The organism is Bacillus marasmi, assembly GCF_902168435.1.
Taxonomy (GTDB): Bacteria; Bacillota; Bacilli; order Bacillales; family Cytobacillaceae; genus Bacillus_BU; species Bacillus_BU marasmi.
The window spans coordinates 57,672-173,014 of sequence record NZ_LR656174.1 but is presented as its reverse complement, the minus strand read 5'-3'; the positions used below and the strand labels follow the sequence as shown (position 1 = coordinate 173,014).

Below are 115,343 nucleotides of genomic sequence, written 5' to 3'. Positions count from 1 at the left end.
TAGATGAATAAAGATAAAGAAATAAAGGTTCACGATGGTTGTACCCCTAAAGAATTGGGTTTTAAACATGATTAGAGTAATTGAAAACAATGAGATTATTTTTTTAAAAGAACTGCTTCAGTAGACCAAATATAAGCAGAAAAACAAAATAAATATTTTAATGAGTGATCTTGATAGGCTTAATGCCTTTCAAGATTTTTATTTGTGGATTTACCCATTACCCAACTTTTAGGATATGGCTCAGATGTTATATTGAAGCAGGGAAATAGAGTTATTAATTTTAAAAAAAATTATTTTTCACAAGGCTATATCAACAAAGATTATTCTTTTGTTATTAACCACGTGGATATCAAAGAAATTCTATTTATTGGTTTTATCGATGAGGAAGAAAAACAATTTGTGGAATTCCTCTCGAACTAAAAGTCGATACACTGATGAAGTGTGAAAAGGCAAATGGAGGAAAGTATTAATGAGCAAGAAAAGGCAAAGGAATAATGAACAGGATTTTAAAACTTTTAGATTTTTTGAGATTTTTTCGCGTTTTTTCGGGTGTGTAGTTACGGCATATTTCGGACATAAATCAATTCTAAAAATCTTTACTGCCTATGAAAAGAATCAAACTGTTGGATTAGTTATTTTTCTTGCTTTGTCGACCATATTCATTTATCTTGCAATAACTCTATTCAGACAGGGAATTCAGGCATTTAAAGCAAAAAAAATGGTGGATTTACCATAAAAATTTTACTGATCTCAGTTTAGTAGTTGCTGGGATAATGGAATTATATAGAACTAAAACAATATTCTATTCGTTGAAAAATCATAAATTGGGGGAAGTGTAATGGTCAAGAGTGGAATGTTTAAAGATTTTAATTTTAAATTGGTGGTTATTGAAGCTTTATTAGATAAAGAACCGCTATTTCTGGATGATTTAACAGACTTAAAAAATAAGAATACAAATAGTTTCGACTGGTATTCGGGAAGTGAACCAATAGTTGAAATAAAGGAATATTTGGAAGAGTTAACTATAGAAAAAAGTGATTTGGAAAAGATTGAGAACCTTTGTTTTGATGGTGGTAATGAAATTTATCATATCATAAAGCCAGATTGGGATGGTGAGGATAGTTTATTTGATGTAACATCTGTTGAGGGTTTTCAGAATTTAAAAAATCTAAAAACAGTGGATAATATTTCAATGTGCTTCCCTATAGTGCTAGAACCATTCAAACAAGCTGAAATTGAAATTAGGTAATAATAAAGTGTTTGAGATTGCAAATACGGGTAAAGATTGATTGATCCTTATTTTTAAAGAAAAGATAAAAATGGGGACCCAAGTGAAAATAAATTCATTGAGCCCCTTCATCTTAATTAATACACTTTCGTAGTCCAATCCTCACAATTCCAAATATCAGTGGCAATTTCACGATAGAAATCAGGTTCGTGGGATACCATCAAGATACTTCCGCGATAGGCTTTTAAGGCACGCTTCAATTCTTCTTTTGCGTCCACATCCAAGTGGTTGGTAGGTTCGTCTAAAATTAATATATTTGTTTCTGTGTTTAAAATTTTACACAATCGAACTTTGGCTTTTTCGCCACCAGAAAGGACTTCAATTTTACTTTCAATATGTTTCGTTGTTAATCCACATTTTGCAAGAGCTGCACGAACTTCAGCCTGATTCATACTAGGGAACTCGCTCCAAATCTCTTCAATGCAAGTGTTGTAGTTGGATTGCTTCACTTCCTGCTCGAAGTAACCGATATATTGATAGTCACCACGTTCCACTTTACCGGAAATAGGATTAATCAACCCAAGAATACTTTTTAAAAGAGTAGACTTACCAATACCGTTTGCACCGACGAATGCTATTTTTTGTCCGCGCTCCATTTTCAAATTTAGTGGGCGTGAAAGTGGTTCATTGTAACCAATAACAAGATCTTCAGTCTCAAAAATCCAACGACTAGATGAACGAGCTTCTTTGAAGTTAAACTCTGGTTTCGGCCGCTCTTTCCCTAATTCAATAACTTCCATTTTGTCGAGCTTCTTTTGACGAGACATCGCCATATTACGAGTCGCAACACTAGCTTTGTTACGAGCAACGAAATCTTTCAAATCAGCAATTTCTTGTTGTTGACGCTTGTAGGCAGACTCTAGCTGCTGCTTTTTCATTTCATATATTTTTAAGAAGTTATCATAATCACCAGCATAGCGATTCAACTCTTGGTTTTCCATGTGATAGATCAAGTTAACAACACTGTTCAAGAATGGAATATCATGCGAAATCAGGATAAATGCATTCTCATATTCCTGCAGGTAGCGCTTCAACCATTCGATATGTTGTTCATCCAAATAGTTCGTAGGCTCGTCTAGTAAAAGGATTTCTGGCTTTTCTAGCAAAAGCTTAGCTAGCAAAACTTTCGTACGTTGCCCACCGCTTAGGTCAGCAACATCTCGATCGAGACCAACTTCGTCTAATCCTAGACCACGAGCTACTTCCTCAACTTTTGAATTAATTTGATAGAAATCATTATGATCTAAAGTTTCTTGTAGCTCGCCAACTTCTGCAAGCAGTGCATCGATATCAGCGCCCTCATCACCCATTTTTGCATAAAGTTCGTTGATTTCTGACTCAGCATCAAATAGATATTGAAAAGCAGTACTTAAAGCCTCGCGCATAGTTGTACCTTTTTGAAGTACAGCGTGCTGATCTAAATAACCGACACGTACCTTTCTTGACCATTCAATTTTTCCCTCGTCGGGTTGGAGCTTCCCAGTAACAATATTCATGAAAGTAGACTTACCTTCACCGTTTGCCCCAACTAGGCCAACGTGTTCTCCTTTTAAAAGGCGAAAAGACACATTATTAAAAATCGCACGATCACCGAAACCGTGACTTAAATTTTGTACGTTTAATACACTCATTTTTTTAACCCCTTATCTAATGTCACATGATGATATCTTACTAGATTTAGACTAGATTTTCTACTTGAAGTTATTTCTTGTGAAAAATGTAAGAAATGGTTGAATTTTTACTAAAATTTATAATGTCACCAGTGAGACCCGCAATCGAGGTAAACATTTCCGATTAGATTGATAAAAAGTGCTCAAAAATGGTATAAGTGTAAAAGAAGTAGGAACCATTTTTCGTTTTTATTTTAGGGTAAGTGGTTGGCAATAAACCCGTATTGAGAGGATTTGAAATTGAAAATGAACGAAAATTTTTGGCGTGATTTACCACGACCATTCTTTATACTGGCACCAATGGAAGATGTGACGGATGTTGTATTTCGTCATGTGGTGAGTAGAGCTGCCAGACCTGATGTGTTTTTTACGGAATTTACAAATAGCGAAAGTTATTGTCATCCAGATGGGATTAAAAGTGTGCGTGGCCGTTTAGCATTTACTGAGGATGAGCAGCCCATTGTCGCTCATATCTGGGGGGACAAGCCAGAAAACTTTCAAAAAATGAGCGTTGGTATGGCAGAACTAGGATTCAAGGGTGTGGATATCAATATGGGTTGTCCTGTACCTAATGTTGCAGACCATGGGAAGGGAAGCGGATTGATTCGCCGTCCGGACGTTGCAAGCGAGTTAATACAGGCAGCAAAAGCAGGAGGTTTACCTGTCAGTGTGAAAACAAGACTCGGATACGCAGAAATAGACGAATGGCGCGATTGGCTTTCACACATTTTGAAACAAGACATCGCAAATTTATCCGTTCACCTCCGTACCAGGGAAGAAATGAGCAAAGTATCAGCTCACTGGGACCTTATCCCAGAGATTAAAAAACTTCGAGACGAAGTAGCACCTGATACACTTTTGACCATCAATGGGGATATTCCTGACCGCCAAACTGGCTTGAAGCTCGCCAGTCAGTATGGGGTTGATGGAATTATGATTGGACGTGGTATTTTCAATAATCCATTTGCCTTTGAAAAGGAGCCAAAAGATCATAGCAGTAAGGAATTACTCGATTTATTAAGATTGCATCTAGATCTTCATGATCATTACTCAAATTTAGAACTGCGTTCCTTTAAGGCTCTTCACCGCTTTTTTAAGATATATGTCAAAGGTTTTCGAGGAGCGAGTGAATTAAGAAACCACCTGATGAGCACTGAGTCAACCGATGAAGTGCGTGAATTGCTCGATAACTTTCCTTCAAAAATGTTTTAGTAGCATGGAGGACTGTGGATGTGGCCAATATCAAGCTATAAGTAAAGTAGGATAAGTCAAGGTTCCTAAAAAGTTGCAACTAGTATTAAAAAGATATACGTGGGTAGGGAGCCATCATAGTGGAAATAATGAAGGGGAGATGGATGAGAAAGAATTTTATTTTTAATATTATCTAGAAAGCCCGGTTGTAGTGGGACAAAATGATTCGAGGTGCATCATGCCGAATTTATTGTGGTTCATATGTTTGGCTGTGATTGGAATAGTAACCACTGCTTGTGCAATTTATATAAAAAGAGATGTGTACAAAGTTTCTACACTATTGGTGTTTTTCATGTTCACAGCAAGCTACACATGGATTGGTGAATTTGTTGTGCTTGGTCTCTTCGATGCATATGCATATAAAACTGGAATATTCGATAATATTTGGGCTCAGAACTTGCTAGGCCACTTAATTCTCAATACTACTCTTTATCCTGCAACTGCAGTTGTGATGGTGGCGTTTTCACTCCGTTACGGATGGATTTCGTTTGTGGCTGCAAGTTTTAGCCTTACAGAGTTTGTTTTTGTCAAACTGAATTTATACGAGCAGCATTGGTGGAAGTATTACATGACGCCCTTGGTCGTTTTTATCTTTTTGTCACTAACAAGAAAATGGTTTAACAAAATGGAACATGGATTAAGTGGAGCTACAAGGTCGATAACGTTCTTCTTTGTAGCACTGTTGATTATTCATACGCCAGCCCCCATCTTACTGCTAATGGGAAAGCAATTTTATCAACTAAATTGGCTTAGTGATTTAGTTGGTGATCGCTATTTAACAAGTATTATTATCATTTTCTTCTATCATTTGATTGAAGCTTTAATTTTGGTATTATTCATTTGTGTTTTGAAAAAGCGATTTTTATGGATATTCCCGGTCATTATTTCCATTTCGGTTCAGTACATTTTTTTGAAAATGGATATTTTAGTACTGAAAGATGGTTGGGAATTTGTTTACACCTTGTTTATGTATGAAGCATTTATTACATTGTTTATTTTGGTTGAAAAATTCACCTTAAAATAGGAAAACAAAACGTTATAATGAGTAATCATAATAAAAATAAATAACAATGGACGAAAAAGGAGAAGGTATGGCAAAATCGTTTTATCATTTTTTGATGAAGTTCAGGCATCCAAAACCAAAAGACCCCATTGGTCACTTTGCTAATGATGCTTATCAGGATCATAGTTTTCCGAAAACCTCATCAGATTATCATGAAATAAGCGTATATTTAGAGTTAAACGGACATTATTTGAAAAGTTTATCCACCTTTGATGAAGCGTGGGATTTATATGATGACACTGAGAGATAGGGACAACCTGTCTCTTTCTTTTTTTATTTTGTCCAATTTACTTTTCGCGGTGCCTTTTCAATTGCAAGTGCATATAATATCGTAAATATTTCACGGCTCATCATTGAGAGGATGGAGGAAATGAATAAACGGAAAAAACCGAAGTACAAAATCGGTGATATAGTCGTGATCACAATATATGGTACTACTGGTAAAGTCACAGATGTCAAATGGCTTGATGGAATGTATGTGTATGAGATTGATAATAGCGAAGGTCTATATTTTGAAAATAAGCTGGAATTGCTCTCCGAGTACGAAGGAGAATTGGTAGAAAAAGAACATATCGACATTGAATATCGCTTCTTTTTTGGTGACCTAGTTCAAGTGAAGGGCTATGGAGCAGAATTATTTAAAGTAGTTGGATTTCGAACAGAAATTTGGCGTTATAAGGAAAATGCATGGGAAGATGTTATCTATGAGCTTGCGCGAATTAAGGACGGGGAATGGTTAGAGGCAGGCGAAGAAGAGCTAATACTAGTGGCAGATGCAGAAACGGCAGATTTGTTTCTTCAGAAACTCGGGCTGCTGTTCTTAGCTAACAAACCACAAGCGCTCCTCAATCTTCCGGAACCAAAAAGCCCGATTCGAAATCGAGAGCGGGAAGAGTTGAATAGAAAAATGGATAAGAAGGAATATATTGATTTTTTATTAGATGTATATAATGATTATCGTCTCCTATACGATTTATTCCATGATGAGGAATACAAACAGGTAATGAAAGTTGTCTTGAAGAAGCTGTCATCAGCCGTCAATGGCGATGAAATTAATCACTCATGAATAAATACTCTTTCTAAATTTTTTCCCACCTTCTTTGATCCCCCGAACATTTAACAATTTCATGAAAAAGAAATAGACCGATCGATATTAAAGTTTTAAACATATATAAGTGGAACAACCCAATAAAAAGGTTATGAAATGCTAAGGCCGCTCATACATTCCTATAAAGGGGGCGATACTGTGAGAGAAATTGAAGTATTCATTGACACGGAAGAAATTGCAGAATTTTTCTTTCATGAGCTTTTGAAACGGGGATACGTTCCCGCAGAAGAAGAACTGGAGGAATTAGCGGATATTACCTTTGAGTACTTAGTTGAAAAGAGTATCATTGATGAGGAAGTATCAGAAGATTGACATAGATGACAAAATGACGAGTGACGTGAAACTCGTCATTTTTGCGTGCGAAAATAATCGTTAACTTAATACGGAAAATTGAAACTTTTTTAAAATGGTTATCGTATAATCAAGTTAGGAAGGCTAGAGGAGGAAGGAAAATGTTAAAAAAACTTTTGAAATCTATTTTAGGTAGTGCGTTGAATAAGAAACATCATCAACATTACAAACACTATAGCAGTAGTGACGCATGGAAAAAGGGCTATAAATATCAAAATCATTCTCATTATGGTCACCATCATTATAAGAAAAAACATAAGAGTTTTTCTAGTTTTGGTAGCTTTTTTAGCAGCTAATATGTTAAGAAAGCTGGACGGATAATATGTGGAAGGCATTTGTACTTACCATTTCAAATTTAATCGAAAAACCATTTTCAAACGGTATTGTTATTGATGAGCGATATAAGATTATTGCTCACCTAGGAAGTGGCAGCTACGGACATAGTTATCTTGTCTTTGATTCTATCCGACAAGAAAAAGTCGTTCTTAAAACGTTAAGATGGCACAAACGTTTGACCCAAAATGGGAGAAATGGATTTTTCAAAGAAATCTTGTTTTTAAAGGAAATTAACTCTCCGTTTTTCCCTAAATTATACGACAGCGGAACGGTTAAAAGCACGCCATATTTTATAATGGAGTTCATACAAGGAAAAAACTTTGAACAGCTTATTTTTGAAGAAGGAATAGTGTTTGACGAAAGAGAATCATTTGTTTTAGGAAATGAATTACTTGAAATTATTGCATTCTTACAAGAGATAAGTATTGTTCACCGTGACATACGTATTCCTAATATTATGTGGGATGGGAAACAAATTAAAGTAATCGATTTAGGACTTGCTGAAAAGGTAAACATAAATCAGACAGAAAAAAAAGAGAAATCAAGGCACCCACGTAAGCAAATTGATTATAAAAGTGATTACTACGGACTAGGGCACTTTTTATTATTTCTTTTGTATTCTGGTTATACACCACCCGAGAATGGCCAAGAAAAAAGTTGGGAAGAGGAATTAAGTTTATCTCCTGAAGCTAAAATGGTCATTAAGAAGCTACTTCAATCTGCACCGCCGTATGACACTATTGAACAAATACAACTTGACTTGAAAAAAATGATCGATTCATAATTGAAAGGATGGAAGAAAATGTCATTATTTAACAAAGTATTCGCCAGTATCGGAATTGGTTCCGCAACAGTTGATACAAAATTAGAGCGAGACACTCTCATTCCTGGTGAAGCAGTAAAAGGTATTGTTGATGTCCGCGGTGGCAGTGTAGAGCAGCAAATTGATGCCATTTATCTGTCAGTTTACACTACTTACTTAAAGGAATCAGATGAACGTAAGTACACAGTTAATGCAATGATTGATCAAGTTCGATTAAATGAACCATTTGTTATTAAACCGCAGGAAACAAAGCAAATACCTTTTTCATTTCAATTGCCACTTGATACACCAATTACGTTAGGTAGAACAAAAATATGGGTAGCGACAGGCTTAGATATTAAAAATGCAGTCGATCCAACGGATAAGGATTTTATTAAGGTAATCCCTAATCAATTAACAGATGCGGTATTGAAAGCAGTTAATGATTTAGGGTTCCGTCTCCGAGAAGTGGAATGCGAAGAAGCTCCATATCGGATTCGCAAGCGTCTTCCGTTTGTTCAGGAGTTTGAATTTGTTCCGATTACAGGTAACTATCGAGGAAAACTAGATGAGTTAGAAATTGTTTTCTTCCCGAGTTCAAGTACTATTACGGATATTTACATGCAAGTAGATCGCAAAGCACGCGGTTTAGGCGGATTCTTATCTGAAGCACTAGAAATGGACGAAAGTCATGTCCATTTTACGGTCAGTTCAGGAGACTTACCTACCTTGCGCGAAAAAATTAATTCAGTCATTCAAAAATTTGCATAGTGTTAAAGAGTGGGTAACCACTCTTTTTTTGTTGCATTTGAGCAGAAATTATTAGTGCTGTCGAAAACTCTTGGTGTAACCGACAAAATAACAAGATTTCCGATGAAGGATTCGACAAGCAAAATGCTTAATAAGTTATTAATCATTTGATTGAATTCCGAGATATTTCCATCCCGATGTCAGTTATTGGGAAATCTATTGTTTAGGGGGAGTCGAAATGATTATGGTATTAGTAGGGAAGCGCAAGAAAAAATTTGATGTAACCCTCTACCAAACTCCAGTATTCAGACAGAAAAAAGGGTATGAGGAAGTGTACCGACTATTTGTTGAAGAAGTAAACCATATGGAATGTTTAGATAGTATTTTTAAAATTTTTAATGTGCCTGATTTAATTCCGAATGATTATAATGGCAGATATGTTGGTACTGGTGATATAATCTCAATCGAAGAAGGACGAAATGGGCAATCTTTTTACCAATTGCAATCAGGTGGCTGGATGAAAATTAACCGTATACGCTTACGTTAAGAAGAGGAAGGTCGTGTACCCCCTCTTCTTTATGTTGGAATCTCTCGTACATAAACAAGATAAACACTGAATCGTAATTATGTTTTGTTTTTCCGATTCCCAGCGCTAAACTCTTTACTATGCGCCTCTTGCTCTGCAATGATGGCTTCAGGCGGAATGTGATTATTCTTTTTAGGTGAATTGATTCGACTTCGATGTTTTTTACCCACGAAAGTACCTCCTTAATTTCTTTCTAACGCTTTTTTAGTTTTTCCTCAAGATTTAATTATCATGAACAATTTGACGATTTTTCTATTGTAAATAGAATGTGTTATAGTTTGATTGTTACTAGGAAAAGAAATGGAGGAACTTTAATGAGTATTCATATTGCTGCAAAAGAAAATGAAATTGCTGAAACTGTTCTTTTACCTGGCGATCCGCTTCGGGCAAAATATATTGCGGAAACCTTTCTTGAAAATGCTAAATGCTATAATGAAGTTCGAAATATGTTTGGATACACAGGTACATATAAAGGTAAAAGGATTTCAGTTCAAGGTACTGGCATGGGGGTGCCATCCATATCCATTTACATTACAGAATTGATGCAAAGCTATAACGTACAAAATTTAATCCGAGTTGGTACATGTGGTGCTATTCAACAGGATGTTAAGGTCAGGGATGTTATCTTAGCTATGAGTGCATCCACTGATTCACAAATGAACCGTCTTACCTTCGGGGCAGTAGATTATGCTCCAACAGCAGATTTTGGACTTCTAAAAAATGCTTATGATGCAGGGGTTCAAAAAGGATTAAATCTAAAGGTAGGGAATGTTTTTACAGCTGACATATTTTACAATGAAAATGCAGAACATGAAAAATGGGCAAAGTACAAAATTTTGGCAATCGAAATGGAGACGGCAGCGCTTTATACACTTGCTGCGAAGTTTTCTCGTAAAGCACTTTCAGTTCTAACTGTAAGTGATCATATTTTAACAGGTGAAGAAACAACTGCTGAAGAACGGCAAACGACCTTCAACGAAATGATTGAAGTTGCACTTGAAGCAACCATTCACGAATGATAAATAATTACTTTTTACAAAGGTACTTGAACCTGTTCAGGTACCTTTGTTCTTTTTTGTAGTATTTTGCTGATTTTCCGTTACTAATGGTTGTTTCGTGGTAAAATATTTAATATTGTAATGAAAATTATCATTATAGGATTGGTGGACATATGAAAAGATTGCATTTTCAGATTGGTGTTTGTTTGATTCTATTAACTGGATGCAGTCAAATTGATACTTTCATTAAAAAGGTTCCGTTTATAAATCATTCAGATCAAAATGGATCAACCCAATCAAATAAAGAGGATCGTATATCTGGAGTTTCTAATTTTCAGCTAACCCTCGAAGATAATTACTTTAATCAGATTGAAAAGGTAGATGGAAAAAGCGTAATTCAAAATCCAATGAACATCCTAGTTTTGGTAAACAAACAGTTTGCATTACCAGCTCATTATGAACCAAAAGATTTAATCAGACCAAAAGTCCGTTTTTCTTTTGGTAATAAACATCTCGAGAAAAGTTATTTGCGTAAAGAGGCTGCGCATGAACTTGAAAACATGTTTTTGCAGGCAAAAAAATCAGGAATTGAGTTAATTGCGGTATCTGGTTATCGGTCATTTGATCGCCAAAAAGAAATATATTCTGCCGAGGTAAACAAGGTTGGGAAAGCTCTAGCAGTTCAGGTTGTGGCTGTTCCAGGTAATAGCGAGCATCAAACTGGATTATCGATGGATATTTCATGCGAAAGTATTAATAACTCTTTAACTGAGAAGTTTAATGAAACGAAAGAGGGCAAGTGGTTGACAGAAAATGCACATCGTTTCGGATATATTCTTCGCTACCCTAAAGGGAAAGATGAAATCACAGGCTACAAATTTGAGCCTTGGCATTATCGTTATGTTGGAAAAAAAGCAGCAACATTAATCTTTGATAACAATTTGACCCTAGAAGAGTATTTCCATGTCGTAAAAAAAATCTAAATTAACCGTGTGATTGAGGCAGCAGATATTATTGTGTACACAGGATTTCTTTGTCTTATACGTTTCAGAAATGGTATGGTTAGAAAGAGAATTAGCAATTAGATCATTATTGGAATGATGAAAGTGGTGAGAGGCTTGGAACAAAAAGAATTAGACCAACAAAAATTAGAACCAAATCAACATGAGCAACAACAAGAACAACAACAAAAAAGTGAACATCCTGCAGGTTTTATTCGAATGAAAAAATTCCATTTTGCAATGTTATTATTAATTCTTGTGTTTTTAACGGCGGGTATTACAACATTTGCTTTAGCCTTTGGTGATGAAAAAGTGGTATCGCCTGTTATGAACGAACGCCAGGAATTTGATAAGCTTTATTCCGTATTTGATACAATCAAAAGGGATTATTTTAAGGATGTTAAGGATTCGAAATTAATTAATGGTGCTATTGATGGAATGATGAATGCGCTAGATGACCCATATTCTGATTATATGGATATCGATGAAACCAATAAATTTCACAAAAGCATCTCGTCAACCTTTGAAGGGATTGGCGCTGAAATATCTGAACAAGACGGTCATATTGTCATCGTTACACCAATTAAGGGGTCTCCTGCTGAAAAAGCTGGATTAAAACCAAATGATAAAGTCATCACGGTTGATGGAAAAAGTCTACAAGGAATGAATACAACTGAAGCGGTATCACTTATACGTGGAGAAAAGGGAACAAAGGTGGAGTTAGCAATTCTACGTCCAGGTGTTGATGAACCTTTTAACGTATCGATTATTCGTGATACGATTCCGTTGCAAACGGTGTATGGTGAAATGGTGGAAGGTGAAGCAGGAATTGCAAAGGTTCATATTTCCTCATTCTCAACGAATACGACTGAGGAATTAACTCAAGTTTTACAGGACCTAAAGGGACAAGGTATGAAAGGTCTAATTCTTGACCTAAGACAAAACCCAGGTGGTTTGCTGGATCAGGCTATTAATATATCCAGCATGTTTGTTCCTAAAGGAAAACCAATTTTTAAAGTGGAAAATCGCAAAGGTGAAATTGAAGAATATAAATCAAACAATCAAGGGGATGCTTCTACAACGCCGCTTGTCGTCTTAATCGATAAAGGTAGTGCGAGTGCATCGGAAATTTTTGCGGCAGCTGTTAGTGAATCTGCGGGGGTACCATTAATTGGACAAACCTCATTTGGTAAAGGAACAGTCCAAAGAGCGCAGGATCTTCCAGATGGCTCTAATATTAAATTTACAACTGAAAAATGGTTAACACCTAAAGGGAATTGGATTCATAAAAAAGGGGTTAAGCCTAATTATGAGGTGGCTCTCCCGGAACATGCATCACTTCAATTTCTGGATCCTGAAAAGGAATGGAAGCTTTCTTCAGCCTCAAGCGATGTGAAAAACGCCCAAAAAATGTTGAAGGCAATCGGTTATGACCCAGGACGCGAGGACGGTTATTTTGATGAAAAAACTGAAGCTGCTATTCAAGCATTGCAGAAAGATGCTGGGCTAGAGACGAACGGTGTTCTTACCGGAGCAACTTCAATGACATTAATGACGCGATTAAGCGATACAATCAAAAATAATGACCCACAGGTTCAAAAAGCAATAGAAATCTTAAAAACTAAAATGTAATATCAGAAACCTCTCTACATGTGGAGAGGTTTTTTTGCTCTAAACGTAGCAAAGGCTTATGCGTTTCCTGTGCATGTTTTTTTTACCCAACGGAAAAACTTAAATATCGTCAAAATTTATGAAACAGAGTGGGGAAAAATGAACATAAAAAGATGGATCATTAGTGTTTGCATAACTGTGAGTTTAACGATTGTCCTAATGGGTTTTTTTTCCCCAGAGAAGAGTTACGCTGCTACCGGATACAGATTGCAAACCTGGGAAAAAGTAAATCAACTTCTTCCTAAGTATAGTAAGTTTACCGTAATTGACTTGGAAACAGGTCAAAAGTTTCGAGTTCAGCGGCGCGCGGGAAGTCGACATGCAGATGTACAGCCTTTAACGAGTGGTGATACAAAAATTATGAAGAAAATTTATCACGGAAAATGGAGTTGGAGAAGACGAGCAATTTTAGTTGTGGATGGTAAAAAGAAAATCCCTGCATCTATGCATGGGATGCCGCATGGTGCTGGAGCGCTCCAAAATAATTTTCCGGGGCATTTTTGTATACATTTTTACGGAAGTACGACACATCGAACTAATCATATGGATTTATCACATAAATTAATGATATTAAAAGCAGCTGGAAGATTAGAGGAGCATTTAGCTAAGCCAAATCCATACGAGGTTGTAAATGCATTTATCGCAGGCTTGAAGGAGCAAGATGAAACGCTTGTGTCACTTGTCGCGCTGCAAAAAATGAATTGGCTGGATTTGTTAGGCAAGATTGAGGCGGTTCGTATCAGCAACATGACCGTCCTTCCTTTAGAAGACCTAAGTTCCGAAATAAATTTATCGATTCCCATTCATGTCGAATTGTACATAAAAGATCAAGGCTTGAAGCAATTCCGAGGCAATATCGAAGTAGTACGCTTCTCGCAATTTGATGCATGGAAAGTAGATTGCACTGAATTTCTTAATAAAAATGGGCTTACGTCATCATAATAAATTGTAATGGCTTAGGTGGAGAACCTGAGCTATTTTTGTGAAAAAATTAAGAAGTTTAATATCTTTGCAATATCCTGTCTGTTTATGTCACAATACGTCTGAAGAGTAACGATGTTTTATTGGATAAAGGGGAGAATTAAAATGAAAAAACTTTTATTGCTGATTGCCATGATGTTATTTGCAGTGACCTTAACTGCCTGTGCGGGTGAAGATGAGCAACCAGAGGATGAGTTAAAGTGGGTTGAAGTAGATGTGGAAATTGAGCCTGAAAAGCCAATGCCAAATGAGCCTGTTACATTCAAAGCGGTTGTCACATATGGTGATGAAGTTGTAACAGATGCTCGCGATATGACTTTTGAAATTTGGCGTTCACAGGATGAAAAACATGAGGAATATGAAGTGGAAAAAGCGACTGATGGAGCATATCAACTTGAAAAGACATTTGACAGAGAAGGGACATATTATGTTATTGCACACGTTACCGCTGAGAGCATGCACAATATGCCAAGAAAAGAGTTTGTGATAGGCACTCCTAGTGAACCGGAAGACAAAAATTCTAAAAGTCAGTTTATGGAGAACAACTCAGATATGCCTGAAATGGAGAATGAAAACTAATTACAAAAAAGACGCCTAGAATAATTCTGTGACGTCTATTTCTGAATATTGCTGCTCTACACTTTTAGGTATCTTTATTTCAAGAATGCCATCCCGGTAGTTGGCTGTAGCACCTTTTTTCCTGACAATAGCAGGCAAGGCCAGTCTATGCTTATCATCCCGATTTGGAACATGCTCTACTGTGAGTAGATTGGCTGTATGATAAATTTTCATTGTATTTAACCAATCTTCACTGGAAATGGTGATACGAACAAATACATACTCATGTGTATCAAAAATGGAATATTTTAATTGCGAGGATGACGGATTTTGAAAATTACTATTTGGAAAGCCGTTCTTCAACAAATCGAATGGATTTGAAATTCCCTTCATTTGCTTTTCCAACATCTTTCCCATAAGGTCTTGGGTGAATTGTTGCATCTGTTCTGGATTCATCCCGTTCATCATATTCTTTGATTTTGAATTGAACGGAAAGATATTAAATGGGAACATAGTGTTTCTTCCTTTCACTGCAATTAATACCAAGTTACTGTAGTTCATAGTATGCATGTAAATGCCTAATGGTTATTTAAGTCGGGAACCATAATCAAGTAAAATCAATAGAAAGAGAAGGAGCATTCCAAATCATGGATGCTCCTTTTTGAGTACGATTGCTTGCTGATTTTGCACAAAATACAAACGTATTAATAAACAAATTGCTCCAGTAGCTAGTCCGATAATTAGACCAATCCAATAGCCAAATGGTCCTAAATTAGTGGATTGAACCAAGAAATATCCTAAGGGTAAACCAATTACCCAATAAGAAATAAGCGCCATCAAAAACGTAATATTAACATCCTTATAGCCTCTCAATGCTCCTTGTATTGGCGCTTGAATGGCATCAGAAAGTTGAAAGAAGAGTGCATACATAAGAAACTGAGAAGTCAATTTAATAACAGCAGTGTCTTCAGAATATAAAGCAGCGATATCGCTTCTAAAAAAGAATAAGATTAGTCCCGAGAAACATGCCATACCTATAGCAATTGATATGCCAAGCTGACTGTATTGTTTGGCATCATGAAACCTTCGTGCTCCTACTTCAAAACCTACGACAATCGTTAATGCCATTGAAATACTTAACGGGATCATGTAAAGCAATGAAGCAAAGTTAATGGCAGCTTGGTGAGAGGCAATTGTAGCAGTATCAAACTGGCTCATTAGCAGGGTAACTGCTGAAAAGATACTAGTTTCAAAAAACATTGCTAACCCCATTGGAACCCCAATTACAAGTATTTCCTTCCACAGTGATAAAGAAACAGGGTAAAGTTGATGAAAAATCCGAAAGGTTCTAAACGGTTTCTGTGTATGAATAATGGTGACGGTAATACCTGTAATAATCCAATAGGTGATTGAAGTTGCATAACCGGCACCAACTCCACCTAAAGCAGGTAATCCAAATTTCCCAAAAATAAAAAGGTAATTTAAAAAAATATTGATAGGCAATGAGATTATGGTAATAATCATTGAGACTCGTGTTTTTCCGAGTGCATCTATATAGGCTCGAAGGACATTAAACAAAAACAATGGAATCATTCCGTAGCTCAACGCTAGTAAATATTCTTTTGCCACTGTATGAACATTTGCTTCTAAATTCATTGCACCTAATAATGGTGTTAATGTAAAAGATCCAATTAGGATAACGGAAAATGCAAGAATAGCGGAAAGATAGCACCCTTGAATAACTGAAAATGCCACTTTATTTTGTTGTTTCGCGCCGACCAATTGGGCAATAATCGGTGTTACGGCAAGCATGATTCCGCTTAAACCGCTGAATACAGAAACCCATATGGAAGATCCAATTGCTACACCTGCTAAATCTACTGAACTATATTGTCCAGACATCGTTGTATCAAAAAAATTCATCATAAATAATCCAAGTTGAGTGACAAGTATAGGAAGTAGGATAATTAATAATTGTTTCAGTTTCTCATACGTATTACTAGTTCTTTGCATCGTAGTGCCTCATTTTCTGTATTATTAGTCCGTAGTTTTTAAATGAACTTTTTCAATTTAAGATATTATACCAGAAGAATTTGTGGAGAGGCTGTTTTTCTTGATATTAGTTGAATGATTATTGTTGGAGTTCCTGGATAAGAAAGAATGAAAGTCCAATATTTTGTTAATTATATGAATATAAAAATGAAATGGAAGGAGTATGTTTATTGACCTATCAATTAAAACGGATTAATCCGAATCAGACTCAAGTATTTTTCCATGATGGGCGGTTTGAAACTTTAACGAATGAAGAACTAGATGATTTTTTAGCTGAGATGGGGGAAGAGGAAATAGTATCAGCTGATTTAAGTCTTGAGGAATAGATAAACAAGAAACGCTCCGAAAAATTTTCAGAGCGTTTCTCAATTATGCCAATTGTGACGATTCTTGATGTTGTTCATTACTTCGTAACATGTGGAACATGTATTGATCTTTTGAAATTTCATAAAGATCATAAATTTCACCGTTCGCATTTATTTGATCATACAAGGATTTTCTAATTTCATTAGCTTTTAATATATATGGAAGTTTTTCGGCTGCCTTTAAAGAACGAATATTGGTTTTTCTTATCCGCATGAATATTCTTTCAATGTTCAACTCGTAAAAGAGTTCATCAAAGAAAGCGTCTTTTGCGGGTTTGTTGTACCCTTTACCGTGAAAAGGCTTGCCTAGCCATGTACCTAAAAAACCAGCATTGTCTTGGATGTCAAATAAATTAATCGTCCCAATTGGAGTGCCCCATTCATCAAGAATTGTACGTGAAATTAATTCACCGCGTTCTTCTGCTTCGATTGTCTGCTTCGTGATAAACACAAATTCATCATAGCATTCCGCTTTATGGCGCACAAAAGGGAAGACTTCTGGGTGCGTCATTAAGTCATACAAAGTATGACAATCGTGAAGATCCCGCTTCTTGAGCATGTTAACCCCTCCAAAATAAGGGCAGTTCGAAACTGAACCCATGCATAGAAATCGCGTCGGTTCCGTCCCACCCTCGAAATTTTTTGTGTTGATAAAAAATTTCGGGGTGGGAATCGAACCCACTAGGACCAGAAAACTGGTGGCGCACCATTTGCCTTCCCTAAAACTCTTACATATTAAATTTTTAAGAAATAAACTTACTCCTCATTTCGTATCATACAAGATTTTTTTATTAAATGGTATAGGTATTTTTATGAAATTTTATTAAAGAATATGTTAATTTGTCACAGTTTTTTCACACTTTTGTATAGACAATTTTTCCATTAATCATCGTCCAATTTGGCTTGGCGAGAAAGTGGAAAGGATGGTGATTCCACAGAACTAAATCGGCATCCTTGCCAACCTCTATGCTACCTAATCGATTCTCGATATTTAGATTTTTTGCTGCAAGGATTGTAATTCCCTCTAGCGCTTTTTGCTCGGATAAACCTTCTCGCACTGCAAGAGCTGCACATAAATTTAAATATTGAATCGGTGTATAGGGGTGATCGGTTGTTATAGAGACTTCAATTCCATGCTCGGTTAAGACCTGATAGGTTTTCCAGGTCTTGTTCACCAACTCAACCTTCGAACGCCTCGTTAAAGTAGGACCGACTGATACCTTTAGATTCAGAGAAGATAACTCGGAGGCAATTAGATGGCCTTCAGTGCAATGCTCGATTCTGAGATCTAGGTCAAATTCCTTAGCAAGACGTACAGCGGATAAAATGTCATCAGCACGGTGGGCATGAATACGCACAGGGATTTCCCTATTTAACGCCTGGATTAATGGATTCATTCTAAATGAATCATAGTTTTCCTCACGCCTTGCATTATAAAATGCTTCCCTTAGCATACCCATGATTCCCATCCTTGTTAATGAATCTTCATTTCCGTTGCTATGAATTCTTTTTGGATTTTCACCAAAGGCGATTTTCAGTCCAGCAGTTTCCTTTACCATCATTTTAGCAATATTACAACCACTCGTTTTAATCACAGAGGTTGTACCTCCGATGACGTTAGAGCTGCCAGGCATGACGTGCACTGTCGTTACCCCATATTTTACCGCATCGGAAAACGCATGATCGAACGGATAAACTCCGTCTAGTGCACGGATATGCGGAGTCAACGGTTCTATCGTCTCGTTGGCATCGTTGCCGGCCCAACCAGTTCCTTCGTCATATAAACCGAGATGAGTATGGACATCGATAAAGCCAGGCAATAAAAAACGGCTATCGCAATCAATAATTTTCGTATTTGAATCAGTGGGGAGATGAACTCCAATCGATTGGATTTTACCGTTCTCAACCATGATATCCCCGTTAAAAATGGGTGGGCTAGTAATCGGATAAATTTTGGCGTTTTTCAATAGTGTTTTCATGTTGTATCGGTCCCTATGTGAATAATAGTTTAAGTCTCGCATATTGGTTATTATGACAACAAAATATTTTAATTACTATTTTTTAAAAATAATATGCTTTGTTTAAAATATTCCAGTATTTTGTAAAATGATAATCGCTGCGCCTAAAATCCAGACATATATGGCAAATATTTTTAACGATTGCTTTTTCAAAAATGAAATCATCCCAACGACAGCTAAATAACCAAAAAATGCAGATGATAATGTTGCAATAAACAAACTGCCAAATGTGATGGCTTCATGACTTCCTGTCGCTAGCTTACCGAACTGTAAAACGATACCACCAGCAATTGCTGGTATAGATAAGAGAAAAGAGAAATAGGCAGCTGTTTCGCGATCCAACTTTCGAAACAGACCTGCAGCAATGGTTAGGCCAGAACGTGAAATCGCTGGAAAAATCGCTGCAGCTTGAAAGGCACCAATAAATAGCGCATCACCATAGCTGATATCCTTGGCCTTTTTAGCTCCTGCTTTGACTCGGTCAGCCATCCAAAGAATGGCGCCCGTGATAAGAAATTCCCAACCAATCGTTGTTCCTGATTTTGATATGGACTCAAATAAATCATTGAAGGCAAAACCTACTATAACAGCCGGTATAGTTCCGATGATGAGCAACATTGACTGTTTTCCAAATGGAACTTTTATCATGTCAATGAGCTCTTGTTTATAGACGACGACAACAGCAATTAAGGTTCCAATATGCAGCATCGTATCCAAGAACAACCCTGCTTCATCAAGCTGAAATAAGTGTCGCCCTAAATAAAGATGTCCTGTGCTTGAAATTGGTAAAAATTCAGTTAAGCCTTGAATGAGCCCAAGTATAAACGCTTCAATAATTGACATATTTTTCATCAGTCCTTATTAAAGTACTTGCTTAATCGATTAATACAAATGTATTCACTTTGTCCTAAACAAGAACAATGAAAAAGTTCGATTTCATGAAGTGTTTTTTACGACCAAAGCTAAGAAATACTATAAAATAGAAGTATAAATACGAGCATATATTCATCCTATCCAATTAGGAGGTGTGAAAATGGAATTGTTGGAGAATGTAAATTTTGGTTTGCTTATCCCGATTTTGATCGTTCAATTAATCTTGTTAATCATCGCGCTTGTAGATGTAATCCGTGCGGAAAAAACTAACGGTCCTAAATGGGTTTGGATTTTAGTAATCCTCTTCATTAACATAATTGGTCCGATTGTTTATTTTGTTTTTGGAAGGAGAAATGATTAATGCCTGTCTTTAGTGTGAACGGTTTGAAAAAAAGCTTCCAAGGCAAAGAAGTCATCAAGGGTTTGGATTTTATTTTGCAAAATGGAAAATGTACGGCTTTAATCGGTCCGAATGGAGCTGGTAAAACGACTATCCTTCGGATGCTATCCGGATTGATTCAGCCAACCGAAGGAACAATCCAATTTCATGGTAATCAAACCAATGGAGATATTCGCCAATATATTGGCTATTTGCCACAGTTCCCTGTGTTTTATGAGTGGATGACAGGTTTTGAATTTCTTAAGTATGTTGGACGTTTGGCAGGGTTATCGAAGTTGGTTGCATCAGATAGAGCAAAGGAATTATTAGAGTTAGTTGGACTTAAAGATGCAAAAAACCGAAAAATTGGCAAATATTCTGGTGGGATGAAGCAGCGACTGGGCATTGCTCAAGCAATTATTCATAGACCAAAGCTAGTTATGCTAGATGAACCTGTTTCTGCGCTTGATCCATTTGGAAGGAGAGAGGTTCTGGAACTCCTTGAAAAATTAAAGCAGGAAACAACGATTTTATTTTCCACTCACATCTTAAATGATGCAGAAGAAGTCTGTGATCAAATCTTATTCTTGCATAATGGAGTTCTAGTTGAATCGGGTTCAATGTCTGAACTGCAGTTGAAATATCAGCAGTCGAAGCTAGTCCTCGAGTTTAATGTAAATGCAGCTCAATATATTCGCGCATTTACAAAGCAGGAGCTGATTGAGAATGTTCAGTATGAGGGCAATGAGGTGACGTTGTACGTAAAGGAATTGGAGGCTGCAAAAGCTGAGATGCTCCGTGAAATTGCCGAGCAAAATTGGCCGTTACTTCGGTTTGAGGTTGGTCGTTTAACGTTAGAGGACGTCTTTTTGGAGGTGGTAAAAAAATGATGCAATGGGCGACCATTTTCCAAAAAGAGAACCTGGAAATGTGGAGAAATTTTAAATGGATCTGGTTTCCGATATCATTTATGCTACTAGGGGTATCAGAACCATTGTCAGTCTATTATATGCCGCAAATTATTGACTCTTTAGGGGGAATGCCAGAAGGAACAGTCATTGAAATACCGACTCCCTCCGCTCCAGAGATTTTGTTTCAAAGTATAAGTCAGTTTAATACAATCGGGCTATTGATTATTGTATTAGCATCGATGGGACTCATTTCCGGAGAGCGCAAAAGCGGTGTGGCTGAATTGATTCTAGTCAAGCCAGTTTCCTATTTAGCTTATATTACAGCGAAATGGGCTAGCGCCTTATTATTAGTTTGGGTCTCATTCTTTATTGGATTAATTGCTAGCTGGTACTATGTACTGATTCTGTTTGACAAGATACCTTTAGATGATTTGTTTAGAGCTTTTGTAGTTTATGGCTTATGGCTAACCTTTGTATTAACGATAACAATCTTTTTTAATGCATTTTTTAAATCGCCTGGAGTAGTTGGGTTCATCTCATTGGCAACAGTAATAGTGTTGTCGATAATCACTGGCGCATTATCACATTGGTTACAGTGGAGTCCTGTTCAGCTTTCAAGCTATACTGGGGAATTACTAGTAAGTGGAGAACTACCTGATGGAACTTGGGGAGCGATTATTTTATCAGTTTGCAGTATTTTAGTTCTCTTGGCTGTTTCAATAGTTGTTTTTAGGAAGAAAGAGTTGGCTTAATGATGAAGGTAATTTGAAATAACGATAAAATGGCTTATTCTAGAAATTGGCTAAAGTTATTAGTTTGAAAGGAAGTAGCGTCGTGATAGAGAATGTAGGCCTTGTATTGGAAGGGGGAGGCATGCGCGCGGTATATACTGCGGGTGTTCTTGAAAGTTTTTTAGAAAATGATATTTTTTTCCGTATGTAATTGGTGTTAGTGCTGGAGCTGCTAATGCAGCATCATATTTATCAAAACAAAAAGGTCGGAATCATATAGTCAACATAGATTATGTAACTGACCCTCGCTATCTTTCTTGGCGTAATTTTATGAAACGTCGTGAGTTTTTCGGGATGGATTTTATTTTTGGTGAAATACCGAACAAGCTTGTCCCATATGATTATGATACTTTTTATCAAAGCCAGAGTGAGTTTGTAGTCGGGACTACGGATTGCTATACCGGTAAATCTATTTATTTTTCAAAGGATGATTATGGAAAGGAAATGCTTACCGTCATTAAGGCTTCCAGCTCGCTCCCGTTTATCGCTTCAGAAATCTCTTTTAAGGATAGAGTGCTGCTAGATGGGGGAATAAGTGATCCTATTCCTGTAAAAAAAGCACAACATGATGGCTTTAAGAAGAATGTCGTTGTGTTAACAAGGAATGCTGGATATTTGAAAAAACCTTCGCGTTTTCAGTTTTTGGTGAAGCGGAAATATCCCTATTACACAGGGCTTCAAACGGCGATACAGAAGCGTTATAAAAAATATAATGACACCATTCATTATTTAGAAGAACAAGAAAAGCAGGAGAACGTAATCCTTATTCGTCCAACTGAACCGATTCTAGTTGGCCGGATGGAACGGGATCCTGTAAAGCTTTCTAATCTTTATCAAGCAGGCTATTCAGATGGAAAACAGTATATTGAAAAAATAAAGTATTTTTCATAACGATGACCAAACTTAATAAACTGCTCCGCATATTGCTAGACTTTCTTACAATATACGGAGCAGTTTTTTGTTTGTGGTGAAAAATGCACATGAAAACGCCCCAGTAGTAATAGAATGGTACAAAGGTATAGAAATGGACAAGGAGATAGAAAATGAATATCCAACAATACTATCGCTTTGCGGCAAACGTTGCTTTGAATGGAAGCTTGGCCGCGTTCGTACCAGTGGTTCTGATTCTTTTTTGGGGTATCTATTTCTCAATTAAACTTCCTTTCTTATTGATGGTTGTGCCATTTATTGTGTATAGCTTGATTTGTTATCAAAGCTATTTAATTCAGCAAAATCGTAGTAATGAAGTGAGTGGCATATCACTACATGGCAGGACTCTTACTGATGCAAATAATCTTCTGATTACGTTTTTACCTGCACCATCCTTAAGGATGCTTTTGTTTGATGAGAGCGGTGTGTTGGTCGGAGAAGTAAGGGACAAGCGTTTTTGGTGGTGGAGATGGTTCCTTCCATATTTCATTGATCGATTGTTTCCGAGGTCCTATGCTTTTTATGATAGGAAAAATCAACTTATTGGTTATTATCAAATAGATGACAGAAAAAGGACCTTAAGGATACTTAATGTTGATCGACAGGAAGTAGGCATTTATCGTCAACAAGCGAAAAAGACCAGTTCACTTGTTCGGAGAGGTATTATTCATTCAGTGGACACTGACAACAAAATATACGTAGAAGGGTCTGTGCTTTTTCCGAGGTTGTTGTTACGAAATGAACAGGGGGCTATTATTGGAAAGTTGATAAAAGGATGGATGCCATTAGAATGGGGAAATCGGTTTCAAGATGCAAATACTCCGTATATGAGCTTTTCAGAAGATTTGAGCGAAGTTGAAAAGTTTCTCATCCTCGGAATGCTTGTGGAATATTTTCGCTATACAAGTCACTGAGGTTGATAAGTAAAAAAGCCTGTAATCAGGCTTTTTTACTTGCAGTGAATACTATTCTATGATGGACGGTGTAATACCCTTGAGTCAATCTTATGACTGTTTGCCTGATAGTTTGCAATATATCGATCCAGCTTTTGGCTTATCTCAATAGTCTTTTCACTTGTTAAGCCTTCTTTTAACCCAACACAAATCATTTCCCGACGGAGATTCTCAATCAAACCTAAAAGTTCTAAGCGACTGTCAATTTTTAGCATTAAAATTAGAATCTACTCCCTTAAATATACTCTATTTGCCAATTTATCATGTAACTGGATAAAAGCGCTGTGATAAATACCACTTTTTGATAAATTTTTATCGACATATTTGTATTTTTATTAAAGAATCTGACATTTTTTCAGGAAATCGATTGCAGGAAGTAGACATTTAAGGTAATATGTCAATAAATAAATGATGATGTTGAGGTTGTTTTTCAATCCGTTTTCATGATTGAGGCAATCTCGCCTTCGGGGTCGGGTGAAATTCCCAACCGGCGGTGATGAGTAAGTTCTCTAAGCCCGTGACCCGGTTTTTTATCATAATTTGCAAAAACATTTGTGAATTATTTAAAATCCGGTTGATTTGGTGTAATTCCAAAGCCGACAGTAAAGTCTGGATGGGAGAAGGCATAAAAGCGAAAAAAATGACTTTTTTTACGCTTATTTAAGCATGTATTTAAACCCCGTACATTTAAATGTGCGGGGTTTGTTTATTTTATTGATTATGCGAATAATAAGCATACGCGAATGCCATCCCAAAACAATACCTATCATTTTCGAATAGGGGGGATAAAATGTTCACAGGAATTATTGAAGAAATAGGCACTATGCAAAAAATACATAAGCAGGGCTCGACGTTGGTACTTAACATTCAAGCGAGTAAAATATTATCGGATGTACACCTAGGCGATAGTATTGCTGTAAATGGTGTATGCCTAACAGTAACTGAATTTTCAGGGACAAGCTTCTCAGTTGATGTGATGCCGGAAACCTTTAACTCAACATCTCTAGCGATGTTAAAGCCAGGTTCTAAGGTGAATCTAGAACGGGCCATGGCTGCAGGTGGGAGATTTGGCGGCCATTTCGTTTCAGGTCATGTTGATGGGACGGGGACGATCAAAGCGATAAAACCTGAAGAAAACGCTGTTTATTACACAATTTCTGTACCTAAAGATGGAATTCGTTATTGCCTCCATAAAGGCTCTGTCGCTCTTGATGGTACATCCCTAACGATTTTTTATGTAAAGGATTCAACGATAACTGTTTCGTTGATACCTCATACAAGAGGGGAAACAATACTAGGTAATAAACGAGTCGGCGACATGGTGAACATAGAATTTGATTTGTTAGGAAAGTATGTTTTTTCAATGATTGAACAAAAATCAGAAGATGAAAAGCAAAGTACTGGAATTACGGCTGATTTCCTTAAACAAACTGGTTTTATGTAATTTGAAGGAGGAGAAGAGGATGTTTCATTCTATTGAAGAAGCCTTAGAAGATTTAAAAAACGGTAAAATGGTTATTGTTTGTGACGATGAAGATAGAGAAAATGAAGGCGACTTTATCATGCTTGCCGAATTTGCCACTCCGGAAGCCATTAATTTTATGGCGAAGGAAGGCAGAGGGCTCATTTGTGCACCAATAACCAATGAGCTAGCTAAAAAGTTAGAATTAAACCCGATGACTGAAGTTAACACCGATACAAATGGAACGGCTTTTACTGTTAGTATTGACCATATCAGCACTACTACTGGAATTAGCGCATTTGAACGCTCTGACACCATCGTTAGCCTTTTAGACGATGCAGCAAAGCCTTCTGATTTTAAACGCCCAGGTCATATTTTTCCACTTATTGCTAAAGATGGTGGAGTATTAAGAAGAGCAGGGCATACTGAAGCAGCAATTGACTTGGCTCGTCTAGCGGGAGGAAAACAAGCTGGAGTTATTTGTGAAATTATGAATGAGGACGGTACGATGGCCAGAGTACCGCAGTTAATTGAGATTGCAAATAAGTTCGATTTAAAGCTCATTACGATTCAAGCATTAATTGAATATCGTCTTGTGCATGATTCTCTCGTAAAACGGGAAGCGGTCATTCAGCTACCGACTGAATTTGGACAGTTCGTCGCAGTCGGTTACACAAGCGTTACGGACGGACAAGAGCATATTGCGTTAGTTAAGGGGGACATTTCTGAAGATACACCAACATTAGTTCGTGTTCATTCAGAATGCTTAACGGGCGATGTGTTTGGTTCTTGCCGTTGCGATTGCGGTCCGCAATTACATGCAGCTCTTGAGCATATTGAAGCAAATGGTAATGGAATCCTCCTTTATATGCGACAGGAGGGGCGCGGAATTGGCCTTATCAATAAATTAAAGGCCTATAAGTTGCAAGAGGAAGGCTATGATACCGTAGAAGCTAATCAAAAGCTTGGCTTTAAGGATGATTTACGTGATTATGGGGTTGGTGCCCAAATCCTTCGTGATTTAGGCGTAAGAAAAATGCATTTATTAACTAATAATCCACGCAAAATTGCCGGCTTAAAAGGGTATGGCCTTGAGATTCTTGAAAGAGTTCCAATTCAAATGCCGACAAAGGAAGAAAACAAGCATTATTTAGAAACGAAACAACAAAAGCTAGGACATTTATTAAAACTATAACAAAGGGGCGAATATACTATGAAAAGAATTATTGAAGGAAATTTAATTGGGACTGGACTGCGGGTGGCTATTGTCGTATCACGTTTTAACGAATTTATTACAAGTCGTTTGTTAGGTGGAGCAGAGGATGCATTAAAGCGTCATGGGATTGATGAGGCAGATGTAACAGTGGCTTGGGTCCCAGGAGCTTTTGAGATTCCGCTTGCAGCTAAAAAACTAGCTGAATCTGGTCGCTATGATGCTGTCATTGCTTTAGGAACAGTTATTAGAGGGGCAACCCCTCACTTTGACTATGTAAACAGTGAGGTTGCTAAAGGTGTAGCTAATACAGCGTTGCAAAGCGGTGTACCGGTCATTTTCGGTGTGCTAACAACAGATACTATTGAACAAGCGATTGAGCGCGCTGGTACGAAAGCTGGAAACAAAGGCTGGGATGCCGCAACTAGCGCAATTGAAATGGCAAACTTATATAAACAATTCGAATAGATCGTTTATTAAATATGAAGGGTGTCTAGTACAAGTGCCTAGCGCTTTTCTTTTTCGGGGGAATCATCGTGAATATAGAAGTTTTAAAGGTACATGGATCTGGTAATGACTTTCTATTAATTGATGAAATGTCTGATACCTATACATTTACTGAAGAGGAACGGGCTAAGCTTGCGATTTCGTTTTGTAATCGCGAGTCAGAACTAGGTGCCGATGGGATTCTATTTGTGTTAAACAGTAAAACTGCTGATGCAAGAATGCGAGTGTTCAATGCAGATGGCTCTGAGGCTTCGATGTGTGGGAACGGTTTACGTTGCGTAGCGCGTTATGTGTGTGAAAAATTACAAATCACAAAAGCGGTAATTGAAACGATGAAGGCTAATCTTCAAGTGGAAAAGGAAGCAGATTTATTTCCGGAAATTCCAACTTACAAAGTCGAGATTTCACCGGTGACGTTTCAAGTAAAGGATTTACCGTTAAATCTTCAACAAGAAACGGTAATAAATGAAAAAATCCCTGGTTTATCAGACGATTTAGTTTTTACAGCATTAGCTGTACCAAATCCACACATTGTTGCAATTGTAAATCAAGAGCAGCTTGAATCAGATATTCAATTAAAATTAAGCGAATATGTGAATGGCCCAAACCCATTATTCCCAGATGGAGTCAATGTTAGCTTTGTTAGACCATTACGAAAAGGGCATATTTTTGTTCGCACCTTTGAGAGAGGTGTTGGTTTTACAAATGCTTGCGGGACAGCTATGTCCGCTTCGTCATTAGTGACTTGTTTAGTAGGTTTAAACGATATTGAAGAAACGATAGAGGTGTACAATCCAGGCGGGAAAGTTCGTTGTGCGGTCCATGAAAACGACGGAGTATACAAGATTGATTTAATTGGAAACGGTACTTATGTTTATCGAGCAGTAGTGCATACTACTTTATCAGACTTTTCACCAACTACGGTTGAGAAAACACTTTTTTATCAAAATGAAGCCCAGCAATACGAAAAGCTTCAAGAGCACGCGACAAAGTTTATCCAACAAACCAATTAAACAAATTTAAGAGATAATCGGAGCCTAGAAAGTGGGCTTTCGATTATCTCTTTTTATTTTTGGCTAGAAATTCTAAAATTGGTGTAAGATTTTGTTTATCTTTTGCCTGAAAATAAGCTTGAAAAGGATCACCATTACTCCGTATCCGACTAAGGACATTGGTTATGTTAAAATCGTCTGGTGTTAGAGAGTCCTTGATTTCATCCCAATAAAGAGGGGTTGCAATCGTTGCATTTTTGGTTCCACGAGGTGAATAAGGTGCGATAATCGTTTTTCCTTCACCATGTTGAACGTAGTCAACGTAAAGTCGATTACCTCGGTTTTTTTTCAGCCGCTCAATTGTAAATGAATCTGGAGCTTTTGAAATTAAATACTCAGCTATAAATGTTGTGAATAATCGACTTTCTTCAAAGGTAATTTTTCCATCAGGTAAAGGTAAGTAAATTTGTAGTCCTTTATTTCCAGAGGTTTTAATAAATCCGATTAAATTCAGTTGATCGAGCACCTCTTTGATGAGCAAGGCTGCTTTCACTGCAAGTCTAAAATCATTTTTTGAAGGTGGATCAAGATCAAATACGATTTCGCACGGTGTTGTGCTTCCAATCATTTGAAACGGAATGTGGTATTCAATCGCGAGTTGATTCCCTAACCAAAGCAACGTTTTCAGGTTGTTACAAACAATATAATCAATATCCTCGCTTGTATACGTGTCCACAAAGGCCGGAGCATAATCTGGTCGGTTTTTTTGGTAAAAAGCCTCGCCGAACATACCATGCGGATAACGAATGACTGTTAAGTTGCGTTTAGATAAAAAAGGTAGGAAGTATGGTGCAATGTCATGTAAATAATGAATATAATCGAGCTTTGAAACGGCAGGCTTCTCCCAAATGGGTTTGTCTGGGTGAGTTATATCAATTTCAATTGGCAGGTTCTTTTGTTTTTTTATAAATGAATCATAGCTACACTCATCTACCTTTAAGTCAAAGCGAAATCGATGAAAATGAGGCTCGCGTAATTGATCTTCATAAAGTTCCAAGTACTTTATTTCAACACAAAGTGCTGGCTGGACGTAGATAAATTGCTCATTCTCGCGAATTTTGTTTTCCTTGATAATTGCTGTCAGTGCGCGCTTTTCCTCAGGTGTTAAACCGAACAGGAAATGACCAATTGGCTTAACTGTTTGATTTTCAAAAACTGCGATATGAAAGTATCCATTTTGTTTATCCATTGCTGTAATGAAGCAGGAAACGTATTTCCAATTCTTGAACTTGATCCAGTTTTCAGAACGTTTTCCCGCCTCCCAATAATGTTGTGCTTTTTTTGCGACAATACCTTCACCATCATGAAGGACTATTTGTTCCCAAATATCAGAAAAAACCTCGTTTTCTGGCACCATTTGTAAAAGCTTTGAGGTATTTTCTTCTGGGTGTAGCGGCAGTGATAGCTTCGAAAACAAACGGTGCAGTTCTTGCTTTCGTTTAATATATGGTTGGTGGGTAAAAGACTTCCCCTGTAAAATTAGTAAATCAAAAATCAATAAACGACATGGCTGTTTTTCTGCTTTTTCTCTAATTTTTGCGGGTGAACGCATCCGTCCGCGGACTTGGATGGCACTAAAGTCAGCTTTGTAGGGATTTTCCAGCGAGACTAGTTCTCCGTCTAAAACCAGAGGTAGATAAGGTTCAAAACATTGTTTGTTTGCAAATAAGTATTCTTCTATTTCTGGAAATTGCTCTAATAATGAGTTGCCGTTACGACTTATTAACGACAAGTTGTCATCCCAGTTTAAAATGGCCCGAAAACCATCAAATTTTATTTCGTAATACCATTCTTTTCCTTTCGGGATGTTAAAGGATAGGGTGGGTAGCATCGGTTTCATCATTTAGTCATCCTTTTAATTTGCGAATTCATTTCGTATTTTGCCACGATTCGCTATTCATATCCATTTCCAATTGTTTGGTTGCATGGAAGTACGCTTTTTCACAAACAGTAAGAAAAAAGATAGGAGCTAAACTTATGCACACAATTTGGAAAGGTAGCATCAGCTTTGGTTTAGTAAATATTCCGATCAAGCTGCATACGGCTACAGAGGATAAAGATATAAAACTGCGAACGCTTCACAAACAATGTCATTCACCAATTAAATATGAAAAGGTTTGTCCGGTTTGCGATGTGGAAGTTAAGCCTGAGGAGATTGTAAAAGCGTATGAATATACCAAGGGCAAATATGTCGTTCTTGAAGATGAGGAATTAGAAAAATTAAAGAAGGAAAATGAAGATAGAGCAGTGGAAATAGTTGATTTTGTTAAAATGGAGCAAATAGATCCTATATATTTTGATCGTACCTATTTTATGTCGCCAAGTGAAGGCGGAGTAAAGGCCTATTCATTATTAAGAAAGGCGTTGGAAGAAACGGCAAAAGTTGGATTGGCAAGAATCGTGATTCGTTCAAAGGAACAAATGGCTGTAATTAGAGTTTTTGAAAATACTCTTTTGATGGAAACGATTCATTATCCTGATGAAGTGAGAAAAGCAAGTGATGTTCCGAATGTTCCTGCTGAAAGTGACTTGTCTGAAAAAGAGCTTGAAACAGCGATGTTGTTAATTGACCAGCTTACAAGTGAATTTGAGCCGGAAAAATATACAGATGAATATCGAACCGCTTTAATGGAGTTAATTGAATCGAAACAAAATGGACAAGAAACGGTAACGGCCGCTTCTGCTAAGGAAACACCATCGAATGTGACGGATTTAATGGCCGCACTTCAGGCTTCTATCGACAAAACTAAGCCTCAACAAAAGACAGGAGAAAAGAAAAAACGTGTACTTACAAAAATGAAAAAAGAAGCATAGGCAGTTGATACTGTGCACTTTGGGAGATTTACACAGAACCAAGCATTTAACTTGGAATCTGTCGTAAATCTCCTCCTTTTTTAATAAAATAAATCTATCCCGCCTTAACGGGCAGTAATACCCTAACCTCAAGATTATGAGTATAAAAAGAAGATAGGTGGGGGATAAACTGCCCATAAAGGTCCGATAAGTCCAACTAACCATTAGTGGGGAATGAAGAAAACCCCCACTGATGGAAGTTTCACTTTATAATTGAATGAGGCATAATTGAAAAAGGTAAAGGGGGAATAGCTTTGGAACAATACATCCTTTCATTGGACCAAGGGACAACAAGCTCAAGAGCAATCCTGTTTAATAAGCAAGGGGAAGTCGTCCATACTTCTCAACAAGAATTTACTCAGCATTTTCCTAAACCGGGATGGGTTGAACACAACCCTAATGAAATATGGGCATCTATTTTAGCGGTAATTGCCAGTGTTCTTACCGAAGCAAATGTCAAACCTACTCAAATTGCTGGTATTGGAATTACTAATCAAAGAGAAACAACAGTGGTTTGGGACAAGCAAACTGGGGTTCCGGTTTATAATGCAATTGTTTGGCAATCGAGACAAAGTCATGATATCTGTGAAGAGCTTAAATCCAAGGGCCATAGTGAACTTTTTCGAGATAAGACAGGTTTGCTCATCGATGCTTATTTTTCTGGAACAAAGGTGAAATGGATTTTAGATCATGTTGAAGGTGCTAGAGATAAAGCTGAACAGGGTAATCTTTTGTTCGGAACTATTGATACTTGGCTGATTTGGAAGCTCTCAGGTGGTGCAGCTCATGTTACTGATTATTCCAACGCCTCACGAACATTAATGTACAATATTCATGAATTGACTTGGGATAACGAATTATTAGAGATTCTAACAGTCCCTCGAGCGATGCTTCCTACGGTACGCCCATCCTCGGAGATTTACGCATATACATTATCTGAGCATTTTTTCGGTAGTGAAATCCCAATCGCAGGTGTTGCAGGAGACCAGCAAGCCGCGCTGTTTGGTCAAGCCTGCTTTGAAACTGGCATGGCAAAAAATACATATGGCACGGGCTGCTTCATGCTCATGAACACAGGGGAGCATGCAGTAACTTCAAAGCAAGGTTTATTAACAACGATTGCCTGGGGGTTAGATGGAAAGGTTGAATACGCCTTAGAGGGGAGCATTTTTGTTGCGGGATCTGCGATACAATGGTTGCGTGATGGATTAAGGATGCTAAAGCACTCTAGCGACAGTGAGGACTATGCAAGACGAGTTGCTTCAACTGATGGTGTTTATGTTGTTCCAGCATTTGTTGGACTAGGCACACCTTATTGGGATAGCGAAGTACGTGGTGCTATTTTTGGTTTAACAAGGGGTACGTCAAAGGAGCATTTCATTCGTGCCACACTTGAAGCCCTAGCTTACCAAACGAAAGATGTGTTGGCTGCGATGGAGCTAGATTCTGGTATCAGCCTGAAAACGCTCCGTGTTGATGGGGGAGCAGTGAAAAATGAGTTTTTAATGGAGTTTCAAAGTGATATTTTGAATGTCCCAGTTGAGCGTCCTAAAATTAACGAAACGACAGCACTTGGAGCGGCATATTTAGCAGGCCTTGCAGTTGGCTATTGGAAAAATCAAGCTGAAATCTCAAAGCAATGGAGCATTGATCGGAAAATTCAACCAACCATGTCAACGGAAGAACGCAACAACTTATATCAAGGTTGGAAAAAAGCTGTTCACGCAGCTCAGGCATTTAAATAAATGTATTTTTGACATGAATTGATACCATTTCCAATATTATATTATAAGCTATATTAATAAAAGCAAATGGCCACGCAACAAATCGTTGTTTGTGGCCATTTTTGGTGGTGGTTAGTATGGTTAACTTTTCAAACAAAAACAGGGAACAGTTTGTAAACCAGCTCAAGACAATTCATTTTGATATCCTTGTCATAGGTGGAGGCATTACAGGAGCTGGAATTGCGCTGGATGCTACTACAAGAGGGATGAAGGTCGCCTTGATTGATATGCAGGACTTTGCTGCTGGTACATCAAGTCGTTCAACAAAACTAGTGCATGGAGGTCTTCGATATTTAAAACAATTTGAATGGAAGCTTGTAAGAGAGGTGGGCAAGGAACGAGCTATTGTTTTTAGAAATGGACCACATGTAACTAGACCTGTAAAAATGCTTCTACCTATCTATAACGATGGTACATTTGGAAAGACGACCACTTCACTTGGGCTAAAGCTTTATGATTTTTTAGCAAGTGTGGCCAAGCAAGAGCGAAGAAAAATGCTTGATGTTACAGAAACGATACAAAGTGAGCCTTTACTCAAACGTGAAGGTTTAAAAGGTGCTGGACTTTATGTGGAATACCGGACTGATGATGCTCGTTTAACGTTAGAAGTTATGAAAAAAGCATATGAACATGGCGCGATTGCCCTTAATTATGCAAAGGTCGAATCATTCTTATATCGGAATGGGAAAATGATTGGTGCCAAGGTAATTGACTGCATTTCCGGGATGGGATTTGAGATACATGCACAATTCGTGATTAATTCAACCGGACCATGGGTCGATGAAGTACGTTGCTACGATAAAATGGAGCTAAAAGAAGGATTAAAGCTGACAAAGGGTGTTCATATTGTAGTAGATCATGCTCGATTGCCAATCACACAAGCAGTTTATTTTGATACGCCTGATCGAAGAATGGTTTTTGCGATACCGCGAGAAAACAAAACCTATATAGGTACAACGGACTCCTTTTGTGATCATCCTGTTGCTACCCCATGTATAACCATCGCTGATTGCCGTTACTTATTAGAAGCAATTGATTATGTTTTCCCTAATACCAAAATTTCTTTAAACGATATTGAATCGAGTTGGGCTGGAATTCGGCCATTAATTTTCCAGGAAGGGAAAGGACCTTCAGAAATATCTCGTAAGGACGAGATTTGGCAATCGGACTCAGGCTTAATCTCAATCGCCGGAGGTAAACTAACAGGTTATCGGAAGATGGCAGAAACAGTTGTCGATTTACTTGTGAAAAAAATCGATACTAAACTAAATAAAAGGATGAAGCCGTGTCAAACAAAGCATCTGCCAATATCAGGTGGAGAGGAATTAACGCCAAAGATATTTTATGATTTTGTAGAACGAAAAAGCAGACAATTGTCTCAATACGGCATATCTTCTGCTGAAGCAAAAAGATTAGTATGTTGTTATGGCTCCAATATTAATAAAATATTAAAGAACTTAGAGCATTATCAACAAACAAGCAAGGATCATCAACTTCCGCTAACAATACTAGCGCGTCTCGACTATGCGATAAACGAAGAAATGGCATTAACGCCTGTAGATTTCTTTTTCCGGAGGACTGGCATGCTGTTATTTAATATTGGAGAGGTGTTGAAATGGAAAGAAGCGGTACTGAGCTATATGGCAACGGTGTTATTCTGGAATGAAGATCAATACAATAAGTATGAAACTGAGCTTAACCAAGTCATTAATACTTCCACAGTGATTTCAGAATAGTACTTTAAAGAACAATACTCATTGCGAATCGGAAACAGTTGACAATTTGCTTAGGATGAAATATGATGATATAGACGCTATTAAGTTGTAATATAATGAATAAGGATATAAGTAGTCGTAGCTGCACATGAACTGTAGGCGATGGATTATCCCTACATTTCTAATTGAAGGCTACGCTTTTTTGTTGCCAATTATATGAAAAACTAAATGGTGAATGAATTTTTGGAGGTCATCAACATGACTACAGGTAAAGTTAAATGGTTTAATGCAGAAAAAGGATTTGGATTTATTGAAGCAGCTAATGGTAACGATGTATTCGTTCACTTCTCTGCAATCCAATCAGAAGGTTTCAAAACGTTAGAAGAAGGTCAAGACGTAACGTTTGAAATCGTTGAAGGTAACCGTGGACCACAAGCAGCTAACGTTCAAAAAGCATAATTTGAACTGATATTATGAGGTGATGCAGCATAATCGCATCACCTTCTTTTATGATTTAGTATGATAATCGAAATTCTTCATGTTCCTCTTGCTAAGTCTCCTCAAACGTGTATGTCTTTTTGCTCAAAAGCCCCTTCTAAGGACGTTTTCCGAACAGAAGTTGATTATTATTTGTGGGGATTCCACATGATTGCATATTGAATACTTTTTTTATGAACCTGATTCACACTGGAACGGCTTAGGAGCCGTAAGGACGAAAGAGAGGCAGGGCTTTCGTTGTGTTAGGAAAGAAACCTACAAAAACAGAATATTTTGTATGGAATAAAGTAAAAACATGTAATAAAGTAGATACTTGAATTAATGCTGGTTACCATTCTTTTTTTTTGATAAAAGTACTAGGTTTTAGACAATAATGTAAACATGGAACAATGTAAGGAGGATATAATTTGACAACATTTTCAGATTTTAATTTAAGCGAAGTAGTAGAAAGAGCATTATCCCAAATGGGCTTTGAGGAACCGAGTCCAATACAGGCACAAGCTATTCCGATTGCCTTAACTGGTAAAGATATTATTGGACAAGCACAAACAGGTACAGGGAAAACGACAGCATTTGGTGTTCCGTTAATTGAACGTGCAAAAGTGGAAGAAACTGCTATTCAAGGACTAGTAATCGCACCAACGCGTGAGTTAGCTGTGCAGGTGGCAGAAGAGTTAAATCGTATTGGTAATGTAAAAGGGATTCGCACGTTGCCAATCTATGGTGGACAGGATATTAGCCGCCAAATCAGAAGTTTGAAAAATAAGCCACATATTATCGCTGCAACACCTGGGCGATTAATTGATCATATTGAAAGAAAAACAATTCGACTACAAAACATCCATACAGTCGTTCTGGATGAAGCGGACGAAATGTTAAATATGGGCTTTATTGAGGATATTGAAAAGATTCTTGCTGGAATCCCAAATGAACGCCAGACGTTATTATTCTCGGCAACCATGCCTAAACGAATTAAAGCGTTAGCTGAAAAGTTTATGGATAACCCTGAACATGTTCAAGTTAAAGCTAAGGAAATGACTGTTAAAAATATTGAGCAGCATTATCTAGAAGTTCAAGAAAAGCAAAAATTTGATGTAATGTGTAGCCTATTAGATATCCAATCTCCTGAGCTTGCGATTGTTTTTGGACGCACAAAGAAACGTGTCGATGAGCTAGTTGAAGGATTAATTAAACGAGGTTATTCAGCAGAAGGAATTCATGGAGATATTCCACAAGCAAAACGTGATCAGGTTATTCGCCGATTCAAGGAGTCGACGATTGATATCATGGTTGCAACTGATGTTGCTGCTCGTGGATTGGACATTAGCGGAGTTTCTCATGTGTACAATTTTGATATTCCACAAGACCCAGAAAGTTATGTTCATCGGATTGGTAGAACGGGTCGTGCCGGAAATAAAGGGTTAGCAATTACCTTCGTTACACCAAGGGAAATCGATCATTTACGTGTGATTGAAAATGTTACGAAATCAAAAATCCAGAAAAAACCAATTCCTAGTTTTAAGGATGTTTTATTTGGTAATCAACAAGCAACTATCAATAAAATTTTGAGTGTAGTGGAATCAGGGGATTACAATGAGTATAAGCGTGCAGCTGAAAATCTTCTTGAGGATACAGACTCTGTAACACTTTTAGCGTCGGCTTTAAAACTTCTTACAAAAGAGCCTGATTCAACACCTGTTACGTTGACGGCTGTTGAGCCATTACGTTCAAAAAAACCAAGATTTGAGCGTGACAGAAATAGACGAAACGATCGCCCTAAAGGGAACGGTCGTCCTAGAAATAATGATAGAAGACCAAGAACTGAGAAAGCAAAACGCCCATCAAGACCTCGTCCATAAATTTTTTAAATAAATTTGTATTAAAAATGGATGTTTGTCCCATATTATATAATGTTTGATAGTAATATGTGATTTCTTGAAATTAGGAGGATTTTTAATGGAAACAGGTAAGGTAAAATGGTTTAATAGCGAAAAAGGTTTTGGATTTATTGAGCGCGACAATGGCGAAGATGTATTTGTCCACTTTTCTGCGATTCAAGGTGAAGGATACAAATCGTTAGAAGAAGGCCAGCAGGTCACGTTTGAGGTTGAGCAAGGTCAACGTGGACCGCAAGCTGTAAACGTTGTAAAATCATAATATTTTAACCATTGTGATGTGGTTTTGTAATCCGAATATTTGTAATTTGTCTGAATAAACGGTATGATATATATATGTTTATTTATGATGTAGGATAAATTCACTGGTTATAAAAAGAACTGTTTTCTGGCACTTTTTATAATTAGTGGATTTTTCATTTGTCTGAAATTGCTACAATTCAATTTTTAGGCAAAAAATGCAAACTGGAGGTAGATAGGATGGCTTTCGGCAGAAGAATTGTGGAAGAAATCATTACAGTTGAAACTAAGGTTTGGGAATGTGAGTCAGAAACCTGCAATTGTTGGGTTCGTGATAATTTTAAAGCATCAGAGGTTCCTAAATGTCCTATCTGTAACAGTGATATGGTACAATCAACCAAATTGTTACAATCCATTGATAATCATAATAAGAGTTACTAATAAGTTAGAAAAAACGAGGCTGAATACCATATCAGCCTCGTTTTTTTCTTATTTTGGAAGATGTTCTTTGCAAAATGTAAGTACCATTTCCAATTCGTCATCCTCAAGTGCTAAATCGATATATTTTTCTGTTGCACCTTCAAGAAGACTGTAATTTGAAATTTTTTCTTCTTGCTCTGTTACTACATAGAGGACCTTTAATAACAAACCGTTTTCGTTATAAAGTTCATCTTCTTCGTCGACTTCAATGTCTAAATAAAATTCATAACGATCTCCGCTTAATATTCCAAATGGATCTTCTAACTTCTCAATAGCATAACCTGTTACATTCATAATATTTCATCCCTTATACGGTTTTTTTAAATGCTCATATTCCTCCCTTTTATTATAAACATAAATGAACGTTCAAAAAAGTAATTGCGTTGATATATGTTTAGCTTTCATCAGGTTTAATTGCCCATAAAGCAAATAGCGCTGTTAAGAGGCTGATAGCAGTAAATAAATAAAATATCCATTGAGTGGGATATTTCATCAAAATTGCAATGACAGGCGGTCCTGCGGCAACGCCAATAAATCGCATTGAACTATAAAGTGAGGTAATCGTTCCCCGTTCTGCTTTTTCAATTCCTTCAGTAATTAGAGCATCAAGGCAAGGTAAACTAATGCCAATCCCTATTCCGCACAGAACAAAAATCGAAATCATAAACCAAAGCGAATTGGTGAATTTCAAAGAAAAAGAAGCAACTGTTAACATGATAATTCCGCTGAAAATCAACCATTTCATCATTACTTTATCTTCTTTTATTTTTTTTCCAGTAATATATGAGGCCAAACAAAGAGCCCCCAGCGGTACGGCTAAAATTAAACCTTTTTTAACATCGGTAACATGATAATTCTTTTCAAGAACATCTGATAAATAAAAAAGCACTCCGAATAATACAAACATCAGAGTGCAACCAATAATAAAAACAGCGTTTAGCCATCGTCCGTTATTGGCAAAAACCTCTTTTGTTTGTACGATAAATTGTTTGAAGTTTATTGGTTCATTACTCTTTTTTGGGGTTTTCACTAAAAAAACAATCATGAACACAGAAATGGTGCAAAATACTGGAAACGCAAAAAAAGGTATGAACCAAATGATTCCAGCTAGGAAAGCTCCTAAAATAGGACTTAATACTTTACCAAGCGTATTGGAGGTCTCGATGACTCCAAGTGCACTGCTGACTTCATCATCGCTATGAAACATGTCTCCTACTAGCGGAAGGACGATTGGAGCAGCACCAGCAGCTCCGACTCCTTGTAAGGCTCTCCCGACTAAAATAAGCCAGTAGGCATCTGAAAGCTTCCATCCTACATAACCCGAAATAACTCCTCCAATACCTGCAATGATAAGGCTAGGAATTATCACGCGTTTTCGGCCAATATAATCAGATAAAAAACCTGCAATAGGGATGAGCAAAATTGCAACGATAGAATAAACCGTCAATATCATACTTGATTGAAAGGATGAAATGCCCAACTCCCTTTCAATTGCTGGGAGAACAGGAATCAACATTGAGTTCCCAAGCGTCATAACAAGTGGAATCGATGCGAGGGATACGATCGCCCATCGTTTTTTCATCGATTTTTTTTCTTTTTGATTAAACACTTTTACAAAAAGACTATCGACCTGTTCCATAATAAGCCACCTTTAATTGTTTGCTACTGTTAATATGGACTATTTTGTTTTTAACTAGCAAAGAAATATATTGTCGTTTAATGGAAATTATATGGAAATAACTATAACAAAATTGAACATAAGTATTGACAATTTTCCAAAAAGTTAATAATATAATTAACAACACAATAAATTGGCGTTGACAAAGAGTAGTAGCGTAAATGGAAACTTAAGAGAGCTGGTGGTCGGTGCGAACCAGTGTGGAAATTTATGTGAATGGACTTTCGAGCCTCCAAACTGAACCCGAACGGGAAAGTAGGCTTTGGCGAAGGGTCTCATCGTTATAAGAGACGGGTATTCAAGCATACGCTTTGATACTTTTAAGTGAGCTAAATTTTTTAGCTAATGAAGGTGGCACCACGGGTTTCTCGTCCTTTTTTTAGGAGGGAGACCCTTTTTGTATTTATGATAAATAATTGCTAATACGATGAGTAAGAGTAGTACACAATAACCTACAGTTTCAGAGAGCCGGGATGGTGGGAGCCGGTACTGTAATCTTGTGGAATGGACTTACGAGTGAAATCCTGAAAAAGTAGTAAGGATATCCGGTTATCACCGTTATATGATGTAGGCAAACAGCCAAAAGCTTATTGCCGAAAGTGGGTTATGGGTAATTCCAAAAACCAATCGAGGTGGCACCGCGGTTAACAATCGTCCTCTATATACACAATTAATCCTTGTGTATATAGAGGATTTTTTTATGGAATTTTGAAGGAACATGTATCAATTGGAGGTATTCATAATGGAAAAATTAATAAATCCGATAAATAGCATCATTGAACAAATGGAAGGTGACATGTTGACACCGATTTCGATTTTTCAAAAAATTAGCGGGCGGAAAAAATTTCTTCTAGAAAGTTCATTAAAACACGAAAATACTGGTAGATATTCAATCATTGGAGCAGATCCGATTTTAGAAGTAAAGGGCTACGGGAATCAAAATCACCTTATAACGGAAAAAGGCGAAGAGCTTGTGAATGGGAGAACTCTTGATATCGTAAAAGAGCTTATCCCAAATTACGGTGAGCAGGAAGGAAACTTTCCCTTTGCTGGTGGAGCGGTAGGCTACGTCGGCTACGATACGATTCGGCAATATGAAAACATAGGTGCGACTCCTGAAAAAGATTTAGAAATGCCAGATGTACACCTGATGTTTTATGAACAAGTCATTATCTATGATCATTTGGAACAGAAAGTCTATTTAGCAGCTTCACCTATCTTAGAGGATACAACTAAAGGAAAGCTTGTTTCACATAATGAAAAGCGACGAAAAGAACTGTTGGCAGAGTTTCATAGTGAAGAGCCAAAGGAAGTAGGTTTATCTAGCTTTAAGTCAACGACGACTAAAGAAAAGTTTATCGAGAATGTTGAAAAAGCGAAGGAATATATTTCAAGTGGTGATATTTTTCAAGTGGTTTTATCGCAAAGGATGCATGCAAGCTTTGAGGGTGATCCGTTTTCCTTTTATCGGAAACTAAGAATTTCTAATCCATCACCGTATATGTATTACTTGGATTTTGAGGACTATGTTGTTGCTGGTTCATCACCTGAAAGCCTTGTAAAGGCAAAGCAATCAGTGATTACTACGAACCCAATTGCTGGAACAAGACCACGTGGCAATACGGCTGCGGAAGATGACCTGCTTGCAAAGGGTTTAATACAGGATGAAAAGGAATTGGCAGAGCATCGGATGCTTGTCGATCTTGGTCGAAACGATCTTGGAAAGATTTGCAAATTTGGTTCTGTAAATGTCCATAAATACATGGCACTAGAAAAATTTAAGCATGTTATGCATATCGTTTCTGAGGTTAGTGGTGAATTATCAAAAAACCATAAGGCAGCAGACGCTCTTATTTCTTGCTTGCCAGCGGGCACCGTTTCTGGAGCACCAAAAATACGTGCAATGGAAATTATTAATGAATTGGAGACAGAAAAACGCGGAGTTTATTCCGGAGCTATAGGCTATTTTTCCGTCAATGGTAATATGGATTTCGCTCTTGCTATTCGAACAATGGTGATAAAGGACAACACTGCTTATATTCAAGCAGGTGCGGGGATCGTCTACGATTCAGTCCCTGAGAAAGAGTACGAAGAAACAATCCATAAATTAAAAACATTCCTGGAGGATCCAAATGATTTTATTAATTGATAACTACGATTCGTTTACTTATAACTTATATCAATATTTTGGAGAGCTTGGCGAAGAGATTCTAGTCAGAAGAAATAATCAAATCTCAATTGAAGAAATTTACCAGTTAACGCCCGAGGCTATTATTTTATCACCAGGGCCTGGTCGTCCAGAAAATGCTGGAATCTGTGTTGAAGTTATAAAAGAATTCCATAAAAGTACCCCAATACTAGGCATTTGCCTTGGACACCAGGCGATTGGTCATGCGTTTGGGGCTAAAATTGAGAGAGCCCAAAACATCATGCACGGGAAGACATCAAAAATAGCGCATACCTGTTCGGATATTTTTGTCAATTTACCTCAGCATCTTGAGGTAATGCGATATCACTCATTAGTCATAAATCCAAGTACATTGCCTGAGGAATTTACAGTTTTAGGTAGTGCAACTTGTGATCAAGAAATTATGGCCATTAAACATAATCAATACCCAACCGTCGGACTGCAATTTCATCCTGAGTCTGTTGGTACAATAGATGGTAAACAAATGCTGAAAAACTTCCTGGAGCAAATTAGAGAGGAGAATAAAACACATGAAATCTTATCTTGAACAATTATCTGAGCAACGCTCATTAACTGAAGCTGAAATGGAGAGTGCTGTAACACAATTATTTTCTGAAGAAATTTCTGATAGTGAAATGGCTGCCTTTTTAATTGGATTAAAGATGAAAGGAGAAACAGTTGATGAAATCCTTGGACTTGTGAAGGTAATGCGTCGATTTGCGATGTCTTTTACGGATGAGATTTCAAATGTCATTGATAACTGTGGTACAGGTGGCGATGGATCGAAGAGCTTTAACATTAGCACGACTTCAGCTTTTGTTATGGCTGGAGCAGGATTAACCGTAGCAAAGCACGGTAATCGTAGTATTTCAAGTAAAACTGGAAGTGCAGATGTACTAGAAAATCTTGGTGTAAACTTTAATTTACCGAAAGAAGCATCTGAAGAAATTTTAGAGCGAGCAGGAATTACTTTCTTATTTGCTCCGTTCGTTCATCCAAAAGTGAAAAGAATCATGAAGGTTCGTAAAGATTTGCGTATTCCTACGATCTTTAATTTGATTGGTCCGTTAACAAATCCGGTAAACCTCGACTATCAATTATTAGGTATCTATCGTCGTGATTTGTTACAAATGTTTGCAGAGGTGTTGTTAAGACTGGGGCGTAAGCGTGCAATTGTATTAAATGGTGCTGGTCATATGGATGAAGCATCCTTGCAAGGTGAAAACCATTTAGTTATTGTCGACCAAGGTACAATCACTACGAAAATCCTTCTTCCAGAAGAAGTAGGATTAGGCACTTATACTAATAAAGATATTGTTGGTGGCGATGCAAAAGAAAATGCCGAAATACTCAGAAGTATATTAAATGGAGAACATGGGGCAAGACGTGATACAGTGTTATTAAACGCTGGTCTAGGTATCTACACGGCGATGAAAGCAGATTCGATAGAACAAGGTATTGAACTAGCAAAAGAAAGTATTGATTCCGGTGCAGCATTAAATAAGCTCGAGCAATTAATCGAGCTCAGCAAGCGGTATCAACAAGAGGTGATATAAATGGGAACGATTTTAGATAAAATTATTGACGTAAAGAAAACGGAGTTAGATGGATTAGCAAATTTACAGCTTGCTGAAGTAGCTTCTCGCAAAAAGCGTTCCTTCATCGAAAAAATTCGAGAAGCAAATGAAATGAAAATTATTGCAGAATTTAAACGTGCATCTCCATCAAAGGGTGATATTAATCCAGACTTAAATCCACAAGAACAGGCTGTGCAGTATGAACAATTTGGTGCAGATGCCATCTCAGTGTTAACTGACACTAGTTTTTTTAAAGGTTCATTTGCTGATTTACAAGCCGTCCGTACAGTAGTCGACCTGCCCATCCTTTGTAAAGATTTTATTATTGACCAAATTCAAATTGATACCGCCCATAAAGCAGGCGCTGATATAGTGTTATTAATCGCAGCAGCGATGGAACAGTCAAAGTTAATTGAGCTCTATCAGTATGCAAGCGAAAAACAATTAGAAGTACTGGTAGAAATCCACGATGAGGAAGATTTTCAGAAGGCTAATAGTGCAAAGGCCAGCTTGATTGGGATTAATAATCGTAATTTAAAAACCTTCGAAGTGGACCTCGCGACAACAGAACGTTTAGCACCACTTGTTCTACAATCAGGTGCTTCCTTAATTAGTGAGAGCGGTATTAAGTCAGTAGAAGATGTTGTTCGGGTCCAAAATGCTGGAGCAAGAGGAATTTTAGTTGGAGAAACGTTTATGACTGCGCAAGACCTAAAGGAAACTTTTAAACAGCTAAAGCTTCCGGTTCGGACGGTATAAAAAGATGAAAGTAAAGATTTGTGGAATTACTGATGTGGAAACTGCATTACAGGCAGTTGCTTTTGGCGCCGATGCGATTGGTTTTGTTTTTGCGGAAAGTAAACGGAAAATCTCACCAGCATCAGCAGGATTAATCGCAGAGCAGCTTCCGGCTTACGTGGAGAAAATTGGCGTTTTTGTAAATGAAACAAGTGACAGGATTCAAGAAATTATTGAAGAGGCAAAATTGACGATGATTCAGCTCCACGGGGATGAAACACCTGAATTTTGCAAAGATTTTTCTGTTCCAGTTATTAAAGCTTTTAGCATCGGGTGTCAACAAGATCTAGAACAAATCGAAGACTATCCTAATCAATGGTTTTTACTTGATAGTCCTTCAGGCAAATACCGAGGGGGGAACGGAATCACATTTAATTGGGAACTGTTATCCAGTAACACACTACCAAATAAGCGCATCATTCTTGCGGGCGGATTAAATATTGACAATGTTGCTAATGCAATCGAAATCGCCAAACCTGAAATGGTGGATGTAAGCTCAGGTGTCGAAACAGACGGAAAAAAAGACACCCATAAAATAAAAGCATTTATTCAAAAAGCAAAGAAAAATAATGATTAAAAAGGAGAATCTAGTCATGGCTACATATACACTACCGGATGAAAAAGGCCATTATGGTAAATATGGTGGAAAATATATACCTGAAACACTCATGAAAGCGATTAATGAGCTAAATCTTGAATATCAAAAAGCAATCAATGATAAATCATTCCAAGAGGAATTCCAATATTTACTAAAAGATTACGTTGGACGAGAAACACCACTTTACTATGCGGAGAATTTAACAAAATATGCCAACGGTGCAAAAATCTATTTAAAGCGAGAAGATCTAAATCATACTGGCGCTCACAAAATTAATAATGCGATTGGTCAAGCGCTGCTTGCTGTTAGAATGGGAAAAAGAAAAATTGTCGCAGAGACTGGTGCTGGACAGCATGGAGTGGCAACCGCAACTGCTTGTGCGTTATTAGATTTGGAATGTATCGTTTTTATGGGTGCTGAAGATATTAAACGCCAGCAATTAAACGTCTTTCGAATGGAGCTATTAGGGGCAAAGGTAGTAAGTGTTGAATCGGGAAGTGCTACACTTAAAGATGCGGTAAATGAGGCACTCCGCTACTGGGTATCACATGTTGAAGATACTCATTATATTTTAGGTTCTGTTACAGGTCCACACCCTTTCCCAATGATTGTTCGTGATTTCCAAAGTGTAATCGGCTCTGAAACAAAAGAGCAACATCAATCGAAAGAAGGAAAACTACCTGATGCAGTTGTCGCTTGTATTGGTGGAGGTAGCAATGCCATGGGCATGTTCTATCCGTTTATCAATGATGGAGATGTAAAATTGTATGGGGTAGAAGCAGCGGGACATGGAATTGAAACGGATCGTCATGCAGCCTCACTTACTAAAGGGACACCTGGAGTGCTGCATGGAGCATTCATGTATTTACTGCAGGATCAAAATGGTCAAATCCAAGAAGCCCATTCGATTTCAGCTGGATTAGATTATCCAGGGGTTGGACCGGAACACAGCTATTTAAAGGATATTGGTAGAGTTCAATATAACTCAATCACTGACGAAGAGGCACTTACAGCACTTCAGGTTCTATCTAAATATGAAGGGATTATACCAGCCCTTGAGAGCTCTCATGCGGTGGCTTATGCCTTAAAGCTAGCTCCAACCATGAAATCTACAGAAACGATCGTGATTTGTCTGTCAGGACGGGGCGATAAAGATGTTCATACCGTAAGGGCAAGATTAGGGGGAGATACACAATGAGTCGAATTCAACAAGCTTTTAAGAAGCTCAAAGATAAAAATGAAAAAGCCTTCGTTCCTTATATCATGGCTGGAGATGGAGGACTAGACGTATTAACCCAACGGATCTTATTTCTTGAGAAATGTGGGGCCACTGCCATTGAAATTGGCATACCCTTCTCAGATCCAGTTGCTGATGGCCCGACGATCCAACAGGCAGGAATTCGTGCGTTAGAACGTGGAACATCGTTAAAGGATGTGTTGACGGAGGTTGCTTCTGTGCGAAATCAGGTTGGAATCCCATTGGTTTTCATGACATATATGAACCCGATTATTGCCCTTGGATTGGAAGAGTTTGTGAGACTTGCTCAACAGGCGGGTATTGATGGCTGTATTATTCCTGATTTACCAATTGAGGAAGAAGATATCATTGATCCATTGCTAGAAAAGGTTAATATCGAATTAATTAGATTAGTAACCTTAACAAGTCCAACCGAGAGACTAAAGGAAATAGCAGAAAAAGGAAAAGGATTTTTATATGCTGTTACTGTAACAGGTATTACAGGGGTACGAAGTGGCTTTGATGAGCAATTAGGCCAGTACCTTCAGGCAGTAAAACAGTTAAGTCCAATTCCTGTATTAGCTGGTTTTGGGATTTCATCACCGGAGCACGTGAAGGAAGTAAGTCAATATTGCGATGGCGTAATTGTTGGAAGCAAAATCGTTGATTTGTTTGCTCAAAATGATTTGAAAGGAATCGAAACGTTAATACAATCAGCAAAAACTGTAAAAGCATAGAAATAAGGGACTCTGGGACATAAGTATATCAGCTAAACAAAAAAACCGAACTATCATGCGAAATTCTAACTTTGAATTTCCTAATGGTTCGATTTTTTTTTTGAATAACCGTGGATTACATTGATGTGTAAAATTTTTGGCATGTGGGTCTGTTAACCTGAATGTTGATTTCCTTGTGTTTGAAAATAAGCGGAAGAATTCCGCTTATTTTGGGAAATGCCCATATTTCGTTAAGAATAAAGGGCGTTTTTCCGCTTATTTCATAAAGATCACTGGATATTGTCTTTGTGAGAGTAGTTAAGCGGAAATTCTCCTCTTATTTCAGCTCATTTAGCTCCCCTTACGCACAATAACGGGAAATTCTCCGCTTATTTCTTACATACATGAAATTCAATAATAGTCTTCTATTAAAATCATCCGGTTTTTTTAATAAACGAAAAAGATTGGTTTGACAACTGAGAAATATTTCTTGGGAAAGCGCATAATGAGACAAAACGTTTGTAATATTGACAAAAGAATACAATCTAGATTTCCTTTTTGTAAAGATTATTTTATAATATTGTTGAATCTATCAGCGTTTGAAAAATTTTCTTTTTTTTCAAATAAAATGGCACGAATAATAAGTAGATTCGTGCATTTTGTTACAGATAGAAAGCTTGATTAGCAGTATAATGACTTTATAAAACATCAATCCAAATCGCAAACATTAACAAATGTACAACAAGAATAAAGTTTGGAAAATAAAAAGTGGGGGAAATGGTCATCATGTATATATATGAAATGATCCTGGACATTTTAAAGAAAAATGGACCAACGTCGATTCCTTCCATCTGCCAGGAAATGAATCAGCAAACAAGCCATTTAGAGGAACAGGAAAAAATTGTTCAGCCTTCACAAGTAAAATCTGCTATTACTAGAAAAAAGGAATTATTTAAAGTACAAAACGACTTAGTGTATATTGATCCAGAAAAGGATGTTCAGTATTTGCACGTCCATATTGGTGGTGTGGTTGAACCAGCAATAACCATCAAAGTAGACTTTGGAAAAAATCGCTTTGTCTTTTTTGAATGGAATTTGGATCAAAATGTGAATGTGAACGAACGTCGAACTCAATCTCAAGTAATAGGCGATGTTGAAACGTTTAAAAAAGAACTATATAGAATTAAGCCATGGCAGTGGGATGCGGATTATCAAAAAGAAGCAATGGTGCTTGACGGTGTTTATTGGTCTGTTAAACTTGTTACTCAAGGTAGGGTATATGAAAGTGAAGGGTTGGAATGTTATCCAGAAGATTGGAAAAGATTTTGTAAAAGTTTAACGAAATTAACTGGAATGACTCTACTTTAACAGCTGTCAAAAAGCAGCTGTTTTTTTATGCTGTGGGAAATTTTGTATACTTCTGAACAGTATAGTGGCTATAATTCTTGAAAGTATATTCCATTTACCTAATAATATAATAAAAGCTTTCATTTGAGGGGAGACGTTGTCGTGTCACTGATGTTTCAACAGTTACAATCTCGACAGGAACGGATTGAATTAATGAACAAACTAAAGGAATCGTTCCGATTAAGGGCAGCAAAGATTGATGAAGAAGGACTTTTTCCTTTTGAAAACATAAAAGAGCTTAAGGATACTGGCTATACGGCATTAACCGTACCAAAAGCTTTTGGTGGGATGGAAATCTCGCTATTGGAAATGGTCATGCTTCAGGAAATAATCGCAGAGGGTGATGGCGCAACTGCCCTAGGCATTGGATGGCATATCGGCATTATAAAAAATCTTTCAGAGAAAAATAATTGGCAACCCACTACGTTCGGAAAATTATGCGAACAGGTGATGGCTGGTGCCTTAATAAATAGCGCAGCAACTGAAAAACAAACGGGAAGTCCTACTCGAGGCGGTAAACCGGCAACAATTGCTCATGAACAAAATGGGAAGTGGGTCGTTAATGGGCGGAAAACCTTTACAACGATGGCACCAGTTCTTGACTATTTTTTAGTGAGTGCTTCCTTGGAAGATGGCACTACAGGGAATTTTCTAATTCCAAGAAATAGCAAAGGGTTAGAAATTGAAGAAACTTGGGATAGTATTGCAATGAAGGGCACTGCCAGTCATGATTTGGTTCTAAAGGATGTAGATATTGATGATGATGCTCTTGTGGAAAGGATGATTCCTGGTAAAAAACAAGCAGGGGGTTGGCTGCTCCATATCCCGGCATGTTATTTAGGTATTGCCCAGGCAGCTCGAAATGAGGCCATTAATTTTGCAAAACATTATTCACCTTCGAGCATTAGTGGCACGATTAGTGAGTTGCCTAATGTCCAACAAAAATTGGGTGAATTAGAGCTATTGCTTATTCAATCACGACATTTCCTATATAGTGTTGCTCGTAAATGGGATGAAAGCTTTCCAGAGGACAGATTGAACATGCAAGTGGAATTAAGTGCAGTTAAACATTCTGTTACTAACAATGCAATAAAAGTCGTCGATTTAGCTATGCGGATTGTCGGTGCCCAAAGCCTTTCGTTAAAAAGTCCATTGCAGCGCTATTATCGTGATGTTAGAGCAGGTCTGCATAATCCACCAATGGATGATATGACAATTGGATTATTAGCTAGAGTTGCACTTGAGGACTATGATCGAATTAATAAGAAAAGTGATTAGGATTTCCTACTCGTTTTATAAATTGACGGGGTTTCAACTTATATTTTTTACAACATACAATGCAGGATAAAAGGTAGAAATTAATCCTGTTGCTGACTTGTAATTTTTATCTGTATAAAATCTGTATGATTTGCGATAAAATGGGTATATTGATTTTTTAGTTAATAAGAAAGTTGAGTTTTTAGAATTTAGATGAGTGTCTAGCTTCAGCGCCTAGCGTCTAGTGGACTTCACATCCCTCCTTACAATAAGTCAACATCGATTCACCCTAAAGGGTTCAACGTGTTTTCTTTATCTCAGTCGGGATGCTCCAGTCATACGTCGCTGGGCAAGGCGCTTCCGCTTTTCTAGTTGGGGGTATTTCCGTGAATGATATTACGATTGACCAATTTTTAACAATGGATAAAGCCATCCCCATTGACGTTCGTTCCCCTGAAGAATTTAAAGAATCGACTATCCCAAATGCTGTTAACATCGCATTATTTAATGATGATGAACGGAAGGAAGTCGGGACTATATATAAGCAGGTAGGACAGGAAGAAGCAAAATGGCGGGCGATGGAAATAGTCGCACCAAAGCTTCCGGTATTGTTAGCACATATCAAGGATTTGGCTGATGCAGGTAGACAACCTGTTCTTTTCTGTTGGCGTGGTGGAATGCGCAGTCAATCATTGGCTACATTTTTAGATTTTGCCGGTTTTCCAGTTCATCGTATCACTGGTGGCTATCGAGCGTATCGGGAATATATATTAGAACAAATTCCAAGAATGATTCCAAATCAAACGGTTGTGCTTCATGGAATGACTGGTGTAGGTAAAACGGATATATTAAAAAAATTAACAGATAAAGGCTATCCAGTTCTTGACCTAGAAGGTGCAGCAGCTCATAAGGGCTCCATATTTGGGGCTATGGGCCCGGAAACTGACGGGAATAATCAAAAAACTTTTGACGCTTTATTATTTACACGCCTTATGCAACTTCAGGATGCACCCTATGTTATCGTCGAGGCGGAAAGTAAACGAATTGGGAAAGTTACGCAGCCTGAAGAACTATTGGTTACAAAAAAAGGCGGAATACACTTCATAATTGAAGCATCCTTGGAAATAAGAGTTAAGCGAATCTATGATGAATATGTTGAGCCTTTTTACACCCAAGAATGGTTTTATCCACAGGTGAAGGAAAAATTTGAGAGAATTCAAAAACGGATTAAAGACGATACGATTAAAATGGCTGTGAATGAAGCACTTCTGCAACGGGATTACCATGAATTTATAAGACTGTTGCTCCTTTACTACTACGATCCACGCTACGAACACAAGCAGCTCGAATATGAAGGTGAGTTCCTTCATATCAATTCCGATGATGAAGACGATGCTGTAAATCAAATCGCAGCAAAGCTCGAAGCGGTATTTAAGCTTCAAAACCAATAAAACCAGGGGATAGCCCTGGTTTTATTTTTTCTGCGAAGACAGTCTCCCTGTAGCGCCGATTGATTTATCGGTATTTGCTTGTGTATTATAGTCATTTTTATTCATGCTACCACTATTATCTAGTGATTCATTACTAACGTAAGCACTCTGGTGTTTCTTTTGAATGGAATTAAATTTTGCAAAGTCTTGATTGACCACTTTATTACCTCCATTAAATAATTTTCTCCTCGTAATTATCTTTTTAAATAAACGATATATTTATTCTTCCCCGTTAAGACATTCATTTTCCTAAGAATGAAAGGAGAAGTCTTTGGAAAACTAAATAAATAAAGTGATAAGGATTCGAAAGATGGACCACTAATCCTGCTTATTCTTGCTAGAAAAGTTTTGAAAGGAGTCCAACTATGCTTACAGAAAAGCAATTAGATAAATTTCGAAAGGTTCTAACTGAGGAAAGGAAAAACATCATCCAACAATTTGAGACAAATGATCATTTTGGATTAAAGCAAGGGCATTATCATGAATCAATGGGAGAACTTTCAAGTATTGATAATCACCCCGCAGACGAGGGTACCGATTTATATGAACGTGAAAAGGATATTGCCTTACATGAACACGAGGAGTTTCATTTGAAAAATATTGACAGTGCATTACAAGCAATAGATCAAGGAATATACGGTAAATGCCAAGTTTGTGGGTGTGACATTCCGATTGAGCGACTAGAGGCACTTCCAACGACCACTTATTGTAAAAAACATAGTCCTGACAGTTATACTTCCCATAATCGACCTGTCGAGGAAGGAGTCCTAATGCCTCCATTTGGCAAATTCGATTTTGATGGGAAGGATGAGTCGGTGGCTTATGATGCCGAGGATTCATGGCAGGAGGTAGCACAATGGGGTACTTCTGAGACGCCATCCGATTTTGCTTATCCTACTGATCATTATAGCGATACGTATAATGAGCCTGAGGAAAGAATTGGCTATGTGGAGGATTTTGAGAATTTTATTGGGAATGACATGTATGGTAATAATGTGACCGTGTATCCTAACGCACAGCATGAGAAATATGAACAGGAATTGGATGAAGAGGGGATTATGACACCATTCGGAGATTTACCAGGTTATGAAAAAGAGCCATATACGGAAGATGAAGCCAAAAAATAAAAACTCGCCACAGGCGAGTTTTTATTTTTCATATCAATTATTCGGAATTTCAAAAGTTCTTTCATTAACATGATCAATTTTAGGTTTGATTTCACCCTCTATATACGTATCGCTAACTTGTTCGTGGGTAGTTGCCAAACCTTTAGATAGCTGATCCGTTTTTTGATAATCCGAAACATCATAATTCCTTCCGGCTACTTTTGATGAATCCTTTGACATGTTATTTTTCATCAACCAACACTCCTTTGGTGAATTGACGGGTCAAAAGTATTTTCTGCAAAAAATACCGTTTTACTCATGCTTCCACCGAAACGGGTGCTTAATTAATTAATCATTTCTTAACACAGTAAAATAACGTGCATCTGGATGAGCGAATACCATCGCTGAAACAGACGCCTCAGGCTCCATCATAAAGCCTTCAGTTAGTTTTACTCCAATATCCTCAGGATGAATTAGGTCAAAGAGTTTTGTTTGATCCTCGAGTTCAGGACATGCCGGATATCCAAACGAGAAGCGTTGACCTTGATACTTGGCAGCAAAACGATCCTTCATTGTAAAATCGACAGGATCTGGGAAGCCCCAACGATCGCGCATTTGACGATGAATGAGTTCGGCTAAGCCTTCTGCAGTTTCTAAAGCTAGTGCCTGAAGTGCATGATTTTCCAGGAATCTTCCTTCTTCTTTAAGCATTTCGGCAATCTCTCGTACACCAGGACCTGCCGTAACTGTAAAGAATCCAACGTAATCGGTCAAACCGCTATCAACCGATTTAATATAATCACTCAAACAAAGCTGAGCCCCGTCGTTTTGGCGAGGGAAATCAAACACTTGTATTACTTTTTTCGGTTCTTTCGGGTCATAAACTATCACTTTATTTCCATCGCTTTGAGCAGGGAAGAACTGGTAGACTGCCTGTGGTTGAATCCAGTTATTGGTTTTAGCGTCTTGAATTAACTTATTCACCATATCATTAATTTTGATTGCCTTCTCATCACCGCTAGCGAGAAGCTTTTCCACATTTCCTTTAACACCAAGATGATGACCAATTAGCATTTGTTTGTTAATGTATGGTTCAACATGGGCCAGCGTATAGCTTTTAACAATATGACGGTCTGTGTCCATTGGAACAAAAACTGGAACATCTGTACGAACCGTAGGAACGACCTTAACTGCGGTCGCAACATTGCTTGCTGCACTGTTAAATGTGGCTGCTTGTTGTGCAAGTTGCTGGCGTTTCGTATCTCGCTCGAGGACAAGTTTTTCATGAGCTTCAGCGTTTTGCAATTGATTAGCAAGATCTAATCCATTCATTGCATCTTTAGCATATAAGACAATTCCATCGTATTCGTTTGAAATTTTTGTATCAGTGAACTTCCGTGATAATGCTGCGCCACCAACTAAAATTGGAATATCAATACCTGCCTGCTTCATATCATGAGCTGTTAAGACCATTTGCTGGGCAGATTTAACTAATAATCCAGAAAGACCGACCATATCAGGCTGTTCCCTTTTTATTGCGGCAACAAGATCTGCAGGTGCAACCTTAATTCCAAGGTCAATCACTTCATAGCCGTTATTGCTCAAAATAATATCGACTAGGTTCTTACCGATATCATGAACATCGCCTTTTACCGTCGCTAAAATAATTTTCCCTTTTGCAGCCGTTGTGTTGTCTTTTTCCATATAAGGTTCAAGGAAGGCAACTGCTGTTTTCATCACTTCAGCACTTTGCAACACTTCAGCTACGATTAATTGGTTATCATTAAAGAGGCGACCAACTTCCTTCATCCCATCCATTAATGGACCATTGATGATATCAAGTGGAGCAGGGTAGCTTGACAAGGCTTCCTCTAAATCTGGCAATAGTCCTTCTTTTGTACCTTCAACGATGTAATAAGCTAATCTTTCAGCAAGAGTCATGTTTGGTACGGTCTGTTTTACTTCTTTCTTTTTATCACGATAAAAATCTGTGAAGGTTGCGAGTGTTTCCTCAGTTGTTTCAAATAATAGCTTTTCAGCAAGTTCAACTTCTTCTTTAGAAATTGACGCAAATCTCTCTAGCTTTTCGGTATTAACAATTGCATAATCCAAGCCTGCTTGAGTACAGTGGTAAAGGAATACCGAGTTTAATATTTCCCTTCCAACTGCTGGTAGCCCAAATGAGACATTACTTATTCCAAGAATTGTTTGAGATTTTGGGAAGGCTTCTTTAATTTTTTTAATTCCCTCTACTGTTGCTTTAGCAGATCCAATATATTGCTCATCTCCAGTACCAACAGGGAAGACAAGTGGATCAAAGATAATATCCTGCGGTTGGAGTTTATATTTATTTACAAGTAAATCATACGAGCGTTTTGCTATTTCAAGCTTTCGTTCAGCCGTTACACCCATGCCTTCTTCATCAATCGTTCCTACTACGACTGCAGCACCAAATCGATGAATTAGCGGAGTAATGGCAGCAAGTCTCTCTTCGCCATCCTCAAGATTGATAGAGTTAATAATTGCTTTTCCTTGTGAATAGGTTAAGGCTTTCTCTATAACAGCTTCATCAGTAGAGTCAATGACAAGAGGGACCTTGACTTTTTTGACAACTTCTTTAATGAAATTTTCCATATCCTCTAATTCGTCGCGGTCTGGGTCAGCCAAACAGAGGTCAATGACATGAGCACCACCTTTTACTTGAGCTCTAGCGATTTCAGCAGCTTCTTCAATTTTACCTTCGCTTATTAGGCGCTTAAACTTTCGTGAGCCAATGACATTCGTCCGTTCTCCAACCATAATTGGACGTAAGGTTGGATCGTCATAAATAAATGGTTCAATACCAGATACCATATGAGTACTATTTTCTTGAGCTTGTCGTGGCTGAAAATCTTCCATCGCTTCAGAAATTGCCTTGATGTGGGCAGGTGTTGTTCCACAGCAACCACCAACAATGTTTAACCAGCCTTCCTGGGCAAAACCTGCAAGCTTTTTAGCCAATATTTCAGGTGTTTCATGATAATGACCTTCTTCATCAGGTAAACCAGCGTTTGGATAACAAATGACTGACGTTGATGATAGGTTAGCTAATGAACGAATATGGTCCTGCATAAATTCGGGACCAGTTGCACAGTTAAGTCCAACAGCTACAGGATTCATATGTTGTACTGATATATAAAATGCATCGATGGATTGTCCAGCGAGCGTAGTTCCCATTGGTTCAATTGTACCCGAAATAAGGAGAGGTAATTTCTTACCTGTTTTTTCAAATGCACGTTCAATGCCAACAAAGCCAGCTTTTACATTTAACAGGTCTTGACTGGTCTCAAGTAATAGTAAATCAACATCACCATCAATTAAGCCAATTGCTTGTTCCTCATAAGACTCTGCAAGGGTAGAGAAGGTGGTGCCGCCTGTTACGCTTAACGTTTTTGTCGTCGGACCCATAGAGCCAGCAACAAATCGAGGCTTTTCTGGAGTCGATACGGAATCGACTGCTGCTCTGGCAATTTGTGCCGCTTTTTTGTTTATTTCATATGCCTTTGACCCAAGCTGATACTCATCAAGTACAATGCTGGTTGCACCAAATGTATTTGTTTCAATAATATCTGCACCAGCACGTAAATAATCCACATGAATCCTCTCGATTACATCAGGACGGGTTAGGTTTAAATTTTCGTTACAGCCTTCAAATTCTTCGCCACCAAAATCATCTGCTGTCAAATTTTCTTGCTGCAGCATCGTTCCCATCGCGCCGTCCATAATTAGGATGCGTTTCTTTAATTCTTCATTGAATGATGCTTTGGACATTTTTCTTCCCCCTAGCTAAGTTTGCAATGCGCTTATTGGTATAGTCTGCTAATTCGACAGTTAATTCGTAGCGAAGAAATGGAGTGATAAGATAGATGCCATTGAAAAGCTCTAATGCTGTATCAATTAAAGATTTTGTAATCACTAAACCTTCCTGAGCAGCTTGGACAGGGTCGTCCTTAAATTTCGATATTGATTCCCGAATACTATCAGAAATTTTTATGCCTGGAACCTCGTGATGTAAAAACTCCATATTTTTATAACTTGTTAACGGCATTAATCCAATATAAATAGGTGCATTTATATGACGAGTAGCTTCATATACCTGAATTAGTTTTTCTTCAGAAAAAACAGGTTGAGTAATAAAATAATCTGCTCCATGAGCCATTTTTTTCTCCATTCGAACAACTGCTTTTTCTAAAGAACGAACATTAGGGTTAAAGGCCGACGCAACAGAGAACGAGGTTTTTTGACCAAGCTCTTTTCCTGAAACGGATAAGCCTTCGTTTAATTGCTTTATCATTGAAATTAATTCAAAGGACGATACATCATAAACAGACGATGCGCCAGGGAAATCACCAACCCTAGCTGGGTCACCGGTTATCGCTAAAACATCGTTTAATCCAAGTGTGGCAAGTCCCATTAAATGAGATTGCAAGCCAATAATATTACGATCGCGGCAAGTTATATGAATAAGAGGTCTGAGCCCGATTTCAGTTTTGACAAGATGACCAATTGCTGAATTCGAAATTCTCGGTGATGCCAAAGAATTATCAGCAAGAGTGATTGCATCGATACCAACCTCTTTTAGAGCTTTGGCGCCAGCGAAGAACTTTGTTGTATCCAGTTTCCTAGGAGGATCCAATTCAACCAGAATGGAAGGACGTTCCTTGACAATATCATGTAAAGGCGGCACATCACGTTTAGCCTTAATCGTTTCAACGATAATTTTTGGAGTCTCTTGTTTTAGTTCTTTTTCTGTAATTGGTGGAACATTCCGCAGTTCTTCTGCAAATGCGCGGATATGTTCTGGAGTTGTGCCACAGCAGCCTCCAAGCAAACGTACACCCTGATCCCGAAACGCCATAGCTGATTTCCGAAAATACTCAGCATTTCCTTCATAGTGGAATTGTCCATCAGTGAAGGTCGGGATGCTGGCATTTGGATACGCTGATAAATAAGAATGCTTAGGTAGTGGAACCTGCTCTAATGCTTTTATCATATGATGTGGGCCAAGTCGGCAATTGAGGCCCACAATATCTGCTCCCAGGTGTTCGAGTCGGCTTAGCGCTTCGGAAATCGGAGTATGGTCTTGCATAAATCCAACCTCCTGCATCGAAAGCTGTGCGACAATTGGAAGTTCAGTTTCACGTCGAGCAATGGCCAAAACAGCTTCCATTTCCTCTAAATCGTAATAAGTTTCTAAAATAATTCCGTCGACACCCTCAACAAGAAGGGAGAATAGTTGTTCATGAAACCCTGTCTTTATTTCTTCAAGATTGATGCTTTTTGGTTTGATGCCACGATTTCCACCGATGGTTCCGAGAACATAGGATTTACCTTGGGCGGCTTTTTTAGCAATCTGGACAGCAGCAGTATTGATTTCTTTTACTGAATCCTCAAGTCCATATCTAGCCAATTTTAAATAATTAGCTGCATATGTATTGGTTTGAATGATATCGGCTCCTGCATTTAAGTAGGCGCGGTGTATAGACAGGATTTGCTCAGGATTTGAAAGATTTAATTCCTCAAGGCAACTGTCTTTCCCGTAGGAGAAAAGCAATGTGCCCATAGCACCATCACCAATTAATATTTGATTTTCAAGCTTTGATAAAAAACTCATTATTTACACCTCTAAAGGTTTGTTTGAAGGATCATTTATCGCTGCAGTAAAATCAGCAATAAGATCATCAGGATTTTCTAGTCCTACTGATAGTCTTAGTAACTGATTGCTTATCCCTCTTTGTAAACGCTCTGCCTCAGGCATTGCTGCATGTGACATTTTCGCTGGATAGGATAAAATAGATTCAACAGCACCAAGACTTACGGCGAAAACTGGAATTTTAACATTTTCGATAAATTTACGGAATAACACTTCATCTTTTAATTCAAAGGAAAGGACGGCACCTGCACTAGTGGCCTGCTGTTTCTGAATCTCATATTGCGGATGATCACTAAGACCAGGATAATATACTTTTTTAATCCAGTCCTGTTTCTGTAAAAATTCAGCAATCTGTTGGGCAGCTTTTACTGAGTGCTCAAGGCGTACATGTAGGGTTTTTAGTCCTCGTAATACTAGCCATGCATCCTGAACACCTAATATCGCACCGAATGAATTTTGTAAAAACCCTAGACGTTTCGCCAACTCAGCATCTTTAACAACAGCTAGTCCAGCAACAACATCACTATGACCTGATAAGAATTTCGTTGCACTATGTAGAACGACGTCTGCTCCTAACTCAAGAGGTCTTTGAATAGCTGGTGTTAGGAACGTGTTATCGACAAATGTGAGTGCTCCACATTTTTTCGCTAAGTCACTAATAGCTTTTATATCTGTTACTTTCAATAATGGATTGGATGGAGTCTCTACATAAAACAATTTCGTGTTAGGCTGAATTGCAGCTTCAACCTTACTAAGGTCAGTCATATCAACGAATGTGTGCTGAATGCCTAATCTTGTCAATACCTCGGTAACCATTCGGAAAGTTCCGCCGTAAACATCCTCAGTAATTACAACGTGATCATTTTGAGAAAGGAGAAGAAAGGCAGTTGAAATGGCAGCCATTCCTGATGCAAACGCAAACCCCTTAACGCCACCTTCTAATTCTGCAATAATGTCCTCTAATGCTTCTCGAGTCGGATTTAAACTTCGTGCATAATCATATTTGCCAAACTTATCCACGTCAAATTGATGGAAGGTAGATGCATGCTGAATAGGCACGCTAACTGCCCCTGTTGTTGGATCGATCTTATGACGATTGTGAAGCAGCTTTGTTTCAAAAGTATAGTTCTCGCTCATTATCGTTCTACCTCCTTTTTAGCATTAGTTAAGGCTAGTTGCAAATCATTTACAATATCTTCTGAATCCTCAAGACCAACTGAGAAGCGCAATAACCTGTTACAGACACCAGTTTCAAGACGAATTTCTTCTGGAATATCTGCGTGTGTTTGAGTCCAAGGATAAGTAATAAAACTTTCAACCCCTCCTAAGCTTTCAGCAAAGGAAATGAGTTTCATATTTTGTAAAAATGGATTAACCCACTTTTCATCTTTAATTCTGAAAGAGACCATTCCGCCACGACCTGGATAGAGAACATCAATGATATCATCATGTGATGCCAAGAAATTTACAACTTCTTTAGCATTTTTTTCATGGCGGTCCATTCTTAAGGACAGTGTTTTCATTCCCCGAATTAACAGCCAGGAATCAAATGGACTTAACACGGCACCTGCTGCATTATGGTACAAGGCAATGTTTTCACAAAGCTCTTTTCCTTTTGCAACTATTAATCCCGCTAAAACGTCATTGTGGCCACCTAAATATTTTGTTGCACTATGGATAACGATATCTGCTCCAAGCAGGATGGGCTTTTGAAGGAGCGGAGTATAAAAGGTGTTATCTACAATTAAGAGGATGTTATGTTCTTTTGCAATCGCTGCAATAGCACTAATATCCGTTTGTTCCATTAATGGATTGGTCGGTGTTTCAATAAAGATTGCTTTCGTTTTAGGTGTAATATAGGGAATAAGTTCTTCTGGATTTGTGGTATTTACATAGTGACTTGTCAATCCCCATTTTTTAAAGCCTCTTTCAAGGAGACGATACGTTCCGCCGTATAAATCCTTGGAGACTATCCACTCATCTCCGGATTGAAAAATAGATAGAATCGTTAAGATAGCTGCCATCCCAGAGCTACAGGCATATCCTTGATCACCATGTTCTAAATCGGCAATTGCTTGCTCGAGTATTTGTCTAGTAGGATTACCGGTTCTGACGTAATCAAATCCAGTAGATTGTCCAATTCCCTCATGTCTATATGCTGTAGAGAAATAAACCGGGGGATTAACGGTACCAGTGGTCTGTTCACTTCGGTTACCGATTTGTGCTAATAAGGTGTCGATTTTATACATGCCGCCACTCCTCTTCGTTAATAAAATAAAAAAAGCCTTCTTATAAGAAGAAGACTTGATTGTAGTAAGGTCAATGAGCCATCTTCTTATCTTTCAAGTTTTAAAAAACTTGCTGGACTTAGCACCTTATCAATGGAAAAAACATTGATGGTTGCTGAGGTGTCACCGGGCCATACCCTCAACCTCTCTTGATAAGAAATAAAATTATTTTATTTTTTTAAATTTACTATACAACATGGTAATAGTCAAATAGTTTATAAAAATATTCTGCAAAATTATTTTTGAGGAAGTAACTCATAATGTAGGTTTATTATTTCATGTAATTTGTTTACAATTTTATTATCAAGCAAAATGATATTTGGTTAAAAATTTAAGAAGAAGGCAAATTAGGAATAATATAAAGATTCATTATAAGGAGTTATCGGAAATGAAAACAGATCAGTATTATATGAACCTTGCCCTCGAGCTAGCAGCATCTGCTAAGGGGAAAACCAATCCCAATCCATTAGTAGGGGCGGTAATTGTAAAAAACGGAATGATAGTTGGGTCAGGCCTCCATCGCAAGGCTGGCGAACCCCATGCTGAAGTACATGCGTTTCGAATGGCAGGTGATCACGCAAAAGATGGAACGCTGTACGTTACTTTGGAGCCGTGCTCACATTACGGAAAGACACCTCCGTGCGCGGAATTGGTAAAAAATTCCGGTGTAAAGCGAGTGGTTATTGCCATGGAGGACCCAAACCCACTCGTTGCCGGTAGAGGAATTCGGCTATTAAAGGAAGCGGGAATTGAGGTCGAGGTTGGGGTTCTTGAAAAAGAAGCACGTCTGCTTAACGAGCGTTTCATCCATAATATGATTTTCAAACGTCCATTTATTATTTCAAAAGTTGCCATGACCTTAGATGGAAAGCTTGCGACTTATAACGGCCATTCAAAATGGATTACAGGCAGCGAGGCGCGTGAAACGGTACATCGTCTTCGTGACCAAGTTGACGGAATAATGGTGGGAATTGGTACGATTTTAACTGATAATCCAGAGTTAACTACAAGACTCCCTGAAGGGGGAAAGAGTCCGATTCGGATTATTCTTGATACGAAATTGCGGACGCCTCTTGATGCAAAAGTTACCAAAGTGACAGACGAAGCCAAGACTTTGATTGTTGTAGGTGAAAACGTAGATAAAGAAAAGGTTAAAGTAATGACTGAACTAGGCGTTGAAATTATTACTGCTTCAGTGAATGAATTTGGGTTTGATTTAACATGTGTTTTGCAAAAATTATATGAAAAGGGCATCACCGATATTTTATTAGAGGGCGGAAGTGAATTAAATGGGGCCTTCTTAAAGGGGAATTTTATTGATAAATATATTGTCTACATCGCTCCAAAAGTGTTAGGAGGGCATCGTTCAAAAACGCCATTTGCAGGATTAGATGCAGAATCAATGTCTGAGGCAATTAATTTGGATTTTGACTCGATTCAACAAATTGGTCGAGATATCTGCATTACTGCCTATCCAGTCAAGAAGGAATTCTAACACAAAACGTTGATTAAAAATACTTTGACAACAATAGAAGAAAAGTCATATACTTACCTAAGTAACTATTTCCGCGATGAAATAGTTACTTTTTTTGATAAATAGTTACCTAGGTAAATAAAAATGGAGGTCAACCTCTTTTGGAGAAGCAATTATTTCATCAAATTCATCAGTTATCGAGGAAGTTAACAAAAAAATTAAATGAGGCACTACTGCCCTTTGGTTTATATGGAGCTCAATGGTCTGTTCTATATGTATTAAAAGAAAGTGGAACGCTGACCCAAAAAGAGCTTTGTGATTATTTAAGCGTGGAAGCACCGCCAATGACACGTACGATTAAGCGTTTAACTCTTCAGGGCTATGTGGCTTTTGAATACGGAGAAGACCGACGTAAGAAATATATTCGGCTAACTCCAAAGGCGGTTGAAATGTTCCCCATATGGGATCATGCTGTCGCACAGATGAACCGAAACCTGGTTCAATCATTACCAGAGGCATCAAGACAGGAGCTTTCAACACTAATATCATTGTGGTTGCGCCAGATGTAGAAAAGAGGTACTTATATGAATCGAACATCATTATGGACAAAGGATTTTGTTCTTATATCAACTGCCAACTTTTTTCTGTTTTTATCATTCTACATATTGTTGGTCACTTTACCAGTTTATGCAATCAATGATTTACAAAGTGATAATTCAGAGGCGGGTTTATTAACAACTATATTTCTAGTATCAGCAATTATTGTCCGACCGTTCGCTGGATATTGGCTGGAGCGTTATGGCAAAAAAAGAATAATGCTCATTTCACTAATCATATTTGCGGTACCAACATTGTTGTATTTTGTACCGGAGTCCATAACAGGATTATTATTAATACGTTTTCTTCATGGGATTGGGTTTGGCATGAGTACAACAGCGACCGGAGCGATTGTTGCCGATCTTCTCCCTAACTCAAGAAGAGGAGAAGGGATGGGCTATTTTGTGTTATCAACAACGATAGCAATGGTTATTGGTCCATTTGTAGGAATAACAGCTATCAATCAATGGAGTATAACAATCTTATTTTCAATTTGTGTAATAGGTGCGTTAGTAGCTTTCTTTCTGGGGTCCGGGGTAAGAATACCGACCTCTTCTAAGCCTTCAGCATTAATTACATTCCAGTGGAAGGACTTGTTTGAAACTTCAGCAATCCCTATTTCGATATTAGGCGGCATCTTAGGCTTAGTGTATTCGTCAATCCTTTCCTTCGTGTCCGTTTACGCAAATAATCTTGGATTAATGGAAGTTTCGAGTCTGTTTTTTGTTGTGTATGCTGTTGTGCTATTGCTTTCACGACCTTTTACAGGGAAAATCTTTGACCTATTAGGTGAGAACTGGATTATTTATCCGACACTGTTATGCTTTGCATCAGGTATGTACGTGCTTGGTATGGTCAACTCTTCAGTCCTATTTATCCTCTCGGCTGCATTAATTGGATTGGGGTGGGGAACAGCTTCTCCGAGTTTTCAAACGATAGCTGTACAATATGCTGCGCCAACAAGACGAGGAACAGCAACCGCAACTTATTTATCAATTTTTGATTTCGGGATAGGTGTAGGTTCCTTTATGATAGGATTAGCGATGAATCATATTAGTCTTGGGCATATATATCAATTTTGTTCATTTATCATCGCCGCTAGTATCATTTTGTATTATTTTATCCACGGTAAAAAAGTATCAAAGAAGCGTACTTTAATGAACAAGCACATAGTTTGAAAATTCTACATATTTAATTACTGAAAATTTGGTATATAATGAATATATAGAAGAATTAAGCGAGGAAGGAAGTATTAATAATGCATGAACCTAGACAAAGTTCACATCGCTTTTCGATTTTTGAGGAAAATCTAGCGTGTCTTAATGAGGATGGTATAGATGTGTTTTTGACTGGAGAAAGATTTCAACATTATTTATCAATCGCTGAATCAAAACTACAGACGGAGTCTATGGAAATTGTAGGTATGAAGTTTAATGAAAAAAGAATGAATCCACAATCCATGAATGATATGACATTTTTTGATCTACCATAAACCGATTTTATCGGTTTTTTTTTCAATCCACCCCCTGTACGAGCCGCCACCGCTTTCAAATGTCTAGCTCCGGCAGCTAGGGGCTCGGGGTCATAAGCCAATTCGTCCAGAAGGTCAAACTACGACCTTCTAGCCGACTCGTCTTATGCCTGTCGCCCCTGTACGAGCCGCCTCCGCTTTTATAAATAATAAACACCGCTGTTCATGAACAGCGGTGTGTTGATTGTTATCCTTTTTTGAATGGTCTTAATCCACGACGTTGAATTTCATCTTTTAAAACTTTAATCCAATCCTGATCCTTATCCGACTTTAATGCATCACGATACGAGACGATTAATTGCTCATTACTCATAATTTTCACTTGCATGCCTCCTCGGTTTTAAGGAAATAATATTAAGTTTTAATTTATTGTAAATGTTTTTTAGAGATTTGAAAACCCATATTTATATTTCATTTGTATTAAATTTGTGACAATTTTAGAAATGTTCAAACAATTACAAAGCGCAATCATGATTATGCTGATTCGCAAATAAATAGTTGCGGGGTGAAGGAGCTTTTCCTTATAATTGTAAAGAATGAGAAAAAAGGAGTGGCAAATTTGATTCAGCTTACATGGCATGATAGTGAAGCAATAAAACAAGTAATTTGTGTCCATACAAACGCAAAAAAATATGTTGTAAATCAAGTGTTAACTGTTGGTAAGACGTACGAAGTTAAAAACGAAACAGAAGAATTTTATTTTATAGTCGACAACTCAGGGAAAGTCGGCGGATATTATAAGGAATATTTTAAAGATGCTTAAGCAAAAATGCCAGCCTCGAAATTGAGGCTGGCATTTTATTATTTCTCTATGGAAACCTCTTTAGTGCTTACCGGTTGCTGATATAATTTTCTTCCTAAGAGCGTTTGGAGGATTAGGAATAATCCACCTACGGTCCAATACAAGGGAAGTGCCGCTGGAGCATTCATGGACATAAACACAATCATAATTGGCGACATAAGTCCCATTATTTTCATCTGCTGTTGTTGTTCAACTGGTAGGTTTGTTTGAGATACCTTGAATTGAAAATAATAGATCACGCCAGCGATAAGCGTTATCCATAAATCAGATGTACCGAGATTAAACCAAAGGAAGGAGTGACTAGCAATCTCCTTTGAGCCACTAATGGCATAATATAATCCCATTAGGATTGGCATTTGAATGAGGATTGGCAAACAACCCATCGCTAGCGGATTGACTCCATGCTTTTGATATAAGCCAAACATTTCCTGTTGCAGCTTTTGTTGTTCCTGTTGGTCCTTTGTGCCCTTAATTTTTGCTTGAATCTCAGTTAATTCGGGTTTTAGTGCTTCCATTTTTTCTTTCATAGCTTGCTGGCTTTTATATTGTTTGAGCATTAACGGCATTAAGATAAGTCGCAAGATGAGTGTAATTAAGATTATCGCAATTCCATAATTACCTTGGAATAAGTTTGCTAAACCGACAATTGCCGATCGAAATGGACCTATTAATAATTGATAAAAAGTACTGTCGCTGCTCTGCATAGCGGCTGGTGAACAACCTGATAATGTAAGTACACCTAACCCAATGACGAAAAGTAGTAACGCTGATTTATTAAATTTCATGATTTCCTCCTGAAGTTTATTTATCTAAGTAGGGAAGGAAATCATAGTTGGTTCTGATTCATCACCTGTTCCGGTTTTGTTTCGAATATATTTAATAATCCAAAGGAGAATGTGATTTGGGAGAACTCTGCTCTTACTTTGGATTTTAATATCATAAGTAGTTGTTTTGAAGTTGATTTTGTTGGATAGTATTTCAAGTTTTGTCTCATTTAATGACCATGTTATAAATAGCCTTAACAGAAGACCGAGAGCTAGCCCGACATATAATGAATAGAGAGCGTAGGTATTTGTAAAGTCCAATAAATAGTCAAGCATGATTCTCACCTTCTTTGTTAACGATGTATTGAGTATAAAGAATAAATGATTTAAGAGCAATGGATATTTAAGGTTGCTTACTTACTATACGGATAAATGTAAAAAAGGTTTCAAAAAAAGCCGATTTCCAGATTATCTGAAAATCGGCTTTTTATCATGCGGTTTTAGAATCTTTTATCGGTTTTGCATAAATTAATCTTGCTGAAACTAATCTTTGTCTCACAATTACACCAAGCCATGATGCCAAGGCTGCTTTGACAAGACCAACGATAACAAACGGAGCAAAGCCTCCTGTAAATGCTGCAACCCATGAGAGATTAGCAGCATATTTAAGCCAAACTGTTCCAAATGCTAGTGTAATCAACATACCGATTGTGTTCGCAATCATTGCTTGAAAGAAGCGGAAGGACGTTTTTTCCATATACCAGCCCATAATAAACGCAGCAGGTATGAAGCCTACTATGTAACCACCAGTTGGACCAAATAATACTGAGATACCTGCTTTCATTTCAGCGAAGACTGGAACGCCGGCAGCACCCATAAAAATATAAACTAATACTGATAAAGTGCCCAATCTAGAGCCGAGAATCGTGGCAGCAAGGCCAATGGCAAGTGTTTGACCAGTAATCGGTACTAATGGCAAAGGAATCGTTATTTGAGCGAGGACGCCAATAATGGCTGCAAACAGAGCGGATAGAATCATGCCCCGTAATTTAAGTTGTTGATTATTCACATTAATTCTCCTTTATTTTTGTATTAAGTTTTCAATTGGTTAACTTAAATTAATGTTGGTTGACAAATCTAGCGTAATATAGAAAGAATAATTCGTCAACTAAAATTTATATATGGATAACATTTCAACGAGGGAGTGAATACATGTAGATATTAGCAAATGGATATTAAATATATAATATAAAATATAAATACTCTTACATACCAATAAAAAAGTACAAAAAAATGCTTCTCATTACGAGAAGCACTTCGATTCATTAAACTTTAACCATTTGTTCTGTCAGCAATTTATAAGCTTCAGCAACTTTTTCGTCACTTGGTGGCTCAACATCTTTCAGTGGATATTCTAAGCCAAGTGCTTCCCACTTATAGACGCCAAGCTTGTGGTAGGGGAGAATTTCAACTTTTGCAACATTTCTTAAGCCTGCGATAAATTCACCCATTTGGCGTAGGTCTTCAACGTCATCAGTGACTCCGGGTACTAATACGTGGCGAATCCAAACTGGAATTTGTTGATCGGACAGAAACTTTGCGAATTCCAATATATGATCGTTCGCCATACCGGTTAATTTAATATGCTTTTTACGATTGATGTGTTTCAAGTCTAATAACACTAAATCCGTGTAATCCAATACTTCTTTAAGCTGCTTCTGAAAATTTGGCGAGGTGGAGTAGCAGCCGCCTGACGAATCAATGGTAGTGTGGATGCCTTGATTTTTGCACTCTTTAAACAACTCAAGTAAAAACGGGAGCTGCAAGAGTGGTTCGCCACCACTTACGGTAATCCCTCCACCAGAAGATTGTATAAACGGTAAATAGGAGCGTAGATCATTCATGATTTCAGAAACAGACATTTGTTTACCTGCACCTATTTCCCATGTATCCGCGTTATGACAAAATTGGCAGCGTAATAGGCAGCCTTGCGTAAAGATAACATATCGAATTCCTGGGCCATCGACAGTACCAAATGTTTCAATCGAATGAATGTTTCCGAGCATAATGAGCTCTCCCTTCCGTTAAAAACGAACCTTCCACTTCTCGGAGGAAGGGAAGGTTACATTCTTAGTTTGCATATATTTATTACATAGTTTCGTGGAACGTTCTGTTAATAACGTCTAGTTGTTGTTCTTTTGTTAATTTAATGAAGTTTACAGCATATCCTGAAACACGAATTGTTAATTGAGGATATAGCTCTGGGTGTTCCATTGCATCAATTAATGTTTCGCGATTAAATACGTTAACATTTAAGTGGTGACCATGTTTTTGTGTGTAACCATCAAGGATAGAAACTAGGTTGTTTACGCGTTCGCCATCTTCTTTACCAAGAGCTTTTGGTACAATTGAGAACGTATTTGAAATTCCATCAAGTGCGAAATTATAAGGAATTTTTGCAACAGATGTTAATGATGCAAGTGTTCCTTTTGTATCACGACCGTGCATAGGGTTCGCACCCGGTGCGAATGGTTCGCCTTCACGACGACCGTCTGGAGTGTTACCTGTTTTCTTACCGTATACAACATTGGATGTAATGGTTAATACTGATAAAGTATGCATTGAATCACGGTAAGTTGGGTGCTTACGTAATTTCTTCATAAAGGTTTCAACAATTTCAACCGCAATGCTGTCAACAGCATCATCGTTATTTCCGTATTTAGGGAAGTCGCCTTCAGTTTCGAAATCAACCGCAATACCATTTTCATCACGGATTACTTTTACTTTTGCATGTTTAATTGCACTTAATGAGTCAGCTACAACACTTAGTCCTGCAATACCAGTTGCCATTGTGCGAAGGATTTTTGTGTCGTGAAGTGCCATTTCAATTCGCTCGTAGCTATATTTGTCATGCATATAATGAATAACGTTAAGAGTGTTAATGTATAGTCCAGCTAACCATTCCATAACGATGTCAAAGCGTTCCATTACTTCATTGTAATCAAGGTATTCAGAAGTAATTGGTTGATACTTTGGTGATACTTGGATTTTTAGCTTTTCATCCATACCGCCGTTAATTGCATAAAGAAGAGCTTTAGCTAAGTTTGCACGTGCACCGAAGAATTGCATTTGCTTACCGATTTCCATTGCAGATACGCAGCAAGCAATACCGTAATCATCGCCATATTCAGGTAGCATGATATCATCGTTTTCATATTGAATAGAACTTGTTTTAATTGACATTTTTGCACAATATTTTCTAAAGTTCTCAGGTAACTTAGAAGACCAAAGTACAGTTAAGTTAGGCTCTGGAGCAGGTCCTAGGTTATCTAATGAATGTAAGAAACGGAAAGAGTTCTTTGTAACTAATGGACGACCGTCAAGTGCCATACCACCGATTGATTCAGTTACCCAAGTTGGGTCACCACTGAATAGGTCGTTGTAATCAGGCGTTCTTGCAAACTTTACAAGACGAAGCTTCATAATGAAGTGGTCAACGATCTCTTGAACCTGTTCTTCAGTTAATGAACCTTCAGCTAAATCTCTTTCGATATAAATATCTAAGAAAGTAGATACTCTACCAAGGCTCATTGCTGCACCATTTTGCTCTTTAATAGCTGCTAAATATGAAAGGTATAGCCATTGGAAGGCTTCAATTGTGTTTTTAGCAGGAACAGATAGATCAAAGCCATATGCTGCACCTAATTGCTTTAATTCACCTAAAGCACGAATTTGCTCTGAAATTTCTTCACGTAGACGAATCACGTCTTCTGTCATGACCATAGAAGTAGATTTTAAGTCATTTTTCTTTTCTTTAATTAAGAAGTCAATTCCGTATAATGCTACACGACGGTAGTCACCAATTATACGGCCACGACCATATGCATCTGGAAGACCAGTAATAATGGCTGATTTACGTGCCATTTTCATTTCATCCGTATAAGCATCAAAAACACCAGCATTATGGGTTTTACGGTAATCAGTAAATACCTTTTCAACTTCTTTATCTAATTCAAAACCATAAGATTCACAAGCCTGTGCTGCCATACGGATACCGCCAAATGGCTGCATAGAACGTTTGAATGGTTTGTCAGTTTGGAAACCTACTACTTTTTCTAAATCTTTATTTAAATAGCCTGGACCATGTGAAGTAATTGTTGATACAATTTCTGTGTCCATGTCTAAAACGCCGCCATTTTCACGTTCTTGCATCGTTAAATCCATTACTTGGTCCCATAGTCTTTGTGTTCCTTCTGTTGGACCCGCTAAGAAAGAATCGTCTCCCTCATAAGGCTTGAAGTTTTTCAGTATAAAATCTCGAACATTTACTTCCTTCATCCATGAACCTTTGTTGAAATTTCTCCAGTGTTCCTTTTGTTGAGTAGCAATGATTGTTTGTTCCATTTACTGAGCACCTCTTTTGATTGAAAGTATATAACAGTTTTGATGTTTTTATCTTACAATGTGTGGTACAGAATGCATGTGAGAAAAATCACGCATACGATATTTTTAATAGCTAATAATGCCTTAAAGCGTTGATTTATCAATGCTTTTTTTCTTTATGACAATATCGTGAATTAGATTTCATTTCCAGAAGATACACAAACTGTACTATAATTGTTTTGGTTGTTATTGATGCTGTTATATAAAAAGATTATATTGAAATAATGATTATAACGTGGTCAAACTTATTTATATTTTCCCCTCAAATTCAAAAAAAGGTCTGGAAATATTTTTGAGAGCATTAAAAAAGAACAGTGAGGTCTCACTGTTCTTTTGGTTCTAATCAACGATAATATAGGCAATCATTGGACCTTCATGCTCCTTATCTGAGTGGGTTAAACAAATCAATCGATAAATCCCTTCGTCAGAAAATTGAAGAGGAATGTCAGTTTCTTCATTTTGTTTAACTGTTCCTTTAATATTGGTTCCTTCAATTATGAAAGGATGTTCTCGACCGTTAACACCAAAGACCTTTAATTGTACTTTTTCTCCTTCTTTAATAAAAATAGTTCCTGGATCCCATCTGTAAGCTTCAATTTCCTTACCATCCAGTGTTTTAGCTTTAAATTCACCTGTTACCAAATGGATTTCTCGTGGTTTTTCGTTTGGTTGAATGGTAGGTATGTCCTTTTGTGAATCTACAAAAAGCCATATAGTCGTTACAAATAGCGAACAAAAAATAATGAAAAAAATAGCCAATGTTTTTCTTTTAAATATGAAGAAATGCAATTTCCTTCCCCCTTTAAAGTTGTCCATTACCAATATATGCAGGAGGGAGGGGGAAACTTGTCCATATTTTTATTTTGGAAAACAAACATGATTTCAAAAAAATTTAATTAATTTCAGTGCATTTTAATGATATAATTCGTAATTGATTGAATACGTTTACCTGGTGCTAGTTTTTTCTATAGAAACTGTCTTAATTGGGATAATGTGTGAGTATTAAAATTCTACATGTATTTTCGGTTGTTAAATGGTAATTATTGTAATATAAATACAGAAAGTTGTGTAACGAAGTGAAAAAAATATTAATATTAGTTTATTTATTTATTGTTGCACTATCCTATACGCCTTCCGTTTCTGCTGAAGACGGAAATGAACTGTTGCAATTGAAAAGCGAAGCGGCAGTATTAATGGATTCAAAAACAGGTGCAATATTATTCAGTAAAAATGGGCAAGAAAAAATGTACCCAGCTAGTTTGACTAAAATTGCAACTGCGATTTATGCGATTGAATCCGGCAAACTCGAGGATACTGTTGTGGTAAGCGAAAACGCTGTCAGTATTGAAGGGACCAAGGTTTACTTAGAAGCTGGAGAAATAGTCACGCTACATCGTCTTTTGCAAGGTATGCTAATCAACTCAGGGAATGATGCTGCAATGGCGATTGCTGAGCATTTAGATGGAAATCTAGAGGTTTTCTCGAAAAACATCAATACATTTTTAAAGAAAGAAATCGGTGTGTTAAATACTCACTTGGTTAATCCAAGTGGTTTGTTTGCTGAAGACCACTACACGACGGCTGAAGATTTGGCGAAAATTACAAGCTATGCACTTAATAATAATGTCTTTAAAGAGATATTTGGAACAAAGGAATTAGTGTGGGATGGACTTTCTTGGGATACTACGCTTTTCACCCATCATCAAATGCTGAAAGGGGAGGTCCCCTATCCAGGAATAACTGGAGGTAAAACAGGATTTGTTAATGAATCAAAACAGACGCTTGCTACAACTGCAGCAAATGGCGATTTGAATTTGACAGCGATTTTATTAAAATCAAATTATAAACGCGAGATATATAATGATACAAAACAATTATTTGATTTTGGCTTTCAAAATTTCAAAGTAACAGAAATTCCAGTATCAAAGACCTTCAAGGTTGAAGAAAAAACTTATCAAGTTTCTAAGCCAACTTATGTGACTGAACCGATATCAGGTGGAATATTGGAGGTTTCAAACCAAGGACTATTAAAGGTGCAGACATCAGAGAACAAGACCATTCAGGAAATTCAGTTGACAGAGATTGAAAAACAGGTCATAGATGAGCCAAATACAAGTAATTATCAGAAAAAGTTGCCGATTTCGAGCATGAGTGTTTTTTTTGGAATGATTGTAGTTCTTGCAGCTGGAGCAACGCTCACAGTGATAAAAAAAACAACGGATGTAGGTTCAAAAAAGTAAGTGAACTAAAATCTTATAAGAAGTTAATGATAAATCAAAGGATGTCGTTATTGGGAGTGAACCCTTTAACGACATCCTATTTTATTTAATAATTGTTGTGATTAAGAGCATTACGAATGAAATTAGAACCATCGTTATGACAAACATCCAAGCTAAACTTGTATTTCCTGAGTCAAGTGCGATATAAACGGCAATTGGGATAGTTTGAGTTTTTCCAGGGATATTTCCTGCAAACATAAAAGTGGCACCAAACTCACCAAGTGCACGGGCAAATGCTAATATCGTACCGGAAATAATTGATTTTATTGACAATGGAATCGTTATAAATAAAAATACTTGCCAATTATTAGCTCCATCAATCCTTGCCGCTGCTTCAATATCAGGATCCACTGACCTGAAACCGGTTTTAACCGATTGATACATTAGTGGGAAGGCGACAATGATAGCAGCAATCAGGGCTGCCCACCAAGTAAACATGATAGATTGCTGAAATAGGTCTTCAATCCATTTCCCAACGGGGCTTTGAGAACCAAATATCATAATTAATAAAAAACCAACCACAGTAGGTGGTAGGACGAGTGGCAACAGGAGAACTGTTTCTATGACTGTTTTTCCGCGAAATGAGGATTTAGTCATCCAAAATGCTGCCAAAACTCCAAACAAGAGGGCAAAAATAACTGCCGTCGAAGCTATTTCAATAGAAAGTTTAACTGGAACCCAAAATTGATCATTCATAAATATCAATCCAATACAATGAAGCGATGTTTTTGATAGAGCTCTTTCGCATCACTACTTAATAAGAATTTATAGAATATGTTAGCCGATTTTATTTGTTTGGATGTTTTTAATACCCCGGAGGAATAAAGGATTGGCTCATGATTAGTTGTTGGAATTTTAACGGATAATTTAACATCAGTGGAACTGTTAATATCCGATAGGTAAACAAAGCCAGCATCTACATTCCCATTTTCAACAAAGGTCAATACTTGTCTAACATCTTTCGTGAAGATTAGTTTTTGTTCAAGCTTATTCCATAAATTGGTTTGAGATAATGCGCTTTTAGTATATTTTCCTGCTGGAACCACTTCCGGTGTACCTATGGCAATTTTTTTAATTTCATTCTGGGTTAAGTCTGCTAAGCTATCTATCGTATAATTACTATTTTTTGGTGTGATTAACACAAGCTGGTTTCCTAGAAGGTTTTTTGCTGTTTTTTTATAAACAAGGCCATTTTCGATAAGTATTTTGGCTTTTTCTTCATCTGCAAAAATAAATATGTCAACAGGTGCGCCGTTTATGATTTGCTGTTGAAGTGTTCCTGAACCAGCGAAGTTAAAGGTAAGATGAATATTTGGCTGCTGCTTATTGAACTCATGTTGCAAATCCTTCAAAAGATCCTGCAGACTGGCTGCGGCAGAAATAGTTAAAGTGACTTCTTCAACATTGTTTTGAGTGGTCGTTTTTTTCTCATTTTGGTAGACTGGAGAACAAGATGCAAGGAGCATAAGGCATAAAAAAAATAAAAAGCTACGATAGTAAGGCATGATGTAAATCCTTTCGATAATGAAATAGGTACGAACATAGTTGCATTATACCTAATTCAACTTCGATTAAACAGTCTTTCCCTATAAAGGAAACAAAATTTACTCAAGTTTGGAAATCAAAAAAGACTAAAGAATGGACACTTTAGTCTTTTGAAAAATTTTATTGTATTCTTCGTTCCACTTGCTGGCAAATTTCATCAGCTGTCAGACCGTTTGCTTCAATAACAGAAGCGCTTGTAATGGTATTATTTATACCCATAACGTTTGAATCTAATCCTGTTACCACACAGCAATCACAGCCCTGTGCATCCTGTTCCTGTTTTAATTCAACAATATCATAACCCTTTTCACGAAGTGCTTGTTGAACGTCAGTCAAGGATTGCTCTACTCCTATTTTAGCCAAAGAAAACACCTCCTCACACAAGTAAGCTTTCCATTCTGTGGTAAAAATATTCCTCATTATTTTGGAGAACATAACAGAAACGGTTAGTTAAGAGGGGAGGTGTTTAGATGAGTAATAAACGAAAAAAAGATCCATCAACAATTGGTCTAAACTCTTCGCAAGTAGAGGGACAAGGAACAACGAACACTGAGACTGGTTCACGCCAGGCTGATTCTTCCCGTCGAAAGCAAAAGCGGAGTTAAAAAAGGGAAGGGGGATCTTTCCCCCTTCCTCTTTGCATTGACTATTAAGATACTGAATACATATCTGCAATTTGTTTTTGCAGGTTTGTGTCCTCTAGATATTCATCATAAGTCATCTGTTTATCAATAACCCCATTAGGTGTTATTTCAATAATCCGATTTGCAATCGTTTGGATAAACTGGTGGTCATGTGATGAGAAAATAAGGGAGCCTTTAAAATTAATTAAACCGTTGTTCAAAGCTGTAATTGACTCAAGGTCTAAATGGTTTGTCGGCTCATCAAGTAAAAGCACATTAGAGCCACTCAACATCATTTTGGATAGCATGCAACGAACCTTTTCTCCTCCTGACAACACGCTTGCTTTCTTTAATACTTCTTCGCCAGAGAAAAGCATTCGGCCAAGGAATCCTCGTAGGAAGCTTTCGCTATCATCCTTCGGAGAGAATTGACGAAGCCAATCGACGAGATTTAGGTCACAGCCTTCAAAGAATTCAGCATTGTCCTTAGGAAAATATGCTTGTGAGGTTGTAACACCCCATTTATATGAACCGCTATCTGCTTCAAGTTCACCCATTAATATTTTAAATAGCGTCGTTTTAGCAAGTTCATTTGGACCAACTAATGCAATTTTGTCCCCTTTATTCATGATAAGATTAACATCTTTAAGGACTTTTACACCTTCGATTTCTTTTGTGATACCTTCAACACGTAATAAATCATTTCCGATTTCTCGCTCTGGAGTAAAGCCAACATAAGGATATTTCCGAGATGATGGTCGGATATCATCTAATGAAATTTTATCCAATAACTTTTTACGTGAGGTTGCCTGCTTTGATTTTGAAGCATTAGCACTGAAACGGGCAATGAATGCTTGTAATTCTTTAATTTTTTCTTCCTTTTTCTTATTAGCATCTTGAGTCATTTTAAGCGCTAATTGACTTGATTCATACCAGAAGTCGTAGTTCCCAACGTAGATTTGGATTTTGCCAAAGTCTAAATCTGCGATGTGAGTACAAACTTTATTTAAAAAGTGACGGTCATGGGAAACAACGATAACGGTATTTTCAAAATTGATAAGGAATTCCTCAAGCCATTGAATCGCTTTAATATCTAAATGGTTTGTCGGCTCATCGAGTAAAAGGACATCAGGCTTTCCAAATAAAGCTTGAGCAAGTAAAACCTTCACCTTTTCTCCACCTGATAAATCGGCCATTTTCTTATAATGTAATTCTTCTTCAATTCCAAGACCTTTTAACAGTATAGCGGCTTCGGATTCTGCTTCCCATCCGTTTAGTTCAGCAAATTCTCCTTCAAGTTCCGCTGCACGCATACCGTCTTCATCAGTAAAGTCTGCTTTCATATAAATTGCATCTTTTTCCTGCATAATTTCATAAAGCTTTGCGTGTCCCATGATGACCACTTTTAATACTTCTTGCTCTTCGTATTCAAAATGGTTTTGTTTCAATACAGCAAGACGCTCGCCAGGACCCATTGATACATTACCTGATTGAGGCTCGATTTCTCCAGATAATATTTTTAGGAAAGTTGATTTTCCTGCACCATTTGCTCCAATTAACCCATAGCAATTGCCCGGGTTAAACTTTATGTTAACATCCTCAAATAACTTTCGGTCGCCATATCGCAAACCTACATTACTAACAGTAATCATTTATTATCCTCCAAAAAAACATAATCTAAAAAAGTATACCATAAAAAATGGAGAGAGCGAATCATTTGCGGTTAATATTTGGATATTCATAAGTAGAGGGGAAGAAGAGTGGGTGATAGAATACGCGAGTTGATGTGACGTGTGTCACTTGAAAAAAGTGTCGAAACTATGATGATAATACAGAATTTATAGAAATGCAAAAAAAATGATTTATTTTTCAGATTTTTACTGTAATCTCAGTTTGTTTTGTGTACAATATAAATGAATAGGGAAGGGTAAAGGGGTTTTTTATGATGGCAAAAAATCATTTAATTGATTTTGTAAACAAACTAAAAGAATCAGGAATAAACGTCAGCTTTACTAAACCTAGATCTCAATTTGTATTAAAATTAGTACCACCGAAACAAACTCCTTCTATGACGATTAAATCTTAAATAAAAAAAGCGGTGAATCCTGGATTCTCCGCTTTTTTATTATGCACTTGCCAATAATATCAGCTGAAAAAAGTTTATAATTCATCCATTATTTCATCAAATACTTCTTTTCGATCAAAATCTTCGCCCATTGGGAATTTTTTTATGAACTTGTTGTTTTCGTCTACTAGAAAAGTTAGTGAAGTATGAACGTAGTATCCGTCTCCGGGATCACGGAACTGGAATTTAAACGGTTCAGCAATATCGTTAATATCCTGCAGGTCTTCCTTAATATTGTCGCGATCCCCAGTTAGAAAGATCCAGTTTCCATCATCTTTAATATCAAAGTTTTTCATGTACTGTGTCATTACTTCTGGAGTGTCCTTATAAGGATCAATGGTAATTGTAAGGAATTGAACCTTTTCACCAAAAACTCCTTCTTTTTGTAAATCTGCTTTCAATAAATTCATTTTTTGTGTTGTTGTTGGGCAAATATCTGGACAATTTGTATACATAAATTCGACCAGTTTAAGTTTTTTATCAGCATTCTTAAATATATATGGATCACCATGCTGATCTACCAATGAAGCATGGTCTGGTATTTGCGCATTCGCATCTCTGATAACAAAAAATGCAATGCCCGAGGTAATACCAAGTAATATTAGTGCGACAACAATTATATATGATTTCTTCATCTAGATTCCCTCCCCAATATTAAGATAAGTAAAAATCTCGCTTAATCATATGGACATTTTGTGAACTCTTTCATAATCTTTTTAAAAATCTATAAAATAAAAAAAGGAGAAAATGTTTTCAGAATATATTGAAAAAATAACTAGTTTCTTTTATTATTATTTAAATATACAGATAATATTCATTCGTTTGAAGATAGGAGAAAAAAGGAGTTCTCTTTGTAATTACGGTAATGAACATATTGATCTGCGTTCATTCGATGAAAGGAGAAGTTCTTTGAAAATTAGAAATATTTTTTTTGTACTGGTGCAGCTTATTGTTTTATGGGGTATTAATCAGATGGGGGTTCTTATTGTAAAGGTAACGCATCTTCCTATTCCTGGAAATGTATTAGGAATGCTCATTCTTTTCTTATTACTATACACAGGCGTGATCCGTCTTGATTGGGTCGATAAGGTGTCATCACTGCTAATAAAGCATTTATCCTTCTTTTTTATTCCGGTTTCAGTCGGCCTAATGACACTAGGACCAGTATTTATTAAAAACGGTATCGCTTTAATTATTGTACTGGTGATTAGCACGTTAGTAGGAATAGTTGTATCTGGATCACTTTCGCAATTCTTAGTTCATAGAAAGGAAGCGATCCATCGTGAACAACGTCATCACCACATATAGTATAATTTTGACTATTATTGTGTATTATTTTGTCAGAAGAATTTCGTTAAAATATCCATCACCCTTTACTACACCAGTCTTTTTAGGAACGTCGATTGTCATAGTGATATTGCTGATAAGCTCGGTTAATTATCACGAATACGAAGCGGCAAAGGAAATCATGACCTATCTGCTCGGGCCAGCAACTGTGGCATTAGCAGTACCGTTATATAGAAATCGAAATGTGTTAAAAGCATATTTAGCACCTGCTTTAGTTGGATTGATAACAGGTACGATAGTAACGATTTTGTTAGCTATCTATATTGCAAAGTTATTCCATCTAGCTAAATATATGTTGGCCTCCCTTAGTATTAAGTCCGTGACTATTCCGGTTGCTTCAGAGGTTTCTAAGATAATTGGAGGAGATACGATACTAGTTGCGGGAATTGTTATGATTACAGGTATGTGTGGTGCAATGTTTGGTCCTTGGTTGATGAATTTGTTAAACATCCGCCACCCTTTTGCGAGAGGTTTGGCGATTGGTTCAATGGCTCATGGAATTGGTACTGCTGAAGTTGCCAAAGAGGGCGAACTACAAGGAGCGGTAGCTGGAGTGGCTATGGGAATTGCAGCAGTGCTTATTTCCACGGTTCTGCCATTTGTGTTACCTTATTTATTGTAGGGAAAAACAAATATTATAAAGAGGCTTGGACATAAGTATTTCAGTTAAAAAAAAATCGAACTATGATGCGAAATTCTAACACTGAATTTCCCAATAGTTCGATTTTTTTAATTCCTTTTTACTAAAAACACTACCCTGAAATAACTGTGCATTTCATTGATGTGCAAAATTTTGGCATGTGGGTCCGTAAACCCGAGTGTTGATTTCCTTGTGTTTGAAAATAAGCGGAAGAATTCCACTTATTTTGGGAAATGCCCATATTTCTCTAAGAATAAAAGGAGTTTTTCCGCTTATTTCATAAAAATCACTGGATTTTGTCTTTTTGGGAGGTGTTAAGCGGAAATTCTACTCTTATTTCACCTCAATTAGCCCCCCTTACATTCAATAACGGGAAATTCTCCGCTTATTTCTCATACCCACATAAAAATCATTCGGTTTTAATAGCGGACAATTTAGTTCTGTCCCAGTTTCTTTATTTTTTTTCTATAATAAATGGACATGATGTAACGGAAGATGCTTACGTAGAGTACAGGGCTTGTCTTTATCGAATTGTTGTGTTTTCGTTAAAGGATATTCAATGATAAAATCTAATTCATATTTACTTTTTTGTGTTTTCATCAGGAGGATCAGAAAATGAGTAAACAAATTCAAAGCAAACTCCTTACCATGAAAGGTTTTTATCTATTAACTTTTTTTGGTGTAGGTAGTATTTCGCCATTACTTAGCGTTTATATGAGTGAGGTAATAAATTTTTCAGGATATCAAATTGGAACCATCATGTCGGTTGGCCCAATTATGATGATTTTTTTTCAACCTATTTGGGGAATGGTATCAGACCGTCTAAATGCTCCTGTGAAAGTGCTAACCACTACTACATTACTTGCAGGACTAATCTCGGCAGGCTATCTTTTTTTTCAGTCGTACTTCGGTTTTTTAGCGATAGCGATATTAGTAGCATTGTTTCAAAGTGCGATTATTCCAATATCTGATAGTGTTAGCCTAGCTTATTGCGGTAGAGTTAAAGCGAATTATGGTTCCATAAGGCTTTATGGATCACTAGGGTTTGGCCTAGCAGTTTTTGTGATGGGCAGGTTATCGGAAATAAACGAAAATGTAATCTTTTATTCATTCTTTTTCGCATTAGCAATTGCATCTATTTTAGCAACGAGACTACCTCAGGAAAAAGCGAACGCAGCAGGGAACAAACGACTGTTATCCGGAATGAGGGAACTGTTCCTATATAAAAAATTCCTTTTGTTTTTAGCCATTACGTTTATGATTTTTGGACCTAATCTTGCCAATAATGTTTATTTTGGTTTATTTGTTGAAAATCAAGGAGGTTCCTATACGGGGATCGGTATAGCTTTCTTAATAGCAGTACTATCGGAGATTCCGTTTATGCGTCTTGCTGGTAGGTTCACACGACGCTATGGTCTGTTACCGGTGGTAGCTGTGGCGGGAATGGTATCACTAGCACGGTGGTTTTTCTATTATACCGAGCCTAATCTATGGGTTATATATGTGTCTGCTTTTCTCCAGGGTGCTTCAATAGGATTATTTATCCCTGCTGCTCTACAATATGTACGTGATATTACTCCAGCTCATATGACTGCTACAGCCATTACGTTGTATTCCGCGATTGGTAATGGATTAGGCAATTGGTTTTGCACTTTTTTGGGTGGAATTATCTATGATCAATATCAAATTAACACGGTTTATCTATTTTTTAGTCTCTTGGCATGTTTAGGTGTAATGTTACAAATATGGCTGATGAGAATTGAAAAGAAAGAAACTGTCCTTAATGAGTCTTTAGTACAGCATTAATAAACTAAGTATAAACGTTCATGCAAAGTTAATATTAAAAAGGAACATGGGTTTTTTTGAGACTATAGGAGGAAACAGAATGTCAAAAAAGGGCGAGTTTCAAGCTAATCAACAACAATACAAAATGCCTGATGCATTGAAACAAGAACAACAAGGGGTTTATCGGGTGGGATATAATGCAACAACCGGTAATACGGCAAACGGAGAAACAAATTTAGGGAAGCGGTCAGATCTTAACCAATAATTGGTCAGGAGGGGTTTTACGTTTGGGAAAAAAACTAAAGGATATGAATTATGTAACAACTGCACCAAAACAAGAAACTTTTACAATCCAAATCGATAGTGCAGTTTCAAATCCAAAAAGTATTCCAGGTGACTCCGTTGATGAACATAAACAGCTTGAGGTGGCAAATTCAATTATTGCTGGCGATGAAATAAAACAACAAAATGAGAATAATTAAAAAAAACGGCCGTAGTTGGCCGTTTTTTTATTCTTCTTTTTTAGCAAGACAACGATCACATTCTTGGATATAGGACTCAGCTTGTTCTACCATGTAATCACCGCATTCTGGGCATACTTTTTTCGGCAATTGACGGAAAAACTCAACTGGGCTTTGAATTAACATTAAATCTCCTCCTTTTTTGATAAGCAACGATCGCATTCTTGAATAAAGTATTGTTCTTGTTCGTTCATCTTGCTACCACATTCCGGACAAACCTTTGTTCCTTGACGAAAATTTTCATTAGCATTTTGATAGATCATTATTTGTTCCTCCCTTTTTATAATACAGTTTATTTTATTATCGTTCTGTTGTAATACAGTATATTATGATTTTCTTTGTTTGTATAGCCCTTTTTTCAAAAAAATCAAAAAATTTAAAAAACAATTTTCGCGTAATTTTGGACATTTTTGGGGGTTAGGAAAATTGCAATAATATCCATATATTAGTAAAGTATCGGTTTTATAGAAAATTGTTGAAAAATCGACAAATTTCTCTTTATTTCCTCATTGTTTTCCATTACAATCATAGTATATAAGACGGCAGAAAATTGGAGGGATGGATACATGGTTGCAACGTCCACAAGTCCCATCTTAATGATGGTAGCAATGATACTAACAATGCTGTCATCATACGCTGCACTCGATTTACTATCCTTATTAGGTACAGCAGAGCGGAATAAGAGATGGTTGTTTTTAGGTGGTACCTTTTCATTGGGAATAGGAATATGGGTGATGAATTTCTTTGGAATGTTATCTGGATATATGAATGGCTCCTTGAGTTTCCATCTTCCAATCGTATTATTATCCGTTATTATCGGTATTTCCTTTACAGGAATGGCATTGAATACCATAACAGGTAAATCAATAACGAAGGCAAATTTGATGCTCGGAAGTTTTTTAATGACTATGGCAGTCATTTCAAATTATGTAATTAGTATGTATTCAATGAATTTTTCTGTGCAGTATAACCAGTTAATCATGTTGCTAACAATAATATTAGTGTTTGGTGGCTTTTTGTTTTCGTTTTGGCTTCTGTATTATACAAAAAGTATTGTTAAGACAAATCATGCTTGGTTAAATCCGGTTGGGGCATTAATTATCTCGGCTAGCATCGTTCAAGGTCATATCCTTTTTACTAGAGGATCAACCATTGAATTTAACAATAATGCTGCTTTTTACCAAACACCTTCCGAAAATATTATTTTTTATTTAATAATATTTGTCTCCGTAATTATTATCGGAGGATTAATTAGTTCAAGTACGTTGATTCACAACCGCTTAGAAACAAGTGATACGAGTTTACGTGATATTACCGCAGCGTTGGATGTATCTTCTATCGTGGCTATCACCAATCCACAGGGGAAAATTACGTATGTAAATGATAAATTTGTGGAAATTTCAAAATACTCCGAAGCAGAATTAATTGGTCAAGATCATCGAATATTGAATTCAGGTACGCATTCAAAAGAGTTTTTTAAGGAACTCTGGGCTACGATAGGTAAAGGCGAGGTATGGAAAGGTGAGATTAGAAATAGAGCAAAAGATGGCACATTGTATTGGGTTTATACGACCATTGTTCCTTTTTTAAATAAGAAAGGAAAGCCATATCAATATGTTTCCATCAGAAACGATATTACAGCTCAAAAAGAGGCAGAGGCACAGCTCCGAAATTCATTGAAGGAAAACAATGATATTAGGTTCGCACTTGACCAAGCATCAATTATTACATTCACAGATGAAGAGGGAAGAATCTTAAGTGTCAACGACAGGTTTTGTGAGCTTTCTAAATACAGTCGTAGTGAATTAATTGGACAGGATTTCAGAATGTTAAATTCAGGATATCACTCTAAGTTATTCTTTAAGGAATTATGGGATACGGTTTTGCAGGGTAAGGTTTGGAAGGGTGAAGTGAAAAACAAGGCTAAGGATGGCAGTTATTATTGGGTAGATACGACTATCGTGCCGTTTTTAAATGAAAATGGCCATCCATACCAATTCTTGTCCATACGGAATGATATTACTGAACGGAAGAAGCATGAGGAAACATTGCATCGCCAAGATAAATTGGCTGCTGTTGGTCAGCTAGCGGCCGGTGTTGCTCATGAGATTCGAAATCCACTGACTTCCATAAAAGGGTATGCTGAATTTCTGCAATTAGATGAAAAGAACCCGGAAAGATTGGAGTTCCTCGATATCATTCTTGATGAACTTGATCGAGTAAATTCAATCGTTGAAGAATTCATGGTTTTGGCAAAGCCAAAAGCTGCCCAATTGGAGGAAAAGAATATTGTTCCAATCATCAAAAATGTGCTGAATTTACTTTCGTTTGAGGCGAGAAAAAAGCATGTTCGATTACATTTCAATACAGATCAAGAGATTATTCAAGTTGAATGTGATGAGGATCGGTTGAAGCAAGTATTTTTAAATTTAGTAAAAAATGGTATTGAAGCGATGCCAAACGGGGGAGATTTACGAATATTTACCAATGTAACGGCTGGAAAGGTTGAAATATCCATACAAGACAGTGGAGTCGGAATTCCTGAAGAAAAAATAAAGAAGCTAGGGGAACCGTTCTATACTACTAAAGAAAATGGAAATGGTCTTGGGCTTATGGTCACCTTTAAAATAATTGAAAGTCACAATGGAAGCGTCTATATTGAGAGCGAAGTCGATAAAGGAACTACCTTTAACATTGTCTTACCAGCACGACCAGCTTAATAACGTGAGCAATGTCACTGCTTGCGTTATTTTTTTTTAATAAAATGTACTTAAAGTTTAATACCTTTATACTACATTGTCGTTTATTATAATAACATGGTGTTTTATAAATATTTATCTGGAGGGGACAACGTGGCGATTGAAAGCATAAAAACAGTATGTGGATACTGTGGCACAGGCTGTGGTCTAATTGTTGAAGTAGAAGACAATCAGATTAAGCGTATTAGAGGAGATAAGGATGCACCTGTAAATAATGGTCAGACTTGTGTAAAAGGTGCATTTGCATATAAATATGTTCATGCGCCATCAAGACTTAAAAACCCATTAATCCGCAGGGCTGGGGAGCTTGTGGAAACGACGTGGGATGAAGCGTTACAGTATATTGCTGATCGCTTAAACTCTATTAAAGCAAATTTTGGTCCTGAAGCCATTTCTTTGTTTGCTTGTGCAAGAACGACAAATGAATCAAATTTCATTACACAGAAATTTATGAGAACTGTCGTACACAGCAACAATATTGACGGCTGTAACCGAACGTGACACGCTCCTAGCGTCGCCGGTCTGGCGACTGTTTTTGGAAGTGGTTCACCAACTAGCCGTATTGAAGATATTAATGAAGCAAAAGTTCTATTGTTGATGGGTTCTAATACAACTGAGGCTCATCCGATTATAGCTAATCGAATGAAAAAAGCAGCGAAGGCTGGATTGAAAATTATTGTTATTGACCCACGAAAAATTGATATGGTGAAGGTTTCGCACCGTCATCTGCAAATTAATGTTGGCTCGGATATAGCTTTTATCAACAGCATGATACATGTCATCATCAAAGAGAATCTTTATGATGCTGAATTTATTCAAAAGAAAACCTCTGAATTTGAACAATTAAAACAAATGGTTGAGATGTATACACCCGAATATGCTGCATCCATTACTGGAATATCAGCTGAGGATATCATCGAAACTGCAAGAGAGTATGCAACATCCGGAAGTTCGATGATTGCCTATACTCTAGGTATTACTGAGCACCATTGTGGTGTAAATAATGTCTTTGATATAGCGAATCTTGCGCTATTAACAGGTAATATTGGAAAACCAGGCACAGGAATTATGCCGTTACGTGGTCAGAATAACGTACAGGGTGCAGGTGACATGGGATGCTTGCCTAACCAATTAACAGGTGCAGTAAGCATTGCTGATGATGAAAAACGAGCACGCTTTGAAGCTCATTGGGGTGTGGAAATTAACCCAATTGCTGGTGATACACAAACAAGAACATTCGATCGAATGGAAGCAGGTGCTGTGAAGGCGTTGTATGTAATCGGGGAAAATCCGCTTATGGCCGATGTTCACATGAATCACACAAGAAAGCTCCTTGAAAATCTTGATTTATTAGTAGTTCAGGATATTTTCTTAACGGAAACAGCACAAATGGCTGATGTAGTTTTACCGGCAAAATCATGGGGCGAGGTAGATGGAACATATACAAATACTGATCGCCGTGTTCAACGGGTTCGCACTGCAGTACAATCACATCCAAATGTGAAGGAAGACTGGCAAATACTTTGTGAATTGGCAGAAAAAATGGGTTATTCCATGTCGTATGAATCAAGTCAACAAATCTGGGATGAAGTACGTGAACTTGCATGGGAAACATATGGTGGAATTTCCTATGATCGTCTTGATAAGGAATATAGCATACACTACCCTTGTCCGGATGAAAATCATCCAGGGACTCACTTATTACACGAGCATTTCCATGCAGAAACAACTGAAGATGTAAAAAAATCTTCATTCGTTCCAGTTGATTACACTGCTCCACTAGAAATGCCTGATGAGGAATATCCATTCATGTTAACGACTGGCCGTCGTTATGAGTCATATAACACTCATTCACAAACAAGATTCTACGCTGATGGTGTTAAGATTAAGCAAACTGAAGAGACATTGGATATTCATCCTGAAGATGCTAACGCATTGGGTATTGAAGATGGTGAAGTTGTACACGTTAGCTCCCGTCGTGGTGAACTGACTGTTAAAGCAAAAGTAACCGAACAGGTTGTACCTGGATTAGTGTTTATGAGTTTCCACTGGGCTGAAACGCCAACAAATGTATTAACATTGAACGAATATGATCCAATTTCTGGAACAGCAGAATTTAAGGCTTGTGCAGTTGCAGTTAAAAAATTATAAGCATGAAAAAACCAGGAGATTCTCCTGGTTTTTTATCCTATTCATAAACTCTATTCTATTTTCCTTCATTTTTTCCCCACCAACCTTTTATTCTAAAGAACATTGCAATTGATAAACCTCCGCCAAACATCACAATTAACGCCGCCGGATAACCGTAGTGCCAAGATAATTCTGGCATTTTCTCAAAGTTCATTCCATATAGTCCTGCAATAAACGTCATTGGAATAAATATGACACTAACCAAAGTTAAAGTTTTCATGATGGCATTTGAATGATCTGCTTTTAAGGACATTTGCAAATTATATATGCTGACTAAATTTTCTTTGAACGTATCAATGGCACTGATAATTCTTGAATAATCACTTTCAATATCTTGAAAATAATAAGTTGATTCTTCATTCGTATACGGGAATTCCTTTGTAACAATTTCTTTGATGACTGACTCCTGGGGCTCGATAATCTGCCTTAGCTCGTGGAGCTTTGTTTTCCAGCGATATGCAGTTTTGCCTATCCTATTTTCAAATGGGTCTTTAAACACACTCTTTTCTAGATTGAGGATTTCATCCGCAATTTCATCTATAGCAGCCAAGTAATTTGCTGAAATGACATTAATAATATGAAAAAGGATATGCCCAGTATGAGACATTCTCATTTGCTCTTCGTTAAATAGTTTTGTTAAGGAATCCTTTAATCCGATAATTCCTTTTTCTTCTATGGTAATGACGTAATTTTTTCCAACTAATATGTTGATTTTTTCAGTTTCAAAAGAGTTATCCAAGGCGGTTAAGCAAATAACAGCTTCATTTTTGTACTCGTTAACCTTGGGGATGTCAGAAAAGGTGAGGAGGCTTTGTTTTGCATGATCATGCATTTTTATTTGAGTTAAGCTAGGGTCTTGGATATCACATCTAAGACCAAACCAGAGAATTTCATCGTCATCACGAGGAATATGAAATGATTGAACTGTTTTAATTTGGCCTGTCGTTGAAGTGAAAAGTAGCATAAAACCCTCCTTTTTGACGATGAAATTAAAGGCTCGTTTAGATATAAACGTACTATTCCCAAACTGGCTTGTATTTATTTTTTGGTCTCAACACTACTGGATTTGACTGGTTTAATAAAAAATCCAGATAGTGTTTTTATCGTGTTTTTAGATTGGTATTCAATTTTATCTGCTAAATCAGCAATCCTTTCAAATATCACTGCTTTGAGGTTGTCTAGCTGTCGGTTCATTTTAAAGGTTACAGCTTCTTGAGCTTGAATACGCTCCATAACTGTTTGATGATATACATCTTGAACTTCAATTTTCTCAGATAACTTTTTATTAGAAGTGATAACTTCCTGTTTTAGCTGTTCTGAATCGTTTTTTAAAGCAGTAATTTTTGCTAATAAATCTTGTGTTCTTTGATCCTGAACTGTTAATTGTGCAAAAATCGCGTGTTGTTGATCTTCATCAAGTTTTGCCACATTGAGCAATTTTTGTTGCTCATCATTAATTTTGGCCAAATGGTCAAGAACGGTTGTCTCTAATGTTTCCAGGTTTTTTAAAATTGTTTGCTGATTTGAACATTGATTTTCAACGGATGCAACAAGCGACATATTCTGTTCCTTCAGAGTGGTGGTCGATTTCTGAAACAGCTCTTGAACGGCATCGACAGAATGAGTCAATTTTCGATTGATTGTTTCTTGAAATTCACGAAATTCAGACATAGCATCATGACGATATTCCTCTTGATTTGACGCCTTTTGTTCAGATGTTGATAAGTGAATCTGAGGATAAAGCTCTTTATTAATAAACAACCCCATGAAAACACCTCGTTTGCAGAATTTAATTAAACTTCTTTATCCTATGACCAAAATGCGATTATGTTATTTCATCATCCTTTTTTGCTTTTCACAACCATAACGGCTATCATAAAAATAAAAACAAAAAAGGTGAGCAAATATGAATTGTAAAATTAATCGATTAGCCGCAAAGGCACTAAAAGAAATGTTAGAAAAGAACGAAGCTGCCCAGGGGAATATGATTCGTGTTTATGTAACCCATATGCACGGTGATCACGCTCATTATGATTTAAAGTTTGATACACCAACTGAGCACGATGAAATAGTAAAAACAGATAAAGGAATTGACATTATTTTGGATACCCGAGATGAATTCTTGGACGGTGTCTGGATTCAATATTTCCAAGTGCCTAAGGAAGAATTTGTTATAACAAACCCATCGAAACAACATCATCACCATCACTAAACAAGAGGAAACTCAAGGGAAATTAATCCTTGGGTTTTTTTTTGATGATTATACAACATACGGGAAAATATATGTATGATATTTTTACTTTTGTCGTTCAAACTAAAGTTAAGGTCACACAAAAGGGTGAGACAAATGATATTTTTTGCGTGTACTAATTATAATGGAATTAATCCTGAAACCTATGATGGAATTGTTGTTAAAACGATGGGGACGCCTAATATAGTAGTCGCAACCTTTAATTCCTATGATCCAATGTATGATTATCAAAACTTTATTAGTTGGGCCGAAAGTATAGGTGATGATAACGTTGGCTTTTGTGACAGCATAAAGCAATTTGCGAAAGACTATAAACAAGTATCGGCGCCTGATTCCGAGAATATGCTCTCCATGGTTTATGGTGAACATCAGGATTGTTAAACTGGCAGAATTAATTTACAAAAGGATGGGATCTATATGTCATTGGAATGGTTTGACCGAGTTAGTGGTGAACTTCAAGACCACCTTGAATCGATTTGTGCGAAATACGACCAGGTCGGAAATATGACTGTTGAACGCGGTGCAAAGTATCCGAGAATCGAATTTTTTGTTGAAACAGAAGACGATGAGCGAGTATATTTTTGTACGCTCTCCTATGATCCCGCACATGAAGACTTCTTTTTTGAGTCCTTTGATCCAGATTTAGGACAGACATCGAGGGTTGTTTTATATGATATTGAGGACATTGTTGACGCAGTTCATGAGAGTCTTCACGATTTTATTAATGATGATGAGTTAGAGGATGAAGAGGAAGACGAGCAGCAAGTTGATTATTACTTAGATGAACCTGATGATGCTCAAGACATTTTTGAAGAAATTGAAGTAGAATGGGAAACTCCAGAAGTAACGGCCTATCTCGAGGATGATGAAGTTGAGGTAACCTATCAATTTGGGATTATTACAGAGACTGGTGACGGAGTATTAAGAAGGATAAATCGAATTTGGACTGATGAAGAAGAATTAATAAAGGATGAGTCTAATTTTATTTTTAGTAGAGAAGAGGCGAGCACAATTATTGCAATGATTGCGAGCAATATGGATAAAATGAGCAGCGTAGATTTTCAATAATCAAAAAGGGCTCCTCAGCGATGAGAAGCCCTTAAAAAATTTATGTAGTACCTTACCAGTAATATTCTCCTTCTTTTGTTAAACCTGAGTAAGTAAAATATTCCATAGAAGGTGATGGAATAAATCTTCTATTTTGATTGTCGATAAAGCCAGCACCTTTGGTTGAATCCTGGTCTTGCCACGTACCATCAAGGAGGACTTCGTTCCAGGCGTGCTCATTTCCATATACAACCTTTGTCTCGATTCCAACTGCGCGATGTAAGGCGGCATTTAAGTGTGCATAACCCATGCACATGGATTTTCGCTTTTGCAGTGTTTCTACCGCTGAATCAAAATCAAAATCAGTAAGATGTTGAACTTGAAAATAGTAATCAGCATCATATTCAATATTCTCAATAATCCAGGTGTAGATGGCTTTAGATTTTTCGAGTTCAGTTTCCTTATCGGCAGTTAATTGCTTAGCTAATGCTTGAATTTCGTTATTGTCGCTTTCAACCACATCACTTGGTGTTAAAAACGGATTATGGTGAAAGGTATTCATCAAGAAGTAGGATATTCCAGTCATTATTCCGTGCTCTTTAGTACGTGCATGACCGAGTTCGTTGATAATTGGGTTGGTTGGAGTCGTGAATACCATCGCAAAAACAGTGTTTTGATAAAAAAAACCAAAGCAAAAAAGAATGACAAGAACTATTGCACCTTTTACTTTCATAATCTTGGTTTTTCCTCCATCTCCTGTTTCGTTTTGAGACTTTTATCACTGTGATTTATATCACATCATACTATATACCTTTTTTTAGAAAAATTCAATAGCTTAAATATTCAGTTTTCTAACAAACAAAATAAAGCCAAGTATCAATACTTGGCTGACAATTTTTATTTTTATTTTATAAGATTGGTGATAATAATCGTGATATGGATTCTTTTGTTTGAATTAATATTGAACGCTTTTGATATTTTTCCAAGGTTAGTTCAGAAGATAAACGAATATCTGTATTGAAAATAGTAGCTAAATTTTGGGCAATGTCCGGGTGGTATAAAAACGCGTTCACTTCAAAGTTAAGGCGGAAGCTCCGAACATCAATGTTTGCTGTGCCAACTGAGGCAATTTTACCGTCAACGACAATCATTTTTGCATGGAGAAAACCATTTTCGTATGTGAAAATTTTTACGCCGGCTCGTAATAATTGGCCAGCGTTAGAATAAGTTGCCCAGTACACAAAAGGATGGTCAGGTTTATTTGGAATCATGATTTGGACATCAACCCCAGATAAAGAGGCAATTTTTAAAGCGTCCAGTAAGCTCTCGTCAGGAATTAGATATGGTGTTTGTATATATACATATTTCTTTGCAGATAAAATCATTTTAATATAACCATGCTTTATTTGTTCCCATTCTGAATCCGGTCCACTTGAAACGATTTGAATCCCTATATCCCCATGCTTTTTTTGAGTTGGATAATAATAATCTTTAAAGGAAATTTTCACCTTAGCTGCCTGATTCCAATCGAGCATAAACCGTGATTGGAGACTATTTACTGCCTCTCCAACAATCCTAAGATGTGTATCACGCCAATAGCCGAAGCGTTGATTTAAACCAAGGTACTCATTGCCGATATTAAAACCACCGATATATCCAATTTTACTATCAATAATTGCCAGTTTACGATGATTACGATAATTAACCCGCAAGTTTATTAGCGGGATTTTCCCAGGGAAGAATGGTACAATCATTCCTCCTGCTTGCTCAATTTGTCTTTTAAAACGTCTCGATAGATGCCGTGAACCACTATCATCATAAAGAACCCTGACCTCGACACCTTGTCTAGCTTTTTCTGCTAATAAGGTGGAGATTTTTCTACCTAATTCATCATCGCGGATAATATAATATATAAGGTGTACATGTTCCTTTGCAGCCCTAATATCGTTCAAGAGTGTTTCAAATTTTTCATGGCCATCGGTGAAAATATATAATGAATTGTTTTCTGTATACAGTGCTTCGTTATTATTTAAGTGTAAAAAAATCAAATCGTTATAATTCTGAATAACAGGATTTCGAAATTCAGATCGATTTTCTTCAATTAATTTCATTTGAGCAAATACAGCTCTCTGTATATATGTATGTTCATGCTTATCCCATTTGAAAATTTTGCGGCGGCTCATATTTTGTCCGAAAATAATATATAATATGAAACCTAATACAGGTATAAAAATTAGGACCATTAACCATGCCCATGTAGCACTAACATTACGCCGTTCTAGGAATACTACGACACCTGCCAAAATGATGTTTAATACCGTTAAGATTCCTAAAAATACGGTTGCAATCTGCATTTTTATCTCCTCTCCAACAATCTAACCCATTGTAGAACTTCTATGCTAATCCTTATTATTAGTGATTCCCCTATATGCTTAAATAAAATTTCTCCTTCTCTAACTTATAACACATTGCCACGCAAGATTACAAAAAAAGATGATTAATAAAGTGAGTGAAAAAGCAAATGATGTGTATTGAACAGAATATTTTGAAATGTAAAAGGAAATATGAGCGATTTGGCGAATTAGTTTCGGTACAAAGAAATCACATTGATCAAAAAAAGTCACCAGATTGAGAATGAAACGGAGCAAAAGCTAATGACTCAAAAATTGATTAAGTTTTCAAATCACCTCTATTATCTTACACCATCACACGTAACAGATCGTCCCGTTTTAGGAGCAATAGTAGGAAAGAAACATGTATTAATGGTGGATGGTGGAAATTCTCCCAATCATGTTGAGTTATTTTTGCGTGAATTAGAGAAACAAGGGGTAAAACCACCATCATTGGTTTTATTAACTCATTGGCATTGGGATCATATATTTGGTTTGTCTGAGCTTTCTATCCCTATCATAGCTCAAAATAAAACAATTGAAAAAATAAAATATTTGAGTGGTTTATCATGGGACTTAGCATCTCTAAACTATAGAGTACAGACAGATGAAGAAATATCATTCTGTGCCGATATGATGAAGAAAGAATATGGAGAATCAATTGAACAAATTCAAGTCGTTCATCCTACAATCGGATTTAATAAAGAGCTTTATTTAGATCTTGGCGACCTTTCCTGCAGGATTGAACATGTTGGGGGAGATCATGCTGAAGATTCAACAATTATTTATATAGAAGAGGAAAGATTTATGTTTTTGGGTGATTCAACTTCGTGTGACATATATGCAAAAAAAAGGAAATACACAGCGGGGAAATTGATTCCGCTAATGAATCGCCTCGAGGAATATGAGGCAGAATGGTACTTGCATTCCCATACTGACGCTCCAATAACTCGGCAACAATTTATCCAGGAGAATCAAGAGTGTAGAGCCATTATGAATAGCATACATAAGCTTGGTCGTGATTTTTTATCAATTGAACAAGAGGTACAATCCGTTTTTGGAAGAGAATTAACAGAGGATGACAAAGAACTTCTCCGTTATTTTCTAAACGGATATGAGGCTTGACGAATAAACATTTTTTTTGCAGAAAAACCAAGAAAACTTAATGTTCACTGGACAAATAATGTCAAACTTTTTTTCTAGACAATTGCTGTAAACGGGAGTAACATAATTCGTATATTCAAAAATTCAAATATATAAATATTGTGAGGTCGGTATATTTGTGATGCGTTATTTGAGCAGAAGTAACAATTATTCAATGGATAGCCTTCGTAAAGACTTTTTATCAGGCACAATAGTTGGCGTCATCGCCATCCCACTTGGTATGGCCTTTGCAATAGCATCAGGTGTAAAACCGGAATATGGTATTTATACTACGATTATTGCAGGGATACTCATTTCGTTACTTGGAGGCTCAAAATTCCAAATCGCGGGGCCAACAGGAGCATTCATCCCAGTTCTACTAGGAGTTGTAATGACGTATGGTTATGAAAACCTGTTAATTGCTGGATTTTTAGCAGGTGTCATGCTGCTGTTAATGGGAATATTAAAATTGGGTTCGCTAATAAAATTTATTCCTAGACCAGTTACAATTGGCTTTACCTCAGGGATAGCTGTCATTATTTTTACCGGGCAAGTTTCAAGCTTCCTGGGATTAACTGGTATAAAGAAGCATGAAGAGTTTATTGCCAACCTTAAAGAAATTATTCTCCATATTCATACGATCAATGGATATAGCATCTTAACAGCTGTCATCTGTCTGGTGATTATCGTCTTCTCTCCAAAGTGGTTTCCGAAAATCCCTGGACCGATAATCGGGCTATTAATATCAACAATCTTTGCAGCAGTGTTCTTTCCCGGACAGGTTGCAACAATTGGATCAGCTTATGGAGAAATCCCAAATAAACTTCCGAGCTTCCACTTACCAAATTTTACAATAGAAAATATTATTAAAATGCTTCAACCAGCATTTGTCATCGCCATCCTCGGAGGAATTGAATCCTTACTATCAGCTGTAGTAGCTGACGGGATGTCCGGGACAAAGCATAATAGCAATAAAGAATTAATTGGTCAGGGTATCGCGAACATGGTCACTCCATTATTTGGTGGAATTCCTGCAACAGGTGCGATTGCACGTACAGCTACTAATATCAAAAATGGTGCAGTTTCACCGATATCAGGAATTATTCACGGATTAATTGTTCTCCTTGTACTATTGTTATTTGCACCATTTGCATCACACATTCCATTAGCGAGCATGGCTCCGATTCTGATGGTCGTAGCCTGGAACATGAGTGAACGAAAGGAATTTGCCCATGTTCTGCAAACAAAATCAAGTGACTCGCTTATTTTAATTACAACCTTTTTATTAACAGTTTTCACCAACCTTACAACAGCAGTTGAAGTTGGTTTAATATTAGCCGCTATTCTCTTTGTTAAGCGAATGAGTGGATTATTAACAGTAGCAAAAGTATTGCCAGATCAGGACTCAGAACAAAAAAAGGTAAAGCCACATGTTGTTCACGAAGGACATGATTGCCCACAGATTAGCATCTTTACAATAGAAGGCGCACTGTTTTTTGGAGCAGTCCAAATGTTTGAAAAATCAATTATGTCAACGATTAATCATCGACCACTAGTGTTGATTTTACGAATGGGTAAGGTTCCATATATGGATACAACAGGTGAGGGGACATTAACCAGCATTGTGAATAATTTTCAAAAACAGGGTGGTCAAATCTTGATTTCAGGGATTCAAGCACAACCATTGGAGGTTATACGTAAAACTGGACTGATTCATGAGCTAGGGGAAAACCATTTGTTTGAACATACTGGTGATGCCATTAATTTCGCACTTACTAATTTGAATTACAATAAGTGTATAGGATGTAAGCATTTCGCTTTTCAGGAATGCTCGCAGCTTTCAAAACCTCAGCAAATGCAAGAAATTGGTCGAAAAATGACAGTTCAAGTATAATAAAGGAAAAAAGAAAGGACTATAGCCGTAAAAATAGAAATAGGCTATGAGCCCGAGGGGATTTAGTGGAGGATAATATGGATTTACAATTACAGCAATTTAAAGCGGATTTCTTTAAGGCACTCGCTCACCCTTTAAGAATCAGAATTCTTGAGCTACTTAGCGAGGGGGATAAAAACGTTAACGAGTTGCTAACGATTATTGGAGCAGAGGGTAGCTCTGTATCTCAGCAATTGAGTGTTTTGCGTAATAAGAATATTGTAACAGGTACGAAAGATGGTAATCGGGTACTTTATTCATTACGAGACCCGATGATCATGGACTTGTTAAATATTGTTCGGCAAATTTTTAATAACCATCTAATTGATACAGCGATTTTGCTTGATAAGTTTAATGGAGATTTTGGGAAAGACATCAAAGAGAAAGAGCAATCTATAGAATAGCATAAACTAAATTTTCAAAAAAATTTCGTAATAATGTTGTTGTAGGATATCATTAGCGGTAAAATAGCATTTATAGATTTTCATTTTTGAAAGTTTTAACCAAAACTTTTATATAAGGAGATAGTCAAAAATGGACGGCAAGAAAGCAATTGAAATTGAATTAACAACAACCAAAAAAGAAAAACCGGATTTTTCAAATTTGTCATTTGGTAAAGTATTCACAGATCATATGCTTATGATGGATTACAAAGATGGAGAAGGTTGGCATACACCAAAAATTTTACCGTATCAACCTATTTCATTGGACCCTTCATCGGTGGTGTTTCATTACGGACAAACTGTTTTTGAAGGTTTAAAGGCTTACCGAACAAAAGAAGGTAAGATTTTATTGTTCAGACCTGAACGGAATTTCAGACGTCTCAATCAATCAAATGATCGACTTTGTATTCCGCATGTAGACGAGGAATTAGTTTTAGAAGGCTTAAAGCAATTAGTATGGATTGATCGAGAATGGATTCCAGATGTAGAAGGCACTTCGTTATATATTCGTCCATTTATCATTTCAACTCAACCATACCTTGGTGTAAGTGCATCAACTCAATACAAGTTTATGATTATCATGTCACCTGTAGGTGCCTATTATAAAGAAGGAATTGCGCCAGTAAAAATTGCTGTTGAAGAAGAATTTGCGAGAACCGTTAAGGGTGGTACTGGAACAGCTAAAACTGGTGGAAACTATGCTGCCAGCCTTAAAGCTCAAGAGGTTGCAAATGAAAAAGGTTATTCACAAGTTTTATGGCTTGATGGGAAAGAAAAGAAATATATTGAAGAAGTTGGTAGTATGAACATCTTCTTTAAAATCAATGGAGAGGTAGTTACGCCTGAATTAAGCGGTAGTATCCTAGAAGGAATTACTCGTAGCTCCATTCTTGAATTGTTAAAGCACTGGAATGTTCCTGTGTCTGAACGTAGAATTTCTATGGATGAAGTATATGCAGCTTATAAGGATGGACAGTTAGAAGAAGTATTTGGTACCGGTACAGCTGCTGTCATTTCTCCAGTTGGAGAACTTTTCTGGCATGGCGAAAAAATTGTGATAAATAATGGTGAAACAGGAAAGTTATCTCAACAACTTTACGATACATTAACTGGTATCCAAAATGGCACAGTTGAAGATCCGTTCAACTGGGTTACTGAAGTAAAAGAAAACTAAACTGATTAATAATCAAACTATAACAGAAGGACATTGAGACTCGTCTCTTTGTCCTTTTTGATGTTATGTTAATGAAATCTTCCTAAAAAATTCAATTTTGATATTCTTTGTAATTATAAAATTATTATACAATAAGACTGACCATGTATAATTGTACATAATAGAAAATTGAAAATAGACTAAAACAATAAGATATGCTAATCAAGAATTGGAGAATGGGAGGTTTGTGATATGCAGGGAAGCTTAAAATTCAAGGTCCCAATCCTTAACAAGGCTGACGAATTTGATAATTCCAACACCATTATGGAAAATACAGAATATCTAAAAGATGGACGACCGATAATAACTCAGGTATGGAAAGAGGACGAGTATACCTTCATTACCTATTTTATCCCGTCGCTAGGAATAGAAGAAATGCAGCAAAATCAGCTTCTAAATTATCTGATCCAACAAGGTATAAAAATGCCACCTGATTTCAACGAATTAAGAGTATCAACGATAAAATTCAATGACATGCTTAATATGGAATGCTGGAGTATTACAATCGTTGTTAGTGGACTAAATCATTAAAGCGTTTACCTAAAGACATAGGATAAAAACCTATGTCTTTTTTCATAAGGATATTAGGTACCTTAAACAATATAAAAAACAGAATAAAGGTGAAGGTGTTAGTAAATTGCAGAAAATTCAAAACAGTTTGAAACGTTCAACGAAATGTCACAATTGGCAGATTCATTGTTCAGAATTTATGATATATTTAAACCATAGAAAGAAACAAAGCAACTTAACATCTTAGGAGACTCAGCCATTTGAGTGTTCGTTCCGTAAAGTGAACGAGTAACTTATTCTTATCAATAGCTAGTTTCAAAGTAAGGCCATAGTCTTAGTGGTCAATGAAAGTGGCAGAGATCATTTTTTCACTTAAGTAAATGAAATTCAATGAATCTTTAACCTAACCATTTTCATTATCAACATCGACTGGATGAAAAAAGAAATTCTACCTATGAATTAGAAAATACGTAGAATAGAAGTTTTCTACCAGAAACACGATTTCTGAAACAATCCATCAAACAAAGAGTGTAAAGAAATTCTTTGTAAGAAACGGATTAGAAAAGTGTGATGAAGAAATGAAACAACAATGATATCGGTGAATAGTTGTTGAAAAGCTAGGGCAATGATTTAGAGAGTAGAAGTTTATCAGAAGTGATGTAAAAACTGCCTACTAAGAAATGAAATTACTAAAGCACCATTATTAGTAATGTTAATTTCATCATTACACCATTCAAGAACCGGTACTAAAATGAAATAAAGCAGAAGAATAAGCGAGTCTTCGATTAATGAATCGAAAAAATAGTGTTTGTCGGGAACAAAATACTAGTGTGAAGAAACTAGTCATTGAATTCCTCAATCGGAACAAACACGCATCAGTAATTCTATTGAATGAAGTTCTTCTATAACGAAGAAAACATTTAAAGTGTTTTTAAATTAGAATACACTGATGTTTATGGTTGGGTCCCCTAAGATGTTAATACAAAAACCCTTTGGTAAAAGCCAAAGGGTTTTTTGTATTAGGTAAAGAATCGCTTGGATCAGAAATCACAGGTAAGATTAATTGATATTAATTAACCAAAATAACAGTAATTCATATATATAATGAAACAAAACAATTAGGTAATACGAAATAGTTGAAAAAACCTTAAAATTTGTTAAAATTATAAAAATTTATCCTTTTTTCCAAATGTATTTTATTTATTTATAATACTTAGAATAAATCAAGATGAGGAAGTGAAAACATGAGAGATGTGAAATTAGCAGACCTTTTTATGCATCACATTGCACAAAAGTACATTACTCGATCAGGCTTAGTCCATGCGATTTCGGTATCCTATCATGCTTTTGAACTGGCTAGACAAGCAAACGAAGATGTCGATATTGCTGCAAAAGCTGGTTTTCTTCATGATATTGGTCACTATACTTGGTATAAGGATGGAAAATGGGATTATGAATTATATCGAAAAAATGATATTCATGCCATCAAAGGTGCCGAAAGGGCCCACAAACTATTAATCCGGTGTGGTGAAAACCCGGTTAAGGCTAAGCAAATTTCTTTAGCCATTCTTTTTCACACAGATTCGTTTCTACCTGGAGGAGAGGTTGTAAGAACGAAAATGCAAGCGATTATAAAGCAAGCAGATGAAATGGATGAAGAACCCGGAGGTCTTCACCATTATCGTCAAATTGACCAGGATCGTGCTTTAAAAAGCCTACAAATACTTGATCAAAAAATCGATCAAGTATTGCGGGAACAACACAATAAGTTTTAATAGTAAACTGTTTGAATATAGAATAATCAGAATATAAAGTTGAATAAAAATTAAAAGTAGTGGTATAATTTTTTAGGATATTTGTTCAATATTAAGGAGATGAGTATAGATGAGTCAAGTTAGCCAAGATAAAGTAGGATATTTTGGGGAATTTGGGGGAAGCTTTGTTCCAGCTGAGCTCCAAAACGTATTAAACATTCTAGAACAGGAGTTTTTGAAGTATAAAGATGATCCGGATTTTAACGAGGAGCTTTCTTACTATTTTAGGGAATATGTCGGTAGAGAGAGTCCGCTTTATTTTGCTGAGCGCCTAACCAACGAATTAGGGGGAGCAAAGATTTATTTAAAACGTGAAGATTTGAACCACACTGGTTCACACAAAATTAATAATGTTTTAGGACAAATCTTACTAGCCAAGCGCATGGGTGCAAAACGGGTAATTGCTGAAACTGGTGCTGGTCAGCATGGTGTTGCAACAGCAACTGCTTGTGCGATGTTTGGGATGGACTGTACGATTTACATGGGTGCTGAGGATATTAAACGCCAAGCTTTAAACGTGTTCCGAATGGAATTACTGGGTGCAAAAGTAGTCTCTGTTACGAAGGGACAAGCTCGACTTAAGGATGCAGTTGATGAAGCGTTTGCTGATTTGGTGGGAAATTATCGAAATACCTTCTATTTATTAGGTTCTGCAGTCGGACCACACCCATTCCCATCAATGGTAAAGCATTTTCAATCAGTAATTAGTAAAGAGAGTAGAAAGCAAATTCTCGAAAAAGAAGGAAGACTTCCTGACGCTGTTTTAGCATGTGTTGGTGGTGGAAGTAATGCTATTGGTGCATTTGCAGAATATATTCCTGATCAAGGAGTTCGCTTAATTGGTGTTGAGCCATCCGAAGCAGCTACCTTAACAAAAGGTACTCCAGGGGAATTACACGGTTTTAAATGCCTTGTACTTCAGGATGAGGAAGGTAATCCGATGCCAACCTATTCAGTTGCAGCAGGTCTTGATTATCCAGGAGCTGGTCCGGAACACAGCTACTTAAAAACCATTTCACGTGCAGAATATGTTTCAGTAACTGGTGATGAAGCTCTAAATGGATTCCAAGTTTTATCAAAGCTTGAAGGAATAATTCCTGCCTTAGAGAGCTCACACGCTGTTGCATATGCGATGAAACTCGCACCAACGATGACAAACGACCAAATTATTATTGTTAATGTTTCTGGTCGAGGCGATAAAGATGTTGAACAAGTATTTGAAATGCTAAATAAATAAAGTAGATTCAAAAAAAAAAGCGCCGATTGGTGCTTTTTTTTTTATTGTTAAATATAAAAGAATAAGAAGTTTTTTTGGATGGTGAGGAGGAGATTAATTTGGCGTTAAGTAACGAATCAATAAAAAAGCGAATTAATGTGGCAGCTAAGCGCGTTGAAGCAGATTTAGTGATTAAAAATGGATATGTAGTAGATGTTTTTAATCAGGAAATCCTCCAAGCGGATGTAGCCATTGTTAATGGCTGTATTGTTGGAATAGGTCAATATGAAGGTAAAACAGTAATAGATGCGAAAAATCAGTATATTTGTCCAGCATTTATTGATGGTCATGTCCACATAGAATCTTCGATGGTTACCCCATCTGAATTTGCCAAAGTTGTCCTCCCTCATGGTGTCACAACCATCATTGCAGATCCTCACGAAATTGCAAACGTATCAGGTGTTGAGGGGATTCGCTTTATGCTTGATACCTCTGACAATCTGCCTTTACATGTATTTTTTATGTTGCCCTCCTGCGTACCTGCGACACCATTTGAAAATGCTGGAGCCCATTTATTAGCGGATGACTTAGCACCATTTTACCAGCATCCTCGTGTATTAGGACTAGGGGAAGTAATGGATTATCCTTCAGTGCTCCATGGTAAACAACAAATGTTGGATAAAATAAGCAGTGCTCATCACTTTGGAAAGAAGATTGATGGACATGCTGCTGGATTGCATAATCATGCGATTGATGTTTATACATCTGTTGGCATAAAGACAGATCATGAAGCAGTAACTGCAAGTGAGGCAAAGGAACGACTACAGAAAGGTATGTATTTAATTATTCGTCAGGGGTCAGTGGCAAAGGATTTGCCTAATCTCATATCAATTGTCACCGAACGTAACGCAAGACGTTGCCTTTTTGGCACAGACGATAAACATATTGATGATCTCATTGAAGAAGGTAGTATTGACCATCATGTACGACTAGCCATTGAATACGGAATCGATTCGATTACCGCGATAACAATGGCATCACTAAATGCTGCCGAATGTTATGGCTTGGTTGGAAAAGGTGCAATTGCACCCGGATATGATGCGGATATTCTTATTTTGGATGATTTAGAGAAGATAAAAATCAACAAGGTTTTTAGCGGTGGAAAATTAGTCGTAGAAACAGGAAAACTGACGACTGAGATTGTTTCAAAGCAAACAAATATGTTAGGAAATAGCGTCAGAATCAATCAATTTTCAAAACGGAATTTGAAAATCCCTTTAACGAATAAAACGCAGGCAAATATTATTGAAATAATTCCTAACAGTCTTGTTACAAAGCATGTTATTGAGGAGGTTGAAGTTGAGGATGGGTATTTTATCCCATCTTTACAAAAGGACCAATTAAAAATGGCTGTTATTGAAAGGCATAAGCTAACGGGAAATATCGGTCTTGGGATTGTCAAAGGATTAAGGTTAAAAAAGGGTGCCATAGCGACTACAATTGCCCATGATTCCCATAATTTAATTGTAACAGGGACCAATGACGATGATATCATGTTTGCAATCGATAGCATAACAAACATTGGTGGTGGTCTCATTGTTGTTTGTGATAATCAAATCTTAGCGCAGCTTCCATTAGCAATAGGAGGAATACTATCAGAACTAGACTATAAAACTGTGTTTCAACAATTATCTAAAATCAATCAAGCATTAATATCCTTAGGTGCATCAAATCTATTTAATCCATTTTTAACCCTTTCCTTTTTGGCATTACCAGTTATTCCACAACTAAAGCTGACAGATTTGGGTTTATTCAATGTCCAAACCTTTCAGCATATAGGAATACAAGCGGGTAATTAGTTCATATGTTTATAGAAAAGAGGCGGGGGTCATGGTGAAAATTCTCATAAAGAATGCTCAAATCATTACGATGAATCCCAAAAATGAAATTGTAAATGGAGATTTATTAATTGAGAATGATGTAATTAGTGAAATCGGATCGGATATAACAACACAAGGGGTCGATAAACTGATTGATGGATCATCCAAGATTATCATACCTGGATTTATCCAAACTCATATTCATTTATGCCAAACCTTATTTAGGGGCCAGGCAGATGACTTGGAATTATTGGATTGGTTAAAACAAAAAATATGGCCTCTAGAAGCCTCTCACGATCAAGAATCAATCTATTATTCTGCCATGCTCGGAATCGGAGAATTGATTCAGAGTGGGACGACCTCAATTGTTGATATGGAAACTGTCAACTATGCAGACGCAGCTTTCATGGCAATGGCAAAGAGTGGAATTCGGGCTATTTCTGGAAAAGTCATGATGGATAAAGGAAGAGATGTTCCGCTACGTTTATTAGAAAGTACGAATGAATCACTTCAACAAAGTGTTGATTTGCTCGAGAAATGGCACAATTATGATCATGGTCGAATTCAATATGCATTTTGTCCGCGGTTTGTCATATCCTGCACAGAGGAGCTACTAACAGAAGTTCGTGACCTTTCCAACCACTATGAAGTCAATGTCCATACACATGCTTCTGAAAGTTTAGAGGAAATAAAAATCGTTGAACAGGAGCGGGGCATGCGTAATATCGTCTATCTTGACCATATCGGGCTTGCTAACTCACGGCTTATTCTCGCTCATTGTGTTTGGTTAAATGATGAGGAAAAAAGAATCATTAAAGAGCGTGGGATTAAGGTGAGTCATTGTCCAGGCTCTAATTTAAAATTAGCATCTGGTATTGCTGAAATTCCGGATTTAATGAACCGGAAAATCTCAATCAGTCTTGGTGCAGATGGTGCACCATGTAATAACAATCTTGATATGTTTAAAGAAATGAGACTAGCTTCAACCATCCAAAAAAACATTCATGGGCCTACTTCGATGAATGCCTACACCGTTTTTCGTATGGCGACGATTGGTGGCGCAGAGGCGATGGGCTTGCAAAATCAGATTGGGAGCTTGGAGGTTGGGAAGAAAGCAGACATAGCAATCTTAAATCTTGAAGATTTCCATACGTATCCGTCCATTGGAGTTGACCCATATGCCCGGCTTGTATATTCAGCGTCTAGTGCGGACGTGGAGACGACAATCATTGATGGAAAAATCGTTATGGAAAATCGTCGAATCAAAACGATGGATAAAGGTTTGATTTTACGGGAAGCAAATCATTCAATTAAGAGATTATTAAAACGAATTTCAAAGTAAGCAAGAAAAAAATCGTTGAATGCTATTTATCGGGATTACCAGATTTAAATGAAAGGAAGCGGTGAATATGACAAATCGCACGATGTATTACGGAAAAGGAGAAGTGTTTGCATATCGAACGCATGGTGCTCCAATCGTCGGAGTTAAACAAATACCAGAGTCTGATATCAGTCAGAAGGATCATACGATTTGGGGATTAAAAGTCCATGTTGCGATTGGTGGTCAGCAGTTTCTTACTTCCTTTACTGAAGGTGACAACAGTTTGGTTGTTGCAACGGATTCTATGAAAAACTTTATCCAACGTCATTTCGCTAAGTATAAAGGTAATACAACGGATGGCTTTTTGTATTATGTGGCTAAGCAATTTCTCATCACATATCCTCAGATGGAAAGTGTGAAAATTTATGCAGACGAACTCCCATTTTTGCCTACTAATTGCATTGAGAAGCATCAACGCAGGGTCAGTTCGCTCGTTTTTAGGAAATCACGAAATGAGACACCATTTGCAAATGTTGAAATTGCTCGAAATGGAAATGGAATAAAACTTATCGAGCATCAAAGCGGAATTAAAGATCTCCAATTAATAAAAATTAGTGGTAATTCATTTGTAGGCTTTGTTCGCGATGAATATACAACCCTACCAGAGGATTCCAATCGACCTTTATTTATATATTTAAATATTAATTGGAAATATGAAGATGCCGAGGTAGGAATCGATGAAACTCCAGTCAGATATGTTTTGGCGGAGCAAGTAAGTGATATCGCTTCTGCTGTTTTTCATGAATTAAATACCAAGTCCATTCAACAATTAATCTATCACATTGGTTTGAAGGTATTAGAAAGATTTCCACAGCTTTGTGAGGTAGGGTTCGAATCACAAAACCGCACTTGGGAAACAGTTGTTGAAGAAATTCCAAATTCTGAAGGAAAGGTCTATACAGAGCCTCGCCCCCCATATGGCTTTCAGAGATTCACTGTATATCGAAACGATTTAGAAAAAGAAAAATCTGCTGGACACGGAGGCTAGGTTATTAATGAAAATCGGTTTAACGACACATGTTCTCGATTTGACCAATGGAATTCCTGCAAAGAACATCAAGGTAGAGTTAGCGGAAATTCATGTTTCACCGGATGAAAGAGTAATTGTGTCAACCGCATTTACAAATGAAGAGGGACGAATTGAATCTGGCCTCCTTTCGGAAATCAAATCTGGTGAATATGAATTGGTATTCCACGTTGGGACTTATTTTTTAATGATGGGAACTCCAGTTTCGGAACCAATATTTTTCAATAAAATTCCTGTTCGTTTCTCCATAAACAGTGAAGTAAAGCACTATCATATTCCTCTGTTAATTTCACCTTGGGGCTATCAAACTTACAGAGGTAGCTGAGGGGATAATCGTAAACATCTTCCTTAATTAATCAAATTTAATGATGGAAGAGGTTGATCATAACATGGAAACATATGATGTTCTTTTTAAAAATGGCCTTATTGTTTGTGAGGATGAAGTCATAAAGGCTGACCTTGCTGTATCAGACGGAAAAATAGTTCAACTTACTCCCTGCCTTTCGAAGCTAAGCGCAAAAAAATACTTCGATATCTCCAATCTCTATATATTTCCAGGACTAATCGATACTCATGTCCATCTCAATGAACCAGGAAGAACGGAATGGGAAGGTATATTAACGGGGAGTAAAAGCCTAGCGGCTGGTGGAGTTACAACGTATTTTGATATGCCTTTAAATAGCAACCCTCCTACGATTAACGAACGGTCTTTTTTGAAGAAGAATCGCTTATCGAAAAAAAAATCGCTCATTAACTTCAAGCTTTGGGGTGGTTTAGTTCCTGGAAATGTTAAGTATTTAGCCCGTTTAAAGGAATGCGGAGTGGTAGGATTTAAGGCGTTTATGTCTGAGAGCGGAATCAAAGATTTTCAAGCAGTTGATGATTACACCTTAAGAGTGGGAATGGAACAAATCGCAAAATTAGATATGGTACTAGCGCTTCACGCAGAAAGTGATCATATCAATCTTCCATTAACAGAGAAAATAAAAGCAGAAGGACGTTTTAGCGGAAAGGATTTCCAAGAATCTAGACCAGTTGCTTCTGAGCTCGAGGCTGTTCAAAAGGTAATTGATTTGGCGAAATTAACAGGCTGTAAAATTCACATTGTGCATGCCAGCAGCAGTCGTGTCGTGGAAATGATTCAACAAGCCAAACAAGATGGAATCAACATTACCGTGGAAACCTGTCCTCATTATCTATCATTAACCGTTGATGATTTAACAAAATTAGGTCCAATTGCTAAATGTGCTCCTCCATTAAGAGAAGAGAACGAGGTGGAACTTCTATGGACGATGTTGAAGGCTGGTTGCATTGATGTTATCGGTTCAGACCATTCTCCAGCCCCAATTGCAATGAAGCAGGGCAATCTGTTTGAAGCTTGGGGGGGCATTTCAGGTGCGCAAACCATGATAAATGTATTACTGGAAGAGGGATATTGGAAACGGAACATATCTTTGGCTGTAATCGGAAGGCTTGCATCTACAAATCCTGCGAAAATATTTGGATTATACCCGAGGAAGGGTAGCTTGAAAATAGGTAGTGATGCTGATTTTACCATAATTGATATACAAAAGAGCTTCATTTTAGAAAAGAAAGACCTTTATTATCGGCATCCGCATAGTCCGTATCTCGGTAAAAAGTTTCGAGGCCAAATACTTGCCACATTTGTAGCTGGTCATTGCGTTTATCTGAATGAAAGCTGCGATATATTCGGCAAAGAGGAGGGCTTTTGTGAACAAAATAAACATAACTAGGATCCTTGAACGTCTTGAGCGACTTGCGCTTTGTACTGAATCATCAAACGGTGTCACGCGGAGGTCTTTTACCGAGCAAAGCGAACAAGCTGAAAAATTAGTGATTCAATGGATGCAAGAAGCGGGAATGGCAGTTCGCAAAGATGCAATGAATAATGTCATTGGACGATTTGAAGGTAAAGATCCCAACATGCCTGTGCTAATGATGGGTTCACACATAGATACGGTCATTAATGGTGGGAAATATGATGGTACACTGGGAGTCATTTCAGCGATTGAAGTAATTCATGTATTACATGAGTCAAAACAAATTCCTGAACATCCGCTGGAGGTAGTCTGCTTTTGTGATGAGGAAGGAACAAGATTTCACACAACTTTCCTTGGAAGTCGAGCGATGGTTGGAGCTTTAACAGCAGATGATTTAACAAAGTGCGATGATCACGGGATTTCAGTCGCACAAGCGATGATGGAAAACGGATTAATTCCGGAATGCTATCAATATGCAAAACGTCAAGCTGGCTCCATATTAGCATATTTGGAGTTGCATATTGAACAGGGACCCGTTTTGGAATATATCAAACAACCATGTGGAAGTGTTTCTGGAATTGCCGGTGTGTCACGCTATACATTTACTATTAAAGGGAAAGCGGGGCATGCAGGAACAGTTCCGATGAAAAAACGCCAGGACGCCTTATCTGGTGCAGCGGAAATATTGGTGAAAATTGAAGAAATGGCTAAACAGTATTCTCCGCTTGTGGCAACTGTCGGAAAACTTGTCGTAGGGCCTGGAACAAGTAATGTCATACCGGGAATCGTAAAAGGAACGCTAGATGTGCGTGATACGGAAGTAAAACGTAAGTCAGAGTACCTAACCAAGCTTTTTGCTGATGTAAATAAAATGGTCAAACGCCGAAATCTTACTTGTCAGTTTGAGAAGATATTGGAGATAGCCCCTGTCTCTTGTTCAAGAAAGATAATCGATTGCATAGATACAGCGATGCTTATCAATGGGATTAACCCTCATCAATTGATGAGTGGTGCAGGCCATGATGCGATGATAATGGCTGAATTAACCAATGTTGGGATGATTTTTGTTAGATGTAGGGAAGGGATAAGTCATCATCCGAATGAATTTGTTACACCTGCTGATATCGAGATTAGTGCAAAAATATTGCTAGATGCTGTTTGGATGATTGCGAATGATGTGTCGGTTAACGAGGTGGAGAGGGAGTGATACAGAAGTGCAGGCAAATCGGGCGAAACAAAGGCTATTGACGATAATCGATGAACGCCAAAAGGAGCTTGTTCAATTTTTGCAAGAGCTTGTTGCTATCCCTTCTGATAATCCTCCGGGTGATTGTCTGAAGATTGCTGAGCATGTAAAAAGTAAATTAACAGAGTTTCAATTTGATTCAGTGAAATTTTATGAAGTGTCCGATCAGGATTTAACAAATGTAGGGATGAAAAAAGCTGCAAATGTCATCGCTTATGAGAATTTCTCCGGCAATCGAGGAATAGAAATTACCTTGAATTCACATGGTGACGTAGTCCCACCAGGAGCCGGCTGGACGCATGATCCATATGGTGGTGAAATTATCGATGGAAAGCTATACGGTCGAGGTGCGGCTGTGTCAAAATCGGACATTGCCACATACACTTTTGCTGCATTAGCGCTTCGTGAGGTAGGTGAAGATTTATCAGGTAAAATTTCGCTGGCGTTTACATTTGATGAGGAAACAGGTGGTGAAATAGGGCCAAAATGGTTACTTGATAGAAATATTATTAATCCTGATATGGCTATCTGTCCGGGATTTACTTATTCAGCCGTAAATGCTCATAATGGGTGCCTCCATTTGGAAGTCAAAATTACCGGTAAGCAAGCCCATGCTGCTGAACCACAATATGGAGATGATGCTCTTGAAGCAATGACCGCAGTTCTTGAAAGGCTATATACCTACAGGAAAAAGCTACATCAGAAAAAATCAACTGTACCTGGTATTGACTCACCGACTTTAGTGGTTGGCAGTATACATGGTGGGATTAATACGAATGTGGTTCCGGATGAATGTACAATCCGCCTCGACCGCCGTCTTATACCAGAGGAGAATCCTGAGATGATTGAAAATGAGCTTCTTTCATTAATTTCTGGGGTGGTTGAAGGTTTCGCTGGAATTGAAGTGGAAATGAAACAAATTCTACTTGCAAAAAGTTTCGGACCTATTCCTGAAACTCTTCAAATTGTTCAGGCTTTAAAACGAAACTGGAATATAGTAATGGGAGGAGATTTGAAAATTCATGGTTCTCCTCTTTATACCGATGCTCGTCATTTTTATGAGGCAGGTATACCGGTTTTATTATTCGGTGCAGGTCCCAAAACATTACTGGAGGCGAACGGACATCGTGCTGACGAACATGTGAAAATAGATGATCTCCTTAAAGCAACAAAAATTGTTGCTCTGAGTCTCTATGATCTCTTAAAAAAATAAGTTGCCATTGAAGGACCCATTTGTGTTTGGTTTATTTGCAGATGGGTCTTGTTTTGTTCCTTCCGAATTATAGCCTTGCTAGAACTGTGGCCTATTCTCGATTACTGGGATTTTCCTCGTTTTCCACTTTTTGTTGCGGGGAAGGAACCTCTTCTGATAAATTAGTAGAAGTGACATCCGTTTCTTTTTGTTGATGTGAGGGAGATTTGGAATCATTTGAGGCTGTACAGCCTGATGCTACAGCGATAATGAGGACATGGCTTCCAATTTGAGTAAGGAATCTCCGTTTCATTTGAAGATTACTCAGTACATATGAAAAAATCACAAAAAAAATCCAATCGAAATTAATTACATTTATACTCTCCTCATAGTAAAAAAATCAATTTTAATACGATCATAACTTTACTGGTAAAAAAATAAGCGGAAAGTGTGAGGATTTTGCTATAATAAGAAAACCGAATATTTAATTAATTTTGATTTTTAGGAAAGGTATGGTTCGCTTGCAAATTAATCGAAACTCTCCTTGTCATTGTGGCAGTGGAAAAAAGTATAAGAAATGCTGTTTAAACAAAAAAAATATTATTCAAATTCACGAATTAAAGGAAGAACGTTTTTTTCAACAAAAGCATAGTTTAGTAGATAAAATTCGTAGTTTTATTATGTCAAATCTACCTTATAGTCAATTCATTCTATTACAGGAAGAATTTTCAGTACGATCAAATAATGCGGTTGCTCCTAATATTCGCGAAGGTTTTTTCCAATTTTGGTTATTCTTTTGTCACCGTTATGAAAACGGGTTGCGAGGTATACAATGGTTTTTTCAAGAACAACAAACAAAGTTATCTGCTGAGGAAAAAAGAATGGCGGAGAATTGGACAACCCTTACATTAAAGGTTGTTCAAGCTGTAGATAAAAATGAAAAGACGGTTGTTTTTGAGGATCTTTTTACGAAGGAACGTTTTACAGTATTGAATTCTAAGGATAATGTCCCAGCTTTTTCGCCATGGTACGGAACGATTAGCTTATTTGAATCCTTCGGAGAATATGATTATTTTAATGGAGTTAGAAGCTTTAATGGTCCGTCAAATATTTTGAACGTAGTTCAGTATGTTCAGGAAATTCTTGTAAAGGAACAACTACCGTTAGAGGAAATTCTCTTTACTAAATATCCGGAACTACTCAGAGTATTGATGGAGGAAGAATACCGAAAAGATGTTGAGAAGGAACAAAATGAACAATTAGAACAGGAAATCCATCAGCATGTCCTTCAATATAAAATTATTAATCAATTTCTATTAAATCGATTTTTCCAAGAAAATAAGGATTTCCTAATTGATAAGCAAAATCAACATCGAGTTACTTTGTCCTGGGTTGGCAATTGGAAGGAATATCTGGATAGTGAATTGACTGAGGCAGTTTTAATCGCTGAAGTGTTCGCAACGCTTTCAATCGAAAAAGATAAATTAATCATTAACAGTTTTGATCAAGAAAAAGTGAATGAACTAAAAGAATTATTAAAACAAGCGGTGTTAGCCATTCAATTATTCTCAGAGAATACTGTTTCATATAAAATTCCGATTAATGGAATTATTAAAAACTCATTTGTCCAAATGAGTAAGGATACACCACCGTATTTCTCACTTTATGCTCAAACAGATTTGTTAACGGAAGTTGATACACCAATTCCAAAATATAACAATAAGACTATTAGACAACTAGTAAAAGAAAATAAACTTGAAGATGCCTTAACCTGGTTGAAGCAAGTTGAAAACAATATGTATCAACAAGCGTTACATCATGATGCCAATTTCCAGGTGACTGTTGACGTCAATACTGTTCGTAAAGAATTAGGGCTTCCGTTATCACCTTTTGTCACCGGTAGAGAACACCGATCAACAAGTTATCGAAAAATTACTAATCCTTATAAACAGGTGGTCGTAGATCCAGAGGATATTCCGTATTATGAAGCGCTTGGATTCAAACCAGGTACGATTAAGAATTTTTATGCCGTTGATTTTGTTCAATTTTACAAAGAGAAAACAATCGGTAAAGCGGAAAACACAACCAGAAAGTATCGGAATAGCCTGTATATCATAAGACAACAGCTAGAAGCTAAAGCTTTTTCTAATTGGGGGGATTGCAGCGAAGCGTTTTGGGTTGAATTACTTCAGCAGCAGCTTATGGAATCAGATTGCACTAAGTCATTTCAAAAGGATTTCATTAGTACAATCAAGGCATTTGCGAAGTGGGTTGATAAACAAAAGGATAGCAATATAGCGAAAACTGCTATTAGTGCTATTGCTAAAATGGAAGACGTGCTTACAAAACCAAAAGTTTTGCAACAAGTCTAGCAATATAAAAAGAGGATGACGGATCATCCTCTTTTTGTGTGGTATTTTTTTACTTTATCCCGCCTTAACGGGAAGTAATACCCCCACCTCAAGATTCTGAGTATACAAAGAGATAGATAGGGGATAAACTGCCCATAAAGGTCCGATTAGTTCAACTAACCATCAGTGGAGGATGAAGAAAACCCCCTCTGATGGAAGTTTCACTTTATCCAAGATTGCTTAACAATGTTTGTTTGTAATTTGCTAAAATCTGTATTTTGATAGTAGCGATCCTTCACTAATATATTCGGTCCTAAACAGGAAACCTCTGGACAATGGCAGCTTAGTGATTTAGCGACAGGTGTCTTCACCCAGTTTTCATATGCGTCCTGTAACGTCGTATTTTCAATATTACCTAATGGTGGAATATCACCAAAATCGGTAACAATAATATCTCCGTTAAAAATATTAATGTTTAATCGCGAACGCCCATCAGGATCATTACGTACCGTGACATTTTTACTTTCATACAATCTCTTTAATAACTGTAAATCTGCTTCATTTGAACTGCACGGATAAAATGGCAGCGTTCCAAAAAGCATCCAAACCCTATCATTTCGAATATCAAGTAGGTGGTTGATGGCGTCACGAATTTCGTCAATCGTCAAATACTCTAACTGACTAGCAAAATCGCTAGGATACATGGGGTGGACTTCATGACGCTGGCAAAGCATTTCATCAACAATCTGTCGGTGAATTTTTTCTAAATAAGGGAGTGTTCTTCGGTTCAGCATCGTTTCTGCAGACACCATGACACCTGATTTAACTAAAGCGCGGCTATTTTCAATCATGCGCTCGAAATACCTTATTCTTTGCTGGACAGTTGGTTTATGCTCCATTCTAGCAAAGCCCGCATTGGCAAAATCCTCTTCATTACCCCAGTTATGTGAAATATGTAAAACATCTAAATAAGGAGCAATCAGTTCGTAACGCTGCAATTCCAAGGTTAAATTCGAATTAATCTGGGTTCTGACACCACGGTCTCTTGCGTATTTAAGTAATGGGACAACATAATTTTTAACTGACGAAAGCGAAAGCATCGGTTCGCCCCCAGTGATACTTAAGGCACTCAATGTTGGGATTTCTTCTAATCTGTTTAATAATAATTCGAGTGGTAGGGGTTCCGGGTCCTTTGTTTGTAAAGTGTAGCCAACGGCACAATGCTCACAACGCATATTACAAAGATTGGTTGTGGTGAATTCTATATTTGTTAGTGTCATCTTTCCGTATTTTTTTATATCCAAATAGGCTTCCCATGGGTCATATTGCGGATTAATCGGTTTTAACATCGCTATTCGTTACTCCTTAATTTATGAAATGAAAACACACTAATTATAGACTAAAATAATTGAGTTTTGTGAAATTTTTTAGACTTTTCAAAAATGATATTAAGGAAGTTTATGATTCTACGGATGGTAGTATGAAAAAAACTAGGTTCGGAATAGGGCATAAGTCGCTTTTTTTACGAATAAAATGTGATGATACTGTGAGTGGACGGGAAGAAGAGGGGGAGGGATATGTCTTTTGGTGCAGATTATCACAAACAGCTGAATACCATAAAAAAAGGCGGCCAGATAAGTAATCATCAAAAATTAATATCTACTGGCAAACTATTTGTTCGTGATCGTCTCGATTTGCTCCTTGATAATGGGATTGAAGTCGAGGATGGGCTTTTTGCCAATTGCCACAACCCTGATTTTCCTGCTGACGGGGTGGTCACTGGACAAGGAAAAATAAATGGTCAAAGGGTATGTTTCATGGCAAATGATCCAACTGTAAAGGCTGGTTCGTGGGGAGCAAAAACGGTAGAAAAGATGATTAGAATTCAAGAAACTGCAGAAAAGCTAAAGATACCTATCCTCTATTTAGTTGATTCCGCTGGAGCAAGAATTACTAGTCAGTTAGAAATGTTTCCTGGGCGCAGGGGAGCTGGTCGAATTTTTTATAACCAGGTGAAGCTCTCAGGATTAGTCCCTCAAATTTGTATTTTGTTTGGACCATCTGCAGCGGGAGGGGCTTATATTCCTGCTTTTTGCGATATCGTTATTATGGTGGATGGAAATGCTTCGATGTATTTAGGCTCTCCTCGAATGGCAGAAAAAGTAATCGGTGAAAAGGTAAGCCTAGAGGAAATGGGAGGAGCAAAAATGCACTGTTCTATATCTGGCTGTGGTGATGTGCTTGTCAAAACTGAAGCAGAGGCCATCGAAAGAGCCAGATGCTATACCAGTTATTTTCCGAAAAATTACTTGCGTCTACCACCTAATTCTCCATCTGCTCCTCCACGACAATTTGAAAAATCAATTGCAGAAATTCTTCCAATAAATCAAAATGTCCCGTTTGATATGCACGAATTAATCCAGCGTGTAGTTGATGAAGCTTCATTTTTTGAAATAAAGGAACTTTATGCTAAAGAGATTATTACCGGATTTGCCCGGGTGGAAGGGAAACCGATTGGAATTATTGCTAATCAATCAAAGGTTAAGGGCGGCGTGATTTTCGTAGATACAGCAGATAAAGCTACAAAGTTTATTACATTATGTGATGCATTTAATATTCCGCTATTATTCCTAGCGGATGTACCAGGGTTTATGATCGGAACGAAGGTGGAACGTGCTGGAATTATTCGTCATGGTGCGAAAATGATTGCGGCGCTGAGTGAGGCCACCGTACCGAAAATATCGGTAATTGTCAGGAAAGCATATGGTGCAGGATTATATGCGATGGCAGGCCCTGCCTTTGAACCTGATTGCTGTCTGGCTTTTCCGAATGCACAAATTGCAGTGATGGGACCTGAGGCAGCAATTAACGCAGTATATGCTAAAAAAATTTCCGAACTCACAAATGAGGAAAAGCAACCTTTCATCGAGAAAAAAATAGATGAATACAAACGTGATATTGATATTTATCGTTTGGCGTCGGATTTGGTCATTGATGCGATTGTTTCTCCGGATTCTATTAGGAGTGAACTAGCTCTGCGCTTTGATGCCTATCGGACGAAGTACAAGGTGTTTTCAGAAAGAAAGCATCCGGTTTACCCAGTTTAATAATGGGGTATGGGGGGAGGCAATTCCTTGAAAGCTGTATGGACACCAACCAGACAATATATAGAATCTACGAGACTATTTCGCTGGATGTCTCGGCTTGGTTTTACAAAATATGAAGATTTTCTCAAAGCATCAACTGATGATATTGCTTGGTTTTGGCAGGAAGCAGAAAAGGAGCTCGGCATTGTTTGGAACGAACCTTATAAGCAGGTGCTACAGCTTGAACGGGGCATCATGTGGCCAAATTGGTATGTAGACGGAAGAATGAATATTGTCTCCAGTGCCTTGGAACGATGGGCAAATAATCCGAAAACAGCACAAAATCCTGCGTTGATTTGGGAGGGAGAACAAGGACATATTCGGCAATTTTCATATAAACAATTACATGAGGATGTATGTCGAGTAGCAAATGGTTTAAGACGAGAAGGATTGCAAAAAGGTGATATAATTTCAATTTTTATGCCGATGATACCTGAAACAGTGTTAACCATATTGGCATCAGCGAAGCTCGGAGCCATTTGTTTGCCGGTGTTTTCCGGATATGGAGCAGACGCAATTGCTAACCGTTTGAATTCGGCAAAAGCCAAATTTCTAGTTACCGCTGATGGATTTTATCGTCGAGGTAAAAAGATAAATATGAAAGAACAAGCTGATTTAGCAGCCGATAAAGCACCTTCTTTGGAAAAAGTAATTGTGGTTAGATCCATTAATAGTGAAATAGACCGGAAGTATAGTAGAGATATTGAATGGCAAAAAATATTCTCTAGTGAACCTCTTTACGAAACATGTATGATGCCAAGTAACGCACCGTTGATGTTGCTATATACATCTGGTACAACAGGTACTCCTAAGGGTGCGGTTCATACGCATTCTGGCTTTCCAATCAAAGCTGCTTTTGACGCAGGGATTGCAATGGATGTCACGTTGGGAGACAGACTTTTTTGGTATACCGATATGGGTTGGATGATGGGCCCCTTCCTTGTTTTTGGAGGTTTGATTAATGGAGCATCAATCATGATGTATGATGGTGTTCCTGACTTTCCCACCCCAGGACGCCTCTGGGAATTGACTGAAAAACATCAGGTTACACATTTAGGAATCTCACCAACCTTGGTTCGAGCATTAATGAAGCACGGTGAGGATTGGCCGCAAAAATATAATCTGAGCTGTCTTCGTGTCATTGGCTCGACAGGAGAACCTTGGAATCCTGAGCCATGGAAATGGTTGTTTGAAAGTGTTGGAAAAGGTCGAATTCCAATTTTTAACTATTCTGGTGGGACAGAAATCTCAGGAGGGATACTAGGTAATGTATTGGTTCGACCAATCGCTCCAATCGCATTTAATTCACCTATACCTGGGATGGATGTTGAAGTATTAGATGATGAAGGAATACCTGTTACCGGAAGTGTTGGTGAACTTGTAGTCATGCAGCCCTGGGTTGGAATGACAGCGGGGTTTTGGAATGAACCTGAGCGATTTGTGAAATCATATTGGTCTCGTTGGAAAAACATATGGGTACACGGAGATTGGGTTTATCGAGATGCTAATGGATATTGGAAGATTACCGGCAGATCAGATGATACTTTAAATATTGCTGGAAAAAGGATGGGTCCTGCAGAAATGGAATCTATTATCGTCGAGCATCCTTTAGTAGTAGAAGCAGGAACCATAGGCATTCCTGATCAAGTGAAAGGTGAGGTAGCGGTTTGTTTTGTTGTGGCCAAAGATAAGAAAAATGAGTCCGAGAGTTTACGTAACGATCTGTTACAATTAATAGCTACTAAGCTAGGAAAGGCACTTAGCCCAAAAGCAATATACTTTGTTAGTGATTTACCCAAAACTCGTAATGCTAAGATAATGCGACGTGTTATCAAATCAGCCTACCTAGGTAAGGACAGTGGTGATTTGTCTGCATTGGAAAATCCAAAGGCATTACTTGAAATTCGCGAGTTAGGAGAAAATAGCCGCTTGTAAATATTGGAATAATGATGCCGGACATTCACTGGAGTGAGAATGTTTGGCTTTTTATTTTGGGTTGATGGTTATAATGGCTATAATGATGAGAAGGAGAGGAGGAGACTAATGTTAAAACCAATCCCAGATCATCTAAAAGAAGGGCTCTCGATATTATTTGTTGGCTTTAATCCAAGTATAAAATCGAGTGAAACAGGGCATCATTTTGCCAATCCGAATAATCGGTTCTGGAAGATTTTACACCAGTCAGGAATAACGCCAAGAAAATATACAACGGAAGAGGATGTAAAGCTATTGGAATTAGGCTACGGTTTTACCAATATCGTGGCAAGACCAACGAAAGCAGCAGATGAAATTACAAGCGAGGAATATAAGCAAGGACGGAATGAGTTGATTAAAAAAATCAACCATTATCATCCGAAAATTGTTTGCTTTGTAGGGAAAGGTGTATATCAGCAGTACGGAGGAAAAAAACAAGTTAATTGGGGTGTACAAACTGGATCTGTGGTTTGGGGAACAATTGACTTCGTGGCACCGTCTTCAAGTGGTCTTGTCCGTATGAAGTTGGATGACATTGTGGATATTTATAAAGAACTAACTAA

The 115,343-nt window shown here is 37.3% G+C and carries 116 protein-coding genes, 2 pseudogenes, 2 riboswitches and 2 other annotated features (1 of these 122 only partly in view); of the genes and pseudogenes, 81 read left to right on the top strand and 37 right to left on the bottom strand.

Features of this window, described 5'->3' with window-relative positions; genetic code table 11:
- Positions 1–204 precede the first annotated feature (204 nt).
- The 3 genes from FXW34_RS15560 to FXW34_RS15550 all read left to right on the top strand — a co-directional run bounded on the left by FXW34_RS15560 (position 205) and on the right by FXW34_RS15550 (position 1,249).
- Positions 205–420, top strand: a complete 216-nt coding sequence (locus FXW34_RS15560; protein ID WP_147534923.1) for a DUF4176 domain-containing protein — start codon at positions 205–207, stop codon at positions 418–420.
- Positions 421–469: 49 nt separating this feature from the next.
- Entirely contained in the window at positions 470–736 is a 267-nt protein-coding gene (locus FXW34_RS15555; protein WP_147534922.1) for a hypothetical protein, read from the top strand.
- Between the two features lie 102 nt (positions 737–838).
- A complete protein-coding gene (locus tag FXW34_RS15550; protein WP_147534921.1) occupies positions 839–1,249 on the top strand; it encodes a DUF6892 domain-containing protein in 411 nt (136 codons plus the stop codon).
- Positions 1,250–1,365: 116 nt separating this feature from the next.
- On the opposite strand, the gene FXW34_RS15545 is transcribed toward FXW34_RS15550, so the two are convergent.
- Positions 1,366–2,919 (bottom strand): ABC-F family ATP-binding cassette domain-containing protein, encoded by a 1,554-nt coding sequence (locus FXW34_RS15545; RefSeq protein ID WP_147534920.1) that lies wholly within the window; start codon positions 2,917–2,919, stop codon positions 1,366–1,368.
- A 285-nt stretch (positions 2,920–3,204) separates the two neighbouring features.
- Between FXW34_RS15545 and FXW34_RS15540 the strand changes: the two genes are divergently transcribed.
- From FXW34_RS15540 to FXW34_RS15500, 9 genes are all read left to right on the top strand, one after another.
- On the top strand, positions 3,205–4,170 hold the full coding sequence (locus FXW34_RS15540; protein ID WP_147534952.1) for a tRNA dihydrouridine synthase: 966 nt from the start codon (positions 3,205–3,207) through the stop codon (positions 4,168–4,170).
- A gap of 217 nt (positions 4,171–4,387) precedes the next feature.
- Positions 4,388–5,233, top strand: a complete 846-nt coding sequence (locus tag FXW34_RS15535) for a hypothetical protein (protein WP_147534919.1) — start codon at positions 4,388–4,390, stop codon at positions 5,231–5,233.
- Between the two features lie 67 nt (positions 5,234–5,300).
- Positions 5,301–5,522, top strand: a complete 222-nt coding sequence (locus tag FXW34_RS15530; protein WP_147534918.1) for a YozE family protein — start codon at positions 5,301–5,303, stop codon at positions 5,520–5,522.
- Between the two features lie 120 nt (positions 5,523–5,642).
- Positions 5,643–6,338: a hypothetical protein gene (locus FXW34_RS15525; protein ID WP_147534917.1), complete on the top strand. Its 696-nt coding sequence runs from the start codon at positions 5,643–5,645 to the stop codon at positions 6,336–6,338.
- A 180-nt stretch (positions 6,339–6,518) separates the two neighbouring features.
- Positions 6,519–6,692: a YozD family protein gene (locus FXW34_RS15520; RefSeq protein WP_147534916.1), complete on the top strand. Its 174-nt coding sequence runs from the start codon at positions 6,519–6,521 to the stop codon at positions 6,690–6,692.
- Positions 6,693–6,832: 140 nt separating this feature from the next.
- Complete coding sequence (locus FXW34_RS15515; RefSeq protein WP_147534915.1) at positions 6,833–7,027, top strand: hypothetical protein; 195 nt, start codon at positions 6,833–6,835, stop codon at positions 7,025–7,027.
- Between the two features lie 26 nt (positions 7,028–7,053).
- Complete coding sequence (locus FXW34_RS15510) at positions 7,054–7,851, top strand: serine/threonine protein kinase (RefSeq protein ID WP_147534914.1); 798 nt, start codon at positions 7,054–7,056, stop codon at positions 7,849–7,851.
- Positions 7,852–7,869: 18 nt separating this feature from the next.
- Positions 7,870–8,640 (top strand): sporulation protein, encoded by a 771-nt coding sequence (locus FXW34_RS15505; RefSeq protein WP_147534913.1) that lies wholly within the window; start codon positions 7,870–7,872, stop codon positions 8,638–8,640.
- Positions 8,641–8,857: 217 nt separating this feature from the next.
- Complete coding sequence (locus FXW34_RS15500) at positions 8,858–9,166, top strand: YodL domain-containing protein (protein WP_147534912.1); 309 nt, start codon at positions 8,858–8,860, stop codon at positions 9,164–9,166.
- A 77-nt stretch (positions 9,167–9,243) separates the two neighbouring features.
- Here the strand turns inward: FXW34_RS15500 and FXW34_RS23580 are convergent, their stop codons facing one another.
- Positions 9,244–9,375: a hypothetical protein gene (locus tag FXW34_RS23580; RefSeq protein ID WP_281292939.1), complete on the bottom strand. Its 132-nt coding sequence runs from the start codon at positions 9,373–9,375 to the stop codon at positions 9,244–9,246.
- Positions 9,376–9,519: 144 nt separating this feature from the next.
- Between FXW34_RS23580 and deoD the strand changes: the two genes are divergently transcribed.
- The 5 genes from deoD (at position 9,520) to FXW34_RS15475 (ending at position 14,435) form a co-directional block, all read left to right on the top strand.
- Positions 9,520–10,224 carry a purine-nucleoside phosphorylase gene (deoD, locus tag FXW34_RS15495; RefSeq protein ID WP_147534911.1) on the top strand — a complete coding sequence of 235 codons (705 nt, stop codon included), beginning with the start codon at positions 9,520–9,522 and terminating at the stop codon, positions 10,222–10,224.
- A 152-nt stretch (positions 10,225–10,376) separates the two neighbouring features.
- Complete coding sequence (locus FXW34_RS15490; RefSeq protein WP_147534910.1) at positions 10,377–11,186, top strand: M15 family metallopeptidase; 810 nt, start codon at positions 10,377–10,379, stop codon at positions 11,184–11,186.
- A gap of 135 nt (positions 11,187–11,321) precedes the next feature.
- Positions 11,322–12,836: a lmo1851 family serine protease gene (locus tag FXW34_RS15485; protein WP_483964278.1), complete on the top strand. Its 1,515-nt coding sequence runs from the start codon at positions 11,322–11,324 to the stop codon at positions 12,834–12,836.
- Between the two features lie 138 nt (positions 12,837–12,974).
- A complete protein-coding gene (locus FXW34_RS15480; RefSeq protein ID WP_147534909.1) occupies positions 12,975–13,817 on the top strand; it encodes a hypothetical protein in 843 nt (280 codons plus the stop codon).
- Between the two features lie 144 nt (positions 13,818–13,961).
- Positions 13,962–14,435 (top strand): FixH family protein, encoded by a 474-nt coding sequence (locus FXW34_RS15475; RefSeq protein WP_147534908.1) that lies wholly within the window; start codon positions 13,962–13,964, stop codon positions 14,433–14,435.
- 15 nt (positions 14,436–14,450) lie between these two features.
- On the opposite strand, the gene FXW34_RS15470 is transcribed toward FXW34_RS15475, so the two are convergent.
- Positions 14,451–14,927, bottom strand: coding sequence for an Hsp20/alpha crystallin family protein (locus tag FXW34_RS15470; protein ID WP_147534907.1), 477 nt, complete (start codon positions 14,925–14,927; stop codon positions 14,451–14,453).
- A gap of 132 nt (positions 14,928–15,059) precedes the next feature.
- Positions 15,060–16,427 (bottom strand): MATE family efflux transporter, encoded by a 1,368-nt coding sequence (locus FXW34_RS15465; protein ID WP_147534906.1) that lies wholly within the window; start codon positions 16,425–16,427, stop codon positions 15,060–15,062.
- Between the two features lie 209 nt (positions 16,428–16,636).
- Here FXW34_RS15465 and FXW34_RS23010 point away from each other — a divergent pair, with 209 nt between their 5' ends.
- Complete coding sequence (locus tag FXW34_RS23010; RefSeq protein ID WP_187118981.1) at positions 16,637–16,792, top strand: hypothetical protein; 156 nt, start codon at positions 16,637–16,639, stop codon at positions 16,790–16,792.
- A gap of 43 nt (positions 16,793–16,835) precedes the next feature.
- Here FXW34_RS23010 and FXW34_RS15460 read toward each other — a convergent pair whose 3' ends face one another.
- The 3 genes from FXW34_RS15460 to FXW34_RS15450 form a co-directional block, all read right to left on the bottom strand.
- Positions 16,836–17,390 carry a GNAT family N-acetyltransferase gene (locus FXW34_RS15460; protein WP_147534905.1) on the bottom strand — a complete coding sequence of 185 codons (555 nt, stop codon included), beginning with the start codon at positions 17,388–17,390 and terminating at the stop codon, positions 16,836–16,838.
- Between the two features lie 295 nt (positions 17,391–17,685).
- A complete protein-coding gene (locus FXW34_RS15455; protein WP_147534904.1) occupies positions 17,686–18,810 on the bottom strand; it encodes an amidohydrolase in 1,125 nt (374 codons plus the stop codon).
- Positions 18,811–18,912: 102 nt separating this feature from the next.
- On the bottom strand, positions 18,913–19,692 hold the full coding sequence (locus tag FXW34_RS15450) for an undecaprenyl-diphosphate phosphatase (RefSeq protein ID WP_147534903.1): 780 nt from the start codon (positions 19,690–19,692) through the stop codon (positions 18,913–18,915).
- 190 nt (positions 19,693–19,882) lie between these two features.
- Between FXW34_RS15450 and FXW34_RS15445 the strand changes: the two genes are divergently transcribed.
- The 5 genes and pseudogenes from FXW34_RS15445 (at position 19,883) to FXW34_RS15425 (ending at position 23,647) form a co-directional block, all read left to right on the top strand.
- On the top strand, positions 19,883–20,083 hold the full coding sequence (locus FXW34_RS15445; RefSeq protein WP_147534902.1) for a PLD nuclease N-terminal domain-containing protein: 201 nt from the start codon (positions 19,883–19,885) through the stop codon (positions 20,081–20,083).
- The gene (locus FXW34_RS15440; RefSeq protein ID WP_147534901.1) at positions 20,083–20,991 is read left to right on the top strand and encodes an ABC transporter ATP-binding protein; all 909 of its coding nucleotides are present in this window, start codon (positions 20,083–20,085) and stop codon (positions 20,989–20,991) included. Before FXW34_RS15445 ends, FXW34_RS15440 begins: the two co-directional genes overlap by 1 nt.
- Entirely contained in the window at positions 20,988–21,764 is a 777-nt protein-coding gene (locus FXW34_RS15435; RefSeq protein WP_147534900.1) for an ABC transporter permease, read from the top strand. The genes FXW34_RS15440 and FXW34_RS15435 overlap by 4 nt, the downstream gene beginning before the upstream one ends.
- Before the next feature lie 82 nt (positions 21,765–21,846).
- A pseudogene (locus FXW34_RS15430) lies at positions 21,847–22,694 on the top strand (patatin-like phospholipase family protein).
- A gap of 152 nt (positions 22,695–22,846) precedes the next feature.
- Entirely contained in the window at positions 22,847–23,647 is an 801-nt protein-coding gene (locus FXW34_RS15425; RefSeq protein ID WP_147534899.1) for a hypothetical protein, read from the top strand.
- Between the two features lie 56 nt (positions 23,648–23,703).
- Here FXW34_RS15425 and FXW34_RS15420 read toward each other — a convergent pair whose 3' ends face one another.
- A complete protein-coding gene (locus FXW34_RS15420; protein WP_147534898.1) occupies positions 23,704–23,901 on the bottom strand; it encodes an aspartyl-phosphate phosphatase Spo0E family protein in 198 nt (65 codons plus the stop codon).
- Positions 23,902–24,142: 241 nt separating this feature from the next.
- Positions 24,143–24,315, top strand: a riboswitch (FMN riboswitch).
- A 161-nt stretch (positions 24,316–24,476) separates the two neighbouring features.
- Here FXW34_RS15420 and ribE point away from each other — a divergent pair.
- From ribE to dapF, 4 genes are all read left to right on the top strand, one after another.
- Positions 24,477–25,130, top strand: coding sequence for a riboflavin synthase (gene ribE / locus FXW34_RS15415; protein WP_147534897.1), 654 nt, complete (start codon positions 24,477–24,479; stop codon positions 25,128–25,130).
- Between the two features lie 19 nt (positions 25,131–25,149).
- Positions 25,150–26,343: a bifunctional 3,4-dihydroxy-2-butanone-4-phosphate synthase/GTP cyclohydrolase II gene (locus tag FXW34_RS15410; protein WP_147534896.1), complete on the top strand. Its 1,194-nt coding sequence runs from the start codon at positions 25,150–25,152 to the stop codon at positions 26,341–26,343.
- Between the two features lie 18 nt (positions 26,344–26,361).
- On the top strand, positions 26,362–26,829 hold the full coding sequence (ribH, locus tag FXW34_RS15405; protein ID WP_147534895.1) for a 6,7-dimethyl-8-ribityllumazine synthase: 468 nt from the start codon (positions 26,362–26,364) through the stop codon (positions 26,827–26,829).
- Positions 26,830–26,897: 68 nt separating this feature from the next.
- On the top strand, positions 26,898–27,881 hold the full coding sequence (gene dapF, locus FXW34_RS15400) for a diaminopimelate epimerase (RefSeq protein WP_147534894.1): 984 nt from the start codon (positions 26,898–26,900) through the stop codon (positions 27,879–27,881).
- 43 nt (positions 27,882–27,924) lie between these two features.
- On the opposite strand, the gene FXW34_RS15395 is transcribed toward dapF, so the two are convergent.
- Positions 27,925–29,760 carry a DNA ligase D gene (locus FXW34_RS15395; protein WP_147534950.1) on the bottom strand — a complete coding sequence of 612 codons (1,836 nt, stop codon included), beginning with the start codon at positions 29,758–29,760 and terminating at the stop codon, positions 27,925–27,927.
- A gap of 137 nt (positions 29,761–29,897) precedes the next feature.
- On the opposite strand from FXW34_RS15395, the gene ku reads away from it, so the two are divergent.
- The 7 genes from ku to FXW34_RS15360 all read left to right on the top strand — a co-directional run bounded on the left by ku (position 29,898) and on the right by FXW34_RS15360 (position 37,346).
- Positions 29,898–30,734, top strand: a complete 837-nt coding sequence (gene ku / locus FXW34_RS15390; protein WP_147534893.1) for a non-homologous end joining protein Ku — start codon at positions 29,898–29,900, stop codon at positions 30,732–30,734.
- A 293-nt stretch (positions 30,735–31,027) separates the two neighbouring features.
- Positions 31,028–32,518: a glycerol kinase GlpK gene (glpK, locus tag FXW34_RS15385; protein ID WP_147534892.1), complete on the top strand. Its 1,491-nt coding sequence runs from the start codon at positions 31,028–31,030 to the stop codon at positions 32,516–32,518.
- Between the two features lie 116 nt (positions 32,519–32,634).
- Complete coding sequence (locus FXW34_RS15380) at positions 32,635–34,293, top strand: glycerol-3-phosphate dehydrogenase/oxidase (protein ID WP_147534891.1); 1,659 nt, start codon at positions 32,635–32,637, stop codon at positions 34,291–34,293.
- Between the two features lie 237 nt (positions 34,294–34,530).
- Positions 34,531–34,731 (top strand): cold-shock protein, encoded by a 201-nt coding sequence (locus tag FXW34_RS15375; RefSeq protein ID WP_147534890.1) that lies wholly within the window; start codon positions 34,531–34,533, stop codon positions 34,729–34,731.
- A 446-nt stretch (positions 34,732–35,177) separates the two neighbouring features.
- Complete coding sequence (gene cshA / locus FXW34_RS15370) at positions 35,178–36,629, top strand: degradosome RNA helicase CshA (RefSeq protein ID WP_147534889.1); 1,452 nt, start codon at positions 35,178–35,180, stop codon at positions 36,627–36,629.
- Between the two features lie 97 nt (positions 36,630–36,726).
- Positions 36,727–36,927, top strand: coding sequence for a cold-shock protein (locus tag FXW34_RS15365; protein ID WP_147534888.1), 201 nt, complete (start codon positions 36,727–36,729; stop codon positions 36,925–36,927).
- A gap of 218 nt (positions 36,928–37,145) precedes the next feature.
- Positions 37,146–37,346 carry a cold-shock protein gene (locus tag FXW34_RS15360; RefSeq protein ID WP_147534887.1) on the top strand — a complete coding sequence of 67 codons (201 nt, stop codon included), beginning with the start codon at positions 37,146–37,148 and terminating at the stop codon, positions 37,344–37,346.
- Positions 37,347–37,394: 48 nt separating this feature from the next.
- Here the strand turns inward: FXW34_RS15360 and FXW34_RS15355 are convergent, their stop codons facing one another.
- Both FXW34_RS15355 and bcbE read right to left on the bottom strand, forming a co-directional pair.
- Positions 37,395–37,679: a DUF6509 family protein gene (locus FXW34_RS15355; protein ID WP_187118980.1), complete on the bottom strand. Its 285-nt coding sequence runs from the start codon at positions 37,677–37,679 to the stop codon at positions 37,395–37,397.
- Between the two features lie 100 nt (positions 37,680–37,779).
- Positions 37,780–39,024 (bottom strand): bacillibactin exporter BcbE, encoded by a 1,245-nt coding sequence (gene bcbE / locus FXW34_RS15350; protein ID WP_147534885.1) that lies wholly within the window; start codon positions 39,022–39,024, stop codon positions 37,780–37,782.
- Positions 39,025–39,193: 169 nt separating this feature from the next.
- Positions 39,194–39,442 (top strand) — a binding site (T-box leader).
- Positions 39,443–39,481: 39 nt separating this feature from the next.
- Positions 39,482–39,725 (top strand) — a binding site (T-box leader).
- Positions 39,726–39,805: 80 nt separating this feature from the next.
- On the opposite strand from bcbE, the gene trpE reads away from it, so the two are divergent.
- From trpE to mnmH, 10 genes are all read left to right on the top strand, one after another.
- On the top strand, positions 39,806–41,212 hold the full coding sequence (gene trpE, locus FXW34_RS15345) for an anthranilate synthase component I (protein ID WP_147534884.1): 1,407 nt from the start codon (positions 39,806–39,808) through the stop codon (positions 41,210–41,212).
- Positions 41,196–41,798, top strand: a complete 603-nt coding sequence (locus tag FXW34_RS15340; protein ID WP_147534883.1) for an anthranilate synthase component II — start codon at positions 41,196–41,198, stop codon at positions 41,796–41,798. The genes trpE and FXW34_RS15340 overlap by 17 nt, the downstream gene beginning before the upstream one ends.
- Positions 41,782–42,807: an anthranilate phosphoribosyltransferase gene (trpD, locus tag FXW34_RS15335; RefSeq protein ID WP_147534882.1), complete on the top strand. Its 1,026-nt coding sequence runs from the start codon at positions 41,782–41,784 to the stop codon at positions 42,805–42,807. Before FXW34_RS15340 ends, trpD begins: the two co-directional genes overlap by 17 nt.
- Positions 42,808–43,587: an indole-3-glycerol phosphate synthase TrpC gene (gene trpC, locus FXW34_RS15330; RefSeq protein WP_147534881.1), complete on the top strand. Its 780-nt coding sequence runs from the start codon at positions 42,808–42,810 to the stop codon at positions 43,585–43,587.
- 4 nt (positions 43,588–43,591) lie between these two features.
- A complete protein-coding gene (locus FXW34_RS15325; RefSeq protein ID WP_147534880.1) occupies positions 43,592–44,203 on the top strand; it encodes a phosphoribosylanthranilate isomerase in 612 nt (203 codons plus the stop codon).
- A 16-nt stretch (positions 44,204–44,219) separates the two neighbouring features.
- On the top strand, positions 44,220–45,422 hold the full coding sequence (gene trpB, locus FXW34_RS15320) for a tryptophan synthase subunit beta (RefSeq protein ID WP_147534879.1): 1,203 nt from the start codon (positions 44,220–44,222) through the stop codon (positions 45,420–45,422).
- Entirely contained in the window at positions 45,419–46,198 is a 780-nt protein-coding gene (trpA, locus tag FXW34_RS15315) for a tryptophan synthase subunit alpha (RefSeq protein WP_147534878.1), read from the top strand. Before trpB (FXW34_RS15320) ends, trpA begins: the two co-directional genes overlap by 4 nt.
- 765 nt (positions 46,199–46,963) lie before the next feature.
- On the top strand, positions 46,964–47,545 hold the full coding sequence (locus FXW34_RS15310; RefSeq protein WP_147534877.1) for a hypothetical protein: 582 nt from the start codon (positions 46,964–46,966) through the stop codon (positions 47,543–47,545).
- A gap of 150 nt (positions 47,546–47,695) precedes the next feature.
- Positions 47,696–48,862, top strand: coding sequence for an acyl-CoA dehydrogenase family protein (locus FXW34_RS15305; protein WP_187118983.1), 1,167 nt, complete (start codon positions 47,696–47,698; stop codon positions 48,860–48,862).
- Between the two features lie 365 nt (positions 48,863–49,227).
- Entirely contained in the window at positions 49,228–50,292 is a 1,065-nt protein-coding gene (mnmH, locus tag FXW34_RS15300) for a tRNA 2-selenouridine(34) synthase MnmH (protein ID WP_147534876.1), read from the top strand.
- 21 nt (positions 50,293–50,313) lie between these two features.
- On the opposite strand, the gene FXW34_RS23005 is transcribed toward mnmH, so the two are convergent.
- Positions 50,314–50,490, bottom strand: a complete 177-nt coding sequence (locus tag FXW34_RS23005) for a hypothetical protein (protein ID WP_187118979.1) — start codon at positions 50,488–50,490, stop codon at positions 50,314–50,316.
- A 206-nt stretch (positions 50,491–50,696) separates the two neighbouring features.
- Here FXW34_RS23005 and FXW34_RS15295 point away from each other — a divergent pair, with 206 nt between their 5' ends.
- Positions 50,697–51,458, top strand: coding sequence for a TraR/DksA C4-type zinc finger protein (locus FXW34_RS15295; protein WP_147534875.1), 762 nt, complete (start codon positions 50,697–50,699; stop codon positions 51,456–51,458).
- 33 nt (positions 51,459–51,491) lie between these two features.
- Here FXW34_RS15295 and FXW34_RS15290 read toward each other — a convergent pair whose 3' ends face one another.
- From FXW34_RS15290 to FXW34_RS15270, 5 genes are all read right to left on the bottom strand, one after another.
- Positions 51,492–51,689, bottom strand: a complete 198-nt coding sequence (locus FXW34_RS15290; RefSeq protein WP_147534874.1) for a YozQ family protein — start codon at positions 51,687–51,689, stop codon at positions 51,492–51,494.
- A 96-nt stretch (positions 51,690–51,785) separates the two neighbouring features.
- Positions 51,786–55,247 carry a methionine synthase gene (gene metH / locus FXW34_RS15285; protein WP_147534873.1) on the bottom strand — a complete coding sequence of 1,154 codons (3,462 nt, stop codon included), beginning with the start codon at positions 55,245–55,247 and terminating at the stop codon, positions 51,786–51,788.
- Positions 55,225–57,090: a bifunctional homocysteine S-methyltransferase/methylenetetrahydrofolate reductase gene (locus FXW34_RS15280; RefSeq protein ID WP_147534872.1), complete on the bottom strand. Its 1,866-nt coding sequence runs from the start codon at positions 57,088–57,090 to the stop codon at positions 55,225–55,227. Before FXW34_RS15280 ends, metH begins: the two co-directional genes overlap by 23 nt.
- Before the next feature lie 3 nt (positions 57,091–57,093).
- Entirely contained in the window at positions 57,094–58,266 is a 1,173-nt protein-coding gene (gene metC / locus FXW34_RS15275; RefSeq protein WP_147534871.1) for a cystathionine beta-lyase, read from the bottom strand.
- Entirely contained in the window at positions 58,266–59,378 is a 1,113-nt protein-coding gene (locus FXW34_RS15270) for a methionine biosynthesis PLP-dependent protein (protein ID WP_147534870.1), read from the bottom strand. The genes metC and FXW34_RS15270 overlap by 1 nt, the downstream gene beginning before the upstream one ends.
- Positions 59,379–59,461: 83 nt before the next feature.
- Positions 59,462–59,576: riboswitch (SAM riboswitch) on the bottom strand.
- A 229-nt stretch (positions 59,577–59,805) separates the two neighbouring features.
- Between FXW34_RS15270 and ribD the strand changes: the two genes are divergently transcribed.
- The 4 genes from ribD to FXW34_RS15250 all read left to right on the top strand — a co-directional run bounded on the left by ribD (position 59,806) and on the right by FXW34_RS15250 (position 62,980).
- Positions 59,806–60,912 (top strand): bifunctional diaminohydroxyphosphoribosylaminopyrimidine deaminase/5-amino-6-(5-phosphoribosylamino)uracil reductase RibD, encoded by a 1,107-nt coding sequence (ribD, locus tag FXW34_RS15265; RefSeq protein ID WP_147534869.1) that lies wholly within the window; start codon positions 59,806–59,808, stop codon positions 60,910–60,912.
- Positions 60,913–61,052: 140 nt separating this feature from the next.
- Positions 61,053–61,460, top strand: a complete 408-nt coding sequence (locus FXW34_RS15260) for a MarR family winged helix-turn-helix transcriptional regulator (protein ID WP_147534868.1) — start codon at positions 61,053–61,055, stop codon at positions 61,458–61,460.
- Positions 61,461–61,475: 15 nt separating this feature from the next.
- Positions 61,476–62,666, top strand: coding sequence for an MFS transporter (locus tag FXW34_RS15255; RefSeq protein WP_147534867.1), 1,191 nt, complete (start codon positions 61,476–61,478; stop codon positions 62,664–62,666).
- A gap of 80 nt (positions 62,667–62,746) precedes the next feature.
- Positions 62,747–62,980 (top strand): hypothetical protein, encoded by a 234-nt coding sequence (locus FXW34_RS15250; protein WP_147534866.1) that lies wholly within the window; start codon positions 62,747–62,749, stop codon positions 62,978–62,980.
- Between the two features lie 226 nt (positions 62,981–63,206).
- Here FXW34_RS15250 and sda read toward each other — a convergent pair whose 3' ends face one another.
- Complete coding sequence (sda, locus tag FXW34_RS15245; RefSeq protein WP_425457441.1) at positions 63,207–63,332, bottom strand: sporulation histidine kinase inhibitor Sda; 126 nt, start codon at positions 63,330–63,332, stop codon at positions 63,207–63,209.
- A 246-nt stretch (positions 63,333–63,578) separates the two neighbouring features.
- Between sda and FXW34_RS15240 the strand changes: the two genes are divergently transcribed.
- A complete protein-coding gene (locus FXW34_RS15240; RefSeq protein ID WP_147534864.1) occupies positions 63,579–63,782 on the top strand; it encodes a DUF6501 family protein in 204 nt (67 codons plus the stop codon).
- A gap of 38 nt (positions 63,783–63,820) precedes the next feature.
- Here FXW34_RS15240 and yidC read toward each other — a convergent pair whose 3' ends face one another.
- The 6 genes from yidC to FXW34_RS15210 all read right to left on the bottom strand — a co-directional run bounded on the left by yidC (position 63,821) and on the right by FXW34_RS15210 (position 69,817).
- The gene (gene yidC, locus FXW34_RS15235; RefSeq protein ID WP_147534863.1) at positions 63,821–64,606 is read right to left on the bottom strand and encodes a membrane protein insertase YidC; all 786 of its coding nucleotides are present in this window, start codon (positions 64,604–64,606) and stop codon (positions 63,821–63,823) included.
- A gap of 24 nt (positions 64,607–64,630) precedes the next feature.
- A complete protein-coding gene (locus FXW34_RS15230; protein WP_147534862.1) occupies positions 64,631–64,921 on the bottom strand; it encodes a hypothetical protein in 291 nt (96 codons plus the stop codon).
- Between the two features lie 154 nt (positions 64,922–65,075).
- On the bottom strand, positions 65,076–65,654 hold the full coding sequence (locus tag FXW34_RS15225; RefSeq protein ID WP_147534861.1) for a biotin transporter BioY: 579 nt from the start codon (positions 65,652–65,654) through the stop codon (positions 65,076–65,078).
- Between the two features lie 256 nt (positions 65,655–65,910).
- Positions 65,911–66,651 (bottom strand): pyruvate formate-lyase-activating protein, encoded by a 741-nt coding sequence (gene pflA, locus FXW34_RS15220; protein ID WP_147534860.1) that lies wholly within the window; start codon positions 66,649–66,651, stop codon positions 65,911–65,913.
- 82 nt (positions 66,652–66,733) lie between these two features.
- On the bottom strand, positions 66,734–68,989 hold the full coding sequence (pflB, locus tag FXW34_RS15215; RefSeq protein WP_147534859.1) for a formate C-acetyltransferase: 2,256 nt from the start codon (positions 68,987–68,989) through the stop codon (positions 66,734–66,736).
- Positions 68,990–69,367: 378 nt separating this feature from the next.
- Positions 69,368–69,817, bottom strand: coding sequence for a cupredoxin domain-containing protein (locus tag FXW34_RS15210; RefSeq protein WP_147534858.1), 450 nt, complete (start codon positions 69,815–69,817; stop codon positions 69,368–69,370).
- A gap of 287 nt (positions 69,818–70,104) precedes the next feature.
- Here FXW34_RS15210 and FXW34_RS15205 point away from each other — a divergent pair, with 287 nt between their 5' ends.
- A complete protein-coding gene (locus tag FXW34_RS15205) occupies positions 70,105–71,268 on the top strand; it encodes a D-alanyl-D-alanine carboxypeptidase family protein (protein ID WP_147534857.1) in 1,164 nt (387 codons plus the stop codon).
- Positions 71,269–71,349: 81 nt separating this feature from the next.
- Here FXW34_RS15205 and modB read toward each other — a convergent pair whose 3' ends face one another.
- The 3 genes from modB to FXW34_RS15190 form a co-directional block, all read right to left on the bottom strand.
- Positions 71,350–72,003, bottom strand: coding sequence for a molybdate ABC transporter permease subunit (modB, locus tag FXW34_RS15200; RefSeq protein ID WP_147534856.1), 654 nt, complete (start codon positions 72,001–72,003; stop codon positions 71,350–71,352).
- A gap of 5 nt (positions 72,004–72,008) precedes the next feature.
- Positions 72,009–72,812, bottom strand: a complete 804-nt coding sequence (gene modA, locus FXW34_RS15195; protein ID WP_147534855.1) for a molybdate ABC transporter substrate-binding protein — start codon at positions 72,810–72,812, stop codon at positions 72,009–72,011.
- A 160-nt stretch (positions 72,813–72,972) separates the two neighbouring features.
- Positions 72,973–73,215, bottom strand: a complete 243-nt coding sequence (locus tag FXW34_RS15190) for a YkuS family protein (RefSeq protein ID WP_147534854.1) — start codon at positions 73,213–73,215, stop codon at positions 72,973–72,975.
- Between the two features lie 107 nt (positions 73,216–73,322).
- On the opposite strand from FXW34_RS15190, the gene FXW34_RS15185 reads away from it, so the two are divergent.
- The gene (locus tag FXW34_RS15185) at positions 73,323–73,457 is read left to right on the top strand and encodes a YuzL family protein (RefSeq protein WP_147534853.1); all 135 of its coding nucleotides are present in this window, start codon (positions 73,323–73,325) and stop codon (positions 73,455–73,457) included.
- A 44-nt stretch (positions 73,458–73,501) separates the two neighbouring features.
- Here FXW34_RS15185 and FXW34_RS15180 read toward each other — a convergent pair whose 3' ends face one another.
- Positions 73,502–75,127, bottom strand: coding sequence for an ABC-F family ATP-binding cassette domain-containing protein (locus tag FXW34_RS15180; protein ID WP_147534852.1), 1,626 nt, complete (start codon positions 75,125–75,127; stop codon positions 73,502–73,504).
- Between the two features lie 293 nt (positions 75,128–75,420).
- Between FXW34_RS15180 and FXW34_RS23000 the strand changes: the two genes are divergently transcribed.
- Positions 75,421–75,561, top strand: coding sequence for a hypothetical protein (locus FXW34_RS23000; protein WP_187118978.1), 141 nt, complete (start codon positions 75,421–75,423; stop codon positions 75,559–75,561).
- Positions 75,562–75,635: 74 nt separating this feature from the next.
- Here FXW34_RS23000 and FXW34_RS15175 read toward each other — a convergent pair whose 3' ends face one another.
- A complete protein-coding gene (locus FXW34_RS15175) occupies positions 75,636–76,235 on the bottom strand; it encodes an SCO family protein (protein ID WP_147534851.1) in 600 nt (199 codons plus the stop codon).
- Positions 76,236–76,509: 274 nt separating this feature from the next.
- Here FXW34_RS15175 and FXW34_RS15170 point away from each other — a divergent pair, with 274 nt between their 5' ends.
- The 5 genes from FXW34_RS15170 to FXW34_RS15155 all read left to right on the top strand — a co-directional run bounded on the left by FXW34_RS15170 (position 76,510) and on the right by FXW34_RS15155 (position 79,854).
- Positions 76,510–76,908: a CidA/LrgA family protein gene (locus FXW34_RS15170; protein WP_246141087.1), complete on the top strand. Its 399-nt coding sequence runs from the start codon at positions 76,510–76,512 to the stop codon at positions 76,906–76,908.
- Positions 76,883–77,569, top strand: coding sequence for an LrgB family protein (locus FXW34_RS15165; protein WP_147534850.1), 687 nt, complete (start codon positions 76,883–76,885; stop codon positions 77,567–77,569). Before FXW34_RS15170 ends, FXW34_RS15165 begins: the two co-directional genes overlap by 26 nt.
- A 633-nt stretch (positions 77,570–78,202) precedes the next feature.
- The gene (locus FXW34_RS15160; RefSeq protein WP_147534849.1) at positions 78,203–79,393 is read left to right on the top strand and encodes an MFS transporter; all 1,191 of its coding nucleotides are present in this window, start codon (positions 78,203–78,205) and stop codon (positions 79,391–79,393) included.
- Between the two features lie 79 nt (positions 79,394–79,472).
- Positions 79,473–79,637 (top strand): hypothetical protein, encoded by a 165-nt coding sequence (locus FXW34_RS22995; RefSeq protein ID WP_187118977.1) that lies wholly within the window; start codon positions 79,473–79,475, stop codon positions 79,635–79,637.
- A gap of 22 nt (positions 79,638–79,659) precedes the next feature.
- On the top strand, positions 79,660–79,854 hold the full coding sequence (locus FXW34_RS15155; protein WP_147534848.1) for a hypothetical protein: 195 nt from the start codon (positions 79,660–79,662) through the stop codon (positions 79,852–79,854).
- Positions 79,855–79,881: 27 nt separating this feature from the next.
- Here FXW34_RS15155 and yhfH (FXW34_RS15150) read toward each other — a convergent pair whose 3' ends face one another.
- Entirely contained in the window at positions 79,882–80,019 is a 138-nt protein-coding gene (yhfH, locus tag FXW34_RS15150) for a protein YhfH (RefSeq protein ID WP_147534847.1), read from the bottom strand.
- Positions 80,019–80,156, bottom strand: a complete 138-nt coding sequence (gene yhfH, locus FXW34_RS15145) for a protein YhfH (protein WP_147534846.1) — start codon at positions 80,154–80,156, stop codon at positions 80,019–80,021. The genes yhfH (FXW34_RS15150) and yhfH (FXW34_RS15145) overlap by 1 nt, the downstream gene beginning before the upstream one ends.
- 303 nt (positions 80,157–80,459) lie before the next feature.
- Here yhfH (FXW34_RS15145) and FXW34_RS15140 point away from each other — a divergent pair, with 303 nt between their 5' ends.
- Together FXW34_RS15140 and fdhF are read left to right on the top strand one after the other, a co-directional pair.
- Positions 80,460–82,613: a PAS domain-containing protein gene (locus FXW34_RS15140; protein ID WP_147534845.1), complete on the top strand. Its 2,154-nt coding sequence runs from the start codon at positions 80,460–80,462 to the stop codon at positions 82,611–82,613.
- A 96-nt stretch (positions 82,614–82,709) separates the two neighbouring features.
- A complete protein-coding gene (fdhF, locus tag FXW34_RS15130; RefSeq protein WP_246141086.1) occupies positions 82,710–84,803 on the top strand; it encodes a formate dehydrogenase subunit alpha in 2,094 nt (697 codons plus the stop codon).
- 55 nt (positions 84,804–84,858) lie between these two features.
- On the opposite strand, the gene corA is transcribed toward fdhF, so the two are convergent.
- Both corA and FXW34_RS15120 read right to left on the bottom strand, forming a co-directional pair.
- Entirely contained in the window at positions 84,859–85,806 is a 948-nt protein-coding gene (corA, locus tag FXW34_RS15125; protein WP_147534842.1) for a magnesium/cobalt transporter CorA, read from the bottom strand.
- A 74-nt stretch (positions 85,807–85,880) separates the two neighbouring features.
- On the bottom strand, positions 85,881–86,609 hold the full coding sequence (locus tag FXW34_RS15120) for a hypothetical protein (protein ID WP_147534841.1): 729 nt from the start codon (positions 86,607–86,609) through the stop codon (positions 85,881–85,883).
- A 139-nt stretch (positions 86,610–86,748) separates the two neighbouring features.
- Between FXW34_RS15120 and FXW34_RS15115 the strand changes: the two genes are divergently transcribed.
- The 3 genes from FXW34_RS15115 to FXW34_RS15105 all read left to right on the top strand — a co-directional run bounded on the left by FXW34_RS15115 (position 86,749) and on the right by FXW34_RS15105 (position 88,161).
- Positions 86,749–87,054 carry an iron-sulfur cluster assembly accessory protein gene (locus FXW34_RS15115; protein ID WP_147534840.1) on the top strand — a complete coding sequence of 102 codons (306 nt, stop codon included), beginning with the start codon at positions 86,749–86,751 and terminating at the stop codon, positions 87,052–87,054.
- 135 nt (positions 87,055–87,189) lie between these two features.
- Positions 87,190–87,474, top strand: a complete 285-nt coding sequence (locus FXW34_RS15110; RefSeq protein ID WP_147534839.1) for a hypothetical protein — start codon at positions 87,190–87,192, stop codon at positions 87,472–87,474.
- Positions 87,475–87,510: 36 nt separating this feature from the next.
- Positions 87,511–88,161: a hypothetical protein gene (locus FXW34_RS15105; RefSeq protein ID WP_147534838.1), complete on the top strand. Its 651-nt coding sequence runs from the start codon at positions 87,511–87,513 to the stop codon at positions 88,159–88,161.
- A gap of 52 nt (positions 88,162–88,213) precedes the next feature.
- On the opposite strand, the gene FXW34_RS15100 is transcribed toward FXW34_RS15105, so the two are convergent.
- Both FXW34_RS15100 and cls read right to left on the bottom strand, forming a co-directional pair.
- Complete coding sequence (locus FXW34_RS15100) at positions 88,214–88,873, bottom strand: transglutaminase domain-containing protein (protein WP_147534837.1); 660 nt, start codon at positions 88,871–88,873, stop codon at positions 88,214–88,216.
- A 175-nt stretch (positions 88,874–89,048) separates the two neighbouring features.
- The gene (gene cls, locus FXW34_RS15095; protein ID WP_147534836.1) at positions 89,049–90,494 is read right to left on the bottom strand and encodes a cardiolipin synthase; all 1,446 of its coding nucleotides are present in this window, start codon (positions 90,492–90,494) and stop codon (positions 89,049–89,051) included.
- A 300-nt stretch (positions 90,495–90,794) separates the two neighbouring features.
- Between cls and FXW34_RS15090 the strand changes: the two genes are divergently transcribed.
- The 14 genes and pseudogenes from FXW34_RS15090 to FXW34_RS15025 all read left to right on the top strand — a co-directional run bounded on the left by FXW34_RS15090 (position 90,795) and on the right by FXW34_RS15025 (position 107,330).
- On the top strand, positions 90,795–91,655 hold the full coding sequence (locus FXW34_RS15090) for an MBL fold metallo-hydrolase (RefSeq protein ID WP_147534835.1): 861 nt from the start codon (positions 90,795–90,797) through the stop codon (positions 91,653–91,655).
- 160 nt (positions 91,656–91,815) lie between these two features.
- Entirely contained in the window at positions 91,816–93,567 is a 1,752-nt protein-coding gene (locus FXW34_RS15085) for a SulP family inorganic anion transporter (protein WP_147534947.1), read from the top strand.
- A gap of 77 nt (positions 93,568–93,644) precedes the next feature.
- Positions 93,645–94,010, top strand: a complete 366-nt coding sequence (locus FXW34_RS15080; protein ID WP_147534834.1) for an ArsR/SmtB family transcription factor — start codon at positions 93,645–93,647, stop codon at positions 94,008–94,010.
- 130 nt (positions 94,011–94,140) lie between these two features.
- Positions 94,141–95,223: a branched-chain amino acid aminotransferase gene (locus FXW34_RS15075; RefSeq protein ID WP_147534833.1), complete on the top strand. Its 1,083-nt coding sequence runs from the start codon at positions 94,141–94,143 to the stop codon at positions 95,221–95,223.
- A 231-nt stretch (positions 95,224–95,454) separates the two neighbouring features.
- The gene (locus FXW34_RS15070) at positions 95,455–95,793 is read left to right on the top strand and encodes a hypothetical protein (RefSeq protein WP_147534832.1); all 339 of its coding nucleotides are present in this window, start codon (positions 95,455–95,457) and stop codon (positions 95,791–95,793) included.
- Between the two features lie 1,223 nt (positions 95,794–97,016).
- Positions 97,017–97,547 (top strand): HD domain-containing protein, encoded by a 531-nt coding sequence (locus tag FXW34_RS15065; protein ID WP_147534831.1) that lies wholly within the window; start codon positions 97,017–97,019, stop codon positions 97,545–97,547.
- Positions 97,548–97,656: 109 nt separating this feature from the next.
- Complete coding sequence (trpB, locus tag FXW34_RS15060) at positions 97,657–98,823, top strand: tryptophan synthase subunit beta (RefSeq protein WP_147534830.1); 1,167 nt, start codon at positions 97,657–97,659, stop codon at positions 98,821–98,823.
- A 98-nt stretch (positions 98,824–98,921) separates the two neighbouring features.
- Positions 98,922–100,661: an adenine deaminase gene (gene ade / locus FXW34_RS15055; RefSeq protein WP_147534829.1), complete on the top strand. Its 1,740-nt coding sequence runs from the start codon at positions 98,922–98,924 to the stop codon at positions 100,659–100,661.
- A 31-nt stretch (positions 100,662–100,692) separates the two neighbouring features.
- Positions 100,693–102,024, top strand: coding sequence for a 5'-deoxyadenosine deaminase (locus FXW34_RS15050; RefSeq protein WP_147534828.1), 1,332 nt, complete (start codon positions 100,693–100,695; stop codon positions 102,022–102,024).
- 76 nt (positions 102,025–102,100) lie between these two features.
- Positions 102,101–103,051, top strand: a pseudogene (gene pucL, locus FXW34_RS15045) (factor-independent urate hydroxylase); the annotation flags it as partial.
- A 7-nt stretch (positions 103,052–103,058) separates the two neighbouring features.
- Positions 103,059–103,415 carry a hydroxyisourate hydrolase gene (gene uraH, locus FXW34_RS15040; RefSeq protein ID WP_147534826.1) on the top strand — a complete coding sequence of 119 codons (357 nt, stop codon included), beginning with the start codon at positions 103,059–103,061 and terminating at the stop codon, positions 103,413–103,415.
- Positions 103,416–103,479: 64 nt separating this feature from the next.
- Positions 103,480–104,844: an allantoinase AllB gene (gene allB / locus FXW34_RS15035; RefSeq protein ID WP_147534825.1), complete on the top strand. Its 1,365-nt coding sequence runs from the start codon at positions 103,480–103,482 to the stop codon at positions 104,842–104,844.
- Positions 104,822–106,078 carry a Zn-dependent hydrolase gene (locus FXW34_RS15030; RefSeq protein WP_246141084.1) on the top strand — a complete coding sequence of 419 codons (1,257 nt, stop codon included), beginning with the start codon at positions 104,822–104,824 and terminating at the stop codon, positions 106,076–106,078. The genes allB and FXW34_RS15030 overlap by 23 nt, the downstream gene beginning before the upstream one ends.
- A gap of 7 nt (positions 106,079–106,085) precedes the next feature.
- Positions 106,086–107,330 (top strand): ArgE/DapE family deacylase, encoded by a 1,245-nt coding sequence (locus FXW34_RS15025; protein ID WP_246141082.1) that lies wholly within the window; start codon positions 106,086–106,088, stop codon positions 107,328–107,330.
- A 91-nt stretch (positions 107,331–107,421) separates the two neighbouring features.
- Here the strand turns inward: FXW34_RS15025 and FXW34_RS15020 are convergent, their stop codons facing one another.
- Positions 107,422–107,622 carry a hypothetical protein gene (locus tag FXW34_RS15020; RefSeq protein ID WP_147534823.1) on the bottom strand — a complete coding sequence of 67 codons (201 nt, stop codon included), beginning with the start codon at positions 107,620–107,622 and terminating at the stop codon, positions 107,422–107,424.
- 199 nt (positions 107,623–107,821) lie between these two features.
- On the opposite strand from FXW34_RS15020, the gene FXW34_RS15015 reads away from it, so the two are divergent.
- On the top strand, positions 107,822–109,681 hold the full coding sequence (locus tag FXW34_RS15015; RefSeq protein WP_147534822.1) for an SEC-C metal-binding domain-containing protein: 1,860 nt from the start codon (positions 107,822–107,824) through the stop codon (positions 109,679–109,681).
- A gap of 200 nt (positions 109,682–109,881) precedes the next feature.
- Here FXW34_RS15015 and yfkAB read toward each other — a convergent pair whose 3' ends face one another.
- Positions 109,882–111,009: a radical SAM/CxCxxxxC motif protein YfkAB gene (yfkAB, locus tag FXW34_RS15010; protein ID WP_187118975.1), complete on the bottom strand. Its 1,128-nt coding sequence runs from the start codon at positions 111,007–111,009 to the stop codon at positions 109,882–109,884.
- Between the two features lie 228 nt (positions 111,010–111,237).
- Here yfkAB and FXW34_RS15005 point away from each other — a divergent pair, with 228 nt between their 5' ends.
- The 3 genes from FXW34_RS15005 to mug form a co-directional block, all read left to right on the top strand.
- On the top strand, positions 111,238–112,767 hold the full coding sequence (locus tag FXW34_RS15005; protein WP_147534820.1) for an acyl-CoA carboxylase subunit beta: 1,530 nt from the start codon (positions 111,238–111,240) through the stop codon (positions 112,765–112,767).
- Positions 112,768–112,776: 9 nt separating this feature from the next.
- Positions 112,777–114,741, top strand: a complete 1,965-nt coding sequence (locus tag FXW34_RS15000) for an AMP-binding protein (RefSeq protein ID WP_147534819.1) — start codon at positions 112,777–112,779, stop codon at positions 114,739–114,741.
- Positions 114,742–114,849: 108 nt separating this feature from the next.
- Positions 114,850–115,343, top strand: the 5' portion of a protein-coding gene (gene mug, locus FXW34_RS14995) for a G/U mismatch-specific DNA glycosylase (protein WP_147534818.1). 16 nt of this gene lie beyond the right edge of the window; 494 of the gene's 510 nt are visible here — the first part of the coding sequence; its start codon is at positions 114,850–114,852; its stop codon lies beyond the right edge, outside the window.

What these genes read in the sequence shown, in the direction of transcription:
- FXW34_RS15555 (WP_147534922.1), top strand. Translation starts at nt 470, where the DNA reads ATGAGCAAGAAAAGGCAAAGGAATAATGAACAGGATTTTAAAACTTTT.
- FXW34_RS15550 (WP_147534921.1), top strand. Translation starts at nt 839, where the DNA reads ATGGTCAAGAGTGGAATGTTTAAAGATTTTAATTTTAAATTGGTGGTT.
- FXW34_RS15545 (WP_147534920.1), bottom strand. Translation starts at nt 2,919, where the DNA reads ATGAGTGTATTAAACGTACAAAATTTAAGTCACGGTTTCGGTGATCGT.
- FXW34_RS15540 (WP_147534952.1), top strand. Translation starts at nt 3,205, where the DNA reads ATGAACGAAAATTTTTGGCGTGATTTACCACGACCATTCTTTATACTG.
- FXW34_RS15535 (WP_147534919.1), top strand. Translation starts at nt 4,388, where the DNA reads ATGCCGAATTTATTGTGGTTCATATGTTTGGCTGTGATTGGAATAGTA.
- FXW34_RS15530 (WP_147534918.1), top strand. Translation starts at nt 5,301, where the DNA reads ATGGCAAAATCGTTTTATCATTTTTTGATGAAGTTCAGGCATCCAAAA.
- FXW34_RS15525 (WP_147534917.1), top strand. Translation starts at nt 5,643, where the DNA reads ATGAATAAACGGAAAAAACCGAAGTACAAAATCGGTGATATAGTCGTG.
- FXW34_RS15515 (WP_147534915.1), top strand. Translation starts at nt 6,833, where the DNA reads ATGTTAAAAAAACTTTTGAAATCTATTTTAGGTAGTGCGTTGAATAAG.
- FXW34_RS15510 (WP_147534914.1), top strand. Translation starts at nt 7,054, where the DNA reads ATGTGGAAGGCATTTGTACTTACCATTTCAAATTTAATCGAAAAACCA.
- FXW34_RS15505 (WP_147534913.1), top strand. Translation starts at nt 7,870, where the DNA reads ATGTCATTATTTAACAAAGTATTCGCCAGTATCGGAATTGGTTCCGCA.
- FXW34_RS15500 (WP_147534912.1), top strand. Translation starts at nt 8,858, where the DNA reads ATGATTATGGTATTAGTAGGGAAGCGCAAGAAAAAATTTGATGTAACC.
- deoD (WP_147534911.1), top strand. Translation starts at nt 9,520, where the DNA reads ATGAGTATTCATATTGCTGCAAAAGAAAATGAAATTGCTGAAACTGTT.
- FXW34_RS15490 (WP_147534910.1), top strand. Translation starts at nt 10,377, where the DNA reads ATGAAAAGATTGCATTTTCAGATTGGTGTTTGTTTGATTCTATTAACT.
- FXW34_RS15480 (WP_147534909.1), top strand. Translation starts at nt 12,975, where the DNA reads ATGAACATAAAAAGATGGATCATTAGTGTTTGCATAACTGTGAGTTTA.
- FXW34_RS15475 (WP_147534908.1), top strand. Translation starts at nt 13,962, where the DNA reads ATGAAAAAACTTTTATTGCTGATTGCCATGATGTTATTTGCAGTGACC.
- FXW34_RS15470 (WP_147534907.1), bottom strand. Translation starts at nt 14,927, where the DNA reads ATGTTCCCATTTAATATCTTTCCGTTCAATTCAAAATCAAAGAATATG.
- FXW34_RS15465 (WP_147534906.1), bottom strand. Translation starts at nt 16,427, where the DNA reads ATGCAAAGAACTAGTAATACGTATGAGAAACTGAAACAATTATTAATT.
- FXW34_RS15460 (WP_147534905.1), bottom strand. Translation starts at nt 17,390, where the DNA reads ATGCTCAAGAAGCGGGATCTTCACGATTGTCATACTTTGTATGACTTA.
- FXW34_RS15455 (WP_147534904.1), bottom strand. Translation starts at nt 18,810, where the DNA reads ATGAAAACACTATTGAAAAACGCCAAAATTTATCCGATTACTAGCCCA.
- FXW34_RS15450 (WP_147534903.1), bottom strand. Translation starts at nt 19,692, where the DNA reads ATGTCAATTATTGAAGCGTTTATACTTGGGCTCATTCAAGGCTTAACT.
- FXW34_RS15445 (WP_147534902.1), top strand. Translation starts at nt 19,883, where the DNA reads ATGGAATTGTTGGAGAATGTAAATTTTGGTTTGCTTATCCCGATTTTG.
- FXW34_RS15440 (WP_147534901.1), top strand. Translation starts at nt 20,083, where the DNA reads ATGCCTGTCTTTAGTGTGAACGGTTTGAAAAAAAGCTTCCAAGGCAAA.
- FXW34_RS15435 (WP_147534900.1), top strand. Translation starts at nt 20,988, where the DNA reads ATGATGCAATGGGCGACCATTTTCCAAAAAGAGAACCTGGAAATGTGG.
- FXW34_RS15425 (WP_147534899.1), top strand. Translation starts at nt 22,847, where the DNA reads ATGAATATCCAACAATACTATCGCTTTGCGGCAAACGTTGCTTTGAAT.
- FXW34_RS15420 (WP_147534898.1), bottom strand. Translation starts at nt 23,901, where the DNA reads ATGCTAAAAATTGACAGTCGCTTAGAACTTTTAGGTTTGATTGAGAAT.
- ribE (WP_147534897.1), top strand. Translation starts at nt 24,477, where the DNA reads ATGTTCACAGGAATTATTGAAGAAATAGGCACTATGCAAAAAATACAT.
- FXW34_RS15410 (WP_147534896.1), top strand. Translation starts at nt 25,150, where the DNA reads ATGTTTCATTCTATTGAAGAAGCCTTAGAAGATTTAAAAAACGGTAAA.
- ribH (WP_147534895.1), top strand. Translation starts at nt 26,362, where the DNA reads ATGAAAAGAATTATTGAAGGAAATTTAATTGGGACTGGACTGCGGGTG.
- FXW34_RS15395 (WP_147534950.1), bottom strand. Translation starts at nt 29,760, where the DNA reads ATGAAACCGATGCTACCCACCCTATCCTTTAACATCCCGAAAGGAAAA.
- ku (WP_147534893.1), top strand. Translation starts at nt 29,898, where the DNA reads ATGCACACAATTTGGAAAGGTAGCATCAGCTTTGGTTTAGTAAATATT.
- FXW34_RS15380 (WP_147534891.1), top strand. Translation starts at nt 32,635, where the DNA reads ATGGTTAACTTTTCAAACAAAAACAGGGAACAGTTTGTAAACCAGCTC.
- FXW34_RS15375 (WP_147534890.1), top strand. Translation starts at nt 34,531, where the DNA reads ATGACTACAGGTAAAGTTAAATGGTTTAATGCAGAAAAAGGATTTGGA.
- FXW34_RS15365 (WP_147534888.1), top strand. Translation starts at nt 36,727, where the DNA reads ATGGAAACAGGTAAGGTAAAATGGTTTAATAGCGAAAAAGGTTTTGGA.
- FXW34_RS15360 (WP_147534887.1), top strand. Translation starts at nt 37,146, where the DNA reads ATGGCTTTCGGCAGAAGAATTGTGGAAGAAATCATTACAGTTGAAACT.
- FXW34_RS15355 (WP_187118980.1), bottom strand. Translation starts at nt 37,679, where the DNA reads ATGAATGTAACAGGTTATGCTATTGAGAAGTTAGAAGATCCATTTGGA.
- bcbE (WP_147534885.1), bottom strand. Translation starts at nt 39,024, where the DNA reads ATGGAACAGGTCGATAGTCTTTTTGTAAAAGTGTTTAATCAAAAAGAA.
- trpE (WP_147534884.1), top strand. Translation starts at nt 39,806, where the DNA reads ATGGAAAAATTAATAAATCCGATAAATAGCATCATTGAACAAATGGAA.
- FXW34_RS15340 (WP_147534883.1), top strand. Translation starts at nt 41,196, where the DNA reads ATGATTTTATTAATTGATAACTACGATTCGTTTACTTATAACTTATAT.
- trpD (WP_147534882.1), top strand. Translation starts at nt 41,782, where the DNA reads ATGAAATCTTATCTTGAACAATTATCTGAGCAACGCTCATTAACTGAA.
- trpC (WP_147534881.1), top strand. Translation starts at nt 42,808, where the DNA reads ATGGGAACGATTTTAGATAAAATTATTGACGTAAAGAAAACGGAGTTA.
- FXW34_RS15325 (WP_147534880.1), top strand. Translation starts at nt 43,592, where the DNA reads ATGAAAGTAAAGATTTGTGGAATTACTGATGTGGAAACTGCATTACAG.
- trpB (WP_147534879.1), top strand. Translation starts at nt 44,220, where the DNA reads ATGGCTACATATACACTACCGGATGAAAAAGGCCATTATGGTAAATAT.
- trpA (WP_147534878.1), top strand. Translation starts at nt 45,419, where the DNA reads ATGAGTCGAATTCAACAAGCTTTTAAGAAGCTCAAAGATAAAAATGAA.
- FXW34_RS15310 (WP_147534877.1), top strand. Translation starts at nt 46,964, where the DNA reads ATGTATATATATGAAATGATCCTGGACATTTTAAAGAAAAATGGACCA.
- FXW34_RS15305 (WP_187118983.1), top strand. Translation starts at nt 47,696, where the DNA reads ATGTTTCAACAGTTACAATCTCGACAGGAACGGATTGAATTAATGAAC.
- FXW34_RS15295 (WP_147534875.1), top strand. Translation starts at nt 50,697, where the DNA reads ATGCTTACAGAAAAGCAATTAGATAAATTTCGAAAGGTTCTAACTGAG.
- FXW34_RS15290 (WP_147534874.1), bottom strand. Translation starts at nt 51,689, where the DNA reads ATGAAAAATAACATGTCAAAGGATTCATCAAAAGTAGCCGGAAGGAAT.
- metH (WP_147534873.1), bottom strand. Translation starts at nt 55,247, where the DNA reads ATGTCCAAAGCATCATTCAATGAAGAATTAAAGAAACGCATCCTAATT.
- FXW34_RS15280 (WP_147534872.1), bottom strand. Translation starts at nt 57,090, where the DNA reads ATGAGTTTTTTATCAAAGCTTGAAAATCAAATATTAATTGGTGATGGT.
- metC (WP_147534871.1), bottom strand. Translation starts at nt 58,266, where the DNA reads ATGAGCGAGAACTATACTTTTGAAACAAAGCTGCTTCACAATCGTCAT.
- FXW34_RS15270 (WP_147534870.1), bottom strand. Translation starts at nt 59,378, where the DNA reads ATGTATAAAATCGACACCTTATTAGCACAAATCGGTAACCGAAGTGAA.
- ribD (WP_147534869.1), top strand. Translation starts at nt 59,806, where the DNA reads ATGAAAACAGATCAGTATTATATGAACCTTGCCCTCGAGCTAGCAGCA.
- FXW34_RS15255 (WP_147534867.1), top strand. Translation starts at nt 61,476, where the DNA reads ATGAATCGAACATCATTATGGACAAAGGATTTTGTTCTTATATCAACT.
- FXW34_RS15250 (WP_147534866.1), top strand. Translation starts at nt 62,747, where the DNA reads ATGCATGAACCTAGACAAAGTTCACATCGCTTTTCGATTTTTGAGGAA.
- sda (WP_425457441.1), bottom strand. Translation starts at nt 63,332, where the DNA reads ATGAGTAATGAGCAATTAATCGTCTCGTATCGTGATGCATTAAAGTCG.
- yidC (WP_147534863.1), bottom strand. Translation starts at nt 64,606, where the DNA reads ATGAAATTTAATAAATCAGCGTTACTACTTTTCGTCATTGGGTTAGGT.
- FXW34_RS15230 (WP_147534862.1), bottom strand. Translation starts at nt 64,921, where the DNA reads ATGCTTGACTATTTATTGGACTTTACAAATACCTACGCTCTCTATTCA.
- pflA (WP_147534860.1), bottom strand. Translation starts at nt 66,651, where the DNA reads ATGCTCGGAAACATTCATTCGATTGAAACATTTGGTACTGTCGATGGC.
- pflB (WP_147534859.1), bottom strand. Translation starts at nt 68,989, where the DNA reads ATGGAACAAACAATCATTGCTACTCAACAAAAGGAACACTGGAGAAAT.
- modB (WP_147534856.1), bottom strand. Translation starts at nt 72,003, where the DNA reads ATGAATGATCAATTTTGGGTTCCAGTTAAACTTTCTATTGAAATAGCT.
- modA (WP_147534855.1), bottom strand. Translation starts at nt 72,812, where the DNA reads ATGCCTTACTATCGTAGCTTTTTATTTTTTTTATGCCTTATGCTCCTT.
- FXW34_RS15185 (WP_147534853.1), top strand. Translation starts at nt 73,323, where the DNA reads ATGAGTAATAAACGAAAAAAAGATCCATCAACAATTGGTCTAAACTCT.
- FXW34_RS15180 (WP_147534852.1), bottom strand. Translation starts at nt 75,127, where the DNA reads ATGATTACTGTTAGTAATGTAGGTTTGCGATATGGCGACCGAAAGTTA.
- FXW34_RS23000 (WP_187118978.1), top strand. Translation starts at nt 75,421, where the DNA reads ATGGCAAAAAATCATTTAATTGATTTTGTAAACAAACTAAAAGAATCA.
- FXW34_RS15175 (WP_147534851.1), bottom strand. Translation starts at nt 76,235, where the DNA reads ATGAAGAAATCATATATAATTGTTGTCGCACTAATATTACTTGGTATT.
- FXW34_RS15160 (WP_147534849.1), top strand. Translation starts at nt 78,203, where the DNA reads ATGAGTAAACAAATTCAAAGCAAACTCCTTACCATGAAAGGTTTTTAT.
- FXW34_RS22995 (WP_187118977.1), top strand. Translation starts at nt 79,473, where the DNA reads ATGTCAAAAAAGGGCGAGTTTCAAGCTAATCAACAACAATACAAAATG.
- yhfH (WP_147534847.1), bottom strand. Translation starts at nt 80,019, where the DNA reads ATGTTAATTCAAAGCCCAGTTGAGTTTTTCCGTCAATTGCCGAAAAAA.
- yhfH (WP_147534846.1), bottom strand. Translation starts at nt 80,156, where the DNA reads ATGATCTATCAAAATGCTAATGAAAATTTTCGTCAAGGAACAAAGGTT.
- FXW34_RS15140 (WP_147534845.1), top strand. Translation starts at nt 80,460, where the DNA reads ATGGTTGCAACGTCCACAAGTCCCATCTTAATGATGGTAGCAATGATA.
- corA (WP_147534842.1), bottom strand. Translation starts at nt 85,806, where the DNA reads ATGCTACTTTTCACTTCAACGACAGGCCAAATTAAAACAGTTCAATCA.
- FXW34_RS15120 (WP_147534841.1), bottom strand. Translation starts at nt 86,609, where the DNA reads ATGGGGTTGTTTATTAATAAAGAGCTTTATCCTCAGATTCACTTATCA.
- FXW34_RS15115 (WP_147534840.1), top strand. Translation starts at nt 86,749, where the DNA reads ATGAATTGTAAAATTAATCGATTAGCCGCAAAGGCACTAAAAGAAATG.
- FXW34_RS15110 (WP_147534839.1), top strand. Translation starts at nt 87,190, where the DNA reads ATGATATTTTTTGCGTGTACTAATTATAATGGAATTAATCCTGAAACC.
- FXW34_RS15105 (WP_147534838.1), top strand. Translation starts at nt 87,511, where the DNA reads ATGTCATTGGAATGGTTTGACCGAGTTAGTGGTGAACTTCAAGACCAC.
- FXW34_RS15100 (WP_147534837.1), bottom strand. Translation starts at nt 88,873, where the DNA reads ATGAAAGTAAAAGGTGCAATAGTTCTTGTCATTCTTTTTTGCTTTGGT.
- cls (WP_147534836.1), bottom strand. Translation starts at nt 90,494, where the DNA reads ATGCAGATTGCAACCGTATTTTTAGGAATCTTAACGGTATTAAACATC.
- FXW34_RS15090 (WP_147534835.1), top strand. Translation starts at nt 90,795, where the DNA reads ATGACTCAAAAATTGATTAAGTTTTCAAATCACCTCTATTATCTTACA.
- FXW34_RS15085 (WP_147534947.1), top strand. Translation starts at nt 91,816, where the DNA reads ATGCGTTATTTGAGCAGAAGTAACAATTATTCAATGGATAGCCTTCGT.
- FXW34_RS15080 (WP_147534834.1), top strand. Translation starts at nt 93,645, where the DNA reads ATGGATTTACAATTACAGCAATTTAAAGCGGATTTCTTTAAGGCACTC.
- FXW34_RS15075 (WP_147534833.1), top strand. Translation starts at nt 94,141, where the DNA reads ATGGACGGCAAGAAAGCAATTGAAATTGAATTAACAACAACCAAAAAA.
- FXW34_RS15070 (WP_147534832.1), top strand. Translation starts at nt 95,455, where the DNA reads ATGCAGGGAAGCTTAAAATTCAAGGTCCCAATCCTTAACAAGGCTGAC.
- FXW34_RS15065 (WP_147534831.1), top strand. Translation starts at nt 97,017, where the DNA reads ATGAGAGATGTGAAATTAGCAGACCTTTTTATGCATCACATTGCACAA.
- trpB (WP_147534830.1), top strand. Translation starts at nt 97,657, where the DNA reads ATGAGTCAAGTTAGCCAAGATAAAGTAGGATATTTTGGGGAATTTGGG.
- FXW34_RS15050 (WP_147534828.1), top strand. Translation starts at nt 100,693, where the DNA reads ATGGTGAAAATTCTCATAAAGAATGCTCAAATCATTACGATGAATCCC.
- uraH (WP_147534826.1), top strand. Translation starts at nt 103,059, where the DNA reads ATGAAAATCGGTTTAACGACACATGTTCTCGATTTGACCAATGGAATT.
- allB (WP_147534825.1), top strand. Translation starts at nt 103,480, where the DNA reads ATGGAAACATATGATGTTCTTTTTAAAAATGGCCTTATTGTTTGTGAG.
- FXW34_RS15020 (WP_147534823.1), bottom strand. Translation starts at nt 107,622, where the DNA reads ATGAAACGGAGATTCCTTACTCAAATTGGAAGCCATGTCCTCATTATC.
- FXW34_RS15015 (WP_147534822.1), top strand. Translation starts at nt 107,822, where the DNA reads ATGGTTCGCTTGCAAATTAATCGAAACTCTCCTTGTCATTGTGGCAGT.
- yfkAB (WP_187118975.1), bottom strand. Translation starts at nt 111,009, where the DNA reads ATGTTAAAACCGATTAATCCGCAATATGACCCATGGGAAGCCTATTTG.
- FXW34_RS15005 (WP_147534820.1), top strand. Translation starts at nt 111,238, where the DNA reads ATGTCTTTTGGTGCAGATTATCACAAACAGCTGAATACCATAAAAAAA.
- FXW34_RS15000 (WP_147534819.1), top strand. Translation starts at nt 112,777, where the DNA reads ATGGGGGGAGGCAATTCCTTGAAAGCTGTATGGACACCAACCAGACAA.